A 115,343-nucleotide genomic window follows, 5' to 3' on the forward strand; every position below is an offset into this window, starting at 1 on the left:
ATCGCCGACGTATCGATGCGTATCCTCGACGATTTCTTCGACGAAGTTTCCGACGTTGCAGGAGGCTTGCTCGTACGTGCGAAAGACATTTTCGTCACCATCGCCCCGGATGTGTGGCGTTTGAGAGACACCAATGGCGACGGCGTGCTGGACGAAAAAACTTCCATCAGCCACGGCTATGGCGTCCATATCGGTTTCAGCGGACACGGAATGTCCAATCCGATTGAGGGGCCGGATGGCAAGATTTACTGGAATATCGGCGACATCGGCGCCAACATTACTACTGCCGAAGGCGTAAAACACGAGCATCCCAACTCGGGTATCATCGCACGCTCCAACCCGGACGGCAGCGATTTCGAAATCTTCGCGCACGGGCTGCGTAATACGCACGAATTTGTGTTCGATGAATATGGTAACCTGATCAGCTCCGACAATGACGGTGACCATCCGGGCGAAAGCGAGCGCCTGGTACACGTGGTGGAGGGTTCGGACGCCGGCTGGCGCTCCAACTGGCAGTATGGTAAATATACCGATCCTAAAAACAACAGCTATAAGGTATGGATGGATGAAAAGCTGTTCAAACCACGCTGGGAAGGCCAGGCTGCTTACATTATCCCTCCTATTCAAAATTTCCATAATGGCCCGACCGGTATGCAATACAATCCCGGAACGGCTTTGGGTAAGGATTGGAAAAACAAATTCTTCCTCGTTGAATTCGTGGGTAACCCCGCGCGTTCGCCGATCTGGTCATTCGGTTTGAAGCCCAAAGGCGCTTCGTTCGTTTTGGATGGGGAGAAAAACATCCTTACAGGTATCCTGCCAACTGGTATTCGCTTCGGCCCGGACGGCGCATTGTATGTTGCCGACTGGATCAACGGTTGGGATACAAAAAACTACGGCCGCGTCTGGAAACTGGATGTTACCGACGAAAAAAACGACTTGAAAGCGATCCGTACCGAGACCAAGCGTTTGATGCAACTGGATTATACCAAACAATCCGACGATGCATTACTGCCATTGCTTTCGTATGAAGACATGCGCATTCGTCAGAAAGCACAGTTTGAACTCGCTTCAAGAGGTGCAAAAGGTGCTGCGGTATTGAGCAAGGCCATCGAACAAAAGGGCAATCAGTTCGGCCGAATTCACGGAATTTGGGGAATGGGACAACTGGCCCGCCAAGAGAAGTCGTATGCCAATGTGCTGATGACTCTGCTGAAAGATTCGGATGAAGAAATTACGGTTCAGGCTGCAAAAGTACTGGGTGATGCCAAAATCGCGGAAGCCGGGCCGATGCTGATCCCCATGTTGGCGAGCAAAAATCCACGCGTGCAGTTCTTCGCAGCGCAGGCGCTGGGCCGCGTGAAGGACAAGAATGCGGTGCAGCCGTTGATCGATATGGTTAAAGCCAATAACGACCAGGACGTGTACATCCGTCATGCGGGTGTGCTTGCGCTTTCCCGCATAGGCGAGGTGGCACCGATCGTCGCATTGGCCAACAGCCCTGAAAAATCGTTGCGCATTGCCGGAGTGCTCGTGCTTCGCCGGATGAAGAACGAGCAGATCAGCGCGTTCCTGAAAGATAAGGACGAATACATCGTAACAGAAGCTGCTCGCGGTATTAATGACGACTTGTCCATTCCGGCAGCATTACCAGCTCTGGCAGCTGTTTTAAAGGAAAAAGGGTTCACATCGGAGCCATTGCTGCGCCGGGCTATCAATGCAGCCCTCCGTGTGGGCGGCGATGCACAATTGAACGACCTCATCGCATTCGCAAAGCGTAAGGATGTCGACAAAGCAATACGTGCCGAAGCGTTGGCAACGCTGGGGACCTGGGCAAGCCCTTCGGTAACCGACCGTGTCGACGGGCGTTACCGTGGTCCGATGGAGCGCGATCCCGCTGGTGTGAAAGCGAAGATCAAACCGGTGGTTGCCGATCTGTTGCAGGAAAATGAGCCTGCAATCCTGATCGCTACCGCGCAAATGCTGACGAACCTCAATGTGAGCGATAACAACGCGGCCCTCGCAAAAATCCTGAATGACAGCAACGATCCGAAAGTACGTGCGGCAATGCTTGTGGCATTGAACGACCTGAAATATACGGATATGGAAACCGTCATGAAAAAAGGTATGAGCGACGCCGACGCCGACGTGCGTACAGCCGCATTGGGCATGGTAGGAAGCGTTAATATGTCGAAAGAAGCATTAACGGATATTTCCAATGCTATTTTCGAAAAAGGGAGCGTCCGTGAACAGCAGCAAATCCTGAAAGTACTGGGAAGCCTGCCGGTTGCTAAAACGGAAACCATTTTCACGGGCCTGATCGGTAAAATGGCGGATAACAAATTGCCGCAAAACCTGCTGCTAGACCTCGGCGAGGCTGTCGATTCGACCAAATCGAGCACATTACTCGCCAAAATAGCACCGCTCCGCAAGCAGGGTAGCACCGCAGCCGACTATCAGGATGCACTGTTTGGTGGAAACGCGCAGGCGGGCCGTCGCTACTTCATGACGAGTTCGGCTGCCGAATGCGTGCGTTGCCACTCGATCGGCGGACAGGGCGGAGAAGTTGGCCCTAACCTTTCGAACATCGGCAGCGTCCTCACGCGCGAGCAAATCCTGCAAGCACTCGTGGAGCCGAGCGCGCGCCTGTCGCCTGGTTTTGGAATGGTCATGCTCACGCTAAAAGACGGTACTTCCGCAGCCGGGATCCTGGCCCAGGAAAACGAGCATGAACTGATCTTGAAAACCTCGGAAGCAGAGCCGCTGAAAATCGCCGTTTCACGCATTGTCAAACGCGAAAACGTACCATCGAGCATGCCACCGATGGGTAATATCATGTCAAAAAGAGAGATTCGCGACGTGGTGGAATTCCTTTCGGGCTTGAAGAAGTAACCGATAGATCGCTAAATAAAGTAAGCCCCGGAATTTTTAATTTCGGGGCTTACTTTTATGGGCCGATTATCGCATCTTGCAAAGGCAGGATTTTAATTCATCAACACCAAAAAATTCGAATGGAATTCGACAAAAAAGAAGCGGAGGTTGTCAACCGGGCGATTCAATCCTGGGAAGATGAGGCTCGCATTTCGAAGGAACTCGCGACGGAGTTACGGACCAGTTACAGCGTCCGGAATGCAAACGTGGATGCAATTGCCATTTACGCCCTGATTTCGGCGATTTCGTGCGGGTTGCTGGCTTTTGGGGCGCTGGTGTTGGATGAGAAATGGATTGAATTGCTGCGCAAGCGGTGGGGTTTCTCCGAGAATATCGTTGGTATATTGTTCACATTCGTGGCGGGGCTTTTCGTGTACCTGGCCAAGCGGCGCATCGGTAATTCTACGGGCGCGAAAGCAAGCAATGAGGTTTACAATATCGCTATCATTCTGACAGTCGCAATCGCGATCACCTACTGGACGCGTGGGTTGCTTGATGGCCCAGGCAACTATGCATTTCCGCTGCTTTTTGCTAGCATTGCCTATGCCGGAGTCGCTGTTTTCCTTCGATCAACATTGCTCTGGATCGCAGCGATTATCGCACTGGCAGGCTGGTGGGGTGCGCAAACGCATTACTGGTCGGGCGGGAGCTTTCGCTTCCTGGGCATGAATTACCCGCTTCGTATGACGGTATTCGGGCTGGTGATCTGGGGGATGTCGTGGGTAGTCGGGCAAGTACGCTCACTTGCCTTTTTGAAGGATGTGACTTTTACAATTGGCCTACTGCTGTTTCTCGTCGCTGGCTGGACCTTGTCGATTTTCGGTAACTATGCCGACTATGAAGGGTGGAAGATGCTTAAACAAAGTCACTTCTGGTTCTGGGCAGTCGGTTTTACACTGGTACTGGCGGGAATGCTTTATTATGCATTTCAATACAAGCAGGAAACCTTGCGCGACCTTTGCCTCGTTTTCTTCTTGCTGAATATTTATACCCGCTATTTCGAATATTTCTGGGATCGTACCAACGCAGGGATTTTCTTTGCATTGCTGGCGTTATCCTTTTGGTTCGTAGCCAAAAAAGCCGAGCAGTGGCGCGGCAAAACCGCCGGCTGAGCCTTAATTTTAGTTAAATACCTTATCATGAGCAATATCAGACCCATCCGCCCCGAAGAAGTTGACTTGATCCATTTCCTGCTCGAAAAACTGGAATTCGATCCGATCGATTATCCTGTGAGTGAAATGGTGGATGAATATGAAGGTGGGAAAATGGGTAGTATCAGCCTTGGCGGCGATGTGAATGCTTACGCAGGAGACCTGATTCAGGCCGAGTACGTCGATATCGATAACACGCCGGTGGTCATTACATTGACACAGGATACCAACGGCCGATTGCTCGACCTCGATTTTTGGAAAGTAGATTTCACCAAATTATTGGAATACCCCACTCCCGACCGGCTGATATTCGGCAAGACGCCCGAGGAATAACCCGTTACTCCTCCTCGTAATCCAGCTCCTTGCCATAAGTTTCCTCCATCTGCCAGAGCGATAGCAACGCCAGCGAAAAGCATAATGCGCCCACAATAGCGCCTGAATGCAAAACGCCCGAATCCTTTTTCAGGAACTGGAACAATGGCAACGTGAGCAAAACCGTTGCACGTACATTATTGGCAACCGATGTAGTGACCGTCGCGCGCAGATTGGTACCGAATTGCTCGGCCGTGGTAGTGAGGAACATGGCAATGTAGCCGATCGAGAAGCCAAGCCACATGTAACAAATGTACAATGTAGTGGCATTGTTGATGCCTCCGGAAAGTAACCACACCACGCCAGCCAGCGTCATCAGCATCATCAGCAATATCGCTTTTCGCCGTGAATGCATCCATTGGCTCAGTATCCCGCTAAAAAAGTCGCCTGTGACAACGCCTATGTACGTGTATAGCACGCAGGTACCCGCCTGGACTTCGTCGGTAATTCCTAGCGCTTTGGCAAATTCGTTACCAAAAGTGGAGTAAATGCCTATTACCATGTACGTTGGCAAACCAATGCCCATGCACCGCACATAGCGCACGAACCGCGACCAGCTGGTGAATATCGTCCACCAGGGCACAGGCTTGGAGCCCCGTTTTTCCAGACTTTTATTAAAAACAAAGGATTCGAGTACATTAATGCGCAAAATCAGCAGAATCAATCCCATACCTCCGCCGATGAAATAGGCCATCCGCCAGTCCGTAAGTTTTACAGCAAAAAACGCTGCAATGGCACCGGCCAGGCCTACACTTGCCACAACCGAAGCTCCGTAACCTCGTAATTCCTTTGGCAATATCTCGGCTATCAATGTAATGCCGGCGCCCAGTTCACCTGCCAGGCCGAAACCCGCAATAAACCGCAGCATCGAATAGATTTCAACATTTTGAGTAAAACCACAGGCGATATTCGCCAGCGAATAGGTCAATATCGAGCCGAAAAGGACGGACCGACGGCCGAGCTTATCCCCCAATATCCCCCACATAAAACCACCGACAAGCAGCCCGGCCTGCTGCCAGTTGTAAATGTTAGCGCCAATCTGCGAGATTTCCTCTTCCGAAAGCCCGAGGTCTTTCAGGCTGGGAACGCGCACGATATTGAAGAGCAGCAAATCGTACACATCCACGAAATAGCCCAGCGAGGCTACGATGACGGGTAATGTAAGTACGGCGCTGAGTTTGGGCTGAACAGGCATGACGGCGGTCATAAAGGTGTTTTCGTTTATTCGTCAAAAGGTTTGCGGCGCATCGACTTAATGGCGGCGTTGCGTTGTTTGGCCTTCAATCTGTCAAGTTTGGAGGCCAATGTAGGCCTGGTAGCTTTGCGGTCTTTTTCGACGGTAAGTGCCTGGCGGACGAGGCGATCGAATTTCTCGACAACCTTTTCCTTGTTGGCCAGCTGCGAGCGCTCAGTCTGGTGATATAATACGAGCACTTTACCGTTCGTTAATCGGTTGGATAATTTTTCGGTCAGCTTTTGCTTGTCCTCGCCGGTCAGGAATTGCGAATTCGGGATATCAAAACGCAGTTCTACCTTTGTTTCGACCTTATTCACATTTTGCCCTCCCTTACCACCGCTCCGGGCTGTCTGAAAGACGAGTTCGGAATGCAGGATTTCAGGATTTATCATTGGTAATTAAAGTTTTGTTAACACGTGTTAATGTCCGGCGGGGCCATTAAACCAGAATCTAAAAGTAACGTCCAAGAATCGATTTTTAAACAACAGGAAAACAATTAAAAACATAAAGTCATGGACACCATGCGTACACTAAGAATAATCGGTCTGCTCATTTTAATGCTCGGCGGTGTTTCGGTTTCTAACAAAACCCAGGCACAACCCGGTTTCAGGATCTCATTTGAAACTTTCTATGACGAGCTTTCTCCCTACGGCCGGTGGGTGCGTAATCCGCATTACGGTTCCGTCTGGATCCCCGACGTTCCCCGTGGCTTCCAGCCCTACTCCACCGCGGGTTATTGGGAACAAACGGAATATGGAAACACCTGGGTTTCGGAATACGATTGGGGCTGGGCTCCATTCCACTACGGCCGCTGGTCTTACGACGACTATTACGGCTGGTTCTGGGTACCCGATTACGAATGGGGACCTGCGTGGGTTAACTGGCGCTCGGGTGGCGGCTACTACGGCTGGGCACCGCTGGGGCCGGGTGTGAATATCAATGTGTCGATCAATATTCCGTCGTTCTGGTGGGTGTTTGTACCGCAACGCTATGTACTGAGTCCCAGCTGGCATTCTTACTGCGCTCCGCAACGACGCGTATCGCATTATTACAACAACACCGTGGTAATTAACAACTATTACCGAAACAATAACCGCACGTATGTATACGGCCCGCGCCGCGACGAGATCGAACGTATTACCCGCAGAAGCGTACCTGTACGTACGATCGACGCCAGCCCGAGAGGTCGGGGACGGGTGATTATCGCCGACCGCGGCAATGGCCGGTACGACTATGGAACCCGTGACAACGACCGCGGAGGCCGCACCATCGACGCCAACCCGCGTATCGACAGAAGCAACCGCAACGACGATAACCGCGTTGAACCTGGTGACAATTCAAGACGTGGCTCGCGTAATCCATTCGAAGACCGTAACAATGGCCGTAACGAACGCAACCGCGAATCGAATGATAATCGCAGCGATCGCTACGAAGCTCCCAATCCGGGCCGAAATGACCGCTACGAAACGCCGAATCCAAGCCGGAATGATCGCAACGAAGCACCTAACCGCTCGGAACGCAACCGCGACTACGGCAACCCGGGCAATAGCCCCGAACGTAACGGAGGCTTTGGTGGACGTGCCGAACGCGTGGAACGTCCGAACATTGAACGCCCTGAAAGACAGGAACGCAGCAACCGGACATTCGAACCGGCACCGCGCGTAGAACGGCAGGAAAGAAGCGCACCGGAGCCACGCAGCAACGACCGTGGTAACCGTGGCGGCGACAACGGAGGCGGCAATCGCGGCGGCGGCGATAATGGAAACCGTGGCGGAGGCGGCGGTTCCAGCGAACGCAGCGGCAGAGGACCAAGATAATTGCAAGCCTTAACATAAAAACAACCCGGCGGGATAGTAGTATTCTCCACCGGGTTGTTTTTGTTTATGAAGACTTTCGATTTACGTTTCGAAAACAGATAAAAATGTTATTTTTAGCTTGATCCCCAACCCACGGTATTGAATGGAAATACAATTTGACATTGAGTTCAAAGAGAGTGCACCCAAGTACATGCAAATCATCAAATCGCTTTTGCAGGCGATTAGTAAAGGAAAGCTGAAACGAGGCGACAAGATCCCTTCTATTAACCAGTTAAGTGAAGAATACCTGCTTTCCCGCGATACCGTCGAAAAGGCCTACAAGCACCTCATCAAGGACGGCGTGCTGATTTCAGTTCGCGGAAAAGGCTATTTTATCAACCGAGTGGATATTGAAACGTCGCTGCGCATTTTGTTGGTTTTTAATAAGATCAGCAACTATAAAAAACAGGTTTACAATGCATTTGTTGAGAATATCGGCCGCAATGTGAACGTCGACCTGCATATTCATCACTCCAATACCAATATTTTCAAAAACCTGATCAAGAATAGCCTGGGCGAGTACGACTATTATGTGATCATGCCGCATTTCTATGAAAAAGCAGAGGAGGCTATCGAAACGCTGAAAATGATCCCGCCTGAAAAGCTGATCCTGCTCGACAAGGACATCGAGTTCAACAGCAAAAAGCATTCGTCCGTTTTCCAGAATTTTGAAAAGGACATTGTATATGCGCTCAATGAAGCCGTGGATTTATTGAAGGTTTACAGAAAGCTGATCCTCATTTTCCCCACCATGATCCGCTATCCGAAGGAAATCATCAAAGGTTTCCGGATTTTCTGCATCCAGCACGAGTTCGAGCACGAGATCATGTATGATTTTCATGAAAACGGCGTGGCTGTGCAGGATACGGCTTATGTGGTGATTGAAGAAAATGATCTGGTGAATCTGATCAAGAAGTGTAAAGAACAACAACTTACCGTTGGGAAAGACATTGGCATTATCTCCTACAACGAGACACCGCTGAAAGAAATCTTGCTCGACGGCATTACCACCATCTCCACCGACCATGAGCAAATGGGTAAAACTGCGGCAGAGATTATCAAGGAAGGGAAGCGGGCGATTGTCAAAAACCCGTTTACGCTGATCAGGCGGAAGTCGCTTTGATGGATGTCAGTCTGAGCGGACGGGGCCGCCCGCTCAGACTGACATCCTTAAAGCCCCGTCGCTACCGTCAGCTTACCACGCTCGTTAAGCAGCTCATTGCGCACACCCAGGTGACGGTACAGACCGATCGGGTCGAGCGAGCCGCCGCTCAGGCGCATGGCCTCGCGTACGAGCGGGCGCACATCCGTGCGGAATGCGTTTTGCAGGATTTGCTGGGCAAATACCACGTCGTTTTCGACCCGAGCCTGTTCCAGTTTTTTGCTATCGACGAGCAAAGCCTGCGCCTGTGCGATCAATATTGCTTCTACCGATTGCAGCAAATCTTCCAAAGGATCTTTCACATTGTGGCTGGCGTCGATCATCCATGCGTAAGTATCGCTTGCGCGGTTGGCGCGTTTCATACCTTCTACAAGCTCAACGAAGATCAGGAACAGCTGGTAAGGACGGATAGCGCCTACGGTAAGGTCGTCATCGCCATATTTAGAATCGTTGAAATGGAAACCAGCCAGTCGGCCTTCCATCATCAATGTCGCTACAATTTGCTCGATGTTTGCATTAGGCAAATGGTGTCCCAAATCAACCAGTACATCCGCTTTCGGACCGAGTTTCTGACAGAAAAGCAGCGAACTGCCCCAGTCCTGGATCACGGTTGAATAGAAATTGGGCTCGTAGGCTTTGTATTCCACATAAACCTTCCAGTCGTCGGGCAATGCTGCATAGATTTCCTGCAATGATTCGAGCGTGTTCTGGAATGCCCTTACAAAATTCGACTGACCCGGGAAGCAAGAGCCGTCCGAAAGCCAGATCGACAATGCTTTGGAACCGAGGTTCTCGCCGTGTTTAATTACTTCAATATTGTGTTCGACCGCCTGCTTTCGCACCTTCGCGTCTACGTGCGAGAGCGAGCCGAATTTGTATGAAAGCGCCTGGTCCTTCTGGTCCTGGAATGTATTCGAGTTCACCGCATCGAATTTCAGGTCCAGCGATGCCGCGAGGTCTATAATCGGTTGGGCCTGGCCTGGAATGTCCCAGGGAATATGCAGCGAAATAGAGCCGCTGGAACGGTTCAATGTGTGCAGCAAGCCTACATCTTCGATTTTCTCTTCCAATGAACGGGGCTCTCCTACTCCCGAGAAACGCCCAAAACGTGTACCGCCGGTGCCCAATGCCCAGCTCGGAATCGCGACCTGGAATGCTTCCAGCAATTTTACAATGTCTTTGGCATTGATCCCCTGCTCACCCAGCTGCTCTTGGAGGAATATGAACTGGTTGTTATGCCGCGAAAACAGGCTGTCGTTATGCTGGTCGATCTGATATTGTTCAATTTTCATCTGGATAGAATTAAAAAGACTTGGCAAGTTGAAAAACCCGCCAAGTCTGATTTAACATATTTTGATCATTAGCGAAGGAATGCCGCAGGAACACCGCCGTCGACGTTGATCACGTTTCCGGTGCTTTTGTTGAGCAAGCCGCTCACGAAAATGTACACGCCGTTTGCGATGTCGTCCGTATGGATTTCCGCATTCAGCACGGTTCTTTTTGCATAGTAAGCCGGCAGTTCTTCCACTTTAATGCCGTATGCTTTCGCACGTCCGGCAGCCCAGCCGCTTTCCCAGATCTTGCTTCCGGCGATTACCGCGTCCGGGTTCACCACGTTCACGCGGATTCTGTCCGGGCCGAGTTCAGCAGCCAAAAGGCGCGACATATGTTGCTGAGCAGCCTTGGCCGTTCCATAAGCCACGTTGTTCGGGCCGGAAACGATACCATTCTTGCTAGCGATGTTGATAATATCGCCGCCCAGTCCTTGCTGACGCATGATAGCAACCGATTCCTGCGATACCAGGAACTGGCCTTTTACCAATACATCCTGCAAAATATCCCAGTCTTTGATCGTAGTATCCGCCAATGGTTTCGAGATCGACAAACCTGCGCAGTTTACCACGATATCCACACCGCCGTATTTCAGTTTAGTCGCATGCAATGCAGCTTTGATCGCCTCGTCGTCGAGCACGTTCGCCACGGTCGTATCCGAAAAGTCCTTGCCGAATTTCGCATCGAATTCCGCTTTGGTTTCGGCCAATGCTTTTTCGTCGATATCCGAAATCACCACGCAAGCACCTTCCTGCAACAGTTTCTGAGCGATTGCCTTGCCGATACCGCCCGAGCCGCCGGTTACGAATGCGACTTTACGCGATACCGATTTTTCTTTCGGCATACGCTGCAATTTCGCTTCTTCCAGCAACCAGTATTCGATGTCGAATGCCTCCTGCTCGGGCAATGAAACGTAAGAAGAGATCGCCTCGGCGCCTTTCATTACATTAATTGCATTAATATAAAACTCAGCCGCAACGCGGGCAGTCTGCTTGTCTTTCGCGAACGAGAACATACCTACACCTGGCAACAGGATAATCACCGGGTTCGGGTCACGCACGGCGGGGCTGTTGGAATGCTTGCAACGTTCGTAGTAAGCAATGTAGCCTTCGCGGTATGCTTCAAATTGCGGGCGAATGTGTTCGAGGATTTCGGCGTCGGCCGCTTCCAGTTTTTCGAATGGCAGGTCGAGCACCAACGGACGGATCTTCGTGCGCAGGAAGTGGTCGGGGCAGCTGGTACCGAGTGGCGCCAGTTTGTCCAGATCATGGCTCGCGATGAATTCCAATACACGCTCGTCATCGGTAAAGTGACCGATCATCGCCTGTTGCTCGGAAGCCAGACCGCGCAAATAAGGCGCCAGCTTGCCCGCTATTGCAGCGCGCCGCTCTTTCGGCTCGCTTTCCAGACGCGCGCCCCCGAAAACGGGACGGCTCTTGCCATAGTTCTCGGCCAGGTATTCCGACGCTCTTTCGATTGTATCGAGCGTATTAATGTAAGATTCGTAAGCAGTATCACCCCAGGTGAACAATCCGTGACCACCCAATACGATACCGCGAATGCCCGGATTGTCGTTCAATGCCTGTTCGAGTTGCAGACCCAGGTCGAAGCCCGGACGCTGCCAGGGCACCCACGCCAGTTCTCCGTTGAACAGTTCTTTGGTAATGGCTTCACCCTCTTTCGATGCCGCGATCGCGATCAGTGCATCAGGGTGCAGGTGATCGATGTGCTTGAAAGGCAGCAAGCCGTGCAGCGGCGTGTCGATAGACGGAGCCTTTGATTTCAGGTCGTAAATGCAATGGTTGAACAGCTCCACCATTTCGTCTTCGAATTCGAGTCCGCGGTAAATGCTTTTCAGGCTGTGCAGGCGGTCGACATACAGACCGGCCAGTCCGCTTCTTGTTAAAGTACCAATATCGCCACCTGAACCTTTGATCCACATCACTTCCACGGGGTTGCCCGTCAGCGGATCTTTTTCGATGGTTTTACAGCTCGTGTTTCCACCAGCATAGTTGGTCAGGCGAAGATCTGCACCCAACAGATTTGAACGGTACAGAAGAAGTGCTACCTGATCATCACCCAGGGAAGCGGCCTTCTCTTCATCCCATAAATAGCTTACATACCTGTACTGGCTTACTTTAGAACTGCTCATATTTGTTTCCTGATTTTTTATCATTTTGAGGTAAAAGCGCTTCTTTCCTGAAAGTATTTTAACAGATTAATACTACTCTGAACTTATGTGCAAGATTAGGAAACTTAGCAATGCACACCGTCCTGTTGTATCCTGCATGTTGAAATAATTTGAGAATTAATGTGAGAATTGGAAGTTTTTGTATAAAACAAATGGCCTGAACCATGCTTGTAACAGTTCAGACCATGAAAAACAGAAATAACCTTACTGTACCTATCGCTTTATTAGCAATTTCTTCGCGACATCGCCGATCTTGATCGTGTAAATCCCTTCTTTCAAATCTTTCAAATCGAGCTTACCGCCTACCAGTGCTGCGTCGGTAACCACCGACCTGCCCGCTGGCGTAAAAACCGACACTATGTCATTACCACCCGTTCCTTCTACCGTCAGTTCAGTCTGTGCCGGGTTCGGGTAAATATTGATCACCGCTTTTCCGGCCCTTACCACAATTACTTTCGAATGTTCAGACTTCCCGTCATAATCCAGCTGCTTCAAACGGTAATAGCCTGTTGCCAGCGGACTGAGATCGGTAAAGTGATAAAACTGATCATCTTTTGTATCGCCACTTCCGTCCACAAAACCAATCTTCTCGAACGTCCGCGCATCGGCGCTGCGTTCGATTTCGAAGCCTTTGTTGTTGGTTTCGGAAGTAGTTTTCCAGGTGAGTTTGGTTTGGTTGGATTCGGATTTGCCTCGAAAGTCAACTAGGGTTACGGGGAGCGTAGCACTATAAGTCTCACTTACGAGCATCAAAGTCGTCACGACGGAATTATTCACCGTAACATAATAATTTCCGTCTTCCTGTATCACAAATGTACTATCGCCGGTTTTCGTGGCCACCAATTCGCCAAAACGATACCAACGGTAGGTATTATTGGCAAGTGTCCCGCCCGCATACACCGACAATACTTTGTTATTGATAGTAATCGGCAGATTCTGTTGTTGTATACCGCTCGAAAGTTTGGGAAAGTTTTCCTCCAACCCGTCAAAAGTAAATTTGTTGCCATACAAAGTCAGCGCGCCTGGGTCGAAATTGCTGACGTTTGGCAAGCGACGACCTAAGTTATTCTCAGAAAATACCATTTTCCGAATCTGGGTGAGGTTATTGATAGTAGCAGGCAAGCTACCAGACAATTCACAATCTGTTATGACCAGGGTATTCAGTTTCGCCAGATTTCCAATTTCTGCGGGAACATTTCCGCTCTGCCGAATACCTGCAAGCATTATGGATGTCGCATTTACAAGGTTGCCCAGCTCTTTAGGTATTTGCCCCGAAAATCCGGCATAGGTAATCGTCAATGAATTTAAGTTAACAAGGTTCCCGATCCATCCCGGTATGGCACCCGAAAATCCCGGCGTTTGTATCGACAACGTTTTGATCGTCGTCATGCTACCAATTGCAGACGGCAGGTTACCGAGGTTGGGAATCGAGGGCAATGCCCTTCCTGCAAGAAGTGAAAGACTTTCCAGATTCGTCAGGTTTCCAATCGACTCAGAAATAGGCCACAAAGGAGTAAAGGAAAGCGTTTTTAAGCTTGTAATTCCCCAAAGCACATCGATTCCTTCCATGCCGAAAAAATTGTCGACCAGATTTAGATTTTCGAGATTGGTCAGGTTTGCGAACTCTGCAGGAATTTTTCCCGTCAACGGCGGATACAGGTTCAGTCCATGGTTTGCTAGCGAAAGATCCCGGAGTGCTGTAAGGTTTCCGATTTCCGGAGGAAGCTGCCCGCTCAGTTCATTACCTCCGAGATCGATACTCACTACGCGACCATTCTCGCAGGTAACTCCGAACCAGCCGCAGGGACTATCTCCTGGCTGACTAGGCAATGGCCAGGGGTTGTCGCGTTCGGAATACCAATTTGGGCCACCGGCGGCATTATAGAGTGCAACCAATGCGAGCCGGTCTCCTTCGAGCGTTTGTGCGAAAGAATTGATTGAACAAAGAAGAAGAAGGAACGATAAAACTTGTTTCATACATGAACTTTATGACAATAACTTTCCCATAAAGTTCATGTTTTTCTATTAAATATTTACAATCGGTTACAAACTTCCACTACATTATTTGCTGATCAGCAATCTCCTCGTGTCTGTTCCGATTTGGATAGTATACAGGCCAGGCTTTAAAGATTGTACGGAAACAGGTTTTCCTGCATCAGCTTGCGTTTTCAAAACAATCCGGCCAGTCTCATTCACAACTTGCAGATCCTTCACACCTTCAAAACCCGAAGCGATCACTTCGTATGAAGCAGGATTAGGATAAATTTTAAATACGGCGTCGCTTCTTTTCAGCTTGATGATTTTGGAGTATTCAGATTTCCCGTCATAATCCAGCTGCTTCAAGCGGTAATAGCCTGTTGCCAGCGGGTTGAGATCGGTAAAGTGATAAAACTGATCATCTTTTGTATCGCCACTTCCGTCCACAAAACCAATCTTCTCGAACGTCCGCGCATCCGCGCTGCGTTCGATTTCGAAGCCTTTGTCGTTGGTTTCGGAAGTAGTTTTCCAGGTGAGTTTGGTTTGGTTGGATTCGGATTTGCCTTCGAAAGAGACAAGGGTTACGGGGAGTCTAACCGACACGTGGTCTTTTGTAATCAACGTCAAACCCGGCACCAGGCTGTTCGTCACTTCTACCCGGTAAATACCCTCCCCATCCAAATCTATGTATCGGTCACCGGTCTGCGTCGTAGTCAGTGCATTGTTCTTAAACAGTTTGTATGTATTATTAGCCTCCGTGCCGCCCGCGTAGACTTCAATGCTAGCTGCTGTACAACCCAGGCACAACGGATAAGTCAATTGCGCATCGATCAAATCTTGCTCCAAATATTGATCAAGGCGGCTGATATTGGACTCCATACCAGAAAAGTTGAAGGCATTATTATTGATTCTTACCTCAGCGGCCACAGGAATCCCAAGAACATTAGGGATCGGACCAGTCAGATTATTGTATGACAAATCCAGTTTCGTCAGTTTGGTCAGGTTATTGAATGAGGCTGGAATAGTACCGGTAAGCGCGTTCTGGCTCAAATCCAGTACTTCCAGATTCGAAAGCAAGCCTATTGAGGACGGAACAGAGCCAGTGGCATGAGCATTGCGCAGGATCAGTGTTTTCAGCTTTGTGAATGTTCCAAAAAACGACGGAATCGAACCTAAATTCGTCGAAGTCGGAAAGGGATAATCTTCTGCTGCCATCCGCAGATATTCCAGATTGGTGAGATTAGCAAAGCTTGTCGGCACGTTCCAATATGGCGTTATGGATAAATGCTTAAGATTCGTGAGACTACCTATGACCTGAATATTCGGCCCCTCTATCCTGTTTTCACTAATATCCAGGTATTCCAGGTTAGTCAGGTTACCCAGTTCCGCGGGCAGATTTCCCTGGAACTGAGGAAGCTCATCCCCTGCTCCCGAAAGGTCTAGATGTTTCAAAGCGGTTAGGCTTCCGACTGCTGCCGGTATCGCTCCATAAGCATCATTCTGTTCCATAATGAGACTGGTCACACGCCCGCCTTCGCAGGTAACTCCATACCAGCCGCAGGGATTATCTCCTGGATTTCCGGGGACAGTCCAACCGGTATTGTTAAACCAATTATCCCCACCGGTAGCCTGGTAGAATGCGATGAGCGCCAGCCGGTCTGTTTCCAGCGACTGACTATAAGATTGCAGGGAAATAAAAAGGCACAAGAGCACAAGCAGACATTTCTTCATAGCGTTGCTAAAAGGTTAAGTAAAGTCCTGATGAACGTTGAGCGGGTGCCTGGGCTGGCAGAAAGACGCAGCCGGTACTATAAGAATATTGTATATACAAATGTAACCGAATGCACAATAGAATGCGCACCGGTTACAAAAAATTATTGAAGTTTAATACTAGATTACACGCTACCAGTCAATCACTTCCAGGTGAGGCCCATATTGCGGAAGAGGAATGCGTAAATGTCCGCCTGGGTTTCCAGGGCTTTTTTGGTGTTGCTCGCCCCATGACCGGAATTGGTATCGATCCGGATCAACAAGGGATTGGAGGATGTTTTGCCGGCTTTTGCCTGCAACTCAGCAGCGTATTTAAAAGAGTGTGCGGGAACTACGCGGTCGTCGTGATCGGCGGTGGTGATCATCGTGGCGGGGTAATGACCGCCTGCTTTGATGTTGTGAAGCGGGGAATAGCCGTACAATACCTTGAACTCCTCGGCATTATCACTGCTTCCGTAGTCGGCAATCCAGTTCCAACCGATGGTGAATTTGTGAAAACGGAGCATGTCCATTACGCCCACAGCGGGTAATGCCACTTTGAAAAGCTCGGGACGCTGGTTCATAACCGCCCCTACAAGTAACCCGCCGTTGGAACCACCCTGAACGGCCAGTCTTTCGGGAGAAGTGTATTTTTCACGAATCAAATATTCCGCCGCAGCGATGAAATCATCAAACACATTCTGCTTTTTCAGCTTCATGCCCTGCTCGTGCCATTTTTCACCATATTCGCTGCCACCTCTCAAATTGGCCTGAACAAATATACCGCCCTGGTTGAAGAACGGGATACGGGTAGGGCTAAACGCGGGCGGCAAGCTGACATTGAAACCACCATAACCATACAGGATTGTCGGATTGGTACCATCCAATTTCAAGCCCTTTTTATAAGTAATGAATGCAGGAATGCGGGTTCCGTCCTTGCTTGGGTAAAATACCTGCTTCGTTTCGTAGTCCGATGGCTTGAATGCCACTTCGGGTTCGCGGAAAACGCTGCTTTTACCGCTCGCAATGTCATATCGGAAGATCGTCGAAGGATAATTGAAAGAAGTATAGGTGTAGAACACGAAGGTATCCTCTTTATCCCCTCCAAATCCTGCCGCAGAACCCAATCCGGGCAGTTCGATTTCACTTTCAACAATACCCTTGGGATCATATACGGACACGCGGCTCGTGACATCTTTCAAATAGGAAGCAAACAGCTTCCCGCCTGCCAACTGTGCGTATTCAAGCGGTTCCTTGCGCTCTGATAACACTGTTTCCCAATTCCGGCCAGCCGTTTTGAAAAGCATAACCTTGCCATTCGGTGCATTATCGTTGGTTTCTACCAGGAAATCCGCGCCGATGTTTTCGATAATGCGGAAACTGGCGTCCGTGATCTCCTCCCGGATCGGGACAAAACGACTTTCACCCTTTTTCAATACCCACACCCCGTTACCGTCTTTCCCCTTTCCACGATCGCTCACAGTCAGGACCGCATATTCCTCGTCCTCGGTCGTGCCGACAGTGTGGAAACGCTGCGGGTTCGCGGGATCTTCGAACACCAGCCTATCCTCCGCCTGTGCCGTACCGACGCGGTGAAAGAACACCTGGTGATTTTCGTTTTTGGCAGCCAATGCGCTGCCATCCGGCTTGGGGTAGCGACTGTAATAAAAGCCATCGCCCTGCCATGAAGCTCCCGAAACTTTCACCCATTCCACTTTGTCGGCGAGCATGGAGAGGTCTTTCATATTCATCACCTGGTATTCCTGCCAGTCGGAGCCGCCTTTCGAGAAGCCGAATACCGCATGGGCTCCGTCTTTGGACAAACTGAAAACAGTAAGCCGTGTAGTACCATCGGGCGAAAGCTTGTTCGGATCGATCACTACTTCCGGCGTGCCATTCAGGCCTTTCTGGCGGTACAACACGGCCTGGTTTTGCAAACCATCGTTTTTGTAGAAATAGAAATACTCCCCTTTCTTTCTGGGTGCGGAATATTTAGGGTAGTTGTAAGCCTTTTCCAGGTCCTCAAATATCTTTTTCTTAAACGGGATCGCATTCAGATACCCAAATGTGACTTCGTTCTGCTCCTTTACCCACTCCGCTGTTTCCTCGGAACGGTCGTCTTCGAGCCACCGGTAGGGGTCGGCCACTTTCACACCGTGGTATTCGTCGAAATGCTCCTGCTTTCTCGTTTCAGGATATTCCAATTGCTGAGCATTGCCTTGTACCGACAATGCTGATGCTGCCATTAAAGTCATCAGAAAAAATTTTGAATCCATAAAAACGGCCGCTATTTAATGATCTCCACTTCCAGGGAACTTGGAGCTCCGGCCTGATGATAAATCGTGTGTTTAGCAGTGGTAAAATCCGAATCCTCTGCTTTGTAGATATTCCCTATGTACTTCTGCGGGTTGCGGTCGAACAGCGGGAATGCCGTGCTTTGCACTTGCACCATCACGCGATGGCCCTTTTTGAAGGTATGCAGCACATCCTGCAAACGGAATTTCAGATCGGTAATTTTGCCCGCAACAACCGGTTCCGGTTTTTCGAAACTGTTACGGAAGCGGGCACGCATTACTTCGCTCCGTACCATTTGCTGATAACCGGCGAGTACCACTTTCGGATCGGGCATATAGGCGTGGTTCTTTTCGTCGTCAGGGTAAACGTCGATCAGTTTCACAAAGAAATCGGCATCGGTACCGGTGGTGCTAAATTTCAGCAAGGCATTAATTTCGCCTCCAAGGGTAAGGTCTTCGGTCAGGATATCCGTTTCGAAAACGAGCACGTCGGGGCGGGTCCCTGCAAAGCGCTGGTCTTCCGACATATATTCAAATGGCGTAAAACCCGACATTTGCTTGTAATTGGCCGTGTAAGGCACCGGTTTCGACGGGTCGCTCACGTATTCGGTCACCGATTTGCTTTCTTTCGGCGCATCGAAATCCAGTTTACCTTTTGAATGGAAATAAAGCTTGCGTTTTTCCGCATTTGCTACCGGCCATTTATCGAACGTCTTCCATTCTTTTTTACCCGTGTCAAACAAATAAGCCTCCGGTAGGCCGGTCTTTCCGTCACCGGCTTCCTTCAAAAAGTGCTTGAAGAATTTCGCTTCAATATTGTTTTGGTAAAAAGTAGCAATGCTATCGCCAAAATAAATGTCGTTGTGCAAAGTATGCCCGGTTTCGCGGCTCCACCGGCCGTGCCCAAATGGCCCTACCACCAATGTATTGTACATGGAAGGATTGTTCCTTTCCAGTGTTTTATAGGTATTCAAAGGGCCATACAAATCCTCGGCATCGAACCAGCCACCCACGGTCATGAATGCATGTTTCACGCCTTTCAAATGCGGCAGGATATCGCGTTTTTTCCAGAACTCATCTTTATTGGGATGCTCGACGGTCTCTTGCCAGTAAAAATTCTTTGAATAATATTTGTCAAAATTCTTCAAAGAACCCATTTCCAGGTTGAATGTATAACCGTCCGGCTTTGGCGTGAACATTTCGCCCGCAAACCAGGAATCCGTGGTTGGCTTCGGCGGCTTGATGCCGAAAACCGGGAACGTGAGGTAATATCCCTGCGTAAATGCACCGTTGTGATGGAAATCATCGAAAAAGAAATCGGCGATCGGTGCCTGCGGCGACGAGGCTTTCAATGCGGGGTGACCGGCCAACGCGCTGGCTGTCGTATAAAAACCGGGATACGAAATGCCCCATTGCCCCACACGGCCATTGTTGTTCGCGACGTTTTTAAGCAGCCATTCGATTGTATCGTAAGTATCCGAGGCCTCATCGACGTCGTTGTTACCTTTTTTCTGGTCGATATGCGGCGTCATGTTCGTCCACACGCCCTCGCTCAGGTAGCGGCCGCGCACATCCTGGTATACGAATATGAACTTGTCGCGCATCAGCGTCGGGCTCGGGCCCAGTCGCGGCGGGTATTTATCGGCACCGTAGGGAGCCACGCTGTAACACGTGCGCTGCATTAAAAAGGGGTATTTCTTGTCGGCAGAAGCATCCTTGGGCGAGTAGACGATCGTATGAAGCTTCACGCCGTCCCGCACCGGAATGTCGTATTCCGCTTTCGAATAATTTTCGCGGATGTATTGCTCGTCGGATGCAACTTGTCCATAAACATGCTGAGCCAGCACGATGAGTGCTGCCCGAAGTAGATTTTTGATCATAGTTTGTGATTATTTTCTCTTATAAAAATTCAGTGATACGCTCGCGGCATTTCCCTTTTCACTCAGTGTGTAAAACCCCTTATTTTCATTTTCGAAACAGATCGCCTCACCTTGCGGTTCAAGGGCCACTATCAAAGTTTTGTTCGCGGATTTAACGAGCGTCTGGCCGACAGTTTCACCAGTACTTCTTTTCCAGTAATATACCGCCAGATAGGTACGCACGACGATTTCACCTCCGTCTTTGGAAATGCTGCCCGCGGTAGCAAGTGCAACGCCCGGTACAGTACCTATTTTTTCGGCAACCGTTACATCGTTTGCCGATTGCGGGTAGGCCAATCTGTAAATATTGGTATTCTGCATTTCCTTCGACAACACGAAAATATCCTTCGTTACCGGGTCAACGATCAGTGCTTCGGCATCGCGGGCGCCGTCGGGATAGCTGAAAGTGATCTTTTGCAATGCATTCTGGTTAAAAGAACCGTCGATACCGGTGATTTCAGGGATGCGGTAAATGGTATTGGTGGAAGTAACCGGCTGATTATTGTTACCAATGTCGGCGATGTACACATACGACACGCCATTATCCGGTCCCGGGCCTACCGCCACTTCCTCCCAGTCGTGGTTATTGCTGCCGGGTACATTATATTGTTTGATGCTTTTCCCGTCCTTGCTGACCAGGTACAACGAATTGGGCTGACCGGAATCCTGGATCGTCCAGAGGTAACCGGGCATCGAGGCGCTTGCTGCCATACCCGATGCTTCGTCGATCACACCGGCGGCGACCGGGAACTGTTCGGGGGTTGTTTCGAACTGGTCGGAGTTGCCATTTCCGCCGGGTGACGGCTCCGGGTCGCTGCATGAACAGGTTACGGAAAAAACAAGTGAAGAAAGTAGCAGCCCCACTCGTCCGCCCACGCTGTCATATATTTTCATAGAAAACACTTCATGTTAGATTTGCTAAAAATACGTACTTTTGCCGCATTTATTATCAGCGACTTTCATTATATCAGTATTAAAATAGTTATATGTTACGTACACATACCTGCGGGGAATTAAGCTTAGGACATGTAAATCAAGACGTTGTATTATGTGGTTGGGTTCAGCGTGTCCGCGACAAAGGAGGCATGATCTGGCTCGATCTGCGTGACCGTTACGGCATCACCCAGCTTCTTTTCGAAGAGGGCAAAACCCCTGCAAATGTGTTGGAAACTGCCCGCTCGCTAGGCCGTGAATTCGTGATTTCGGCCAAAGGTTCGGTGATCGAACGTCTGTCTAAAAATGATAAGATCGCCACCGGCGACATCGAAATCCGCGTGGCAGAACTCAGCATTCTGAACCCCGCGAAACTGCCCCCGTTCCTGATCGAAGACGAAACCGACGGCGGCGACGATATCCGCATGAAATACCGCTACCTCGACCTTCGCAGAAATACGGTTCGTCAAAACCTCCAACTACGTCACCAGGTTGCACGTTACACCCGCGCTTACCTCGACAATCTGAATTTCATCGAAGTAGAAACGCCGGTTCTGATCAAATCCACACCGGAAGGCGCCCGCGATTTCGTAGTACCTAGCCGGATGAACCCCGGAGAATTTTATGCTTTGCCCCAATCGCCACAAACATTCAAACAGCTTCTGATGGTGGCCGGTTTCGACCGTTACTATCAGATTGTAAAGTGTTTCCGCGACGAGGATTTGCGCGCCGACCGTCAGCCTGAGTTCACCCAGATCGACTGCGAGATGTCGTTTGTAACCCAGGAGGATGTGTTGAATACATTCGAGGGTATGATCCGCGAGCTTTTCTCGAAAGTGAAGGGATTCGACCTGCCGACAGTTCCCCGCATGACTTACGCCGATGCCATGCGTCTCTATGGCTCCGACAAGCCGGATATCCGTTTCGACATGTCATTTGTCGAGCTGAAAGGCGAAGACCGGGACCTTACTTCCGGAAAAGGTTTCGGCGTATTCGATGATGCCGGCCTTGTGGTGGGTATCAATGCTGCCGGCTGCGCGGGTTACACGAGAAAGCAGGTCGACGAGCTGACCGACTGGATCAAGCGCCCGCAAATTGGTGCGAAAGGATTGGTCTATGTGCGTTACAATACCGATGGATCGATCAAATCGTCCGTTGACAAATTTTACACAGAAGAAGAACTTAAAAAATGGGTTGAAGCGTTCGATGCTAAACCGGGCGATCTTTTATTGATCCTTTCGGGACAAGGTGATAAAACCCGCAAGCAACTTAATGAGCTGCGCCTCGAAATAGGCTCGCGCCTGGAGCTGCGCAACCCCGACGAATACCGGGCCTTATGGGTGATCGACTTCCCTCTGCTGGAATTTGGCGAGGAAGAAAACCGCTGGTTTGCAATGCACCATCCATTCACCAGCCCGAAACCGGAGGATATCGGCCTGCTGGATAAAAATCTGGGCCTCGTAAGGGCGAATGCATACGATATGGTTATCAATGGCGTTGAAGTGGGCGGAGGTTCTGTCCGGATATTCGAGAAAGAACTGCAGCGTAAAATGTTTGAAATCCTCGGGTTCTCGGCTGAGGAAGCGCAGGAGCAATTCGGCTTCCTGATGAATGCATTTGAATTCGGCGCACCTCCTCACGCCGGTATCGCATTTGGTTTCGACAGGCTTTGCTCTATTTTCGGCGGTGCCGATTCGATCCGGGATTTCATCGCATTCCCCAAGAACAACTCCGGGCGTGATGTGATGATCGATTCACCTTCGGCGATATCGGCTGGGCAATTGAAAGAGCTGGCAATTAAGGTGGACTGATCCGGCTTGTAGGCCGAATTAGAAACCGGCAAGTCTATTTGTTCGAAGTTTTTGTAGCTTTGCCCCTATATTAGGGGCTTGTAACATTTATAGTCCCTGATTCTAAGTAATATTAAAATACACTGCATGCATTATCCATCTATGACAAGACAATACATTGTCGCGCTTTTCACTGTATTTCTGGCATTATTTAGTTTTCAAGGTTACACTCAGAACACGGCACCCACAACCGCTCCCTCGCAACCCCAGGGTAATACACCCATCAATCCGAGCCAGGCTGTTGAATTCTATAACCAGGCGAAGAATGCCGGGATGTCCGATATGGACATTGAACGTGCCGCCCTCCAGAGAGGATATACACTCGACGACATTTCCTCTATCCGCAGGCGATTGCAGCAAACTACTCAGGATAATACAAAGCGAGATCCTAAACGTGATGCGCTCGACGAAACCAGGGAACAGGACGACCAGGATGAACTGGACGAGGAGACAAATAACGAGAATGACTCGACGTCCCTCCGCCGCGGAAGATCACGCAGATTAAGCAGGACTTTCGGCTCAACCTTCTTTGGCCAGTCGACGGTAACCTTTGAACCGAATCTCCGGATTCCTACACCGAAGAACTACATCCTTGGGCCCGATGACGAGCTCGTAGTCGATATTTATGGGAATTCGGTCGACAATTTTCGCATGAAAATCAGTCCCGAAGGTACTGTTAAGATGCTCAATCTGGCGCCTGTTTATGTGAATGGGCTTACCATCGAACAGGCGAGCGAACGAATTGTTAACAGGCTGCGACAAGCATACTCTACGCTGAACCGCCCGGGTTCAGGAACATATTCAACTATTACTTTGGGAAATGTACGCAGCATCCGTGTAATGGTGCTGGGTGAAGCCCTCAGACCAGGGACCTATACAGTTTCCTCACTTTCCACGGCATTTAACGCCCTTTATGTTTCAGGCGGACCGGGGCGCAACGGCTCGTATCGAAATATAGAGGTTGTGCGGAACAACAAGGTGATCAAAAAGATCGACTTGTATCGTTTTCTTGTAGACGCCGATCTGCAAGATAACATAGCACTGCAAGATCAGGATATCATCTTGATCCGTCCTTTCGATTCACGAATAGAATTAACCGGCGAAGTCAAAAAAACGGGAATATTTGAGGCCAAACCCGGCGAAACGTTAAAGGATATTTTGCGCTACGCCGGAGGTTTTAACCCCGAAGCTTTTACCGGCCTTATCCAATATAAGCGCAATACAGGCAACAACTTTGTGATCGGTTCCATCGATTCGTCCCAGGTGGCGACTTTCCAGCCAAGAAATGGCGACTCTTTCACAGTGAAGCGTATTCTGGATGTAGTTGCAAACCAGGTTGAGATCAGAGGTGCGGTGACCCGTCCCGGCATTTACCCGCTCGACGAGCGCACTAAAACCGTTAAAGAGCTCATTACTATTTCTCAGGGAACCAGCCCCAGAGCATTCCTTAACCGCGCACTCCTCGAACGGGCCAGCGGCGAGACACAAACGGGTTTGGTGGCTATTGACCTAAGAAAGCTCCTGAACGGGGAAATTCCCGATATTGTGCTGCAACCAGGCGACGTTCTGACGATCAAATCGGTTGAGGACCTTCGCGAGTTTACATATCTCTCAATAGGCGGATCCGTAATAAATCCCGGGGAATACTATTACTACAAGGATATTACGATTGCGGACCTTGTGTTTCAGGCCGGTGGCTATACGGAGGGTGGGGTTCCTTACCGTATTGAAGTTTCCCGCCGCGTCAAAAACGATACGACAGGTCTGCCGGAGAACCAGAATGTACGAGTTTTTACGCTCAACGTAGCCGACAACCTTGTAATTAACGAGGACGACCAAAAGTTCGAATTGCTGCCCTATGATATCGTTCTCGTCAGAAAATCGCCGAGATATGAAGTGCAGAAAACGGTAACTGTGGTTGGCGAAGTGATGTACCCGGGAACATATACGATCCGGAACAACTTTGAGAGAATTTCAGATCTGTTTACGAAAGTCGGAGGGCTGAAAAAGGAAGGCTACCTGAAAGGAGCCAAATTCTATCGAAATCAGGAACTCGTCGCCCTCGACCTTCAGGCCATTGCAGACAGACCTTCATTACCCGCCAACCTTCTTCTCGCAGATGGGGATACAATGGTAATTCCCAAAAAGTCTGAAACAATACGGATTCAAGGGGGAGTGTATAATCCTTCGCTCGTGAACTTTGACAAGAACTTTTCATTTAAGGAATATATTTCTCAGGCAGGAGGCTTCACAGAGCGGGCAAGGAAAAGCCGTACCTACGTTTCCCATCCTAACGGACGAACGTATCGAACGACACGGCTTCTATTTTTCCGCTCGTATCCGAAGGTCGAACCCGGTTCAGTGATTACTATTCCAATGAAAACGGAAAGACCAGACAGACAAATGAGCCCTGGTGAGAGAGTCGCGATTATCTCTTTGATAAGCACATTGGCTATTACTGTGATTCGATTCCTCTAACTATCAGCTAATACACACAGTAAAATATTATGTCTCAAAAAATCGTATCGGGCGAACAATACGAGCCAGCATTTGAAGTACATCTGTCTGACATTATCGCCTTTTTTCGAAAATACATTTTGCTTATAGCGATCATAGCGGTAGCATCTGCCATCCTGGGCTACCTTTCCAGCTATATACAAACTGAAAAGTATACTGCCAAAACCATTCTGCTCCCTGAATACAGCGCCGCAAAATCATCACTTTTTGCCCTTGCGGTAAGCGGCAATAATACCGATGGCCCTGGGAACCTGACACCAGACTTGTATCCTAATGTACTAGAAAGCTCGTCCTTTGGCGAGTATCTTTTGAACCAGCCTGTTACTACACAATCCGGTCAAAAGTATGCTACCCTTAAATCATATTTAGCAAAGCCGTCGTCACCAGGATTGCTGGCAAGAATTCGTTCATTTTTCTCTTCCAATAAATCCGCCACCCTCCCGCACGGGCCTAAACTGGATCTCAAAGGTAGCGGGGTACTCTATTATTCGAAGGAAGAGACCGCTTTGATATCCGGAGCAAAAAGTATGGTATCCGCTTCAATTGAACAAAAAAGTAACTTGATCTCCATTGAATCCGAATTACCTGATCCTGTTTTAGCAGCATTGCTGGTGGAAAATGCTAAAAACTACCTTATCGACTATGTTGAGGATGTAAGAACTGCTAAGTTGAATCAGCAATTAACCTTTTTAACCGGCCGAACCGAGGAAGCTAAAAAGCGCCTCAAAAGTGCCGAATATGCGCTTCAAAGCTATCGTGACCAAAACCGGAATGCATTCCTCAATGTTGCGCGCATCGAAGAGCAGCGGTTACAGGCAGAATATACGTTAGCCCAGTCTATCTACTCCGACCTCGTCTTTAAACAGGAACAAATGCGAATAAGAGTAAAGGAAGAAAGGCCTGTTTTTAAAGTGCTTGAAACGACAAAAGTTCCTCTGACAACCAGCAGCCCCCATCGATTGATTATGGCGATACTTTTTGCAGGAATAGGTGCATTTGCCAGCCTGCTGTATATCGCTATTGTCAAAGAAAAATTTCACCAAAAATTAATGAAGGGCTAATCCGTCCTCATTGATCTGTCATAATTTTCATTCACACTAACGCGTAACATTAAACTATGAAGGTTGTCTTACTTGCGGGGGGTCTTGGGACCAGATTATCCGAGGAAACTGTGTCGAGACCTAAACCGATGGTAGAGATTGGCGGAAAGCCTATTCTCTGGCACATTATGAAAATCTACGCGGCACACGGCTTCAATGACTTCGTAATTTGCCTCGGATACAAAGGCTACGTAATCAAAGAATACTTTGCTAATTACTTTCTTCACCAGTCGGATGTTACCTTCGACATGAAGGAAAATAAAATGGAAATACACAACTCGCAAGCCGAACCATGGAAAGTAACCCTGGTGGATACCGGTTACGAAACCATGACGGGCGGGCGGGTTAAAAGAGTAGCTCAATACATCAAAGACGAGCCTTTTCTACTTACATACGGTGACGGCGTGGGCGATGTGGACATCTCCGGCCTGATCGAATACCATCGCCAAAACAAGAAACTTTTGACCGTTACGGCTGTTCAGCCTTCGGGTCGTTTTGGCGCATTGAATATCGACGAAGGAAACCAGGTAAATTCATTTTTAGAGAAGCCTAAGGGCGACGGAGCATGGATCAATGGCGGTTTCTTCATTTGTGAACCTAAGGTGCTGGACTACATTTCAGGAGACAGCACGGTGTTCGAGGCAGAACCTCTCGAACGAATTGCCGCCGACGGCCAAATGGTGGCTTACAAACACACTGGTTTCTGGAAACCAATGGACACGCTTCGTGATAAGCATGAGCTGGAAAACCTCTGGAGCTCGAACAATGCCCCCTGGAAAAACTGGTAAACGAAGGTCATGAATTATCAACATCTCGAAAAATATTACAGGGGGAAAAAGGTATTCCTGACCGGTCATACCGGATTCAAGGGAGCCTGGCTACTTTCCTGGCTACATACACTGGGAGCGCAAATTAAGGGTTACTCCCTGGCTCCTGAAAATGAGTATGACTTATACAACGTCATTGCTGGCGACTCCGTGTGCGAATCGGTTATTGCCGACATTCTAGACAAGGAACGTCTCAAAAGTGAGCTAACTTCGTTTGCACCCGATTTTGTTTTCCATTTGGCTGCCCAGCCGCTGGTGCGGCTTTCGTACGAGATCCCTGCCGGGACTTTTGAAGTCAATGCGATTGGTACTGCCAATGTACTTGATGCGATACGGCTGCTCGATAAACCTTGTGCAGGCATTTTCATTACAACGGACAAGGTCTATGAAAACCAGGAATGGCAGTACCCGTACCGGGAAAACGATCGCCTGGGTGGCTACGATCCGTACAGCGCGAGTAAGGCGTGCGCGGAGCTGATCATCAGCTCTTACAGAAATTCTTTTTTTAGTCTGGCAAGCTATTCGAGACATCAAAAAGCGATAGCGAGTGCCAGAGCCGGAAATGTGATCGGCGGCGGTGACTGGGCCAAGGACCGGATCATACCGGATATCATCCGCGCCCTAAGGCAGGGACAACCGGTGTCGGTGAGAAATCCGCTTTCGGTGCGGCCGTGGCAACATGTGCTGGAACCCCTTGGCGGCTATCTGCATTTGGGAACAAAAATGATCGACGATCCCTTGACTTTCTCCGATGCGTGGAACTTCGGACCTTTGTCGGAAGATAATCTCACCGTGGAGGAGCTTGTGAATGTGGCGTTGCAAACGTGGGGAAAAGGTACTTATCAAAAACCAGGACTACCCGACCAGCCGCATGAAGCCGGACTTCTGAAACTGGACATCAGCAACACCGTGGCCAATATGGGCTGGACGCCGAAATTTACCGCACGTGTGGCCATTCAGAATACGCTTGAATGGTACCTGAAAGTGGAACAGGGGGAGCAGGCCGTAGATTTGACGAGACAACAGATTGCACACTTTAGTCATGGATAAAATTAAAGTCATTGTTCTGGGTGCTTCGGGATTTGTGGGACGTAATCTGGTTGAAGTCTTCCGGGAAAATGAATCCATCGAAGTTATTCCAGGGTCCAGCGCCGACAAGCCGGGCCATCTTTGGCTCGACATTCTCAATCCGGACACCTGGGCTAGCCTGACCGACTTACAGCCCGACATCGTGATAGACACAAGTGGTTACGGAGTGGTCAAATACCAGCAGGATCTGCATCTTCTCTACGATATCAATTACCTGAAGAAAAGAGATTTCCTCGACTACTTTGTTCAGAATCACCCGGATGTGTTCTGGATCCAGATCGGCACCGCATTCGAATACCAATTGGAACAGGAAACGTTAACCGAAGCGACTCCTTGTTTACCAAAAACACACTATGGAATTTCAAAACTGATGTTTTCGCAATATTTACTTCAAAAACCGGGCATACGCTTCTCCATACTCCGCCCGTTTGGCATGTTCGGCGAGGGCGAAGACAATTCAAAATTCTTCCCCCTGCTCATCAACGCACAGAGAAATAAAAAGACCATCGATCTCTCCGATGGCTCGCAGGGCAGGGATTACATGTACGTGCGCGATCTGGCTTCATTCATCCTTTATAAAATCATTTCTCAAACATTGTCTGAGATCGAAAATCAGGTGATCAATCTTGGCTCGGGAACTTGTCACAGCCTTCGGGAAATGGCAGCATTTTTCGCGAAGGAAATCCCTGATTTTAATGCGGAACTCTGGAATTGGGGCGCCGTTGCGCAGAGATTGGGAGAAAACGACAAGTTTTATAATGCTTCTACGAAAGCCGCGTCTCTGGGCTTCAAAAACTTTAACTTACAGGAGGCGATCAGAAACACGGTAAAATATTATTACACTAACTAACTATGGAACAATTATTAGCTCAGCTAGCCAATATAGATCAGAACCTGTTGAATGCTCTTCTCCCCGCTATCCAGCAAAAGATAAAAAGAGAAATTATCCCGGGTGAAAGTTACATACCCGTAACAGGTAAAGTGATCGACGAACAAGACCTCCTGTACGGGATTGATTCGATGATTGACGGCTGGCTTACAACAGGACGCTTCGGAAAGAAATTCGAGTACCAGTTTGCCAAGTATTTTGGTTCGAAATCTTCTATCCTGGTCAATTCCGGATCATCGGCTAACCTTTGTGCATTTTACGCACTTACCTCTCCAAAGCTCGGCGACAGGCAGATTATGCCAGGCGACGAAGTGATTACAGTGGCCGCGGGCTTTCCTACGACCGTAAACCCGATGATCCAGTACGGTGCCGTGCCGGTTTTTGTCGACATTGACATCCCTACCTACAATATCAAGGCTGAGCGCATCGAACAGGCCGTTTCGCCAAAGACAAAGGCAATCATGATCGCGCATACCCTCGGAAACCCGTTCAACTTGGATGTGGTCATGGAAGTTGCAAAAAAATACAATTTGTGGGTTATCGAAGACGACTGCGACTCCCTGGGTGCTACCTATCGTAATCAGAAAACAGGTACTTTCGGCGATCTGGCAACGGTGTCTTTCTACCCCGCACACCACATTACCATGGGCGAAGGCGGTGCGGTTCTGATCAACAATGCAAGGCTGAAAATGATCGTCGAGAGCTTCCGCGACTGGGGCCGTGACTGTTATTGTGAAACAGGAAAGGACAATACCTGCCGCAAGCGCTTCGAATGGCAACTTGGCGATCTTCCGTATGGTTACGACCACAAGTACACCTATTCTCATATCGGATTTAACCTAAAAGTGACGGACATGCAGGCGGCAATCGGTTTGAGTCAGTTGCAAAAAGCAGATGCATTCGTCGACAAACGCAGGATCAACCACCAATTACTGTACAACGTCCTTAAACCGTTCGAGGAGCACTTCATTCTTCACGAAGCAACCCCGCATAGTAATCCGAGCTGGTTTGGCTTTATGGTGACCATTCGTCCAGGCAGCAAGATCAACCGAAGCGACCTGACGCAATACCTTGAAGAACAGAAGATCGGAACGCGTTTGCTTTTTGCAGGCAACCTGATCCGCCAACCAGCCTACAAGGGTATTGTCCACCGCGTTGAAGGCGACCTCACCAACACCGACATCGTCATGAACGACTCGTTCTGGCTAGGTGTTTGGCCTGGTCTGAACCAAAACCACTACGATTATATCGCAGAAACGATCCGTCAATACATATCTACACTATAACTATGCGCTATCTTATAACCGGAGGCTGCGGTTTTTTGGGTTCAAATCTAGGAGCAGAGGTGCTCAAAAGAGGTGACGAGCTATTCGTATTCGATAACTTGTTCCGCTATGGCTCAGAGCAAAACCTTGCCTGGCTTAGGCAGCAAGGTGATTTCAAATTCTACCATGCCGATATCCGGTCTTATAACGACGTAGAATTCGCCATTCGCGAAACCAAGCCCGATGTAGTTTTCCATTTGGCCGGACAGGTGGCGATGACAACCTCCCTGGCAAACCCCCGGTTGGATTTCGAAATCAATGTGCTCGGAGGGAATAACTTACTGGAATCCGTCCGCAAATATGCGCCGGAAGCGATTATAACATACTCCTCGACCAACAAAGTATACGGAGATTTCGATTGGGTGAACTTCCAGGAAACCCCCACCCGCTTCGAAGCGCAAAATTTCGAAAACGGTTTTAAGGAAGACATTCCGCTCCAGTTCCAATCGCCATACGGCTGCTCAAAAGGCGCTACCGACCAATATATGCTGGACTATGCCAAAATGTTTGACCTCAAAACCATCGTCTTCAGGCATTCATCAATCTTCGGAGGCCGGCAATTCTCTACCTTTGACCAGGGATGGGTCGGCTGGTTTGTAAGACAGGCTGTCGATATAAAAAACGGCGTATTGAAGGATAAGTTTACCATTTCCGGAAACGGAAAACAGGTTCGGGATTTACTCTTTGCCGACGATCTGATCAACTGCTATTTTTCCGCGATTTCCAACACGGATCAAACTGTCGGAGAAGCATTCAATATCGGTGGAGGAATGGAAAACAGCTTATCGCTATTAGAATTGTTTAAAATTCTCGAGAACAAATTGGGAATCGAGATGGCTTATGAAGAGCTTCCGTGGCGGCAAAGCGACCAAAAAGTGTTCGTTGCCGATACTTCGAAAGCGCATTCACGTTTCGGTTGGGCTCCGCTTATTGGCAAGAACGAGGGCATTGATAGAATGATAGAATGGGTTTCGGGCAGTTAACCGGTCGTTTAGCCATTGATCAAAGCGAGAGAAGCAAGAATATAAATCGCCAGGTTCTTTTTTCGTTGCTTGCTAAGGGGATTGCTATGCTCATTTCACTGGTTCAGGTACCGCTGCTCTTCAAGCACCTTGGTAATGAGTCCTACGGGATATGGTTAACTATCCTTTCCGTTGCGTCCTGGCTCAGCCTGTCCGATATCGGGATCGGAAATGGGCTGCGCAACAGAGTGGCCGAAGCACTCGCATTAAACAATCGTACGGCAGCAAAAGAGTACGTATCGACAGCCTATGTATGCCTGGGTTCGATCATACTCGCGGTTTTGCTTTTGTGCCTCGCAGTAATTCCGTTTCTGGATTGGCAAAGCATTTTCAACACGAGCAATTCATTGTCCAATACCATATTGCGAACGACGCTTTCATGGATTGTCGCATCGACACTCCTTGGGTTCATTCTTGCCCTGGCCAACCAGGTATTGAACGCACTCCAGCAGAATTCCCTCACTGCCTGGCCGAATATCGTATTCGGTTCACTGTTCATTGGTGCAGTGTATCTTTTCCCACGGTTTATCAATGGTAACCTGGGTGCGGTAGCATTCGTCTACTCGACTTTATACGTCGCAACATTCCTTGGCTTCTCGATTTTCGTTTACAAGACATGGCCTTTTCTATCCCCCTCAGCAAAGCTATTCAAGCGTAAGCACGTCAAGAACATCCTCAACATCGGGTTGAATTTCTTCATCATCCAGGTAGCGGCCATCATTATCTTCTCAACAAGCAACTTCGTCATCATCAGACTATTAGGCCCCGCTCACGTATCCTATTTCAACATTACGTTCCGGGTTTTCAATATGATCAGCATCATACTTGCAATGGTGATGACTCCCCTGTGGTCAGCTTATACGGAAGCGTACCTGAAAAAAGACTACTCCTGGATTCGAGACCGGTTGAGGCTATTGAACACGTTGCTTATTCCCGTTTCCTTTGTCTTGATCCTCACAATCATTTATTTTGACAAGATTGTGGAATTATGGATGAAAACGAAAATGGAAACTCCGGCATACCTCCCATTGCTAATGGGCATATACACGCTGATTACGATATGGAACAATATCTATGCGTACTTTTTGAATGGTATTTCCCGTACCAAGGAACAGTTGTTCACTTCCGTCATCGCCATGGCCCTGAACCTGCCGCTTGCAGTCTTTCTGTGCAAGTACATGGAGATGGGCGTAAACGGAGTTGTACTCGCCTCCGTTATCTCGCTTGCATTTTTCGCATTTGTCGGACCCATTACCAGTTATAAAATACTGAGGAAGCATGACCACTAACCCCCTCGTTTCAATAGTGATTCCTGTATACAACAGAGAAAAGCTAATCACAGCAACATTGGAATCGGCCCTTTCCCAAACCTACCCCAATTTTGAGGTAGTGGTGGTAGACAATCAAAGCACCGACAAAACCTGGGCTATTCTGCAAAGCATCGCTCAACAAGATAAAAGAGTAAGAGTGTTCCAGAATGAAACAAACGTAGGCCCTGTAAGAAACTGGGAACGGAGCTTTAACCTGGCGGAAGGTGAATATGTGAAGATACTCTGGTCTGATGATCTCATTGAAAGCGACTATCTTACGGAGACGATGGCTGTCTTTGAAGCTGATGTTGCTTTTGTAATGACGGGCTATGAGGAAATCACGAGCGATGGGGAGGTATTGGACCAATCTTCATACCAACAGCATACCAACCTATCCGTCGAAGATTATCTGAAAGAGAAACTTTACAGCAACAACATTTCCTTCCCCGACTCTCCTGGTTGTGCAATATTCAGAAGATCGGATCTTGTCGAAAGCCTGATCGTAGATGTTCCCAATTCCGATGAATTGAATTTTCCGCGGTATGGTGCGGGTAACGACCTGTTAATATTCTTGTTGTCAACGAGAAATCCGGCTTATAAAAGAATCGTTTGTATCGATAAATACCTTTCCAAATTCAAACATCATCAGGATTCCATCACCACTACCAACAGTACGAAGCTGAAAATTTACTACGACTGGGCCAAATGGTATTTTATTAAAAATTACTACAACACCCAAGAGGTTAAGCGACAGTTCAAATCGAGGGTGTTTTTAAATACTTACAAGTATCGATATGGCCAGCGTCTCTTAAAGAACATCGATGGAGCCGTAAGCATTTCGTTTCTTACAGAAAGAATGATCAACATCACAAAAAGAAAGCTGAGCTCCCGGTAATCTATAACCCGATTTATTCTAATGGATCGAAAACATCCGAAGATATCAGTAATAACTGTCGTTCGAAACGGTGAACAACACATTGAGGAAACCATTCAAAGTATCGTAAATCAAACTTACGACAATTTTGAATATATCATAATTGACGGTAAATCGACCGACAATACACTCAACATTATCCGCCGCTATGAATCGCAAATCACGTACTGGATCAGCGAAAGCGACAAAGGGATCTATGATGCTATGAATAAAGGGGTTCGTGCATCCACAGGCGACTGGCTATTATTCATCAATGCGGACGATTTCCTATTTGAACCGAATGTATTGGAAAAAGCGGCTCCCTTGCTGGCCGCAACCAAAAGCCTCGTCGCTTATGGAAATGTCCGACGGCTATATTCACAAGGCCCCGACCAGATTCTTGGCGCAGAATGGTCGACGTTAAAGCATTATTGTATCAATATCAGGATGAATATTTCTCATCAAGGGACATTTCATTCAAAATCACTATTTGCAACCCGTCTTTTTGATACTACTTTTAAAATCGCTGGTGATTACGACCTCCTGCTTAGCTACCTCAAAGAACACGACGCAGCGTATCTCCCATTCACGATTGCAAAGATGAGAACGGAGGGAGTTAGCGCAACAGCGAGCAACACATTACTTCTCCGTGAAATCAGAAGAGCCCAAATTAACAACGGGGTTTATAAATCAATACCCTCATTTGCATGGTTTAAATCTGCCGCCCGGATAACGTTCTACGGAAAAATAATCAAATTAATAGGGATCGATAGGAAGGAGAAAATCAAAGGGATTTTAAATAAAATAAAAGGCTGAACCCACAATATTACAGAACGTTAGATGCTTTACTATACCGTATTTTGCATTCTTATATTATTTGCTCTGCTCGAAATGGTGACAGTTCCGGAGCAGACAAAGAAAGCAATGTACATATTCCTGACGCTCTCATTTATCGTCATGGGTGGGTTACGTTGGAATACTGGTAATGACTGGCGCCCGTATCACAGCTTCTTCACGAAGTTTACTACCGACGACCCCTTCTTTCTAATCGCCATGGAGCCCGGCTACGTGAAATTCGTTCAGTTCCTGCGCATTTTCTCTTCAAGCTTTACTTTTTACCTTATCGTCCTTTCCACTATTGCGATAGGCATAAAAACGACATTCTTCTACAAATATGCGGGAGCCATATTCTTGGCCGTGATCTTGTATTGGGGAACTGCCCTCGCCGACATCACCGCTGTAAGACAAACGCTTGCAGTCAGCCTGTGCGTTCTAAGCAGTCACTTTATCATAGAACGAAAACCTTGGCTATTTGTCTTTTTCGTAATACTTGCGGCCCAGATTCACGTTACATCGTACATATTTCTGGTGTCATATTTCATATTTAATGCCGAATGGAGTGTACGGTCCAAATCCATCATCCTTATTGTCGCTGTGGCCATTGGAGCCTCGGGGATATCCGAAAGTCTACTCGAATTGATCGCCAACATTACACCGGCTGGGATTGGACTTGACAGGATCAGCCAAAAGGCCCTGAATTATCTCGAGATCGGAAACGAGGTTGACCCCCAATATGAGCTAAGCAAAACACAACGCCTGACGGCCGCTATTGCCAAGCGAGCAATTCTGCTCCCCGTTTTCTTTTACTTTCAGGAGCGGGTCACAATAAGAAAGGATTTATACAAAGGGTTTTTAAATCTTTACACATTTGGAAACATCCTGTTTTTCATTGTGGTAGATTTTATAACACTTCAGAGGGCCGCCACCTATTTCTATTTCTATGAAATACTTCTGCTTTGTATTATCTACGTAAATGTTAAAAGTAAGTCGATCTGGCTCATTTTAATTATTGCTTATTCGCTTTTTAAAATGTTATCGATTCTGGTGAATGCGATGGACCTGTTGGTGCCATACATCTGGATTTTCTCAGAAGACACCTATCGTTTTGTTTATTGATGATGATTCACGTTGTAGATACTAACTCTGCTGAACATACGCACGTTGTATTCAATGCGTCGATGATTCAGGTTTTAATGAGCGCCTATCCTGTTTCGCCGATAGCTTTTTACGCAGGAGGTCCGCATCAGATTCAGGTAGCGAAATACCTGAGCACAGAGGAAAAGGAACGATTACGGTTGTATCCTATCGAAGAAAAAAAACCTGTAAGCGGGAAACTCCGAAAGGCTTTTAAAGTTATCAGCAATTTAATTTCCGACGGCCTTCTTTTCTGGCGAATATTTTCTAGAGCCAAAAAAACAGGGTCCGACAAAATTATTGTATTGAAGGCCCACCCTACCTCAATTCTGCTGATCAAAGCACTTAAAAGAATTTACACACGTGTCGAGGCGATGGTCGTTGTACACGGCGAGATCGAATTCATCTATTTTACAGATAATGCTTGGGAAAGGGAAATGGCTTATCTCTATAAGCGGATCGTCCGTACGCCGGCTCCGAATTTCAGATATATTCTGCTGAACAAAATATCGAAGAGCAAACTGGTACTCGACCAGCATCTGAAACCTCACGAAATTATCGAGATCGATCACCCCTATCCGTATTCGAAAACAATTCCGACAAAAATCAGCCAGGCACCCTTACCCGTAACGATAGCTCAGGTGGGAGGATTGAGCATCCGGAAAAACGCACATCAGGTTTATTCGTTGGCCCAGCTCCTCTCCGGACCAATAGCCGCCGGCCAACTCAGGTTTGTATCGATCGGGTCAATCGATGAAGACGCCGCGCCCTATCGCAATACGCTTGTTTCCGATTTCACAAACGGGAAGAAAGGTGGGTACATATCTCGCCAGACTTTTGTTGAAGAAGTTCGTAAAATCGATTATGCTGTTTTCTTTTATGGGCCTGAGCAGTACATTTTCAGAGCCAGTGGGTCGGTTATGGACGTGATAGATTTTACTAAGCCGATTATAGCACTCAGGCATCCGTTTTTCGAGTATCTCACAAATCAAGTCGGAAATATCGGCTTTTTGTGTGCCGATCTCGGCGAAATGGCCGAAATTCTTTCGCGCATCGGAAAACGGGATACGGAGGTGATATCCAAATATGATGAGCAGTCCGCAAATCTTGACAAATTCAAGCAGATGTATGGCACCGAATTCATTGCAAATGATTTTAAGCAGCAAGTTTCTGGTTGAAACTGAGAAATATTGCCCCGAATCGCTGAGGAAACAACTCCCATTATTCAAGTTGGGCCAAATTGGGCTATCTGATGGCGCTGGATCAAATTTTGTGCATCGGCGGTTATTAACGTTATTGATAAAGGAAGCAGATTTCTAAAAGACACTTACACGTATGAAAGCAATCAACTGGGTGCGTTTTATAATTAGTTTCATTTTCCTAACACAAGCACCCGTCTCCTATGGGCAAAATCTGGTGAAAATGATTACTTTTTCGGATACGGTTAAGGATTACGGTCCAGTCCTCCAAAAAGCCGTTAACGAGATTGCGAAAGCAGGTAAGGGCACAATAAAGATCAAATACGGCATCTACCCGGTTCTTACCCAGGTTACACTGGAGAAGAAGACGGGCTCGCTTGATATCGTCGTGACCGGCGTGAAGAATGCAAAGGGTAAATTGCCCGTTCTTAAGGATGCAGATTCGACAAGGGTCCCGCACGGTTTCTTTCAATTTCACGGAAATGCGGCCAAACCTGAACTAACCATTACCATTTCGAATATTGAGCTGGTTGGGAACAACATCCCCTACTCTCCGAGCCATCCATTTTTCGGGAAACCGACACTCATATACAGCCACGCGCTGTCCGGGTTGAATGTCCGCACGATGAAGGTTGAAAACGTGACTATTCGCAATTTCTATGGCAGGGGGATCATGATCGGGAACTACTTCAACCGCAAATACGACAGAAGACACAGGGCAGAATCACCGATAGTAAGAAATTGCAAAATCCTGAATGTTTGGGGATTCAGTAGGAAAGATGATGCAGGCGACGGAGTAGAATTTATTTCTGCCCATAAGCCGGTTGTCGAAAACAATGTAATCATGAACAACCTCTCGGATTCGAAGTATATGGGCCGTTGTGGCGTCGTTCTTGAACATAACACTGAAAACGCCATAATCAGGAATAATGTAATAGGCGGTTATTCCCGAAACATCCACGTTGAATGCGACTGGGGTGGGCATTTGATCGAGAAAAACAAGTTTTCGCAAAGTTCTGTTGCTGTGCAGTTGTCCGAAGATTGTGCTCAATCCGATACGTTGAAAAACCATTTTGGCCCGATCATCATCAGGAACAACACCATGGCCTATAACGGAGAGCTCCTTACTTATAAGATTCCCCGGGCAAAGTTTGCTTTCGTAACCATTTATAAACCAAGCTTCATGCTGGATGGGTTGCAAATCATTAACAATAAAATGACGATTGTTCCTGAGGCTTCGGCAAAACAGGCTGTAAGCGCCAATGCAAGAAGTAATAACGAGAAGGATCAAAAAGCGTATATTGATGTCAAGAACCAGGCAAAAGTAACCATCAAAGGCAATTCGTTCAACTGATATTCCATTGAAAGTCCTCCACATCATCAATTACCTCGGCCGGGGTGGGGCCGAAAAATTGCTTGTTAACATCTTACCCGTTTACAAATCGCTCGGGCACGAAGTCGCTGTCCTGCAATTATCCGATGCGCAGGCCGAGCCCTCTTACTTAAAAGCCCTGACCGATCAGGGTATCGAATGCCTCAGCCTGGGAACGGGTAGTGTATACTCCCCTAAACACATTGCAAGCCTGATCCGCTTTCTGCGAAATCGTCGTTTTGACGTTGTTCACGCGCATTTGTTCCCATCGCTGTACTGGACTGCTATTGCTTCTAAATTTATCGGCTACAAACCTGCGCTGGTTTTCACCGAGCACAACACACAGAACAAGCGTGCAGGGAGGGCATATCTTCGTCCGATCGAAAAATGGATGTATTCCCATTTCAACCGGATCGTTGCCATCACTCCGAAAGTAAAAAGCTTTCTCGAAGGGCGTGTTTGTCCTGCAGAACAAATCACGGTGATTCGCAATGGGGTCGATATCGACTCTTTCCAAAATGCCGAAACCTACCACAAGTCGTTCTGGACTAAGGAGTTCGACCTTCCCCCGAACGCCATAACGCTGATGATGACGGCCCGAATCCAATACCCCAAGGATCACAGGACCCTGATTGACGCACTGAAATTTCTTCCGTCACATTTTTACCTGTTCATAGCAGGCGACGGTCCGGACAGGGCCGCAACCGAAAGGTATGCAGACGAAAACCACCTGCATAACAATGTTTTCTTCCTCGGCTTTCGAAACGATATCCCGCGTTTGATGAAATCAGTTGATATCAACATTTTGTCATCTGCCTACGAGGGGATGTCGGGCGTCGCGCTTGAAGCGCTCGCGGCCGGAAAGCCTTTCCTGGGATCGGACGTTCCCGGCATTAACGACGTTGTCCCCACAGCCGAAATGCTTTTTCCCGCTGGTGAGGCGAAGGTACTGTCAGAAAAAATCGCGCTAGTATCCGCATTGAATGAGGCACAGCATTCGGCGCTTATCGCCACTGGGCTCGCCCATGCCTCCCGGAATAGCCTAATGCAAATGGCAAGAAATCACGTCGACTTATATACGGAACTTCTTTCGTATAAACGATAATCCGCCCATATCAGGAGATTAGAGAAAAGACGTCCCTACCCCATTATCGAAATCCATCTTACTTCTGTCCTCGATTGCTAAACCGGAAGCTTCTTCCCGGTATACGGGCATGTGCGACTATCTCTTTTCGCAAGTCACCTATTGAAATATAGGTACAATAATTCTACATATTATAGCAATTTGTTCTACAAAACAAAAAACTATTGGAGCTAATTCCTCAGTTGAGCGGCATTCCAGATAGACGCAAATCCTCGGCTAAAATTGGCCAAATTCCTTCTTAAAACTTAGACAATCACCGACTTCTGCCCTCAGAAACCGCTTGTAACAACAAATATGACAAGCAAAACTAATTTAATCTACTTTACAAATTACATTTACTGCTAAGCAGTTCGAATAGTGGCACAAGTTTCTGTCACAAAATATTTTCTACATTTGTCACAACATTTCAAATATGTAAGTAGATTTATAAAATTATTTCGACTTTATAATTGATACTATACTACAATTTTACCATTTATGAAACGATTATTGTATTCATTGATCACGACGCTGATCTGCATCCCGCTCGTCGTGTCAGCCGCAGAAGCACCCAAAATTGATCCTATTCGGTTCGAAATAAAGACGGATGCCGGCCAGGTCGGTATAAATGAAGAGTTTGAGATTACGATAACGGCGCGGCTGCTAAGCATTCCCGCGAACACTGCGTTCGTTTTCGAGAATTCCAATTCGTTTAGATTGAAGCTTATTGCACCGGCCGGTTTCCAGCAGACAGGAGGCACTTTTTCCGACCTGATCGGCGATGAGCTCACATCCAGCAAACAGTCGATCACCTATTCCGTTCGCGGCAGATTTGTGACTCCCGATCAGAAAGGAGCGTTCCAACTCCTGAGAGGACATAGAAATGCCACGAATCAGAGCACTTTCGTAGAAGTAGGCAGGTTGGCTTTTAATGTGGACGAAGGGGCAGCCCCATCGACCGCCCGGATCAACCTGGATACGACGCCGTCGTATGTCCGCTACCTAAGCATCGCACAACTGCGCGCGGGCGCTGCGGATACGACATCGGTCGTCTTCATTACCGACAATCTCAAACAAGGCATGTTCCGATACATAGCGACATCGACAGCCGTAGACGACGGAGCTGTGACGTTGATCGCCCCAGGGGGCAGAAGGTATGAAAGAGTTTACGACGGGATTGTCAATGTAAACTGGTTCGGCATTATTGCCGACGGTGTCACTGATCAGACGGCGCTTTGGCAATCGTTACTCAACAATACCAAATACCCCAATCTTTACTTCCCGGCTTCGGCTTCGTCTTACCGGATCAGAGCGATTAAAATTATGCCCAATAAAAACATCACATTCGGGGATAATGTGGTCGTCGAGGGAATGGGAACACTTGGTGCCAACGACCCTATGGTTTATTTGATCGGGATTATCAACGTGTCGCTAAAAGGCAAAGACGTAGTTTTTAAGGATCACCGCGAAACTTATACTTCCGGTGCAAACAGGCACATATTTGCAATTCAAGGCTCCTCCAACGTCACCATTGATGGAATTTCGGCAAACGACGGCGGTGGCGACGGCTTCTACGTCAGTGCTACCAGCAACAAGGCATTTAGCGACAACATTAACCTGCTGAATGTAAAAGCGGATAATAACCGTCGACAGGGGCTTACCATTATTTCAGGCAAAAATATCCTGGTCCAAAACGGCATATTCAGTAGATCGAACGGGGAAGCTCCGCAGGCCGGAATCAACTTAGAACCTAATTTTGCCAATCAGTTTCTTGAAAACATTCGAATAATCAATACAACCACAAGAGAAAACCAGGGAATTGGTTTGCTCATCGCGCCTGCCCCGCTTTCGGGTACGGATCGAAAAATCGATATTGTTGTGGAAAACCACTACGACTATGGCAGCCATTACGGCTTCTCCAACAACAGCGCCACCGCGGCATTGGCCGGAACGGTGATTGTAAAGAACCCAGTGTGGGAAAACAGCAGATGGAATGCATATTGCTCACGTAACTGGAGCGCGAGGGGGCCGATGGTGCAGATCATCAACCCTATTGCAATCAACCCCAACAGGTCTGGAAGCACATCTCCGAATTTCGGCGCCGCCTTTTTCGTATACAAAGCGGTGGGAGATCCCGGTGATGCCAATATCGGAAACATTCATATACTCAATCCGACCATTCAAGATGCGAATCCAACTCAAAAGATCACGTCTTCGTTCTGTTACCGGGACTTGAACGGCGCCGGCGCGAGAATCTATAACTGTACACTTACAGATCCTGTTCTTGCAACATCGGCACCAACCAGCCGTTATATGATCGTTCACAACGCCGAAGTTGCCATTTCCGATAAACTAGGTTATTTATCTACCGACTTTGGTGATTACACGAGGTATGCCGGATTTGTGTACTACGGCTATCTTTACCACAATCAAAGCTCAAAAGCTGTACGATTTCTGAAACTCGAGAAAGTAAATCCTAACTTTCCGGAAGTCATTGTCGAGGTGCGTTCACCTTATCAAGTACGGATCCTTCCCGCTTCGACCGATAACATACTGCCTATTTCTCCGGTAAACTTCAAGTATATCTACAGCAGCACGGTAGGCAGCAGAATTGTGCTTAAAAAAGAAAGTGACAATTCATGGCATATCAAATCGATGGTCGGAACATGGTCCGTCGAACCGTAATACTTTAGGCGATCCGTTAACAACAACGAAAAGGCCGTCCGGTAAACCGGGACGGCCTTTTCGTTGTAATCGTGACATTTCTGGATGAATTGTGTTGAAATCAGATTCTAATGGCGTATTTTCGCTGCGGAAACCAACACACTAGGTTTAATTTCATGACTATCGTTTATCCGACAGAGGCGAATTCCTCAGGCTTTTCTCAAAAGCTTACCTGTTTCAAGAAAGTAACAGCTTTTTTCCACCAGCCTTACCTTTAAGATGAGCAATAAGAATCTACTTCTTCTTGCCCACGACGGAGAAGATTTCTATAAGGCCCGGCTACCTTTTGCACATTTCCTCAGAGACCAGGGCTATAAGGTATTTGTCATACTACCGAATGACAAATACACCGATTTGATTCGCAAAGAGGGGTTTGAAATCACAAACTCGAGTATCGAAAGAGACAATACCAATCCCATTCATCTCCTGAAGGCGGTATTTGAAATACGTCGCTATGCGCGCACCTGCAATGCAGACATCGTGCATTCTTTCAAGTTCATCCCTAACCTGATGAACTTCTGCGCAAACCTTCTGACGACCAGGAAAACCGTGCTGCACATTGCCGGATTAGGCATTGCATTTGCGAACCCTGGCCTGAAATTCAGGATCTTAAAATGGATACAGCAGGTTTTATTCTTTCTCCAATTTCTACGTGCGGATCTGGTCATTATCCAAAATCCCGATGACTATAACGATTTCCTGTTCAAAAAGCTATTCAGGAAGAAGATCAGGGTCGTGAAAGGCAGTGGCGTGGACATCCTGAAATTCTCGCCGCTAAGGGAGCAAAAGCGCCCTGTGTCCGGGAAGAAAGTCTTTCTATGCACAACGAGATTGATCTGGGAAAAAGGCATTCGGGAAATGGTGGAGGCATTCGAGTCGCTGCCGGCTAACCTTCGGGCCCAGGTTGAGCTCAGAATCATCGGCGAGCCCGATACCAAAAACCCCCGAGGTGTTACGCCCGAATACGTCGAAAAATACAAATCCAGCACCACTATACGTTTTCTGGGCCGTCAGGACCGTATCCAGGAACATCTGTGCCAGGCTGACGTGTTCATCCTGCCCAGCTACTATCGTGAAGGGATTCCGAGGAGCATTTTAGAGGCACTTGCCAGCGGATTGCCTATTATTACGACCAGTGTGCCGGGCTGCAAGCTCACGATCGTTTCCAACCAAAATGGGCTGCTGATCGAGCCCCGGTCCGTAGAAGCTATCCGGGCAGCCGTCGAAAATATGCTGGCAAACGAGCAACGCTGGCCCGAAATGGGCGCGATAAGCCGCGAACTTGCGATAGCCGAATTCTCTGAAAACAAGATATTTAGTGAGATTGTAAAACTATACGCCCAATGAAAATATTAGTGACAGGTGCTGCCGGCTTTATAGGCTTTTATATTGTAAAAAAATTGACTGCAGAAGGGCATCAGGTATTTGGGATCGACAATATCAACGATTACTATTCAACCGCGCTTAAGATTGACCGCCTGGAAGAATGCGGAATCGAAGGTATAACGCTGACAGCTAATTGGGACAATATATATTACAGTAAATCAGGAAATTTCACATTCCAGCGCCTCGACCTCCTAGATATGGACGCGTTACTTCGCTTGTTCGAAGCGCATCGATTTGACTACGTCATTAATCTGGCAGCACAGGCCGGCATCCGGTACAGCATCGAGAACCCGAGATCATACTTGAAATCTAACGTCGAAGGCTTTTTTAATATCCTGGAATGTTGCCGGCAATTTCCGCCTCAGAAACTGATCTTCGCTAGCAGCTCAAGCGTTTACGGGCTTAATGAGGAGCAGCCGTTTTCTACCGCGCAAAAGGTCGACAGCCCGATCAACATCTACGCGGCCTCGAAAAAGAGTAACGAATTGATGGCTCATGCATATAGCCATCTTTATAAATTCACCACGGTGGGATTGCGTTTTTTTACCGTGTATGGTCCCTGGGGAAGGCCCGATATGGCCCCTTTCCTCTTCGCCGACGCAATCCTGAACGGGAAACCGATCAAGGTTTTCAACAACGGCCTCATGAAACGCGACTTTACGTATATAGACGACATCGCAGCGGGCATTACGTCAGTGATAGATGCAGTGCTTCCGGAATACTATCAGATTTTCAATATCGGAAATGGAAAGCCCGTGGAACTGTTCTATTTCATCCAATGTCTGGAACGATCCCTTGGGAAAGAGGCTGTTAAGGAAATGCATCCGATCGTACCCGGCGATATCGTATCGACCTGGGCCGATACTACGCAGCTTGAAGAAGCGACGGGCTACAAGCCGCAAACGGACATAGCCCAGGGTGTAGAGCTTTTCGCCAGCTGGTACAAAAGTTATTTCAAACAAGGTTGATACCCGCCAAGTAGAAACAAGGGGTGCGGCGTCTTTTTAAAACTTCGAACCTCTACCCTGGCTATCAGCTAATACCTAGTTACTTATCATCGCTGAAAATGTAACTACGCATCTCATTGGAAACCCTGGATGCGGCAAACTTATCGGGAATTTAAAGTTTTGATTATTCAAAGTTTATATTTAAACTTGTGACTTTCGAGCACACTATTTGTATAATTTTCCCAACATTTGCGCACACATATGAAAAACACCTACGTCTCTAATCGGAGGTTTGTTCATCGCCTTCTTAGTAAAACATCTACTTCCGAGGAGGTTTTGATAGTAACGAGCTATGACTATTTTTTACAGAAATATGATCTAGCGCTACTATTAAAAAGGTACAAGGAAATCATCCTGATACCGCATTCCGACGATGACGATTATCTCCTGAACCACACTGTAAGGCCACTACTCGACAAATTCGAAAAGGTTCACCTAGTTACCAACCCCGTTTACGACAAGCGTAATAGAGTAATATATGAGCTTGTCGTTCGGAAAAACAAATCGATCAGGATCACCACCGTGTATGATTTCTGCGAGAGATTTCTAAAAAAAGTCTACATTCCCGACGATATAACGGAAATCAACCCTAATCTCCTTTCAGTCCCCACTTTCGGAAGAAGAGTGAGATACCCCAAGAAAATCATAGATGTAACTATCTCTATTGTACTTTTCCTCTGTACGCTTCCTCTCTGGATCCTAAGCTTTTTCCGTATTAAATTGCAATCACCAGGCCCGGTTTTCTTCTACCAGGAGCGTGTGGGAATGGACAACAAGTTATTCCATTGCATTAAATTCCGGTCAATGGGCCTGGATGCGGAGCAAAACGGTGCCGCATTCTCCAAGAAGAAAGATTCGCGGATTTTCCCGTACGGATCTTTTATGAGAATGACCCGCATTGACGAACTCCCGCAAATCATCAATATTTTCAGAAGGGACCTGTCACTCATCGGCCCCAGACCTGAACGACTCGTTTTTACCGAAACCTTCGACGAAACGATACCTTACTATAATTTCAGACATAATGTCAAGCCCGGAATCACCGGTTACGCACAGGTAATGTACTCGTATGGCGCAGGTGTATATGACGCGCGGCATAAATTGATGTATGACCTCTATTACATCAAGAATTGGACGTTGTTCTTAGAACTTAAGATCATTCTCCTGACAGCAGTTGTAATATTTGGAAAAAGAGGCAGGTAAATACCGCACCACCTCATATGTATGGAGCCTGGATGAGGAAATACTTTTTTGTGCTATTGACCTGCATAGCATGCATTCTTAAAACTTATGCTCAGGACTCTACATTCTTCTATTCGGCTACTGTATTAGGAACTGCATCTACGTCTCAGACACCTTTTTGGCTTGCCAACAATCAATATGGGGCAATCCCAACCGCTGGCTCTTTCCTCACGGGGAGAGCCAGTTTCCATAGGGTCTACAACATCAATAATCCAAGATTCTTTCAATGGGCGGCCGGGGCCGAGGTCGTCGGCATAGCAGGAAAGCGTTCCGATGTATTCATGACCGACCTTTTTCTGGCCGGAAAAGCAGGTCCTGTGGAGTTGAGCATCGGACAACGAAAAGAAATGACAGGATTAGCCGATAGCAGTCTGACGAGTGGGTCTTTCGCACTTTCGCAAAACTATCGACCCTACCCCAAAATCCAGTTGAGTACCCCCAATTTTGTCAATATTCTTCCCGGAATCGACTTCCTTTATTTTAAATTCAGCTATTCGGATGGGCTTCTCGGGCCGGCCAGGGTTCACTACGGAAACGTATTCCAGGTGGACGACATCTACATGCACCACAAGTCTTTGTACTTCAGGCTCGGCAAACGGCGCGGAAAATTAAACCTCTATGCGGGTTTCAATCATCAGACGATATGGGGTGGAGAAGATAAGATTTTCACCGGCGGCCTGAAACGATCCAAAGCGTACGAGTACGTGATATTTGGTAAATCCTGGCGGTCCAGCAGAGTAGGCAATCATTTCGGTACTATCGACGTGGCTGCCGAATGGAGAGGATCGAAATGGGATATATTTCTCTACCGGCAGAGCATCTACGAAGACGGCTCGCTTAGCAACCTTTCAAATGTCGCGGATGGATTGAGTGGATTGAGGTTCAAAAAGAGATCACGCCCGGGCACTATCTCCGGTGTCAGTGTAAATACAGTTTTATTCGAATTCATTTACACTAAAAATCAGGGAGGGGCAATTTTCGATTATAGAACTGCAACCTTTGGAATGGATGATTATTTCAACCATTACGTATATAATCAGGGCTGGTCGTATAAAGGAAGATCGTTGGGCAGCCCTCTGATTGCACCGCAAACCACTGTCCGGGAAGAATTAAGGACGTCATCCTCGCAGTTTACCATTAACAACCGGATTATCGCATACCATTTGGGCGCCGAAGTATCATGGCAAAAGCTCAACTTTTCATTCAAAGGAACCCACTCTGTCAATTTTGGAACATATAGAAAACCTTTTAGCGAAACCCTACAACAAACATCTTTCATTCTCCGCGCCGAAAGGTCGATGTCCGCTCAAAATAAAGACCATTTGACACTAAGCCTGGCTGCCGACGTCGGTAAATTATACCCTAATAGTGCAGCCCTGATGCTTGGATGGCGAAAATCCGGTTTTATCCGATAACTTTGATAATTGTCACCGACCCGACGGATGTCCTATTTCTCTTGCATAAATGTCGCACCCTTTCTCTAAAATCCGAGCGTTACTGACCTCCTGCATTACTTGTCTCGCGCTTTCCACACACGCCCAAGACTCAACATTATATTATAAGGCGTCGGTAATGGCCGCCGGAGCAACCGCCCAGACTCCTTTTTGGCAACACGCCAACCAAAACGGTAGCATTCCGTTGAACGGTAATTTTGGTATTGTCGATGCGGGGATATATAAAGTATACAACCCCCATAACCCCCGCACATTTCAATGGAGCGCCGGTGTTCAGGGAATTGCCAGCTACGGCAGATCGGCGAATGTGTTCCTTTCTGACTTGTATGCCGCGGTAAAAATCGGGAAAGTAGAAATCCTCGCCGGACAGAAAAGAATGACCGCAGGGCTCACCGATACAACGCTGTCCTCGGGTTCGCTGGCCATGGCGGGCAATGCGCGGCCATACCCACGGATACAAATCTCCATCCCCGAGTATTTGCCGCTTTACTTCACAAATAATTTCGTCTCGGTCAAATTCAGCTATTCCGACGGCTACCTCGGGGCCAGCACAATCAATTACGGTAGCGTACCGCGTGTTCCCGATACCTATTTGCACCAGAAGCAGCTCTATTTACGGCTAGGCAACAGATCGCACCGATACCGCGTACATCTCGGTGCTAATCACCAGGCCATCTGGGGCGGCGAAAACGAAACCATACCGCTATACCGGCTTGACATGCTGAAAGCCTATTGGTATATGATTTCCGGCAAAACGCTGGACTACAAAAAGATCGGTAACCATTTTGGGACATTCGACATTGGGGGTGAATGGCATGGAAGAGACTGGAATTTCTTCTTTTACCGCCAGAATATCTACGAAACCGGCTCTCTTTTTAGGGTTACCAATTTTGAAGACGGGCTGAACGGATTGAGTGTCAAACGCACCAAACCACTGCCGAAGGGATCTTCCTATTTTGCATTTCACTCGTTTTTGCTGGAAGTGATCGGTACACATAACCAGATCAACCGTTATCCAATCTCCGAGCTTGCATTGTTTGAAAGAGCTAACTATTTCAACAGCTACGTCTATCAGCGTGGCTGGTCTTACTACGGATCGGGTATCGGCACGCCACTGGCCCCCGCATCGGCTACGACGGACAGCAACTTGCCCCGCAATAATTCGGAATTCACCAATAATAATCGCTTCTGGGCGTTTCATACAGGTGTCACCGCCACCTGGCTGAATTTAAAACTGTCGTTCCGCGGCACTTACACGCGGAATTCAGGCTCGTTCCTTACGCCATTTGACGATGTTAGGCAGCAAATATCATTGTGGCTGGGTGTTGAAAAAAACTTAAATATCTTGAAAGGATGCAGTGCTTATTCCGCATTATCATCGGATATTGGCAAATTGTATCCCAACTCTTACGGATTAGCAGTCGGATTGCGTAAAACCGGCTTCCTGGACTAATCCATGCTGCAACCAACCGACGTATATGTTCAATATGATAATAGAAAAGTTATACTTATTTTTGTTGGCTACTATGCACACTATGAACAACGCGTGAGGGCACACCTATGAGATTTCTTTTATTCATATTACTAGCAGTACCTTTCCTTGGCTTTTCCCAATCTGAGACCAGGGAACCTGTAATCTACAGAGACTCTACCACTAACTATGTAGAATTCGTGGGAATGGGCAGTACCAACGGGTATACACCATTCTGGATCCAGTCCAACCAATACGGTATCGTCCCAAAGACAGGCCCAAACCTTAGCGCACGGGCAGGGCTGGAACGTTATTGGACCATATCCGAGAACAAAACCCGCAACGAATGGCGCGTAGGCGCAGGTGTGGAGGCAGCCGGCAATTTTGTTCAGACCAAAAATATTCTTCTTCCGCAGGCACATGTAACACTGCGTTACAAAAACTGGGAGTTCTATGTGGGACGTAAAAAACAAGCGCTTGGTCTTGCCGACTCCACGATTGGTTCCGGCTCCTACGCATGGTCCGGCAATGCATTACCGATCCCCAAGATCTATTTGGGAACAACGCGGTTCGTACCGGTGCCTTTAACAAAGGGCTGGCTTTCTTTCCAGGCGTTTTATTCGGATGGATTGTTTGAAAATAGTAGGCCGATTACCCAAAATTTAAAGTTTCATCAAAAAGCATTTTACATGCGGATTGGAAAAGCCAATTCGATGCTGAAACTCTACGGAGGCTTTAATCACCAGGTTCAATGGGGTGGAAAACTCAAGAAAAATCTGGGGCTTACCGGCGAAAGATTACAAATGCCAAGCGGCTTTAAAAACTATGTTAATGCCGTTATCGGGTCGATCGGTGGTAGTGGTGACGATATTACGTATTTCGACAGCACCAGCCGGATCGGAAACCACCTTGGTTCGATTGATCTGGCGATGGAGATCGAAACTTATGAGAGTAGCATCTTCCTTTACAGGCAGTTTGTTTATGAAGACGGCTCGCTGTTTTACTTAACAGGGCTTAGTGACGGTCTTTATGGTGCCCGTATCAAACGTAAGAATTCTTACGGAGCTAATTTCGAAGTCAATGCAGCAGTTCTCGAATTACTCTATACCAAAAACCAGGGAGGGGATGATTTTGTAATTGGCGACGGAAAAAGACGGGGGCACGACAATTATTTCAATAACCAGCAAGTCCGCGATGGCTGGGGCTATTACGATAGGACAATCGGCACGCCATTCATTCCGCCTACATCGCAGACCAAATGGAAATGGCCCAATTACGCCGATAATTTCACAAGCAATAACCGGGTTATGATGCTCCATCTGGGCCTAGAAGGTACATTATTCCGGAAAATACAGTGGATGGGCAAATTCTCTTTTTCCGAAAACAGCGGCGCGTATCTTGAAAAGTTCATAGGCTCTCCCAAGCAATTCTCCGGTATGCTCCTCGTGCAATCCAAGCTTGACGTACTCGGCGGGCTAACGGTAAAAGGTGCCTACGCAGCGGATATCGGCGATTTGTACCGCAAAACTTACGGATTCATGCTCGGTGTACGAAAAGACTTTTCGTTTTACTGAGCCTTACAAATTACTTCTGATCTTTTCGGCCAGCGTCGCGAGTTCTTCTTGCGACGTTTTTATTTTCTTGCTGAAATCGGCATCGGCCATGCTGTTGAGCGGGAGCAGATGCACATGCGCATGAGGCACTTCCAGGCCAATCACACTCACCCCGATTCGCAGGCAAGGCACCGTCTTTTCCAGTGCAGGAACAATACTTTTCGCAAATGCAAACAGACCTGTATACAACTCGTCGTCAAGGTCGAACAGGTAATCCACCTCTTTCTTCGGGATCACGAGCGTATGCCCTTTGGCGATGGGGAATGCGTCCAGAAACGCGAGAAAATCTTTTGTTTCGGCGATTTTGTGACAAGGGATCTCCCCCGCTACGATTCTTGAAAATATAGATGCCATGTGGATAGGAAGTCGGATTATGCCGAGCTACTCCCAAAAATAGGAGCCGCCAACTTTCGATCCAAATATGCCTTTGAAAACTCAAAAAGTACTTAATATTGTGGACTAAAACTTTAACAAGCGAAACATGAATTTCACAAATTGGAAGGCTTTCGGAAAAGCATCCGTTATCGCCCTGGCTACCCTGGCCTTTTCAAATGATGCAGAAGCTCAAAAAGGAAAGTGGGTTACCCTTTTCGACGGAAAGAACCTGAACGGCTGGCATAGCTGGCAACAGGACAAAGTTCTGCCACAATGGAAAATAGAAGACGGAGCGGTAGTTCTGGCCGAAAAAGGTGGTAAAGACCTTGTTACAGATAAAGAATACGGTGATTTCGAACTCGAACTGGAATGGAAAATCGCCGAAGGTGGTAATAGCGGGATCATCTACCACGTGGTAGAAGACAAAAAATATTGCTGCCCCTACTCTACCGGCCCGGAAATCCAGGTACTCGACGACGTAAAACACCCCGATTCCAAAGCGGGCAAAGCGGGTAATCACAAATCAGGCTCACTTTATGATATGATTCCCGCATCTGATTTCACGGCTGTTAAACCTGCCGGAGAATGGAATAAGGCGAAAATCGTCATCAAAGGCGGCAAAGGCGAAAGCTGGCTAAACGGCAAAAAAGTAGTGGAATTCCCCACTCAGGGCGCCGAATGGGACAAACTTGTCGCAAACAGCAAATTCAAAACCTGGCAAGGTTTCGGCGCGTTTCCCAAAGGGAAAATTGCATTGCAAGACCACGGCGACAAAGTTTCTTACCGCAATATCCGCATCAAGGAACTATAATAAACCGTTTTTAAGGTTTCCCGACCAATATTCGCGGCTGTAAACGCGCCTGAAAGGCCAGTTTTTCAAACGCAACAGAAGGGGCAAATAAGCGTGAGGCTCTTTGGATGACTTGCTGTAATGGTAAAGATCGTCGTCCGTAAGTACCAAGCCCTTGTAGGCCCCTTCTTCCTTTACGGTGATATCCCCAAATGGCAATTCTTTCTCGAATGCAGGGTTCTGCCGTACCAACCGCTCTTTCAGCAGCCAATCCGAGCGAAATTGCCCCGTAGGAAGCGGCGCCGGCTCGTACTTGCCTTCCGACACCTGCAACGCGTAGTCCATGTAAGCCCTGAGCAGTTTCGGGCCTTCGTTGGCCGTTTGTTCCGTTTGCAATTGCGACGGCCAGAGACTTGTTACAAAGTAAATCTTCTCGCGTGCCCGTGTGACGGCCACATTCAGACGATTCTCGCCTCCCTGCATATTCAACGTACCAAACTGCATGGAAATGCGGCCTTTCTCATCCGGTGCGTACCCCATTGAAAAAATGATAATGTCGCGCTCGTCGCCCTGCACATTCTCTATGTTTTTCACAAAAAGACCTTCCGGTAATGCGACTTCTTTCTCCAATGCATCCTGGATAGCCGCCTGCTGGTAAAAATTGAACGTTACCACGCCAATGCTCTTCCCGGTCCCGGCAAGCTCGCGGATAAGGCGCAATACTTCCTCCACTTCAACGGCGTTGGTATTGTTTTTCCAGACACCTTCGGTTTTAATGTATTGAATACCCGGTTCACGATCGTTGATCTTGTGGAAATCGGGCAGGAGTTTGAGGCTCTTTTTATAAAAATTTCTGTTTGAAAAATCAATGAGATCCAGCGAAAGGCTTCGGTAGTGGCCTGTCAGCTGGTAATGATCCAGCGACTGCCCCGCAAGGTCCAGCAATGACTCGATTTCAATGGCGGCAGAATACTCCTCGTCCTCCGCCCTGTCCTCGAACCGCACGCGGTAAAGATCGCTAGGCGAAAGCTGCTTGCTATCCCCGGTAACCACCCATTGTTTGCCCCGGAATGCAGCCGGCAGACTATATTCTGCATAGCATTGCGAAGCCTCATCGAAGATCACCAGGTCGAACAACCCGCTTTCCATCGGGAAAATGGCCGAAACTGCTTCCGGAGAAGCCATCCAGCATGGTATAAGCGCGAATACTTCGTCCGCGTAATTTTCCAACAATTTCCGGATCGGCCAGATCTTGCGCTTTTTCGTAACCTGGTGCCCCAGCTCGCGGTAGGTTACGCGGTTGCCGAGACGGTTTTTCTCGACATCTTCATAAGTCGCCTCGCGAAGTTTAATATTCGTAATGTCGGCGCTAAGCTTTTGCTTGGAGGTAATGCTGCCTTGGATATCGCGCTCCCATTGTCCCATTTTCAGCGACGTCACCGACCGCAATGCAGGGTATTTGCTCTCAATATGCTCGATCCAGGCTAGTTTAACACTATTTTCAAAAAGGCCGAGTACTTCCTGTGCATTCGTGAAGCCAAGCTCCTCACCCTTCCCCAAAGTTTCCTGCGTAGCACCCCGCTGCGACTCCGTCATTTCTTCCCACAAGCGGTCCATATCGGCCAGGGAATCAAAATCATTACGTAGGGATTCCACCAGGACTTGGCTGCAACCCGCAGGATCGTCGATCAGCGCGGTAATCTGTTCCGGCAATAAGTAGGGAAGCATGGCCTTTTCCATGCGGTCCCATATTTGGAGCCATTGTCTAAGGTTTTGAATGGTTTCCAAAAACTGGTCGAGCTGGTTGTTAGCACCAACAATTTCATAAAAAACTTTAGTCCAGGCGCCTGCGTCCATACGCGCGATCGCATCCGCAGCGCGTTCGGCAGATTTAAAGAATGAAAGATACTCGCCCGCTTGATCAGCCGAAAAATCATCGATAAATGCCGGTTCAAAACCCAGACTTCCATGTTGCAGCCACGATTCCAGCTGCCTGCGGTTCCTTAGACGCTCTTCCAGCCGCACCATGTGTTCGAAAGAAGCCGTAAGGCCGTTTGCCGTCGCTACCCGCTCTATTTCCTTCTTTTCTTTGCTAAAAACATCCCAAAAGAAGCCCGAAACGGCCGATTGCTTCGTTTCGAGTGATTTTTTCAGCATTATTTCAAATGCATTCAGCTGCGAGGCAGGCAATGACATTTCAATGCCGCCTTCCGCGATGAAACCTTCCATCACATCCACCGCCTGGCGCACGAATGCGAGCCGCTCGTGCGCATTCGAGAACGAACCGCAGTATTTTTTTACGAGCTTCCACACTGGTTCTTCGGTAACCAGTCCGGCAATATCAGTAAGCCGCTCCGCGATCTCCTTCCGGTTCCGGATAAACGCCTTCTCGAACGGAAAACCTGTTAATTGCTCAAAAACGCGTGTTTGCTTCTCAAAGGCGGCGGGCCATTCCGATAGCATATTTTCCATTATCCTCAGCTCCCCCATGCCAAATGCGGCGAAGCTCCGCCGTTTCCGCCAGGGATGCGTGGGATGGATCAGGAATGCATAGTCGGAATAGGTTTTCAGATGCCTTTTGAATCCGTCCCAGGTATCGATCCTGAACTGCCGGTAATAGGGCCGCATATCGGAGTGCGAGGCTTGCGGATCGCTCGTGAGGTAAAGTTCCTTGATACTAACCCCGCATTCGCTCTCCTCAAACAATGCGGCGCGAAAACCATTTAGTTCTTCCACAGTCTTATCAATCGCGCGGCTTTCCTGGGTGAATTGTCTTTCCAGAAATACCGAATCGAGGCTGTAATTCTGCTGACGATAGGCCTCCACTTTCTCTATCTGAGACGCAATCTGGCTGTATAGTGCCGACCGGTCGTTTTTAAAATCGTGAATAAGGCCTGTAAAATCCTTCATTCCGGTAGTAGCCAGACGCTGGTAAACGACATCCAGTGCCGCCCGTTTTTGGCATACCAATAAAACGCGCTTCCCTTTGGAAGTAAAATCAGCGATCAGATTGCATATTAGCTGCGATTTACCGCTTCCCGGCGGTCCTTGCACCACTACCGAGCGCCCGGATTTGACCGCCAGTATAATCTCTTCCTGCGATTCATCCACCGAAAACGGCGTCAGCACATCTTCCTCCTTCGACGGGCGATTTTCACGCATCGGAAGTTCAGGTTCGAAATCGCTAATCTCCTCATCGGCTTCATCTGCAAAACCGATTAGAGGCAGATTAAAACCATCTTCCTCTTCCAAATCCAGCAATTTATTGTAATCCGGAACAAGGTATGATCCTGCCTGCGGGAAAATGCCCAGAACAGCCTCGGGATAAAGTTTCAACACTCCATTGCGCTCGTTTGCTACCAGATCGGAGCTCTTTTCGCCGCTGAATGCGCCGAGTTTATCTTCAAAAAGCTGTTGATTAAAGTTGATCTTGAACGGCGTCGATTTCAGCCATTCATATAGTTGTGTCCTGAACTCGAGAAAGTCGTTTGGAAAATCCTCAAATGACTTTTCGAGTACCTCATCAGGAATTTTGGCTTCATTGAAATGCCCGTAAGCCAGCGCGAAACTTTGGTTTAAAGCCACATTGCTGTCATCTCGCTCGAAAAGGCACCACTGCTCGCGGTCCATGCGCAACGTCACCGGGAAAAACAGCAACGGGGCGTGGATGGGCGTACCGTCGGAAAGTTTGCCTTTCACAAGCGGGTAGCCCACATACAGGTCGCGCGAGCCCCGTTCTTCTTCGATAAAACGTTCGGTACGGGCTATTTTGCGCAGCCGCTTGCTCGTTTCATTCACCTTCTCGAAACGCGGATCCGCCACATCGCAGAGCGCAACCCGGTCGTTTCCCTGGATTACCTGTTTCAGCACATCCGCAGAAGGCTTCGACAACAGGAAATCCGTGTCATGGAAATCCAGGAACTGCTCGGCAGACAAGTTCGTAAGTAACAACGACTTGTTGCGGGTACTAAGATTGGTAAGTCGTTTTAGATAGGCTTTAAGAATCCGGCTCATAGGTACTCAAAACGCTGCCCGATGCCTAACTATTGGATAGTACCTCGTCCTCCACTTCCTTTTTTTCAGGAACGACCACCGAGGCTAGTATACTCACCGCCAGGATACCGATGATCACATACAGCGAATAGACGGTTTTGAACCCGATGGATTCCAGGTAATGGTGCGCGAGCATTTTCCCGCCGATAAACACCAGCAGAACCCCCAGACCGTACTTAAGGAAGCGGAAAAGCCCCATAATGTTGCTCAGGAAGAAGAACATAGACCTCAATCCCATGATCGCGAAGATATTCGAGAAGAATACCACGTAAGGGTCCTTGGTCACCGAAAATACCGCCGGCACCGAATCCACAGCGAAAATAAGGTCTGTAAATTCGACAATGAGAACTACTACAAAGAGTGGTGTAACGAGCCATTTACCTTTTTTCAGCACGAAGAAATGTTCGTGCACGTAACGCGGGAAGACCGGGAGATATTTGGAAGCAAATTTTACGACAGGGTGTTTCGCAGGATCGATCTTCTCATCTTCCCCAGCCTCGAAGAATATCTTGCCTCCCTGGTAAACCAGCAGCAAACCGAAGATATAGATGATCCATTCAAAACGCTGCATCAGCGCCGAGCCGACGAAAATGAATATAAAACGCATGATAATCGCGCCTAAAACGCCCCAGAAAAGGACTTTTTTGAAGTATTTTGGCCGAACACCGAACGATGAAAAGATCAGGATGATAACGAAAATATTGTCGACCGAAAGCGCATATTCCAGCAAATAGCCGGTAATAAATTCCAGCGACATGTTTTTCCGGTAGATTTCCAGGCTTTCCTGAAAATCGCCCGGTATGAGCCGTAAGTGCGGCGCGTACTTGTTTTTGATCGTTTCGAGCTGCCCGTAATTGTCCACTCCATGCACCAGGTCGCCATGTGTATTAATGACCAGGTAAAATGCCAACGCCAGTGCTATCCATGCAACCGTCCAGGCTGCCGCTTCACCAAACTTGACCACATGGTCCTTTTTGTTGAAAACGCCCAGATCTAAAAGCAGCATGACACTGATCACCAGAATAAAACCTCCAAAAAACAGCACTTCGTTGGAAAACATGAACAAGCAAATTAAGTTTTGAATGAAGGCCGGACTCTTACTAAAACCGCACCACTCGGCGGGGCCGCCCCGGCAAGCCCCAGCCTATACGGGTTAAAGGAGGCAAAGGTAAGCAAAATATAAAGTGGATAGGCGAAAACTGACGGGCGGTAAATGAGCCGTACCTATGCCCGTTTTATGAAGGATGAGTACATTAAGAAGGCAAAATGGCCTGAATAACCTCCTTTACCGCTTTTTGCCCAAAATTATTTTGGGCGTTGATCAATTGATTTACAATTTGTTAATGTTTTTGCAAGATTTTTTTACTAAATATTTTCCTGAAAAACTTGCGTCAAATACCAGACGTCCCTACATTTGCACCACAATAATCGACAACGGTTATGCAAAATATGCGAAAGTAGCTCAGCTGGTAGAGCGCGACCTTGCCAAGGTCGAGGTCGCGGGTTCGAACCCCGTCTTTCGCTCAGAGAGGACAAAGCACCGGAGACGGTGCTTTTTTTCTCTTCACTGGTACCGGTACCTGGCTTTGCCGGGGTGGTGGAACTGGTAGACACGCAGGACTTAAAATCCTGTGGGCCGAAACGCCCGTACGGGTTCGATTCCCGTCCCCGGTACTGAAAACGAAGGAGTTACGAGCAATCGCAGCTCCTTTTTTGTTGCTTTCCCGCCCCCGCACGTTATCTTGCAACATGCACCAGGAATTTGAACCACCCGAACCGCTTCGGGACACCATCAAGTGCTTTTGGTATGATAATCGCGATTTCGGAGGTCAGAAATCCACCTTCCAGGTCGTACCGGATGGCTATGCGGAGATCATTTTTTACTTCGGAAACCTGCATTACATTTCCGACGATGGCGGTCTGCGTCCGTTGCCTTCCCCATTTTTGATGGGATTACTCAACCAGCCTGCCATTTTTCAAACCCAAAACCGTTTGCAGATCATCGGCGTGAGATGTTTTCCCTGGACCGTGTTCGACCTGCTCGGACTCCCCTCGGGAAAAGGTGGCCTGCACATTTTCACGCATCCTATCGCAGCACTTCAACCTGCGTTGGACAACCTGATGGCTGCCGGGCGAATCGATGAAGTGATTGCGCATTTGAAAGGTTACTTTCTGCATACCCGGTCGCTGATCGCCATTGATAGCACGCTGGCCAAAGCGGGCGCTGCCATGAGGGAAGGTAATGGCATGACTCCCGTCAGCCAGGTCGCGGCAGCCGCACATGCGACGGTCCGTACCCTGGAGCGAAAATTCAAACAATCTTCCGGGTTTACCGTGAAGGACGTTTCTGGACTGATGCGATTTGAGCAGGTTCGGAACCAGCTATGGCACAACCCGGAGTCGAATCTGGCTGGCCTGGCTTATGAGCTGGGTTATACCGATCAGGCGCATTTGAGCAGGGAGTTCAAAAGGTACAGCGGTGCCACTCCAGCAGCATTTGCCCGAAACGCAAAAAAACGAAAACAGGCGGTAAGCAATGATTTTGTCGCATTTGTACAAGCCTGAGGCGCGGGTGTTCCGGAATTTTGTAGCTCAATCATCAGAATATGAAAGCTACAACCAATCTACCGATACACGACGTTATCATTTCCGGAGCAGGGCCTGTGGGCCTGTTCCTTGCTTGTGAACTGGCCTTGGCCAAATGCTCGGTGCTCATTCTTGAAAAGGCAGAAAAACCGCATTTGCCGTTAAAGCGGCTTCCTTTCGGGATACGCGGGCTATCGGCGCCCACCATCGAAGCACTTCACCGCCGCGGGCTGCTCGAAGAACTGGAAATTCATAAGAAACTCAAAAACCCGCACATGAGCGGAACGCCGCAGCAAGGTCCGCAGCGCCAAGCAGGACATTTTGCGGGCATTCCATTTCTCGAAGGCAATGTCGACACCTCGCAATGGAAATATCGCCTGCCCGGCTCCCCGGAAGCCAGTTTAATATCCGAGATAGACGAGCTCGAAACAATCCTGACACGTCGAGCAAAAGCGTTGAACGTAGAAATCAGTCGCGGGCTTCCGGTTACCGATGTCCATCAAAACGAAGAAGGAGTAACAGTTTGGTCGGGCAAACAATCATTTGAAGGTAAATGGCTTGTCGGCTGCGACGGAAGCCGCAGCATCGTACGCAAAATGGGCGGTTTCGAATTCGCCGGTACCGAACCGGAATTCACCGGCTATACGACCTTGCTCGATATTACCGACCCCGAAAAACTTCGCCCCGGTCGCAATGTGACATCCGCAGGTATGTACATGCAATCGCAGCCAGGTTATGTGCTCATCCAGGATTTTGATGGCGGTGCATTCCACGATACCGGAAAGCCAGTCACCCGCGACCACATTCAGGAAGTTTTACGCCGCATTTCAAATACCGATGTAACAATTAATGCGCTGCATGTCGCTACCACCTGGACGGACCGCGCCCGCCAGGCCACAGGTTATCGCAACGGGCGAATCCTCTTAGCGGGTGATGCCGCGCATATTCATTCGCCATTGGGCGGCCAGGGGCTCAACCTCGGGCTAGGCGATGCCATGAACCTCGGCTGGAAGCTCGCCGCTACCATTCAAAACCTTGCATCGGATGGCCTGCTGAACAGTTACCAAACCGAACGCCACCCGATTGGCGCACAGGTTCTGGATTGGTCGCGCGCTCAGGTTGCCATCATGCGACCAACCTCGCACGCAAAAGCACTACACGCGATTTTCCGCGACCTCTTGAACACCCGCGACGGCGCCACTTACATTGCCGGCCGGGTTTGGGGTATTCACACGCATTACGATCTCGGCGGCGATCATCCTGTTACAGGCCGAAGCGTTCCCAATTTCGAGTTCGACAACGGGGGCAAAATTGGTGAGCTAATGCACGACGGCCAAATGATACTGCTTGATTTCACCGGAAATACATCCCTGAAAGCACTGACAAATGATTTCAACGGCCGGATCAAATACATTTCGGGTGATGTGAAGGACCGGCTGGAACTAAGCGCTGTATTGATACGCCCGGACGGGATCGTAGCCTGGGCTTCCGACAACACATTTGACTGCGACGAGCATTTGACTCGTATTCTTCGTAATTATTGGAATGTTCCGGCACAATGATTTGTTCCGTTTTGTACAATTGCCAATCGTTTGCCAAGCATACATTTGCACACCCGGAGGCGGAAGATAGCCCCTCCAATATCAAATGGCTCGTTAAATACGTATCCACATGGAATTCCGACATTTCCAACCCGCCAAAGTCCTCGCCCCCTACATCCGGCATTACTATGTCTTCGAGTCTGCGGGCAATGCAGTATATGAAGATACCGTGTTTCCAAGCGGCGATATGGAGATCATTTTTAATCTGGGGGAAGGAATCTGGGAATCTTTTCGGGAAGATGGTTTTCAAAACAATCCGGCTATTGAACTCTGGGGCCAGATCACCCGGCCCTTGCAAATCCGGTCATCGGGCGCGCATTTGATGCTGGGCGTGCGCTTTTTTACGCATACTACTTCTTTTTTGCTGGACGATGAGATCGCGATTTTCAACGACCAGGTTTCCGATCTGACAGATGTAATGGGAGCGGGCATCCGGCATCTGCATGGCACATTACAGGAGGCGCCTTCGTTTACCGCCCGGATTGCCTTGCTCGATGAGTTTTTCACCAGCAGATTAATGCGCGCTTCCGGCCGACAGGAACGATTGGACAGGGTGGCACATATTCTGACCAGTATCACAAAAGATGCGACGGAAAACAATATAGGCCGGATAGCCGGAACATTCGGTATTACAACCCGGTATCTGCACAAACTGGTTTACCAGCACACCGGCCTTTCTCCAAAGTCATTCGACAAGATCCACCGTTTCAAAACCAGCCTTAAACTGATCGGGGAGAATAAAATGCCTCTTACATCCATTGCCTATGACGCGGGGTATTTTGATCAGTCCCATTTTATCAGAGATTTCAAATCATTCACAGGACTCACTCCGTCGGCTTATATAAGCAACCTTTCGGCGGTAAATCAAATGCTGATCAATTAAAAACAAGTCTGTTCCGGTTTGTACAATTCCCGGCGCCACAGCTGAAATACCTTTGTAACATCAATTCATCAAAACAAAGGAAAATTCAGATTATGAGCACTTTCGAAACATTCTCACAGCTTCATCAACAAACAGAACCATTTTTACTCGGCAACATTTGGGATGTCAACAGCGCGCACATTTTCGAGGCTGCGGGCTACAAGGCCATCGGTACTTCTAGCCACGCGCTGGCCGCCGCATTCGGATATGACGATGGCGAAAATCTCCCGTTCGATACGCTTCTGCGCGTGGCAAAACGAGTGGTTGCAACGGTCAAAGTTCCTTTCACCGTCGATATGGAAGGCGGATACAGCGACACGGCAGAGGGAATTATCGAGCATATCAAAATGCTTCACGAAGCGGGCGTCGCCGGCATTAACCTCGAAGATACCCGCGCCAAACCGTCGCGCAGGTTCCGCCCCGTCGACGAGTTCAAACAGCTGCTGACCGAGATTGCGGACGGATTGGAACAGAAAAACATTAAAATGTTTCTCAACGTGAGAACCGATGCATTCTTGCTGGGCCTCCCCAATGCACTCGATGAAACGATTAGCCGTATTAACATTTACGAAAACACGGGTATCCACGGGATTTTCGTACCGGGCGTGGCACGCGCCGAGGATATCAACACCATCACACGCGAGACGATCCTGCCCGTCAACGTGATGTGCGTGCCTGCATTACCAGACTTCAATTCATTGAAATCACTGAATGTCAAAAGGATTAGCATGGGCCCATTTCTCTTCAACAAGATATCAGCACAAACCGGCACGCTGGCGAAGAATATAATTGAAGCACAAAATTTCGCCCCTCTGTTTTCCTAGCATCGCGCGATTTACATTGATTACAAAACCAAAAACTGAAAAAGTCTAGTTTCGAAAACATTTCAATCGAAATTCAAATTTATTCTACAACATTTTTCACAAAACGGCCAAAGGGGTCTTTCTTTTCGGGTTGATTTAATTTATATTTGAAGTTTCCCAAATCGAAAGATCCCTGCTGATTTACGGGAGGGCTTCTTCGGCATCAACACGAATCTTAGCCAACGATATACTAATGAAAGTTTCTCCCTCAGAGCCGTTTAAAATTGTATATTCAATTCTTAACCATGAGTATCTGGGGTACATCTTCGAAGCCTTTGCCGTTCAGCTTACCAGCCAGGGCGAATTTTCGTTTCAGGTCCAGAATATTTCTTCCAAAAACATCAAAGAGTTTCGCTCCGGGCTGGATACCAGGGACTTCGAGCTCGTCAAGTTAATCGACGATATCCAGCAAGACGCTGTTCTCAAAAAATACAATCCCAAGAAACTGAATGCGGTCGATTTTTTTCTAAAAGTTTATGACGCACAAAAAGGCGACAAGGCGATTCAGGAAACCATCGCCGGGTACCTTGAAAGCTGTAAATCGCGCATTCTTGACAGGCTCGCGGGAAAGGACATTTTCATCATGGGTAACGACGGTAACCCGCTGTGGAAACCTGTGACCTGGGAGCCTGAAAAAGCGACGATACGCTTCCATTTTATCCGGAATGAAGACAATACCCACTATTTCCCGACGATCAGGCACAAAATGCAGAAACTGGAATTCCAGTACAAAAACGCATTCCTGATCTGCGAAGATCCGGCCTGGCTCGTTCTCGACGGGTATCTTTACCATTTTGAGGGTAATGTGGATGGTAAAAAGATCAAACCTTTTCTCGCGAAAAAATTCATTGCTATCCCCGGGCAGGTCGAGGAACAATATTATGGCCGCTTTGTGGCGCCACTAATCGCATCATATGACGTGGTGGCGCGCGGTTTTGAGATCAGGAATGTGTCATCGGTACCCAAAACAATTCTTACGATTTCAGAATATTCAGCCCATCCGAAAAAATCACCTGTGCTTTTTCAGGACAATGAGGATGTGGAAGTACTGGAAGAGGAGGACAATGACGTGACATTCGAACTTTCGTTTCAATATGCCGGCTTTTCCTTCCATTACGACAGTTTTGCACATGCGTCGAGCGTGCATATGGAGAAGAAGGGCAATGATTATTTCTTCAATAAGGTCAAAAGAAATATCGAGATCGAGGGCCAGCACGTGCGGATTTTAAAGGATATAGGCCTGAATATCCGCAACGGTAAAGTTCAGATGCCCAAATCGGAAGCATTTGGATGGTTGCAAAGCAATGCGATTGCATTGGCCGACCATGGTATTGCGGTAAGGCAAAATACGGCGGACACCAAACGTTATTTCCTCGGTTATTCATCACTCGATATTTCGATTCAGGAAGGCCGCGACTGGTTTGATATTCATGCGAAAGTGTTGTTTGGAGAGTTTGAAATACCCTTTATCCAGCTCCGCAACTACATTTTAAACCGCAAGAAGGAGTTCCTGCTGCCTAATGGTGAAATAGCGGTAATTCCCGAATGGTGGTTCACCAAATACTCCGAGTTCTTTTCATTTACTGAAAACAGCCACGACGACGACGATCAGCTGCGCTTGCGGATGCATCATCTCGCATTGGTTCAGGAGCTGAAAGAGGATAATCTGGCCACGGCGGTAATCAGCAACAAGCTCGAAAACCTACGGAGTTTCCAGCATATCGAACCTGCGGAATCTCCGGTAAATTTTCAGGGATTGTTGCGCCCTTACCAGAAAACGGGTTACGACTGGCTGCGGTTTTTGAAACAATACAGATTTGGGGGCTGCCTGGCCGATGATATGGGTTTGGGGAAAACGGTGCAGACACTCGCAATGCTGCAAGCGGAGAAAGAAGGTGGCGCCGACCGCCCGTCGATCCTCATCATGCCGACGTCCCTGCTCTACAACTGGCAGCTCGAAGCAAGTAAGTTCACGCCCGACATGCGCGTGCTCCTCTATACGGGCACGAACCGCGAGAAAGATACGGCCCAGTTTGACAACTACGATCTGGTTTTGACTTCCTACGGCATTATCAGGCTTGACATTGATATTGTGGAGGATTACCGCTTTAACTACGTGATCCTCGACGAGTCACAGGCTATTAAAAACCCGTCATCGATCATTACCAAGGCCGTAAGAAGGCTCAATTCGGCACACAGGCTGGTTTTAACCGGTACGCCAATCGAAAACAATACCCTCGACCTCTGGTCTCAAATGTCTTTTGTAAACCCAGGATTACTGGGCAGTCAGACGTTTTTCAGGGATGAATTCCAGATCCCGATCGAGAAAAAAGGAGACGAGGAAAAGACCAAACGCCTCAATAACCTGATCAAACCATTTATTCTCAGGAGATTAAAATCACAAGTCGCAACGGACCTCCCCGAAAAAGTGGAAAGTATTCAATACTGCGATATGTCCGACGAACAGGAGAAAGCATACGAGGAAGCGAAAGCCTATTACCGGAACCTGATTCTGCAAAGTATTGATTCTGAAGGTATTTCAAAATCGCAGTTGGTGGTCTTGCAGGGCCTGACCAGGCTCCGTCAGCTGGCCAACCATCCCGTCATGGTCGACCCTGAGTATACACATGATTCGGGCAAGTTCGAAGATGTGCTCTACAAGCTGCAAACCGTTATGAGCGAGGACCATAAAATATTGATTTTCAGTCAATATATTAAACATCTTGATCTTTTCAGGCATTACCTCGACGGAAAGGAGATCAACTATGCCTACCTCGACGGCGCGACGCGCGACCGCCAGGAGCAGGTTGAATCGTTTCAAAATGACGAGAATATCAAGATTTTCCTCATCTCCCTCAAAGCCGGTGGACTTGGCCTCAATCTGACCGCGGCCGACTACGTTTTCATCCTCGATCCGTGGTGGAACCCGGCCATTGAAGCGCAGGCCGTCGATCGGGCGCACCGCATTGGCCAGGATCGGACGGTGTTTACTTACAAGTTTATCACCAAAAATTCCGTGGAAGAAAAGATTCTCGCATTGCAGCGCTCGAAGAAGCAGCTGGCAGATGATTTGATTTCGAGTGAAGAAGGATTTATCAAGTCGCTGACGCGGGAGGATGTTTTGAATTTGTTGTCGTAAAACGACTGTCACCCTGAGCGGACGGGGCCGCCCGGCGGTCGAAGGGTAAATGCATCTCGCAAATACCCTTCGACTCCGCTCAGGGTGACAGTAACGTTATCCCCGAACAAATGTTAGTTCAACATCAAGCTTCCGTCGCAGCAGCGGCGGCCTCACGGCTGATCAGCGCTTCACGGTCAGGGCCGGTTGAAATAAACGTAATAGGCAGATTCAATTCCGCTTCCAGAAACTTCACATAGGCATTCAGTTCTGCGGGAATCGCGTCGAAATCGCGGACACCGTCGAGGGAAGTCTTCCAGCCTTTGAAATCCTTATAAACCGGCTCAACAGCCTCGTCGCAAAGGTCGTAAGGCAATTGGTCGGTCAATGTACCATCCGTGAGGCGGTAATGCGTACACACTTTAATGTTATCGAAAATGGTCAGAACGTCCACTTTCATCATAATCAGCTGGGTTACGCCGTTGATCATGATCGCGTATTTCAATGCAGGCAGGTCAAGCCAGCCGGTACGGCGTGGGCGACCGGTGGTAGCACCGAATTCACGGCCTTCCTTGCGAATCTCCTCGCCTACTTCGTCATTCAACTCCGTAGGGAACGGACCGCTACCAACACGTGTGCAATAAGCTTTGAAAATACCAAAAACTTCGCCAATCTGACGAGGAGCGATGCCCAATCCGGTAGAAGCGCCGGCCGTCATGGTAGTAGAGCTCGTTACGAATGGGTACGAGCCGAAATCGATGTCGAGCAATGAACCTTGCGCACCTTCTGCAAGCACGGTTTTGCCTTGTGCCAATGCGTCGTTCACTACATATTCACTATTCACCATGGTGAATTGCTTCATAAATTCAACCGCATCGAAGAATTTCTCTTCTGCCGCAGGCAAAGTCTCAGAATAGTCGAATGAATAGAAATCAAGAATAACTTTATGTGCATCGACGAGTTTCTTGTACTTGGCCGCAAAATTGGGAGAAAGGATATCTCCTACGCGCAAGCCAAGGCGTGCTACCTTGTCTTGATATGCAGGGCCGATACCGCGCAAAGTTGAGCCGATCTTGGAATCACCTTTCGAACGCTCGTAGGCAGCGTCGAGCAGCGCATGGGTAGGAAGGATCAGGGAGGCTTTTTTAGAAACAAACAGATTACTGATCAGGTCGAGGTTATATTTCGCCAGACCTTCAATTTCTCTCTTGAACACAACCGGATCGAGCACGACGCCGTTACCGATGATATTCTGGATATCGCTGCGGAAAATTCCCGACGGGATCTGGTGCAGCACATGTTTGATACCGTCAAACTCCAATGTGTGTCCGGCATTAGGCCCACCCTGAAAACGGGCTACAACCTGGTAGCGTGGCGCCAGGACATCCACAATTTTTCCTTTTCCCTCGTCTCCCCATTGAAGACCAAGTAGTACGTCAACTTTCATTCAAATATTGGATTACTGAAACTTAATATGGTGTAAGTGGCCCGGCAATGCGTGCATTACCGGGCCTGATCGTGATAATTATCTGTCTTCGTAAACTGCGGACTCGCGCGGCGCCTCGGCGCGGTTCTGACAATTTTCCTTGTTGCAGTTTCCGTAGAAAATAAGCGAGTGGTGCATTACGCTGAAATTCAGCATCTCCCCTACCATGTTCTGGATCGATTGGATGCGCGGATCGCAGAACTCCATTACTTTATGACAATCTGTACAAATCAGGTGGTCGTGCTGCTTGTTACCGTACGACTTCTCAAATTGCGCGAGGTTTTTGCCAAACTGATGTTTGGTAACCAGGTCACAATCCACCAGAACGTCCAGCGTGTTATAGACGGTCGCCCGGCTCACCCTGTAACGCTTGTTCTTCATGCTGATATACAGTTCATCTACATCGAAATGATCCTCCCTGGTGTAAATTTCTTCGAGTATCGCAAAGCGCTCGGGCGTTTTACGAAGTCCCTTATTTTCCAGGTAAGCCGTTAATATTTTCTTAGCGGCCTCGAAATTTGGTTTGCTGGCTTGTGGCATATCTCTGATATTCTTGCGCGAAAATACGCTTTTTTACTTAAATCACTCTCACATTCGCAAGCATAGTCTTGCTACCTCATTAATTACCAATCCAATAACACTGTGGCGCGGCAATCGTTCAATAAGGTTATTTCTCGCTCAGATTGGTATCGAAACGCTGGACATTGTAGACGCCCTCGACCTGCTCCAGTTTATTAATCAGGATATCCAAGTGCCTGGTATCCTGCACGTAAAGCTTGATATCCCCATTAAAAACACCATCCTTGGTATCGATCGTCAACCCGCGCATATTGATATGCAGCTCATTCGAAATGATTCGCGTCACATCGTTTACCAAACCTACACGATCGGTACCCGAGAGGTACAACCCCGCGAGGAACGCCTCGTCCTTACCCGACCATTTGGCCTTGATAATGCGGTTGCCGTGTTTCGACATCAGTTCGGCTGCATTCGGGCAGGTGGTGCGGTGAATTTTAATGCCCTCGTTGATCGTGACAAACCCGAAAACGTCGTCGCCCGCGATCGGGTTACAGCATTGCGCGAGTTTGTAATCGATCTTGTCCATGTCGTCCCCTATCAGCAACGTGTCGCTGTCTGCACGGTCGCCGTGGATTTGTTTCAGGTATTTGGTCAGTGCCTTGCCGTCGGTGCCGGTGGCTGGTGCGGCGTTACTGCCTGCGCCGTTTTCTGCTGCTTTCTTGTCTTTCGCATCACGGTCCCGCTTGAATCTTTTCAGGTCATCAATCGGGATGTAGCCCTTACCTATGCGGTAAAAGAAGTCCGTAGTGGTTTTACATTCAAAAAATGCCCTGAGCTGGTTCATTACCTCCGCGGTAGCTTCCATCCCGAGTATTTTCAGCTTTTTCTCCACAAACTGGCGGCCGTCCGTTTCATACCGGCGGTTTTCCTCTTTCAGAAAATCCTTAATCCGCGCCCTCGCTTTGGAAGTTACGACGATGCGCAGCCAGTCCTCATTGGGCTTCTGCTTGCTGGAAGTAATGATTTCGATCTGATCACCATTGTTCAGAACATAGCTGATCGGTACGAGGATACCGCCTACTTTCGCTGCCATACAATGCGCACCAACTTCGGAGTGGATGTCGAATGCAAAGTCCAGCGCTGTTGAACCCGCCTGCAATACCTTCAGCTCGCCTTTTGGGGTAAACACAAAAACCTCTTCATTAAAGAGATTGCTCCTGAACTCGTCGAGAAACTCGATAGCAGCCGTTTTATCCCCGAAACCATTTTCCAGAGTCTCGCGCACCTGCGTGATCCATTGCTCGATATTACCTTTGACTTTGGTATCGTTTCCTTTGTACTTCCAGTGCGCCGCATAGCCTTTCTCCGCGATCTCGTCCATGCGCGAGGTACGGATTTGCACCTCGACCCATTGCCCGCTCTTGCTCATTACGGTCGAGTGCAGCGACTGGTACCCGTTCGCCCGTGGCGTGCTCAGGAAGTCCTTCAACCGGTCGGGGTTGGGCTTGTAATGGTCGGTAACAATGGAATATGCCTGCCAGCAGATTGCCTTTTCGCGGTCGCTCTCCGGAGGCGATTCGAGTACGATCCGGATGGCAAACAGGTCATAAATTTCCTCGAAGGGCTTGTTTTGCTTCCGCATCTTGTTCCAGATCGAATAAATCGATTTGGGACGGCCTTTGAGGATAAAATTCAACCCCGCCGATTCCAGGTCCTGGGCGATCGGCTCCATAAACTTCGAAATGAAGCGGTCACGGAGGTTTTTCGTCTCGCGCAGCTTTCTTGCAATGGCCCGGTATTCCTGCGGCTCGGTGTATTTCAAATAGAGCTCTTCCAGCTCCGATTTAATACTGTACAACCCGAGCCGGTGCGCCAGCGGGGCGTAAATGAATATTGTTTCCGATGCGATCTTAAGCTGCTTGTCGCGCGGCATACTGTCCAGCGTCCGCATATTGTGCAGACGGTCGGCGAGCTTTACGAGAATTACCCGCACGTCGTCCGAGAGCGTGAGCAGCATTTTCCGGAAGTTCTCGGCCTGCTGCGACGAGCCGTATTCGAAACGGCCTGAAATTTTGGTCAGCCCGTCGATAATCTTCGCCACTTTCTTACCAAACAGCCGCTCGATGTCGTCGATACCCATGTCGGTATCTTCCACGACATCGTGCAGCAATGCGGCCACGATACCGGTGGTACCCAGTCCGATTTCCTCGACCACGATTTGCGCCACCGCGAGCGGGTGGTAAATATATGGCTCTCCCGATCGCCGGCGCATGTCCTTGTGCGCATCGACGGAAGTGTAAAAGGCTTTTTTGATTAATTTAGCATCATTGTCCTTCAAAAAAGGTTTGGCTGTTCTTAAAAGCCGGCGGTATTTTTTGAGGATATCCTTACGCTCCTGTTCCAGGTCAATGTTGAGGGATTCAACCAGTTGCTCCACTGCTATATTCTAATTGGTATGCTTCACCAAAATAACAAATTTTAGCGACATTTTTCAACACGCTTTTACCCAAAGATAAAATTTTGGAAAAAGTTTGGAAGTTTTTAAAAAATAGGAATACCTTTGCACTCCCAATTCGACGATCGAGTTGAAAACGGGGAATAAGTGAGCGGGCGTGGCGGAACTGGTAGACGTGCTAGACTTAGGATCTAGTGCCGCAAGGCGTGGGGGTTCGATTCCCTCCGCCCGTACGAAATACAAGGGAATGACGGGGCGTCAGATTCCTGTTTTGTCTGGGAAATGAGTTGCTCCGTAGTATTGAAACCCGTCAAATGCCCTCAGGACTTCGTTTTGAGGGCATTTTTGTTTTTTTCTGTTCAAATGTAACAAAGGTATTTACCAATAGCTTAGCGACACATGGAAGTTTTGTTAGAAAAGAGTTCGCCGACCTTAGCCTCTCTGAAAGTAACGTTGACCAAGGAAGATTATCAGCCAAAAGTTGATAAAACGATCAAGGATTATTCGAAACGCGTGAACCTGAAAGGATTTCGTCCCGGCAAAGTACCATCCCATGTTATCCAACGCATGTATGGTAAAAGCATTCTGGTTGACGAGGTGAACAACATCCTCAGCAACGCAGTAAGCAGCTATATCCGCGAAAATAAATTGCAGGTTGTAGGTGATCCTGTACCTGATCGCGACAAAGCGGCAGAAGTAAACTGGGATACCCCCAGCGCGTTCGAATTCAGCTACGACCTTGGTATCGCTTCCGATTTCGAAGCAAACCTTGCCGAGCTGCCCGCTGTTAAACGCTATACTATTAATGTTGACGATAACGAACTGACGAAGACTCTCGACAGCCTTCGCGAACGTTTCGCCGACAGCATCCACCCTGAGGTGAGCGAAGCCGGTGATATGATTTTCGGTGAGCTGAAACAAGACGCTACCGAGTTCACAACCCGCACCGCCATTCCTACCAAGCAGGTGAAGGAAGAAGCTGCCGCGAAGTTCATCGGTGTAAAAAAAGGTGATGTGATCACTTTTGACATTAAAGATACTTTTACCGACGAGTCGGCTATCGCCCACGTAACCGGTAAGAAAAAAGAAGATATCGCAGATGTTTCAGGCGAATTCGTTCTGACAGTAGAAGACGTAACGCGCTCAGCGCCTGCTACTTTGAATCAGGAATTTTTCGATAAAGTACTAGGACCGGGACAAGTTGAAAACGAAGAGCAGTTCAACGAAAAGGTTCTTGAAATCATCAAAGGCAACTACGAGCGCGAAACCGAAGCATTGCTGCGCCGCGATATCGAGACTGCGTTGCTGGATTCAATTTCAATCGAATTGCCTGAGGAATTCCTCAAAAACTGGTTGGAGCGTTCCAACGAAGGCAAATTTACCCGCGAGCAGATCGACGAGCAATTCAGCGATTTCGCGAAATCTTTGAAACTGAGCCTGATCAAAAACAAGATCGCCGACAAATCGGAAGTTAAAGTTGAATACCCTGAAATTCTGGCATTTACCCGTGAAATGGTGAAAGGACAGTTTGGTATCTACGGCGACGACGAATCGATGAGAGAAACGATCGATCGCGTGGCACAAGGTTACCTTGCCGACAAAGAACGTGACAACTATACGAGCGTATTCAACCAGGTGTTCGACAACAAGGTTCTCGAAGTTATCCGTGGCCAGGTAAGCACCGACGAGCAGACTGTTGAGGTTAGCGAATTCGAGAAACTGGCGAAAGGCGAAGTAGAAGCTGAGGCCTAGTTTTCAGAAAATATAAAAAGCATTTTTTTCACCGTCCCGGGTAACCGGGCGGTGTTTTTTATTTAAAACCAATGCGCTCGCGCTCCTCTCCGATCTGACGCACAATACCGTCACCGAACAGCTGCCGGAATTTCATCTTCCATTGATCCAGCTCATTCTGCAACCGGCGGTTCTCGGCTAGTATGCGGGTGTTCTCCTGCCGGAGCCATTCGGTTTCCGATATCGATACGTCAATACCGAGCAGTTCGGGCATTGGCACGTCGAGCAGCTTGGCCACATTCTCCAACCTCGAAACGGAAAGCTCGGTGCGGCCGCGCTCAATGTCTCCGTAGGCTGTTGTAGACAGGCCGAGCATGTCTGCCATATTTTCCTGCGAAAGGCCTTTTTGTAGCCTTATCTGTCTTATTTTCTCTGATAAATTGGATGTCACGTTCATAATGTCCGATTATAATGCGTGGTATAACGTTTTTATGCTGCAATGTAATCTTTTATGATGGCTGCTGACTGTCGCATTTTTCGATAAATTGTCGCTGAAATAGACAAGGATTATTCAGTGAAATAGTCAAATTTGTGCCATGCAACCGGGAAACCAGCGGCGATATAAACAGAAACTAACCTATATTGCTTTTTGTTCTCGAAGCCAGTTGCCCTTTAACTATTGATAAATTAAAAATTAAATTTTTCGATGAATCACGGAAATGAATTTAGAAAATATGCCGTTCACCATCTGGGAATGAATGGTCTGACCGTCGACGGTTACATGAACCACACTGTTGAAAACATGACCCGTTCGGTAATCGAGGAACGCCCGATGAACTTCCGCGAGGTCGACGTTTTCTCCCGTCTGATGGCCGACCGCATTATATTCATGGGCACCGGTGTGGACGATAATATCGCCAACATCATCGTAGCCCAGCTACTCTTCCTCGAATCGGCAGATCCTAAGAAGGACATCCTGATGTACATTAACAGCCCCGGCGGTTCTGTTTACGCAGGCTTGGGTATTTATGATACCATGCAATATGTTCGTCCGGATGTAGCGACTGTTTGCACCAGCCTCGCGGCGTCCATGGGCGCGGTGCTGCTCGCAGGCGGCGCGGCAGGCAAACGCTCTGCGCTCCCGCACGCTCGCGTGATGATCCACCAGCCATCCGGCGGCGCGCAGGGCACCTCGGTCGATATCGAGATCACCACCCGCGAGATCGTGAAGCTGCGTCATGAGCTGTACGAGATCCTGGCGCACCACACAGGTCAGACAGCGGAACAGATCGGTATCGATTCGGATCGCGACAAATGGTTGAAGGCTTTGGAAGCAAAAGAATACGGATTGATAGACGAAGTTTTGACCCGCGAAAAGTAAATTGAACGACCTTTCTAAAAATGCCCCGTCAGCCAGGCTGACGGGGCATTTTTAGTATATGGCCCAACCTTGATTTGGTAACCCGGTCAAAAAACCGGAAATTTGTAATAATATAACCACTAATTGTCAATTGAAAAGGAGATTTGAACAATACATTCAGTCTTCTTGTTACTTTGACTCACACGTTTGTTTAACACGGCTTTCCTGTTTTGGAGCCGGAAACATTCACCAAACTGTTAAATCGAATCGATGGCACAAGTAAGTTGTTCGTTCTGCGGACGTAAAAAAAGCGAAGTAGATTTGCTTCTTTCCGGGATTGACGCTCACATCTGTAACCACTGCATCGCCCAGGGGCATCAGGTCGTGACGGAAGAGCTGGGACCCAAAGAGGATAAGAAAGAGAAGAAATCGAAACTTCCTAAATTAAAGCCCGTTCCTCCTGTTGAAATCAAGCATTTCCTCGAACAATATGTCATTGGCCAGGACGACGCGAAACGCTCGCTGGCAGTGGCGGTATATAATCACTACAAACGTCTCAACCAGGTAAGCACCGATGACGACGTCGTAATCGAGAAATCCAACATTATCATGGTAGGCGAAACGGGAACCGGCAAAACCTATCTGGCAAAATCCATCGCCCGCATTCTGCAGGTACCTTTCTGCGTGGCCGACGCCACGGTGGTTACCGAGGCTGGTTATGTAGGTGAAGATGTTGAAACGATCCTGACGCGCCTGCTTCAAGCTGCCGATTACAATGTGGAAGCTGCCGAGCGCGGTATTGTTTATATTGATGAAATTGATAAAATCGCCCGTAAGTCGGACAACCCTTCTATCACCCGCGATGTAAGCGGCGAAGGCGTTCAGCAGGCGCTGCTCAAACTGCTCGAAGGCTCCATCGTGAACGTGCCGCCGCAAGGAGGCCGCAAGCACCCCGACCAAAAGATGATCAGCCTCAATACCGACAATATCCTTTTCATTTGCGGCGGTGCATTCGACGGTATCGAGCGCCATATCGGAAAGCGGATCAACACGCGGCCGATCGGTTTCTCCGGCGACAACCGTATTATCGAGATCTTCGACAAAGGTAACCTGATGCGCTACGTGACAGCGATGGATCTTAAATCTTTCGGGCTGATACCGGAATTGATCGGTCGTCTGCCTGTACTGACGCATTTGGACCCGCTGGACCGCGAAACGTTGCGGCGCATCCTGACGGAGCCGAAGAATGCTTTGGTAAAACAATACGCCAAGCTTTTCGCGATGGAGGGCATTATCCTGCATTTCGAAGAGGCGGTGCTCGATTATATTGTCGACCAGGCGATGATGTACAAGCTCGGTGCCCGCGGTCTGCGCGCGATCTGCGAATCGATCATGACCGACGCGATGTTCGACCTGCCGTCGCAGAAGGACGTAAAAGAATTTACGCTCTCACTCGACTACGCGAAGGATAAATTTGAAAAATCTTCAATGGCCTTGCTTCGCTCAGTTGCTTAGTAGTCATTGCATTAGCGTTTTTACAAGCGCCCTGCCTCTTTCAAAGAAGCAGGGCGCTTCTTTTTTCATTCCAATAATCCTATTTTTACACAAAAACACTATATTATTTTAAATGGAAACCTGGCTCATAAATAAGTCGATTGTCGTCATCGGAGGAACCACCGGCCCGGGCCTTTCCGCGGCACAAGCCTTTGTACGAAACGGCGCGAATGTGGTGGTAGTGGGACGCAACCCTGAAAGCTGTCTGATGGCAGAACTGAGCCTGGGAAGCAATGCGAGGGCCAAACAGGGTGACGCAACACACCAGCAAACGGCGCTGGACGCGATCCAGCTTTGTATAAGGGAATTCGGAAGCTTCGATGCATTATATCACGCGCCGGAAGAACATGAGGAGCCTGCGACCGACGGCCCATTACATAACCTGAACCTCGAAACGTGGCGCAAAACGCTGGATCAGAACCTGACATCGCTCATGCTCTCCAACCAGGCCGCTGTAAGAACTTTCATGGGCATGAACAAGGGCGGATCAATCCTCAATCTTAGCCCTGAAAATTCGTCCACGGACAGCAACCTTGCCAGCCACGCGCGTGCGACTTCGAAAGCAGCTGTGATCGGTTTCTCAAAATCCATTGCGGCGGCTTATGCAGGACATGATATCCGCATCAATGTGATCTCAACGGACACCTCGGTACCCGCCGATCTGGATGGCGCCGCGGTGTATCTGATGTCGGATCATGCAAGATTCACCAACGGGCAATTGCTCGTCGTCGACGGTGGCAGAAGTGTGCTGGAAGAGCAATACTGACGGCCGCCAACAACGGCTGCGCTGTGAAGAAATTGCTATGAACGCAGAGAGAATCGCTTTTTTTCTTTTATTCGCGTAAAATAGTTCACCAGACACCGTACTCCTATGGCTACCGGACCGATTGTAACACTTACAATGAATCCCGCGCTCGACAAAAGCTCCAATGTATCGCGCATTGTTCCCGATAACAAACTGCGTTGCGAAACACCTAATTTTGAGGCGGGAGGCGGAGGTATTAACGTAGCCAAGGCCATTCACCGCCTCGGAGGCAACCCGATCGCGATTTTTACCGTCGGCGGCCCTACGGGCCAGCGGCTGCACAAGCTCGTAAAAAGCGAGGGCGTGGAAACAATGGTGATCGAAACCAAACAATGGACGCGCGAAAACTTTCACGTGCTCGAAACAAGCACGGGTTTCCAGTACCGCTTCGGAATGCCCGGCACCGAAATGATGCCGACCGAAGTGCGTGCAATCCTCGAAACCATGGAGGAGCTTGACCCTAAACCATCTTACATTATCGCCAGCGGCAGCCTTCCTCCGGGGGTGCCCTCCGATTTTTACGGACAAATCGCTAAAATAGCCCATAATCAGGGGGCACGGTTCATTGCCGATACTTCCGGCGACGCACTTCGGTATGCCACGGAGGCTGGCGTATATCTGTTAAAGCCAAACATCATCGAGCTCAGCGAGCTGGTGGGAGTCGATAAGCTGGAAATGGACGAGGTCGACGACGCGGCGCGTGCACTCATCATACGTGGGCAATGCGAGATCGTAATCGTGTCTATGGGCGCAATGGGCGCGATGCTCGTCACTGAAGACCAGGTAGAGCACATCCCAGCCCCGCCGGTTCAACCCAAAAGCACGGTAGGCGCCGGTGACAGTATGCTGGCAGGCATTGTATGGACATTGTCGCAAGGCAAATCCTACCGCGAAGCCGTACGAATGGGGGTTGCATGCGGTACCGCCGCCACTATGAACTCTGGCAGCGAGCTGTTTAGAATGCAAGATGTAAACCGCCTCCTCGACTGGCTGAACCGCTACGGAAAACGATACTCGGCCAGCTAATCAAAACTATGTACGAACAAATAGTAAGAAATCGGAGCTACGGTCTTTTTTAAAAAAATTAAAAAGATTTGTCATGTCCGAAACACATTCTCGCCGTCAGTTCGCCAAGATTACCGCAGCAACTGCCGCCGCCCTTACTTTCAAGCCATTCTATATCCTTCACGCCAAGCCCAAAGTGGATGGCGAGGTAATTGGCCATGGTAGCCACCGCTATAAGGTACACCAGGGCTGGGGCAACCTCGATGCGTCACAGTTCCCGGTCAACAACTGTCATGAAATGGTGCAGGACAGTAAAGGCAGGCTGATTATGGTCGGAGATGAAGTCAAAAACAATATCCTGATCTACGATCGGTCGGGCAAGCTGCTCGAAAGCTGGGGACACGAATTTCCGGGAGGGCATGGTCTGACATTGTGGAATGCCAACGGAGAGGAATTTCTGTTCATCAGCGATCCGAATATCGGCAAAGTCTTCAAAACGGATTTGAAGGGAAAAATCCTGCTGACGATCGAACACCCCTCGAAAGTGGGGGCCTATAAAGAAGCCGACCCATTCAAACCCACCGAAACAGCCATCGGCCCCGACGGTACCATTTACATTGCCGACGGTTACGGCTCACAATGGATTTTGAGATACACACCCAAAGGCGAATTTATCGATAAGTTCGGTGGTTCGGGCGACGGCGACGCGCAATTCTCAACCGCTCACGGCATCGCGATCGATTACCGCGACAAAGCCAACCCGACGCTCATCGTCACCTCGCGCGCGCACAATGCATTCAAGAAATTTACATTGGACGGCAAATACCTCAGCACCATATTCCTGCCCGGCGCATATGTTTGCCGGCCGGTTTTCAAGGACGACACGCTTTACGCCGGTGTTTGCTGGTCACGCCTGCGTTATCTGAACCAAACGCCTAATTCAGGCTTCGTAACGATTATCGATAAATCCAACAAGGTGATATCAAACCCCGGCGGTACCAAACCAGAGTACAAAAACGGGGAACTGCAACTGATGTTACAGGAGAAACCGATATTCATGCATTGCCACGATGTTTGCGTCGATAATGACCACAATATTTATGTGTGCCAGTGGAATGCGAAGAAAACGTATCCGGTGAAACTGGAAAGAGTTTAAGCAATAGGGCCTTTGTCAAACAAGACAGCTGATCCGTTGGCAAATGCTAGCGGATCAGTTTTATGGTGATCCCGTTCACCACCATTGTCGACACGGTGAGAATGCCATAGGCGACTCCAATCGGCATTTGCGGCACCAGCCACGCCACACCCACCAGGAAAGCGACGAATCCGTAACCCGCCAGCAACAGGCCGTATAATATCCTGATCGCCGCGTCGGAGCCCTGCTGCGAATGCGTGAAAACTGCCAATGTGGAGGTCATGATCGGAAATGGCGTCAATATCCCGCTCCAAGTCGGGCCGAGGTAATCAGCGGCTTGTGTGAGCGCTACCACGAAAAGCGTCGCTACCAGCATTCTTAGCGGAATATCCCACGAAGGCTGTTTCTTGAAATCAGCCTTTGTTTTTGGTTTTGGAAAAAAATACAAGACGAGTGTCAGCACCACCATATTGAGTCCAACCCCTGCCGCAAGGGAAATATCTCGTCCCAAAGAGAGTAATGCAACCACAAAAAATGCCCCGTAACTAAGCAGCACCGTCGGCAACCAGCGCATTCTTGACGAAAGCGTCGCATACACCAATGCAAAAAGCATTGTTCCAACAGACCCCAGCAATGCGGAAGTGATCGTCGACGCCGCGAATGCAGCGCCGTGTTCCAATGCGATAAAGAAAGAGATCGGCCCGGCCACCCACGGAAACCCGCCGATCCACCCGCCAAGCCCCTCACCCCATTTACGAACAGCCATCGTTACCCCGGCAATAAGCGGGGGCATGAGCATAATTTTGGTTAAAAGCAGGTCGGACAATGATTTGATGCGGCAAAATGAAGGACAAATTTACATTTAAGAGCCTAATCCATTGAAAATTTGAGAAAATACTTCCCGATTTTAATTGCAACACAGTTGCAATCATCTTATTTTTGCAACGTTGTAACAAAAAGAATGTAACCCGCTTCGAACCGTCACCAATGTCTTTCACCAAAAACTTTATCCTTACCTCCCTGCTGGCCTTGCTTTCGGTCATGGCCATTGCGCAGAAGCCGGCATGCGAGTGCTTTGTGAAAGGCGTGGTGAAGGACAGGCACACCGGCCAGCCCATTGTGGGTGCCACCGTGCTGATCGTCGGGCAAAGCAATGGTGTTTTCACGGACGAGAATGGCCGTTATGAACTAAGGAACCTGTGTCCCGGAAATTATACGCTCGAATGCCGCATTATAGGTTACAGTCCATTTCAGCAAAAAGTCGACCTGACGGCCGGACATGAGGAGAACTTTAACCTGCTCGAACAGGAAATGCATTTGCACGATGTGGAAATCACGGCGCACCGCACCGATGCACCTTCCTCGCAGCCATTAACCACTATTTCGGGTGCCGATCTGGACAAAACACGGGGGCAGACGTTGGGCGAGAGCCTGAAAGGCGTTGCTGGTATTACCACTTTGCAAACCGGCTCTTCCATTGCCAAACCGGTCATCCACGGCCTGCACAGCAACCGCGTGCTCATTATGAACAACGGCATTCGCCAGGAAGGCCAGCAATGGGGCTCGGAGCACGCACCGGAAATCGACCCTTTTATTGCAACCAGAATATCGGTCGTGAAGGGTGCCGCCGGTGTTCGTTATGGCTCCGATGCGATTGGCGGCGTCATTTTAGTAGAGCCGGAAGAGCTGCCTGTCGACAAACCCATTACCGGCGAACTGAATGCGGTGGGCTTTTCCAACGGCCGGCAAGGCGTATTATCAGGTACTGTGCAAGGCGGGCTGAACTTTGTAAAAGGCTTTGGCTGGCGCGCACAGGGGACGATCAAACGGGGGGGGAATATCCGCACACCCAATTATTTCCTGGATAACACGGGGATCAGTGAAAACAACTTTTCGCTGGCGGCAGGTTACCGCAATAAGGGCCTGGGCATCGATGTGTTTTACAGCCGTTTTGATACGCAGATCGGCATTTTCTCCGGCTCGCACATCGGCAGCGTCACTGATTTGCTGAACGTTATCAATAATGGTGAGCCGTTCGTCAAATCCGGGTTCAGCTATGCTATTAACCGGCCCAACCAGAATGCGACCCACGAACTGCTTAAAGCCGAAACACATTACCATTTCAAGGATGGCAACCGGCTGCAATGGACAATCGCGCGGCAGTACAACAACCGTAACGAGTTCGACCTGCATCGCCCGCGCAACGATAGTATAGCGGCGCTCAACCATCCTGAGCTGACTTTCAAACTCACTTCATTGACAAACGACGTGGTTTGGGACCACAAACCTGTTGCCGGGAAAATCAGCGGGCAAGTTGGTGTAAGTACATTATACCAATACAACCTCATGAGCGGGCGCCCGCTGATCCCCAACTTCAACCTGTTCAATGTGGGCTTGTTCTGGATCGAGCGGTATGTAACCAGCAAATGGGAGCTCGAAGCCGGTCTGCGGTATGACTATCGAATGCTGAAAACCTACCGGATCGTGAACCGCGAGAAGATCGCTGACCATTTCGATTTCGGCAATTTTTCGGGGACGGCGGGCGCTACCCGTAATTTTTCCGAACGCTTTTCCGCGCGTATGAACGTGGGTACAGCCTGGCGCGCGCCTAATGTGAGCGAGCTGTTCAGCGACGGCGTACACCACGGCGCGGCCGCGTACGAGAAAGGCGATGCTACTTTACAACCCGAAAAAGCCCTCAATTCCATTGCCAGCGTGAAATACGCCGCACCTAAATGGAGCTTGGAAGTAGGAGGTTATTACAATTACATTTTTGATTTTATATACTTAAAGCCGCAGCCGGAGCCTATTCTGACGATCCGTGGAGCATTTCCGTATTTCAAATACACCCAAACCGACGCTTCTTTCAAAGGCATCGACGTGTCGGGAAGCTGGGAGTTTGTGAAGCGCACCACCATTTCGAGCAAGCTCACCTACCTGCGCGTGTACGACGAGCGTAACGACGGTTACCTGGTCATGATCGCGCCGAACCGGCTGGACAATCAGCTGAAATACCAGCTCGCCGACCGCGGCAAATGGAAGGACGGCTTCATTTCAGTCGGGAACCTGCTGGTAGCCGAGCAGAAACGTGTTCCTCCAAACAGCGACTTCCTGCCTCCGCCGAAGGCCTATTCCCTTTGGAGCCTGCAAGCCGGCGCGACCCTGAAAGTTTCGGAAAAACAGCAGCTGGAAATCGGTATCAATGTGCAGAACCTGTTCAATACCGTTTACAGGGATTACCTGAACCGCTTCCGCTATTACGCCGACGATATGGGCCGTAATGCGTCGCTCCGCCTGAAATGGAAGTTCGGCACTTAACGAAGCCCGGCCCAAAAATGAATTTTAATACAATATTTAAACCTATTACGTATGAAAATGAACCGTAAGTTGACCTGGATGCTGCTCGCCGGTATGACAATGGCCTTTGTACAATGCAAAGATTCAGGCGATGATGTAGAGCCGGACGACGAGAATGAGCTGATCACTTCCGTCACATTGAAATTCACCGAGCAAGGCACTTCCAACGTCAGTACTTTTTCCTACAAGGACCCTGACGGCGATGGCGGTAACGCACCTACCAAATTCGATACCATTTCGTTAAAACCGAATACGACTTACACGTTGGCTATCGAACTGCTTGACGAAAGCAAATCACCGGTTGACGATATTACCAAGGAAGTGGAAGAAGAGTCCTTCGAGCACCTTTTTGTGTACACACCCACTCCGGCCGCGCTGCTGACTTATACTTACGGCGATAAGGACAAAAACAACTATCCTATCGGTCTCACAGGCTCTGCAAAAACCGGTGCAGCCGGCGATGGAAAGCTGAAAGTGCAGCTACGCCACCAGCCAGGTGCGAAAAACGGCACTCCGACGCCAGGCAGCGACGATGTAAATCTGGATTTTATATTGAAGGTGAAGTAAAACGAAGAGCGTTGTATCAAATATGATCAGGTTGTCACCCTGAACGCAGTCGAAGGGTAAATGCATGATGCAAATGCCCTTCGACTGCGCTCAGGGTGACAACGAAGTTCGATTTTGCTCTTTTTGTTTAATTGCATTTGGGACAAACGCCCTGTATCAGCAGATTGAAATGCTCGGGGAAGTAACCCTCCGGCAGTTGTACGGCCGGAATGTGTAAGTTTTCGAGGCAATTGGTTTCACCACACGCACTGCATTTGAAATGGATGTGGTCGTGCTGGTGCTTTTCTTCCGAACAGCTGTGCGAGCATAATGCGTAACGCAGTCCCTCGTCGTCCAGAACCTTGTGTATAATGCCTTTTTCGAGGAACGTTTTGAGTGTTCTGTATATCGTAACACGGTCGTAATTCTCTCCTAACGCTCCTTCCAGATCACCGTGCGATAATGCGTTCTTCCGATTGATAAATGTTGAAAGCACATCTTCCCGGCACGTGGTCGTCCGCAGGTGGTGTACTTTCAGCGTATCTCTTAACTGGTCCATTGTTTCCAACAGTTTGATAAATTCCTCCCTTCTAAAACCCTTCGCATCAAAGTTAAGTTCTAACCAGTTCAAATTCCAAGGATTCTGATTACACTTTCCTTGACCGGATACGTAGACTCGAAAAATATTCTGCAACCCCGTTGCAAGTTCGGACCAAGGGTGTTATTTTTGCAACATCATTGTATGTAGGAAAATGAAAGCAGTACACTCACATGGCAGGGCCGACTACATTGGGATCTTAGGATCTGTGTTGTGCATTATCCATTGTATACTGGTTCCTGCATTGGCGTTCGGCTCGTCGGTGGCTACGCATAACCATTCGCATATCGGCTTTATTTCCCTCGATTATTTCTTTATCCTCATCAACGGCATCGCGGTTTACTACGCCACGCGCGATCACCGCTCGCTAGGCATTCGCATCCTGCTCTGGAGCGCATTGGCGATTTTCTCCGTTTCATTGATTTTCGAAGGCCGGCATCAGGCTTTCTCCTGGCTGGGTTACGCAGGTTCCGGATTATTGATCGCGGGTCACCTGATTAACCTCTACATTTGTCAGATTGCACCGCGGTTGAAGTTCAAAACCCGCTGATCATTTATCATATTCCACTTCGAACCGGCTCAGATCGGGACGGTTGGCGTGTTTCCTTTCCAGTTCGTATTCAAAAATCGTTTTACCCAGATTGGCCATGAACGGGAAGCCCACCGTTTCGTAATCGTATTTGTCGTCGTTGAAAACCCCGTCCTCGTTGCAGTAGATTACGGCGGTTACCATAAACTCTATTCCCTTCTCAAAATCGGCGACATAGGCATTGTCGAGCAGGAAGCCGTACGCATCGCCGCATTTGTTGAAGAGGCGTATATGGCGTGGCAGGCGCGTTTTGGTAGCGCCGAAAAGCAGGAATTTCACAAAACCATCGTAGTAATCATCGGTATAGCTGGCAGGGTACGTCGTTTCGACCGGGAACTGTGACATGTACTGGTACATAAACCGGTAATCGTCGTCCGTCAGGTTGAACCGCTGCGACGCCGGCACCTGGTCCGGGAAAAAGAGCGTTTTTAGCAAGCGGTGCTGTTCTTCGAGCGGGAAAAAGTTCTTTTTTGTAAAATCAAATGGCTCGTTCACCAAAGCACCGTCTTTCATATAACCTTTGCCCAACAGCACAGGCCCGGGCGCATTGTATTCTTTCTCATTATACTTCGCAGGCTGATCGAAAACGATCCTGCCGTCCTTTTCAAAATGAACAGGATTGGTATAGCGATTATTTTCCGGCCCTATCGGCGATTCGAGACGGTGGAGAATACGGCTTTCTTTAAAACCTTTCTTATGCAGGCTGTCGTTAAACTCCTGTTGGCCGATAAACTCGTAAAGCCTGTTGAATGCGTCATTATCACTCGCCAGCAATATCTTTTTGGCATAATGCGCCACCGAGGGCAATCCGTTTTCCGCACTCGTGTCAGACTTCACCGCCGTTTGCTCTGGTCTTACCGCGTCGATAAACATCGGCGTGTACTTGTCGATGCCCAACTTGTTCAGTTTCTCAAATGCGAGTGCGACTGCCGGTAGTTTCACCGTGCTTGCCGGATAAAAATATTCGCCGGTATTTACCCGGTAACCATGCGTAGTAAAGTGCGGGACGTTGTTTTTATTCCTGTCGATCTTCGTATAGAGGACCTGCACCTTGTATTTTTCAGGGTTTTGCAGGATCTGCGAGAAGCGCTCGGGGTGCTTTTTTAAGAGTTTTTCGATGAAATTATCTGCCTGGTACTGTGCATGAATTGGCAGGGCGGCCAGCTGTAAAGACAAGAGAAGCAACAGTTTATAATTTCTAAAAAAAAGCATGGAACAGACCGGGCACGTGTTAGCCGAATATACGATTTTTTATTTTAAAGGGCGTTCGGAATTAGTTTTTACTCCCTGCGTCCTTTACCTATCAGACATAAAATAGGGCGAATAATGGAAGAAAACAAGTTACGCAGCAGGGGCTGGTTTGGTAAATCGGGTAAGGATGGATTCATTTACCGTGCCTGGATGAAAAACCAGGGCTATCCCGCTGATGAGTTTGAAGGACGGCCGGTAATCGGCATTTGTAATACATTTTCTGAGCTGACACCCTGCAACGGGCATTTCCGTGAGCTGGCCGAATCCGTGAAACGCGGTGTGTGGGAAGCAGGCGGCTTTCCGCTCGAATTCCCCGTGATGTCATTGGGAGAAACGCTCATTAAGCCCACGGCAATGCTCTACCGTAACCTCGCGAGTATGGACGTGGAAGAATCCATCCGCGCGAACCCGATCGACGGCGTGGTACTCCTTTGCGGTTGTGACAAAACAACGCCTTCACTGGTGATGGGTGCTGCGAGTGTGGATATCCCGACCATCGTCGTTTCCGGCGGACCGATGCTGACAGGTCGTTATCGCGGTAAAACCATCGGTACCTCCGACGTGTGGCGTTTCAGCGAATTGCACCGCAAGGGCGAGCTCACGCAGGAAGAACTCTACACCGCCGAGGCATGTATGTGCCGCAGCGACGGCCACTGCGCGGTAATGGGTACTGCTTCCACGATGGCCTGTATGGTAGAATCGCTGGGGCTCACATTACCTGAAAATGCGGCGATACCCGCGGCGGATTCGCGGCGGAAGGTACTGGCACATTTGTCGGGCCGGCGCATTGTGGATATGGTGAAGGAGGACCTGCGGCTTTCGCAAATCCTTACCCGCGAGGCATTCGAGAATGCGATCATGATCAATGCGGCCATTGGCGGCTCGACCAATTTTGTGATCCACTTGCTCGCGATTGCGGGACGCATTGGTGTGGATTTACATTTGGATGATTTCAATGATCTCTGTAAAAAAGTGCCGCTGTTGCTCAATTTGCAACCTTCGGGTGGCTATTTTATGGAAGATTTCTATTATGCGGGAGGCTTGCCGGTCGTCATCAAAGAGCTTAGTGCCATTTTGCACCAGTCGGTCATCACGGCTAATGGTAAAACAATGGCTGAAAACTCGGCGAGCGCGGAATGCTTCAATCCGGAAGTGATCGGCACGATGGAGGAACCGATTAAAGACCTGACGGGATTGGCCGTCGTGCGCGGGAACCTTTGCGAGAATGGCGCGGTGATCAAACCATCGGCCTCGCTGAAACCAGAACTGATGCAACACCGCGGCAAGGCCATCGTATTTGAGGATATTGATGATTATAAGCTCCGCCTAGACGATCCGAACCTCGACGTGGATGAAAACAGCATATTGGTATTGAAAAATGTAGGGCCGAAAGGCTACCCGGGCATGCCGGAGGTCGGAAATATGTCGTTACCTAAAAAGTTGCTCGCGCAGGGTGTGATCGACATGGTACGCATTTCCGACGGACGAATGAGCGGGACGGGGTTTGGAACGGTAGTTTTGCACGTGTCGCCGGAAGCTGCCGTGGGCGGCAACCTTGCTTTGGTACAGGACGGCGACTATATTGAACTGGATGTGGAGAACAGAAAGCTGCATCTGGAAGTGTCGAACGAAGAACTGGCGCGTCGCAGGCAACTCTGGAAACCACTTGAACTGGGCTATAACCGGGGTTACGTACACCTGCACATCGCCCACGTAACGCAGGCGCACGAAGGCGCCGACCTCGACTTCCTCAAAGGCGGTTCGGGCGATAAAGTAACAAGAGATTCGCATTAACAGGCTGGTAATGCAGCTTTACCCGGATCGCCGGCCGCCGCATTACCACCTTCAAAATTCAGCATTGCAATGAGTAGCCAACTTTTTGATAACCAGGTCGCGATTGTAACCGGTGCCGGACAGGGCATCGGGTTTGAAATAGCGAAGCAACTGGCTTGCCAGGGTGCCGGCGTTATCCTGAACGATACCAACAAAGCCCTCGCCGCTGAGGCAGCCAAGAAAATACGGAACAAGGAAGGCGAATGCGTGGCCTTCGCAGGGGACGCTTCCCAGCCGGAAGTGATCGACGCGATGGTCGACGAGGCCGTCAAATGCTTTGGTAAACTGACACTGACCGTTTGTAATGCAGGTATTACGCTTTTTGGTGATTTCTTCGAATACCCGGCCGAAAATCTGCGGAAAGTACTGGAAGTGAATCTAATGGGCTCGTTCCTGCTCACGCAGGCCGCTGCAAAGCAAATGCGGAAGCAGAAATCAGGCGGCAGGATATTACTGATGTCGTCCGTGGTAGGCCATCAGGCACACCAGTTCCTGGGCGCTTATGCGATGACCAAAGCCGGGCTTGAAATGCTGGCCAAAAACCTCGTGATTGAGCTCTCCCCGCATGGGATTACGATCAACGCCGTGGCGCCGGGAGCAACTTTAACCGAGCGGACACTGGCGGAAGATCCTACTTATCCTAAAACATGGTCGGCGATTACGCCCATGGGCCGTCCCGCGATTTGTGAGGACATTGCCAATGCCGCATTGTTCCTGCTATCGCCGCATTCGGGCCATATCACAGGGCAAAGCCTGATCGTCGACGGCGGTTGGACTTCCGTGAGTCCCCTGCCGGATTTGAGTAATATGAATGTGAAGTAGCCCCTATTCCCCCGAAAAAAGCTGCGCTTCCAGGTCATCGATCGTTCCGTCTTTTGAAAAGAACAACTCGCGTGGCTTGGCAGCGGTGCTTGGGTTGACGGTCATAAAGCTGCGGTACTGATCGTCGGTGATAATCTTTAAAGTCAATGCCCTTTTCAGCACCATCGGGAATGGCACTTTGAAGAAATTGGCAATATCGGACGCCAGGAAGCCCGGTATTTTGGAAATATCATTCCTGAAAAAGCTTTCTACTTCTTCAAAAGGCAGCAACGCTTCGAAAATAAGCTGCTCCGAGCGGGTAGCGAGCGATGCCGTGTTCGCGTAGATCGTGTGCAAACCGAGCGAGACCGTAAGCAAATGAATGTGGTAATTGCGCTCGTTGATATCCGAAGCCGCATTCACGAAAACCCAGCCTTTCTGATGGTAGATCGCCGAGAAGCCCTTGAAAAGCGGGTCCACTTTATGCAGTTGTGCGATCTTGATGCCTTCGGGATATGGTAATTTATGCCCGATCTGATGCACAATATCCTGCGCGTAGGAAATGTCGGCCACCTCGCCAGCCGGTTCGATCATCCAGTCACCGTTCACCAAACCTTCAAAAAGCTGATTCGTGATCCGTTGGCTTTCTACCTGTCCCAAATGCAGGACGATGCGGTTACCGCGGACGGAATAATCAAGAAGAAGCTGGTTTTTGGGTTGCTTTCTGGGCATGTCGGGATCGTTGTTGAGGCGTGAGTTTCAAATATAAGGCAATTTTATCGCCACTCCAAGGTGTTCAGGAGCTGAACCATGTCGGCCTGCAGATAATCGATGACGGGTGCCAGCGAATCATTTTTGGTGGCCGTCGGGAAGTAAATCGCGCCCCTCATGAAATGCCCTGTACTGTCGGTAGTATAAAACTGGTACGGACTAGGCACATCGCCTTCAATCCTGAACAACAAAGCCGTCCGTCCCGATTTGCTCAAAACACGCTGCTCCTGGATCGACGAAGCCCTGATCTGATGCTTACTTGCCAATTTGTAACTATCGTCGATAAAAGCTTTCAGCAAAGCCGGGTTGTTGCCGAGCGGCTTGTAGGTAATTTGAATATTAGCCTTAAACTGCGGATAACTGATAAAAATCCAGTCTTTCCCCGCCATTTTAAATGTATCCGGCTCCACCACCGCATATTTGGAATATTGAAATGTGTAGGGATACTTTTCGGGGAGCTGCCGGTAGCTGTGTGCGGGAAGGTCAATGCGGTTGTAGCCTTTGGGTTTCGGAACGTAATTTTGCTGCCCTTCTTTTTTACAGCCCGACATTAAGAACAGTGAAGCAGGCAGTATAATGCTAAAAATGAATCTGTACATAGAGTTGGTCCCGTTGGCAAACTTGCGCAAAACTAACGAAAACAGCTTTATATTAATTTTATCTGAAACCTGTGAAAACAAAAAAGCGAAACTATCGCTGATAGTCCCGCTCTCCGGCGCCCTCCTCTGTTACTCGACGGTAACCGATTTGGCAAGATTTCTTGGCTGGTCGACATTCCGGCCCCGCATTACTGCGATATAATACGAAAGCAGTTGCAGCGGGATCACGGAAACAAGCGGCGTCAGAATTTCATGGGTATTGGGCACTTCGATCACAAAATCGACCATCCCGGGGATTAATGTGTCGCCTTCCGTCACGATCGCGATTACACGGCCTTTGCGTGCTTTCACTTCCTGGATATTGGACACGATCTTTTCATAGGAACTGTCCTTCGTAGCCAGGAAAACTACCGGCATATCCTCGTCGATCAGTGCGATCGGGCCGTGTTTCATCTCCGCGGCGGGATAACCCTCGGCGTGGATGTAGGAAATTTCTTTGAGCTTCAATGCCCCTTCCAGCGCCACAGGAAAATTCAATCCACGTCCCAGATAAATGAAGTTGCGCGCATATGTGAATATGAATGCGATCTCCTTGATTTTAGCCGCATTTTCAAAAACCCGCCCCACCTTCGCCGGGATCGTTTCGAGCTCGATCAGCAGCTGGCGGTAGGTTTCTTCCGAAATCGTACCTTTTCGTTTCGCTACGGCAATGGCCATCAGCGTAAGCACAGTCACCTGGGCAGTAAATGCCTTCGTACTGGCCACGCCGATTTCCGGGCCCGCGTGTGTATAAGCGCCTGCATGCGTAGCACGGGCGATGGAAGACCCAACCACGTTGCATACTCCGAATATCGTAGCCCCTTTGGATTTTGCGAGCTCAATCGCCGCAAGGGTATCCGCTGTTTCGCCCGATTGGGAAATGGCTATTACAATGTCGTTTTCTTTAATGACCGGGTTACGATAGCGGAACTCGGAGGCATATTCTACCTCCACATTGATCCGCGCCAACTCTTCGAAAAGGTATTCGGCTACCAAGCCGGCATGCCATGAAGTACCACAGCCTACGATCACCACGCGGTCGGATTGGGCGAGCTTATCGAGGTAGTCGTTCAGTCCGCCGAGTTGCAGGTGCGCGTCGTCCGCACGCAGGCGACCGCGCATGGAGTCGGCAATAGAGCGGGGCTGTTCGAAGATTTCTTTGATCATGAAATGGTCGTAACCGCCTTTCTCGATGGTTTCCAGCTCCATTTCGAGCTTTTGAATGTATGGAATGGTCTCTTTGGTACTTTCAAGGTGCTGAATGCTCAGTTTGCCGTCGCTGATTACCGCTACTTCATAATCGTCAAGGTAAACGACGTCTTTTGTGTATTCCACAATGGGTGTGGCATCCGAAGCGAAGAAGAATTCGCCCTCGCCTATCCCGATCACCAGTGGGCTGCCTTTGCGGGCCGCAATGAGCTGACCAGGATGGTCGACCGACATGACGACGATGGCATATGCGCCCACAACTTCTTTCAATGCAAGCCGCACGGCAGCTTCGAGCGTAGCACCCGTTTCTTTCTGGACATCTTCGATGAAATGGATCAGTACTTCGGTATCTGTGTCGCTCAGAAACTTGTGACCTTTGCCAATCAGGTTTTGTTTGATCGACGCGTAATTCTCGATAATGCCGTTGTGGATAATGGACAGGCGGCGGTTGTTTGAATAATGCGGGTGGGCATTTACGTCATTAGGCTCGCCGTGCGTGGCCCAGCGCGTGTGGCCGATGCCGATCGTAGCGGTAAGATGCTTTCCTGCCAGCTCCGATTCGAGGTCCGACACCTTCCCCTTTTTCTTGTAAATATTCAATTCGCTATTTTCGAGCAACGCTACTCCCGAACTATCATAACCACGATATTCCAGACGTTTCAGTCCCTTTAAAATCAAAGGGTATGCCTCCCTGTTTCCAACATAAGCCACAATTCCGCACATATTCTTAAAATATTTTAATTTTTGTGTATGTTCTAGACTAGGCAAATAAATGGCAATCGGTGGTCGTTAGCAAGCTAATTTTTAATTAAATACTAAAAAATATCCAATTTATAGAAAGTGCTCGAACACGCGAAACATTCCTGAAAAACACAAAAAAGCCGGCGACTCTGAGAATCGCCGGCTTTTCCGCGTTGTGAAATCTATCTGTTAGCTTACCAGATCATTATAGAGATTGTAATACGACTCCGAGAAATTCTCATCCTGCTCATCGAGCTGAACGCGTTTCGGCGCATTGTTGAAAATTTCATTGAGACTCGCGCTGCAATGCTCCTCGGCTTTCAGCACCGCGTCGGCATAAGCACATCCGATTTTTACAAAACCTTCGAAATCGGCAGAATGCAAATGCGCCAGCGCCTCATCACTCACGTCCATTGCCTTGGCTTTGCTCTGCAAATCGGCATCGAATTTATAGTCAAATGCATTATTATGTACGGTAAACACACTTTTCGTATCCTTAAACATCGGATCGTTACGGTAAGTGGTTTTAAGGTACAATGGAATCAGAGCCGTCATCCAGTCATTACAGTGCACCACGTCCGGAGCCCATCCCAGTTTTTTAACTGTTTCCAAAACACCCTTGCAAAAGAAGATCGCGCGCTCGTCGTTGTCGTCGAAGAAGTTGTTTTCCTTATCGAAGAATACGGATTTGCGATGGAAGTAATCATCGTTATCTATGAAATAGACCTGCAACTTCGCATTTGGAATCGAAGCTACTTTGATGATCAGCGGCTTTTCTTCATCTCCTACGGTAATATTGATTCCTGACAGTCGAACTACTTCATGAAGCCTGTTTTTGCGTTCGTTGATAAGACCGAAACGCGGAACGAGTATCCTGATTTCTGCCCCTCTTTCCTGCATTGCCTGAGGAAGCTTCCTTACGTAATCGGCAACATCGGTTGTTTGGAGGAAGGGATTGATTTCACTGGCTACATACAAAATTCGTAGTTTCTCCATAGATCTTTTAGCAGTTTGTGAAAAAAAGTTTTGCAAAATTATACAAAAAAAATGGCAATTTCAAAAGATATTCCAAACTAATTGTCATATTGCGCCCAGTTTGGGATTTCCGTGTCCTGATGTTTCCATAATCTGCTTTACGAATGATGCTATCTTGAAAAAGCAATCGTAGCCCGCAGGTTACTCCCTCAGTTTTCGAATTTTACATGGAAGTATTCACTTCGGTCAAAAGCCTCCGCCAATACCTGGATCAGCAAGTTTTACAGCAAAAAACCATAGGCCTCGTCCCCACGATGGGAGCCCTTCACAAAGGCCACATTTCGCTGATTGAAGCCGCAAAAAAAGACACTGATATCGTCATTTGCAGCGTATTTGTGAATCCGACTCAGTTCAACAACCCCGAGGACCTGGCCAAATACCCGAGAACGTTTGAAGCAGACCGTGCCATGCTCGAAGAGGCAGGCTGCTCTGCTGTCTTTGCGCCATCCGTAGAAGAAATGTATCCCGAGCAGCCCGTCGTTAAAATGAACTTCGGCGCATTGGAAACTGTAATGGAAGGCGCATCCCGCCCCGGGCATTTCAATGGCGTGGGCATTGTTGTTTCGAAGCTCTTTAATATTGTAAAGCCGCACCGGGCGTATTTCGGGCAGAAAGACTTGCAACAGGTGTCGGTAGTACGCCAGCTGATCAGCGACCTCGGGTTCGGATTTGAGCTGGTGATATGCCCCACCGTTCGCGAAAGGGACGGACTGGCGATGTCCTCACGTAACACGCGTCTGAACGCAGCTGAACGCGCGATAGCGCCGCACATCTACCGCATACTCGCAGCGGCGGGCGAAGACCTGCGCACGGGAAGGCAGGTAAGCGAAGTAATCGGTTGGGCAAAAAGTGAATTTGCGAAGATCAAAGAATTTACCCTCGACTATTTTGAGGTAATCGATATCAAAACCCTGCTACCCATTGAAAAAATAGGCCCTGCGGGCCTCAATGCGATCTGCGTAGCGGCTTTCCTGGGCCCGGTAAGACTGATCGACAATATTGTATTCTGACTTAACTCACCAACGCATTAAAATGAAGAAGGCCCCTTTCGGAGCCTTCTTTTTGTTGTTATGCCAATTTCCAGTCGCCGCGGTATTTGCGTTGCACGAACTGGTTTGCTTCGTCGAAGTTGGTAATCTTCATGTTCTTGCCATCCCACAACAGTTTTTTGCGGCCCGGGTAGTCGAAACCCTTGCCATCGGCCTTCGCGGCGCGGAGGTTGTAGCTGCGGATACCGAGGTTACCCATGATCACAGTCTCCGTCAACGGACCAGCGTAATCGAATGATGAAGTCAGCGCTTTGTGCTCCTTGCTGTTGAAACCAGCCTTGCAAGCGTCGCTCCACGATACGTGGTGACCAAATTCCGGCATCGTCGTGTATTTGTTACCGAAGTCGCCTTGTTTGTATTCCAGCTTGGTGCCGTCTTTGAGGTATACTTTTGGTGCAATACCATAAGTTCCGCAAGTCATTACACCTTTTTCACCAATCAAAAGCACACCATTGCTGCTATCCGGCTCTCCCAGCGGATCGTTCGCGGGGATCAAATCCGGGTGGAACGGACGGAGACCACCGTCGTGCCAGGTCAGCGTCACTTCCGACTTGTTCACTTTGTTCGCAGGGAATTTCAATTGAACGCGGGACGATGGCGGGCAGCCTTCCGGAATGTATTCTGCATTCCAGTCCTTAATGAACACCTGGCCAACGCTACATTCGAGTTCCGTTGGATAACCAAGGCCGAGCGTACGGAACGCCGGGTCGATCAGGTGGCAACCCATGTCGCCCAGTGCGCCGGTACCAAAATTCCACCAGCCTCTCCATTTGAACGGGTGCCATGCGGGGTTATAATCCACCCAGTCGGCACAACCTACCCACAATTCCCAATCGATATCCGCAGGCACTTCATGTTTGCCGGTCGGAACGGGAATGCCTTGCGGCCATACCGGGCGATTGGTCCAAACATGCGCTTCGTGGACGTTACCGATGAGGCCTTTGTTAAACCATTCCTTCATCTGGTTCTGCGCAGGGTTGGAAGCGCCCTGGTTACCCATTTGGGTTACCACTTTATATTTGCGCGCAGCTTCGGTGAGCATGCGTGCTTCGTAAATATCGTGTGTAAGGGGTTTTTGTACGTACACGTGCTTGCCACGCTGCATGGCTGCCATCGCGATGATCGCGTGCATGTGGTCGGCAGTCGACACCGTTACGGCATCGATGCTCTTGTCCATTTCGTCGAACATCTTGCGGAAGTCCTTGTACTTCTTCGCATCAGGGTGCAGCTCGAAATTCTTTTTCACTTGTGGCTGTCCCCAGTCCACGTCGCACAGTGCCACCAGATTTTCGGCGCCTTTGTTCCATGCATTGTTGGTGTCAGAAAACCCTTTTCCGCCCACGCCTACACCGGCGATGTTGAGCTTGTCGCTCGGCGCTTTATATCCTTTTCCCAGCACGTGCCGGGGAACAATGAAAAAACTTCCAATGGCCGCTGCGGAGGTCTTCTGTAGAAAGTCCCGGCGGTTAACGTCTTTCGGTTTGTTTTCTGTACTCATCGGTTTTGGTAATGAAAATATAAAGTAGATTAATATAGATTAAAGGAATAAGTTTTTACTGAGGATCAAATACTATTAAATCCCGCTTAAATATAATAATGTTCTCACGAAACCCATGAACAGCGGCATTTCAATTGTCGCGGAACTGTGCCACCGGCGAGTATGTTTTGATGGCTGGGTATTATTCCTGTAACTTTGCAAGGGTAATGCATTTCAATTAGACCAATACCACCGGGTAATGCAAATCACAGTAATGAAATCGAAGATTCACCGGGTTAAGGTGACTCAGGCAGAATTGAACTACGTTGGCAGCATCACGATCGACGAGGATCTGATCGACGCCGCGGGATTGATAGAGAATGAACAGGTTCACATTGTGAACAATAACAATGGCGAACGTTTTGTCACATATGTTATTAAAGGCGAACGTGGTACGGGTATGATATGCCTCAATGGTGCCGCCGCCCGCAGGGTGCAGATCGGCGACATTATCATTATTATTGCGTACGGCAGCATGAGCCAGGAAGAAGCGAAAACCTTCAAACCGATGGTGGTTTTCCCGGATCATAACAACCATCTGGTAAGCTGATCTTCCGGTTTTCACCTCCACTATATATCCATATTAGCATAGCATGAAAAACATACTGCGTTACACCATATCGCTTGTCCTGGCAGGCGGTCTGCTCTGGTTTGTGTTTAAAGATATCAACCTGAGCGAAATGCTCGACCGTTTTGCCAAATCCGACTGGCGGTGGATCGCCGTATCATGCTTTTGCCTCCTGCTCGCGCACATTACGCGTGCGTGGCGCTGGGGAATGCTCATCGAGCCGCTGGACCATAAGCCGGGTATTGTAAACAGCTCGGTGTCGGTCCTTACCGGTTACTTTGCCAACTACATCGTCCCCCGAATGGGCGAAGTAACGCGTTGCGGGACATTGTATCGCCTCGAACGCATTCCGGTGAGTTTGAGCTTCGGTACCGTTGTCGCCGAGCGAATTTTTGACGTCATTATATTGGTTTTGATGATTGGATTGAATTTCATCCTCGAATTCGAGCGCCTTAGTACCTTCTTCACTGATTTTTTCCAGAGCAAAATAGGCGGAAGCCAGGGCGGCGGTTCGGGTAGCGGCATGTTGCTCAGCATTCTGATCGTCGGCTTACTTGCTATCGGAGTTGTGGCTACGGTTATTTTCAGGAATGCAGCATTACGTAACAAATTGCAGCAGAATGCGATTATCTCCAAGATCGTCAACTTCGCCCAAGGCATGCTCGAAGGACTTTTGAGCGTACGTAAGCTGCGCAATCCCGGCCTTTTCATTTTCAGCACAATCCTGATCTGGGTACTTTACTACCTGGTTTCATACGTACTTTTCTTCTGTATCCCCGAAACGTCGGACCTCGGTCCATTGGCCGGTCTGACGTTGCTCGTAGTCGGTGCGATTGGTATGACAGCGCCAACGCAAGGCGGGATCGGTGCTTACCACCTCCTTGTCGGTAACGTGATGGTGCTTTACGGACTTTCGCAGAACGACGGCATCACATTGGCGACATTCATCCACGGCGCTCAAATGCTGTTCATGCTCGTGATCGGCGCATTGGCGTTCCTGTATGTACTGATTGTGAACAAAAACAAGGTCGAAGAGCCGGAGCAAGTATCTGCGGCAAACTAATTGTAACTTTAATAGTCCTGAAAAATGGAAATGGAGTATGTTACGTTATTCCATTTCTTAAATCCATATTGTCTTTTACGATGAATTTGACAGAAAGCAAAATCCTGAGACTAGAAGAAGCGATCTCGACCGTTGAAGCATGGCAACGCGCCGGACAAAAAGTTGTTTTCACCAACGGATGTTTCGATATTGTGCATCTCGGGCACATCGATTACCTTGAAAAAGCCCGTGCATTGGGCGACAGAATGGTGCTCGGCCTGAATACCGACGCCTCGGTAAGCCGCCTCAAAGGCCCGCTCCGCCCGGTGGTGAATGAATACGCAAGGGCACGGTTAATGGCAGCGCTCTCGTTCATCGATGCTGTCATTTTGTTCGACGAACCGACTCCTAGTCAGTTGATCGAGGCCGTAAAACCTGACATTTTGGTAAAAGGCGACGATTATACGGTCGAGAACATTGCTGGCGCGGATTTTGTTTTGGGTAGAGGAGGTGAGGTAAAAACGATCGCCTTGGTACAAGGCTACTCGACTACCGCACTGATCGAGAAAATAAAACAAGGATATAAATAACGATAACTATGGGACTTTTGATTGCTTTGATCGTAATGGGCGTCAGCTTTTACGTGCAATGGCGTTTGAAGAGTAAGTTTGAAGAATATTCACAAGTGGGGTTGAGTAACGGAATGAGCGGTAAGGAAATCGCTGAAACCATGCTCCGGGAAAGCGGCATTTACGACGTAAGAGTGGTGTCCGTGGAAGGACGCCTGACCGACCACTACAATCCGCAGGATAAGACGGTCAACCTCAGTCCCGATGTATATTACGGACGTAGCGTAGCGGCCGCGGCTGTGGCGTCCCACGAATGCGGGCACGCGGTGCAACATGCTACCGCATACAGCTGGCTGCAATTCCGCTCGCAAATGGTGCCATTCCTGAGCGTTGCCTCGCAATACATGCAGTGGATCATATTGATTGGTGTATTGCTGATCAATACTTCGATTATTCCGTTGACGATTGGTGTGGCATTGTTCGCGGTAACTACATTGTTCAGCTTTATCACATTGCCGGTTGAATACGATGCGAGTAACCGTGCATTGGCGTGGATCCAGAAAAACCGTATTGTGAACGAACGTGAGTATGTTATGTCTGCCGATGCATTGAAATGGGCAGCCCGTACTTACCTCGTAGCGGCGATTGGTTCTTTGGCTACGTTGCTCTACTACGTGAGCTTGCTGATGGGCCGTCGCGATTAAGACTAAAAACATTGTAAGGTGATACTGTCACCCTGAGCGAAATCCGTCTGTCATCCTGAGCGAAGTCGAAGGATAATTGCGATGGTGCCTTGGCCTTTCGACTCCGCTCAGGGAGACAGTGTCATTGCTTCGCTCAAGGTGACAGTGATATTGCTTCGACTTCGCCCAGGGTGAAGTCGTTTTTGCATGAACTGTAAATCCAGCCCTATTTCTTCCGCTGGTTCCAATACACCACCAGATTATGCGTCGCCCTGCCTGAGGCGATAATGTCCAAATCTCCATCGCCGTCCAGATCCGCTGGTAGCAGGTCTTCACAGGCGATCTTGATCTTTTCATCCAAAGTATATTCCGACCACTTCTTGCCATCGGGATCAGCTCCCACATAGATCCGAACACCGGTTTCGCCGGTCACATTCGGGTTGCGCCAGCCCATTACCACCTGGTCGCGGCCCTGGCCGAAGAAATCCGCGCAGGCCAGCGCGTGGCCTTCCTTAATGCGGTCGGTGAGTACTGTGCGGCCGTCCTTGGTATAAACCACCAGCTCATTGCCGTGCATAGGCTCGATCGTAGCGGTGAATAACTGCCTTTTGCCCAGACTCCCAGTTCTGATCTCCCCTACCCCGCGCTCCGGCACCATCCAGTTCCCCGAGGGCGCCCAACCGTCGGCCCCGTCGAGAAATACCTGCACGCCTTCCTTACTGGCAATGGACAGCCCAGCCATTCTGCCGGGAATTTCCATCGGCTGAAAGTTGTGGGTCATGTGCATGTTGGTTTCAATCAAATTGTAGGGCCAAATACCTTTTTTGTTTTCAGGAACATCGAAAACGATCAGCTTTACTCCGGCACCGTTTCCACCGGTATTTCCTTCGCCATGCAATGGTAAAACGGCCAGCTGATATTCACCGTCCGCTTTTCTGACCCAGTGCATTCTGTGAATAGTCACTTCATGATGCAGGCGCACCGGCTCCCAGGGTTTGGTGCGGTCGTCGGAGGCAACCATATAGAATACCGCTCCCGACGTTTTCAAATCCTTCGTTTCGGAAGGATTCCAGCCTGCACCTACGGCCACTTCCACCTTCCCGTCGCCATCGATGTCGCGGGCGGCGATGCATACGTTATCCTGCTCGGTGAGATCCTTCGCCATCACGTAGCGCGTCCAGGCACCGTCTTTTTTCCCGGGATTTTTATACCATACGATTTCCTTCTTGTCGGCCAGGAGAATATCCAGCTTCCCGTCGCCATCCACGTCGCCGGAAGCCACGCCGTAGCCGATGCTTACCTTGTCATCAATCGTCTCGCCGTTGAAAGTGGCTGTTTGTGCAAATGCGCTTCCAGTTATTGAAAATGCTATCGAGAACAATAATCGTTTATTCATATTCCTGAAAAGCGGCCACTGCCGATGGGTAAAAGTTTTGACCTATTTTTTAACAATATACTTCAAAATGAACTCCACAGACATTGAAAAAACAGTTTTTTGTGTCGCTTTGACCTGCATTACCTACTTTTGTGAATTATTGTAAAACCAAATATCCTTCATGAAAACAGTCCCTTTACATCAGCTCCACATGCGTTTGGGCGCAAAAATGGTCCCGTTTGCAGGTTTTGAAATGCCTGTACGCTACTCTTCGGATCTGGATGAACATCACACCGTAAGAAATGCCGTGGGTGTTTTTGATGTATCGCACATGGGCGAATTCAGTATAAAGGGGCCTGGTGCGCTGGCATTGGTGCAGAAAGTAACCTCCAATGATGCTACTGCGTTGTATGATGGAAAAGTGCAATATGGTTATCTCCCCAACGCCACGGGCGGTGTCGTCGACGACCTGCTTGTTTACCGCATTGCCGAGGATGATTATTTCCTGGTAGTAAATGCATCCAATATAGAAAAGGACTGGAACTGGATCCAGAGCCACAATGCCGAAGGTGTAGCGATGGAAAACCTCTCCGATTCGCTTTGCCTGCTGGCCGTTCAAGGGCCGAATGCGACTGCCGCATTGCAAAAACTGACCGACGTGGACCTCGCCTCAATGGAATACTATACCTTCAAAATCGGGGAGATGGCGGGTATTAAAGACATTATTATTTCCGCAACGGGCTATACCGGCGCGGGAGGTTTTGAGATATATGTAAAAAATGAGGATGCCGAAAAAATGTGGAATGCCATTTTCGAAGCAGGCGCTGAGTTGGGTATCAAACCAGTGGGATTGGGCGCGCGCGATACCTTGCGACTTGAAAAAGCATTCTGCCTTTACGGAAACGATATCGACGATGACACTTCGCCACTGGAAGCCGGCCTTGGCTGGGTGACCAAATTCACAAAGGATTTCATCAATTCCGAAGCCTTGAAAGCACAAAAAGATGCGGGTTTGAAAAGAAAACTGATCGGCTTCGAGATGATCGACCGCGGCATTCCGCGCGGACATTACGAGCTGTGCGATGCGGAAGGTAACAAATTGGGCGAAGTGACCTCGGGAACACAATCGCCTACGCTGCAAAAAGGGATCGGGTTAGGCTATGTGCCCTCGGAGTTCAGCAAAGCCGGCACCGAAATTTTCGTAAAAGTGCGCGACAGGCTGTTGAAAGCACAGATAGTAAAAACACCTTTTGTAAAAAACTAATCCCTCCTATTCAGTCCGATTGCATTTTATATGAAACAACTTGACGTTTGTCTTACTCCCGATTTACTTCATCTGCACAAGCTCGATAATTCAATAGTGGTAGTGGCCGATATTTTCAGGGCTACTTCCTGCATGGTAACCGGCCTCGCTTACGGCGTGAAAAGCATTACGCCGGTCGCCAGTGTCGAAGAATGTAAGTTTTTGCAAGACAAAGGGTTTATAGCCGCGGCCGAGCGGGATGCACGGAAAGTGGAAGGTTTCGACCTGGACAACTCGCCGTTCAGCTACATGCACGAAAGCCTGATCGGCGCACAGATAGCCATGACGACCACCAACGGGACGTTGTCTATTTCAAAAGCGAAATCATCGGCAGTGAAAGTGATGATCGGCTCGTTCCTTAACCTAGGCGCGTTAGCCAATCACCTGAAAACGGAACCTTACGACGTATTGGTGCTTTGTGCCGGCTGGAAAGGCCGTCCTAACCTCGAAGACACCTTGTTTGCGGGAGCGCTGGCAGAAGCATTGAAGGACCAATTTATGCTACTCGAAGACGGAACCCTGATGGCGCAGCGTTTATACCAGCAAAGCAAGGATAACCTGCTAGCCAGCGTTTCAAATTCCTCGCACGTGCGGCGCTTGCAACGCCTGGGCATTCAGAAAGATATTTCCTATTGCTTGCAAACCGACCTCTATGATATCGTACCAGTGCTCCGAGGAGGAACACTGGTAGCTATGAACTAATATTTACTCAATCGAAACTGCATGTACAGACTAGTTTTTACGATTTTTTTCGGGTTACTGCTCCTTGCAGGTAAGGTAGAAGCGCAGAGAAGAAACAACACACCCAGAAAAACTTTAATAACGCCTAAAAAGAAGGCAACCACTCCTGTGAAACCAGCGGCTGGCGTTCCAGCGGCTGGCGTTCCAGCGGCTACCAAAGCAGATAGCTTGCAGCAGGTCCCGGCCATTGCTACCCCTGCTGCGGACACAACGGTCGGGGACACCACAATGCCGAGTGCAATTTCGGCCAGTGGTGATACGCTGACCGAGGCCGCGAACGAGGCAAAGCTCCCGGTGGAAAAGGCCGATAGTATACATGCCTACAAGATTACAATCGAAGATATTTCGTACCTCTCGGTATGCCCGGGCACCAATGTCACCATCCCGTTCAAAACGGAAGGTCCTTTCGACGAAGGCAATACCTTTATCGCGCATATTATCGATGCAACGGGCAAATCCGTGCCTATTTCACTTCCTGTGAAGAAGAGTCCGGTTAAAGCCGTGATCCCTTCCTACAAAGTGGGCGGCGAAGTTTACCGTATTCAGATCATTTCCTCTATTCCTGTGATAAAGAGTCAGGAAGTTCCATTAAGACTCCTGCAAGCGCCGGCAGCAAAGATCGACCTGATCGACGGGACTCAAACCGTCCGCATCATGCCCGGGCAGGAAGCGCACCTGCGTGTGAACCTCACTGGCGCGGCACCATGGTCGTTCCGGCTTTCGGATAGTACCACCGTACTGCAAACGCTTTCGAACCCACATTATATTACTGTAAAACCAACGGACGTAAAAGCTTACCGTGTGACCGGCGTTTCAAATGCTTGCGGAAGCGGCACTACTTCCGGTGAGGCTATTGTGAATGTGAACAATAACCCGGAGCCTAAACTGGAACTGAAAGAGATCGAGAAAATCGCGAAACTTTGTGCGGGCGTTCCTTTTCAGGTGCCTTTCAATGCAACGGGGAAATATAAGGAAGGAAATAAATTCGTCGTTCAGATCGCTGAGCGGAGCGGTGCTTTCAAGAACATTTCAACACCCGACTCATCCGGCTATATTACCACTCAAATCCCCGACACGTACAAACCGGGCGAATACCGGCTGCGCGTAACTTCAACGGCTCCGTACCTCGTAAGCCAGACGACGAACATTTCGATCATGTCGCCTACCGTGGCAACCCTGCAAAAGGATTCATTGAGACTGGGCGAAAACGAATCAGGGCAGCTTACTGTGAAGTTCACTGGCGGAGGCCCGTGGTTTGTGCTGCTTTCGGACGGTACTTATGAGAACAATATCCAGGAATCACCCCATAAGATTAAGGTAAAACCATTTTACGACACCAATTACCAGATCAGTTCGGCAGGTGGTCTTTGTGGCGTGGGGAAATTCTCAGGCTCGGCGAAAGTGACCGTAAAAAGCCCGCCGGCAAGCATCACACTCGAAAGATTACCGCAAAATATGGCCTGTGCGGGTTCCACCATTGATATTCCCTACAAAACGGAAGGCAGGTACAATCCGAACAACAAATTCACGGTTCAGATGACCGACAAATCCGGAAGATTCGTGACCTTGCCCACGACGGTCACACCTACCGGCATGCAGGTTAAAATTGCAGCAGCAGCGCCGGGAGACACGACGAGGATCCAGAAAATCCGTATCGTTTCCTCCTCCCCTGCAGTTTCGAGTGCCATTGAAGAACTGGAGGTAATCGCTCCCGACAAGGCCGTTGCGGAAGTATCCGGACGCGGCACGGTTTCGGCAGGGCGTTCTACCCGCATTCAATTGAGATTCAAAAACGGGCTTCCACCCTGGTCATTTACGCTTTCCGACGGCACGACGATCAACGGTACATTCCTTAACCCGTATCTGATTTCCGTATCGCCGGCTTCTACCACAGAATATACCATCAACTCACTGAAAAGTGGATGCGGTACGGGTACCGGGCGGGGTTCGGCAGTCGTGACGGTGGAAAACTAGCATTCGGCCATGCGCAAAGGGAGGATACTATTTTTTTTAATTGCCGTCATATCCGGCCCTTCGCGCATTCTCGGACAGACTTTGCCGTTAGGCGAATGGCAAAGCCATTTTAACTACCTATCTGCCAGACAGGTCGTTGAAGCAGGTTCGCGGATTTACTGCGCTTCCTATAATGGCCTTTTTTCCGTAAAAACCGAAACCGGAGAACTACGGGCGCTTTCCAAAGCCGACGGACTCAGCAATACCGGCATCGGCACTATGGGTTACCTGCCTGCCGCCCGGCTCTTGTTACTGGCTTACCGGAACGGCACGATCGATTTTGTTTACCTTAATGAACAATCCGAACCCGAGCAGATCGAAACCTGGGATCTTTTGAACAACACGCAGGGATTGCCGGCTGATAAAGCCATTCGGCGCATTGTTTTCAGGGATAATCTGGCTTATGTCGCAACCGGTTTCGGGGTGCTCGTTCTGGATACTCAGCTTCGGCAGGTAGAAGAAACGTATCGCTATATTGGCCCCAATGGTACGCAGATAGCTGCGAGCGATCTGACGTTTTCGGGAGATTCGCTTTTTGTCCTGAATGCACAAGGCATTCTGGCGACCTCTATGCGTGAAGATCTGAACCGGCAATATTTCGCAAACTGGAAATCGATAGCGAGTCCGGGTAACGTTTCAAGTATTGCGTTCTTTTCCGGTGCCATTCATGTAGCTGTTTCAGGAAAAGGTATTTTTAAATATGAAAAAGGAGTTTGGAAACTCGTCTACACTTCCATTGCACCTGCATTGCGTATCCTGGACACTGGGGATTTGCTAACAATTACGACCGGGAGCACCGTACTCACGCTCGATCCGCTTTACACCTCCCAGACTTTTAGCAGCCCGCTTTTCGCAAACGTCCGGTCAGGTATTCGTCAAGGAACGAAAGCGTTGTGGTTGGCCGATCAAAAAAATGGTCTGATCTCCAATCGGTTCTCAGACTTTAAACCGGTTTCTCCGGCGCAGGGCGATACCACCATTTCACCCCGCCCGGATTCGACAATCACCGACCTCAATGGCCTATCATGGACCCGACTGCCCGAAACACTGGGTGGCGGTATTAGGGTAAGCAGCGCAGATGGCTTACGAAGAAAGGTACTTTCAACATCCATCGGCAGCGGTACATTACCTGCTTCGAAAATCAACAGCCTCGCGCTGGATCAGGACGGGTTTGTCTGGTTTGCCAGTGCCAAAGGCGCTGGTTATTTCATCCCGGATGGGGTTCTGGAAGCAGCCCGCGTAGATGCGATCCTGCCTATTTACGGTCAGCGAAAGCTATTCAACAACGAAGAATGTACGGCCCTGGCCGTTGAACCGGGTAACCGGAAATGGATCGGCACGCGAACTGGTCTTTACCTTTTCAATGCAGATGGTACCGAGCTGCTCAGAAAATTCACTTCTGCCGACAGTCCGCTACCATCGGATGTGATCCGTACGCTGCGGTTCGAGGCGGAAAGCGGATTACTTTTCATAGACACTCCCGCCGGAATGGTCTCCTACCAAAGCGATGCCAAGGTGCCGACCGAAAATCTGGGGCGTATCACCATTTTCCCCAATCCAATTCGACCAGGCTATTCCGGCAATGTGGGAATCAGCGGTCTTACCAGCCAATCGACCATCAAAATTACCGACCTTGCGGGCAGACTTGTCTTTGAAACGCATTCCGAAGGCGGCCTTGCCTCCTGGAACCTTAACGATTATACGGGACGCCGCGCGCGGGCTGGTATATATATTGTGCTCGTCGTCTCGGCCGATGGCTCTGAGCGACAGGCGGGTAAATTGGCAATTATTAATTAAAATCATAAATTAATCCATGCGTTCAGACTTGAGGGCGCAGTAGACTATATGACGTCGAATCAGGAAAAAACGCCTTACATCGTAGGCATCACCGGCGGCAGCGCCTCGGGGAAGACCTATTTTATGAAAAACCTCATCGACGCGTTTGGTAAGGATGAGATCACACGCATTTCGCAGGACAATTACTACCGGCCGATCCACGAAATCCCACGCGACGAAAATGGCGTGGAGAATTTTGACTTACCCGAGACCATCGACCATCACCTTTTTGCGGAGCATATTGCTGTTCTCCGGGCAGGGCGTACCGTACAGCAGAAGGAGTATACTTTCAATAACCCGTTGATTACACCGGAGATCCTTGTTTTTGAACCAAGGCCGATTATTATCGTTGAAGGTATTTTTGTTTTCTATTTCCCTGAAATAGCCAGGCTTATCGATTTGAAAATTTTTGTCGATGCCAAGGAACATGTTAAAATAAAACGGCGGATTATTCGTGATAATAACGAGCGGGGTTACGACCTCGACGACGTATTGTATCGTTGGGAACATCATGTCGCTCCGACTTACGACAAATTTATACTTCCATTGCGTGCAGAAGCGGATATGATCATCAATAATAACTCCCGGTTCGATACCGGCTTGCAGGTGCTTATTGGCTTTTTGAAAGGGAAATTGGAAGAACAATACAAACACTCATCATAGTCATCTCTAAATTCAAGCGAGTTAATGAAGAATTATTTACCGACAATTTGGCGGGCCTTTTCAAAACACATCACTATTCTTGCGATAGCTTCAATCACTTTTTCCGCCTGTGATGACGATACCGAACCTGTTGACCCGTACGAATATTACCCGCTGACAATCGGGCACTACCTGGTCTACGAAGTCAACCAGGAGGTGTACTCTACGGGCCAGCCTGCCCCGGTTGTAACGAAATGGCAGGAAAGGGACGAAGTCGACAGGGTTGTTTCCGATTCGGCCGGGATTGTTACTTATATTATTGCAAGATCGACCCGCAATTCGGCGACGGACTACTGGCAAAAGGTGAAGGAGTTTGCTGTACATAAATATCCGGACAAGCTAGTGACCAATGTTGACAATCAGCCGTTTCTCTCGCTCACATTCCCGATCAATTCGCGCATTACCTGGAACGGCAACAGCTATAACAACCTCGATGAGCAGGATTCTTACTATGAGCCGGGATTCAAATCTGTCAAAATCGGTGACCAATCATTCGATAATGTCCTGACCGTCGTCGAGCGCAAAGACACGTCGATCATCAACCGATACGTAACTATCAAACAATATGGTCCTGGCGTAGGTCTTATTTCCGATGATCAGACCACCTTCGAACTGTGCCAAAACGACGAATGCATCGGTTCCGGGAAAGTGGAGTCCGGCAGTCACAAATCACGGAAAATTATAGAGTACGGTAACCGGTAATCATTGGATATCCGTCCGTACGGTCAGTCAAAACTTGATTTTTTCATATTCGTTGTCAATAAAGCTTGCAAATTCGATTTATATATATAAATTTACGACGGATACTGGTATTAATCATTTCAATAACCGATAAACAATGAAAACATTGACATCGCACTCTACACAGACAAAAAAGTCTTACCGCAAGCCGGTCCTCGTACTTCATGGTGACGTTAGAAAACTCACTAAGGGTAAACTTGGAAGCCTTCCAGATGTTGAACCTGGAGACAATAAATTCTCAAGCGAGGGTTAATTAGGGGTCATCAGACGCATTTGATTTCACATTGGTACTTCAAGGTGTTGTGTGTTTTGACGAAAGTGGGCATGAATTGCTTGCTTTTGGTGACAAATACAAAAATAAGCTGGAAGGTCGCAATGTAACAGTAGCAGAAACAGGGTTTAAGGAAAGTCCCTTTTATTCGTTCATACTGGGAATTCAAAGGAAAGAACTTTCTGAGCCGGAATGTTTAAGTAACAGGTTACTTAAACATTCCGGCTCGTTTTATGCCCGGTTGAAGAAACTCGATGAGTCTGGAATAGCCCTTTCTGTCGGTGCCTGGGTCGACGAAGAACGAGAAACGATTTGTCTGGCGAGGGATGCGTTTAGTCCTGTGCCTCTTTATTACCTGCATATACCAGGCAAATTTGCGTTTTTTTCCACAAATTTATCTTCGATAGTTAATTCTGACCTAATCAGGAAAAAATATCTGGAACTAGATGTGTTCCACATCCTGGCGCATCTGGATCTCAGAATAGAACGTTCATTATCCCGCTCATCGGGGACGTTTTTCTCAAATATAAAGACGGTTCCGCCTGGCCACATGGTAGAGTTAGGCCCTACAACGGTAACGATCCAACGATACGTCTCTTTCGATCCTTCTAAATGGAAATCGCTTAAAACAGCCGACGAAGCAGGAGAAGCCTTGTTCGGGGTGTTCCGGCAAAGCGTAAACCATTGCTCGCTGGGTAACGAAGGTAAACCGTTCGCGTCACATCTGAGCGGTGGTCTCGATTCGTCTTCTGTGAGCTCCATGCTGAGATTTATTAATCCTCACGCTACGATTCACACGATACATAACAAATCAAAGTACCCTGATGCCGACGAAAGTGCCTATGCACGAGCGGTTGCTGAAAAAATAAACTCGGTGCACCATGAGGTATTTCAATCGGAAGAAGATCTGAATCTCATAAGGCTGCAAACCTCCCTTTCGGCCCAACCGCTGGGATCCAGGCTGTCTCCTGCACTCTTATCTACCATGCTTTTATACGCCCGGGACCTTGGCAGTAAGGTCCTGCTAAACGGAAGTGGCGGCGATTCGATTGTAGGGAGCGGGATGGAAGTCTTTCTACATGCTTTTAGGACCAGGAATTGGCCGCTTTTGAACCAGCTGCTGTCGAAACGCGTACCGTTCTTTACCCCGACTATCTTTGAAGGATGGGAAACATTCTCATACGACAGAAAGGATTTCCTGGTTAAGCAATTCTACTATTACAACAGAATTACCAGGGCAGGGCGCTCTCCTCTCACACTTGCCAAAACGTATTTTGAGCTGGCCAGAAACGTGGACCTATCACACTCATTCATGCTGAAACGCGGGCTCAAAAACTTGTTGAATAGACGAAATAAGCCCAACGTAAATGGCCAGGTGACGTTGGGAAATGATGAGCTTCTTGAATTAAACGACTCGGAATCCACATTTTCGTATGCACAGTCACTGCGGGGCGATTTAGACCCGCTGCAATATGGTGCCCTGTTCGACGACGTCTTCAATCCGATGGTAAGCTGGTCGGCGGAGAATATGTTCGACCTTGGTAATCACTATGGCATTAGCAGCAGATCCCCTATGAAGACCAAGGCGCTGTTCGAGCTGTGCATGTCTATTCCGGATTTGATTAAGTTTGGGGAAGGCCGGGGCCGCGAACATTTTAGGATGGCTATGAAAGAACTGCTTCCGCCTGAGGTGTATAACCGAACGAGCAAGGCCACACTCTCGTCGCAATACGGGCAAGATATGACGCTAAGGTTGTGGAATCAGGCCAAGGAATCGATTATGGATTCAACGGTCCTCTGGGATTTTGTTGACAGGAAAAAGCTCCTCCATGAAGTAGAGATATTAAATAATCCCAATATATCGTACGATCAGAAAACGAAGACCTGGCAGCACCTTACCCGTGTCGTTACGCTATCGTCCTGGCTGGATTGGCTATCCGCAAACAAATAACCGCCGCCAGCAAATTGCTGACAGCGGCATTCAGAATTTCACAATACCGTCTTCGGTCCTTATCGGATAATGACAATCCTACCCGTCTTCTCGAACTCGGTCCCCGAAGCGTTTTTGGGCGTTATTTTAATTTTATAGACATACAGCCCGGAGGTAAGTGATTCCACTTGCATATACCAGGTAAATTTCTCTGTAACGTCGGTATCCATTACCTTTTCAAAGATCTGATTCCCATTCTTATCGAAAAGGAGCGATTTTATTGACGCTCTTTCCACTCCGTAACTTCCCATTGCGGCTTCAAAGCGCAAATACGTAGTGGCTGGGTTCGGGCTTGCAACAACTTCGACTCCCGTTGTATTTCCTTCACTCACTTCAAAGAACAATTGGTATGGTTGAACAGTGGCATTTGAGGCCATGTCTCTCCCATTTACCAACAACTCATACTTGCCAGCGGCAAGCCCTGTCGACGCGTAACTTAAGCGAATTGAGTGGCTGGTCACCGAGTCGATGGTCACATTCGGATCAGAGATGTTAATTTTCTTAAACTTGCAGCTTTCATCCTGGCAAGCTTTCAGAAATACTTCGATCAGACTTGTATCGGCGACGACTAATCTATCGTCTTCCAGATCAACAGTAATTCTCGGATTAGGCCTGATCACCTCATTATTTTCCAATTGCCTGCCATTAAAATTTACGCTCAATACAGGTGGAACAACATCTTTAAGCGCCGTCGCAGGATACGCCTTCTCGTCTTTTGCACGGTCCCAGTCGATAAGCAATTCGGCGATGTTATTTTTTCGCGTCATCTCCGACAGCGTTATCTTGGGATCGATCACTACCTGAACGCTCTGGAGAATCTTGTCATTCACAAACGTTACTTCCAACGTATCGGAGTAAGCAAAGGCCTGAACAGTCTCTGTTTTGGAAATATTTCCTTCCTTATATCGGTAAGAAATCTCCACAGGTACCTTCCCTCCTTTCTGAAATCTGCCTTTGTTAGAAAGTACGGTCCGCAGTCTCAGGTTCGCTGAATTCCCGATTGTTTTATCCCCAAGTTCAGAATGTATGGAGATACCTTCGTCTGGATCGACGGCATAATCAGGTTTGTCTACCGTAATCAGCCTAAGCGCCGGATCGCCCTGAAGTAATGACTGATGAATGTTGGCAATAGCATATGCCCCCTTGTCCGTACTTGCTATTTTCTGAGAAACGGCTAACTGGATTTTGCCTATTGTTTGATTGACCATGTCAGGATTGGCAAACATTTCCTGGTATAACTGGCTGAGATAATCCTCGGAAGGGCTTACAAAGCTCTCAAACGAGTTAGCCATGATTGCGATCGCTCCACGTCTCGCTGCCAGCAACCAGTCCATCGACAAAGAATAACGGTCACTCGTATTAGCTGCCGGATTAAACCTGCCGCTAAAAATGTTACCAACCCCGCAGCCATTGAAATACATCATCGGGTATCTCAACGCGTTGCTATACGCCCTTACCTCGTCAGTAGCATAGCCCATGTCGAGATCGGTAATTGTCGTCGAACCGTGTCCAAAATACGTGATCAACCCAACGCCCGCATTAACTTCCGGCGTTATGTTAACTTTTTCAGGTTCAATAATGCCTTGTTGCTTGACAAATGCGGTAACCTGACCTCCCAGCTGTCCATCTGTTACGACGGGAACCAGGTTTTTCAACATGCTTTTAAGTTGCGTGATTTCCGAAGTTGTTTTTCCTCCATTCAAATGAAGAACCTTTTTTCTCCATCCCAACTCTCCAAATGCATTGGATTCATATTCTTTAACCTTTTGAAGGTAATCTCTGATATTATCGTTGGTGACTGCGGGTATTCTGCCTATCGGCACGCTCGGGATATTAGCCGGAGTGCCACCTAAACCCTCTACCAGCAGCACATCTGATCCGGGATATCCAATTGTTGGGACTTCATCGGGAAGTTCCCGCTTCATTCTTTCGTTGTGTGTGATAGACTTGCCTATGAGCAAGATTTGCTTATCTCTATTTCCCTGCGTAAGCATGAAGGCGACAAATTTTCGGATACCGACCGGACTTGGCTCGCCGTAGTTAAATTGGTTGTAAATATCCTTAATGCCCACCACCAACGTCTTGTAGCCGCCTCCGGCTGCACTCGCCCGATAATCGGCATATAGTTTCGCCCCTTCAAACAGGTTCTCGCTCGTTATGATGATGTAGTTTGCAGCAGCCAAATCCAGTTTTGTGAACTTTCCTGAACTCATATTTGCAGCTGCCACCGTGGCAACTTCACTAGTCACCAGCAAATTTGCCGCTTTTCCCGCCTGACGGTTAAATGTAAAGTCCGACAAACTTCCCGGGTATATAACCGGACGGTCTTCATTTGTTATATCCAGAATTTGCGCACCGGCTGCACCATTCTTCAATCCGATTCGGGATGTCTTAGAGGTGGTCGCCGGGACAGTAAATTGTAGCGTTTTCAGGCCTGCCATGTCGAGATCCTGTGCGTACGAGATCGTAAAGTAGGCTGGCGAAAAACGGTCAAGCGCATCCTGGCTAACAGATTTAAAAGACAAAACACCCTTCCCATCAGTACCAACATCCTCCCCTTTCAATTCAAATGATGTTTCTACCCCTGCAAAGCCCGCATTGCTGACAGTCTGTACCAGTCGAAGGGATTGCTCATTTTTACCAACATAAATTTCGATATTCCTGGTATTGTTGCTTCGCCCATGCACGAGCAATTTCAAAATAGCTTTATCAGCCCCCGACTTACCCAGCTTGCTCAGTGTGAATGCATAGGGTACTTGCTTTTTGCCAAGCTGCACTTTCGCCGTTTTACTGGCGGCAAGCTCGAAGAAACTGTTAAAGAAGCTGGGACGTATCGGAAATTCTGTACTTAACGAATATTCTTGCAGAAAAACATTGGGGGCTATCGCCGTTGCTTCAGTGAGTAGTGGTGTGGCGGGGTTTGTGGCGACACTCTGTGTTTCAGCTCGCAACCCGGCGGCGTCTCCATTGATGAGAAAGTAAGCGCTTTGGTCTGAGTAAAAGCTAAAAAATGGGTTTTTCCGCGAACTCATAGGCCGGTAAAGCAATGAATCGGTTTGCCCATCATTAGGTACCGCGTAGAAGGTAATTTCGCTTTTAGAGGTGCTTAGAATGGCTACCTGCTGTCCGCGGTGCCATAACTGGAGCTTCTCCGGCGCGGTTGTAGAAAAGCCGGCAGGAAGCGATGTGAAGGGGATCTTGTAAATCCCCTTCTGTGCTATCGCTATTTTGACATAAGGTTTGTCATAAGGAATCCAACTATTGGCGTATGGTGCTCCCCATTGAGCTAGTACTTCAAAACATTGCAAAAACAATATTACTGTAATAGCTATCCTCGTCTTCAAACCTGTGTGCAACATACCTAACAATAGTTCTTTCCTTCTGATACTCGTTTCTACTTTTATTTTTTCAACACCTTGCGCAGGTATACGTCATCATTTTCGGTTGAAATTTTGATAATGTATTCGCCAGACGGAAGATTGTCAAGGTTTACCTTAGCTCCTGTTCCACCTCTCTGATAGAATGTGCCCTTATGGTCCATAACATCCCAACTCTTGATCTTGGTTGGCACATTTAATTTCAATTCTACTTTGCCGACAGTTGGGTTTGGCCATACTACCAGCGCAGAAGTGCCTTCTCTTGTCACGGATACTATTTTCGAATAGGTAATTTCACCTTCTACTGTTTCTCCATTTACATCGGTAGCCCGGTCTACCTGTTTCAGGCGGTAGTAGTTTGTTCCTGCAAACGGATTCAGGTCGGTGAACTCGTAAGATGTCGGCACGTCGCTGTCACCTCTTCCTTCCATCGAACCGATCGCCTCGAAGTTTTTCGCATTGTAACTTCTTTCGATTACAAAGTGGCTGTTGTTCCTTTCTGAGGCAGTTACCCAGGTTACATTCACCTTTTCGCTTCCTGCCGCCTTTGCATCAAACGACACCAGGCTTACCGGCAGAGGACCTTCCGTTACCAAAATGCGCAATGCGGGGTCACCCTGAAGAATAACCTGGTGAACGTTAGCCCTGTCAGCGTCATAGTACGAGGCAACCCGCGAATTCTGGCCAGCATTATAGGTATATCCCAAGCCTTTGGTTTCCAGCGCTACTGCACGCAGGATCTGCCCGATAGTACCACGATCCGCATCCTTTTCACTGAAGATTTTGGGATACAGGCGATCCAGGAATTGGTTCGATGTGGAGGCATAAGCATCCCAGTCGTTTCCAAATACCACAATAGCACCTGCATTGGGGGCCAGCAGCCAGTCGAGCGACAACGGCCTTTTTCCTGATGAACTAGGATAGTTCGGAGGAATAACTCCACTGACCGGCGTGTATCTGTTGCTAAAAATATTATTTACTCCGCATCCGTTGTAAAACAACACCGGGTATCTGCCCACATTCGCATAGCCCTTGGTTCCATCGGTAGCATAGCCGAAGTTAAAATCAGTCGCATCAACGTTGCCGTGGCCGAAGTAGGTAATCATACCTGCCCCAATCCCGTTCAGATCACCCGAAAGCGTTGTTTGCTCAGTGTTTGCGGTTATCGGGGTTTTCTTTCTTTGTATCGTATCTCCTAAAAAAGGCGCATTAAGAATCGGACCGCTGATATCTGTTAAATATTTCGCAAACGTTGTTACTTCACCGGCGTCCTTACCTCCGTTAATGTGTATCACATTTTTCCGCCATGCCAGGTCTTTTTGGGCTTCGTAAGTTTTCACCTTTGCCAGGTAATCCCTGACCTGCTGGTTGGAAATCGCTGCAATCCTTCCAACCGGGATTACAGGCACGTCATCAAGTGAGCCTCCCAAACCATCAGCCAGCAATAAATCCGATCCGGGAAAGCCTATCGTCGGAATTTCATCCGGAATTTCGCGAACGCTCCGTTCATAATAGGTAGTGGACCTTCCCAGCAACAACAGAAATTTATCGGTGTTGGTATCAGAAACAAGGTAATCGACAAACCTTCTGATTGCAACGGCGCTTGGCTCTCCGTAGTTAAACTGATTGTATACGTCTTTAATTCTCTGAACCAACGGCTTATACTTCCTACCCGGCGTTTCAGACTGCCTGTATGTCGCATATTCATTTGCCGAAGTGAACAGCGTATCGGAAGTAATGATCAGATAGTCAAAATCTGTTGGATTGATTTGCTGGAAAGTAACACTTGTGGGGGTTCCGGTAAGAACTTCTGTTCCGGCGAACAACTTCATGGCATTGCCATTTCTCGAAACCATCATGTCGGCAGCCGCCCCGTTAATAATCCTTGGGTTATGGTTATTTGAGACGTCGATAAACCGCAATGGGGCCTGAGGCGAACTGGCAGGAGGATTGAGTACCGTAAAACGGGTGTTGCCACCTGATGCAGGAAAATTAAACTCGTATGAGGTCAGTCCCTGCATATCGATGTTTTGATCGTACGTTACTGTATAATATGAGACCGAAAAACCATCCGCTCCAGCGCCGGTCCCACGGAAGCCCAACAAACCTGTTCCGCTCGCATAGTCCGTATCGAGTATTGTGAATGGGTAGTCGGTATCCAGGAAACCTGCAACACCGGCTGATCCCACTACCCGAAGATTGGCCGCATCCTTACCCACGCTTACTTCTACGCTCGAATTGGCGGTGAACTGGTATCCCCGGCCTTTGAGGTGTACATTAACTTCGGGGGCATTCGACCCGTATTTCGAATTGATTGAAAAGGCAAACGGCTCGGCTACATAACTGTTAGTAAAAAGCGCCGGTTTAGCATTGACCGTACGCACAGCCAGGTTATTCCCGATCCTTGTACCGGTTCCTGCTTTCCCTTCTTCAAAATAACTATTCAGGGTAGTAGGACGCGTAGGATAACTGGTCATGTGCGAATTCTCGATCACGAACTTCTTCAAAAACGTGAACTTGTGAAATTCCTGCTTCGCAAGACCAAGATCGGGCGCGAGCGTTTCCGTTGTTGCCACCGGTCGGGGGGTTGAGTCAAATGTCAGGAAGTAAGTGCTTTGATCTGAATAAATACTGAAATAGGGATTCTTTCTTGTAGTCGGCAAGCGGTACAAAAGCGCATCAGAAGCCCCATCATTGGGAACACCATAAAATTCAACCTCTGTGTTGGAAGCGCTCACCAGCGTCACTTCTTCGCCCCGATGATAGAGATGAAGAAAATTCGGCTTGTTTTTGAAAGCGTCCGGTAAAGTCACCTTGTATAGTCCCGCCTTGGACACGGTAATTTTTACCCATGTCTGACCATACTTTCCGTCTAACCATTCATTCCCGTACTTCCCACTCCAGGGCGACTGCGCAAATCCGTTTAATTGAATTAGTAGTGAGGCGGCAATGAAAAAAAGAGTAGTAAACCTTTTTGAGCTCATAAAGTCCTGTTTAAATTATTTTTGTGTGATTTATTCTTTGGTTTCCCGAATGCGTAGGAACCAGGCTGTTCGCAATTCATACGCTTATTAAAGCTACAACATCTTTGATACCGCAGCAAATATACTTATCAAAATGTAGTAAGCCGCTTATCCGGGGGCTATTATGTTTCCAGACGCGGAAACATTCGGCGGTTACTTATCTCACACGATCGTACAACGCAAAACGAAGCTTTACTGGTACAATTTTTTAGTCTTATTTAGCACTCGGCAATTATTCAATGAACAAACGCAATTCAAGTGTGTCTTTTAATCATTGTTATTCGAGTTAATTCATGCTTTATTTGCTAGAAAATTCTTTCTCACTTATAAACTAAACTCATACGATTATGATTAAAAGACTGACTTTTATCGCTTGGATAGCACTAATCGGTCTGGTAACAAGTTGCGATGGCGACAAGGGTGATGTTGGACCGGCAGGCCCTGCAGGCCCCAAAGGTGAAACCGGAGCCCCAGGCAAAGACGGCGAACCCGGCAAGGACGGTGTTGGCGCTAAAGAGATCGTTGCGACGGCGGTAAAAAGTACGAATGGAGGATACACCCTGGGTAAGGCGAATCTGACATCCGCCGATACCGCGATGATTTCCAAAAGCGTAGTGGTTCTTTTCATTAAAAGCCAGGGAGTATGGTGGTCCCAACCAGGTATCGTTCGCTTTCCTGATAACAAATGGACGAACTTTACCTTCGTAACGCTTCTCAGAAATTTGACATTGTTTGTTGATATCAGACCGCTGACCTGGTCTGAACAACAGGAGAAGGCGCCAGAGCGTGACTTTGAAGCTATTCGTGCTGTGATAATACCTGCCGAAAAATTGAGATTGAATGCTGAAGTAGATATGAACAACTACGAGGAAGTTGTATCAGCATTCGGAATAAAAGAATCAGACATTCTGGAAGCGGACGTTAAGTAGTCAGCTTCATAAGGAGAGAAAAGGCGATCCCAGGGGTCGCCTTTTTCTTTTTCTCACCTCGCTTTTGCAACATAGAAAGTTTTAATTGCCCCCTGCCAAGAAGTTGCAAACCACCATAACTTTTATTTTTTAAATTATACTATTTTCGAAACAAATATTGTTAGGACGATTGTTACCTAATAGTGATTTGTACTTTTCCGGGCTTAGGCCTTCTTACCATATTTCTTTTTTCGTGATGAATACCAAAAAGTCTTCAAAAACGAGCTCACCTGACGTGGTTTTGATTGGGGCAGGCATTATGAGCGCTACGCTCGGGGTTTTACTGAAAAAGCTTAATCCATCCATTACTATCTCGGTTTTCGAACGCCTTGACCGCGTAACTGCGGAGAGCTCAGATCCCTGGAATAATGCCGGCACAGGCCATTCCGCTTTCTGCGAATTGAACTACACGCCACAATTGGCCGACGGTTCGGTCGAAACCAAAAAAGCCGTTAAGATCGCCGAATCGTTCGAGGTATCGAAAGAATTCTGGGCATATCTGGTCGAAAATGGTGTGATTGATTCACCTGATACATTTATCCACAACATTCCCCATTTGAGCTTTGTCTGGGGTGAGGAAAACGTGGAGTATCTCCGCAAACGCTACGAGGCTTTGACAAGCCATCACTTGTTCCAGGGAATGGAATATTCCGAAGACAAGGATACGATCGAAGCCTGGATACCGCTGGTAATGAACGGCAGGGCTGCCGACGAAAAGGTGGCCGCGACCCGCATGGAGCTCGGCACCGACGTCAATTTCGGCGCACTGACGAAAGCGATGTTCGATTACCTCGAAAAGCAGGATGGCGTCAACCTGTTTCTCAATTATGAGGTCGACGATCTTTCCCGCAAGAAGGACAACACATGGCTGATCGAGGTGAAAGACCGGGCAACCAGGAAAGAGAGCAAGATTACTGCCAAGTTCGTATTCATTGGTGCAGGCGGCGGCTCGTTGCCATTGCTGGAAAAATCTAATATCCCGGAAGGCAAAGGCTTCGGAGGTTTTCCTGTGAGCGGACAATGGCTAGTCTGCAACAAGCCTGAAATCATCGAAAAGCACCAGGCAAAAGTATATGGTAAGGCTTCGGTAGGCTCGCCCCCGATGTCGGTCCCTCACCTGGACACCCGCATTATCGACGGCAAAAAAGCATTACTTTTTGGGCCCTATGCCGGATTTTCGACTAAGTTTTTGAAAAACGGATCTTACCTGGACCTTCCGCTTTCCATTAAACTGAACAATATTAAACCCATGCTGGCCGCGGGGCTGCATAATATCCCGCTGACCAAATATCTGATTGATCAGGTGCGGCAATCACC

At 48.6% G+C, this 115,343-nt stretch carries 86 protein-coding genes and 3 tRNA genes (2 of these 89 only partly in view); 62 read left to right on the forward strand and 27 right to left on the reverse strand.

Annotation, left to right across the window (positions count from 1 at the left end; genetic code table 11):
- From IEY24_RS17645 to IEY24_RS17655, 3 genes are all read left to right on the forward strand, one after another.
- Positions 1-2,892: the 3' portion of a DUF7133 domain-containing protein gene (locus tag IEY24_RS17645; RefSeq protein ID WP_188934422.1), read on the forward strand. Its footprint begins 540 nt before the window's first position; 2,892 of the gene's 3,432 nt are visible here — the last part of the coding sequence; its start codon lies off the left edge, out of view; it ends in the stop codon at positions 2,890-2,892.
- Between the two features lie 119 nt (positions 2,893-3,011).
- Positions 3,012-4,043 carry a hypothetical protein gene (locus tag IEY24_RS17650; protein WP_188934424.1) on the forward strand — a complete coding sequence of 344 codons (1,032 nt, stop codon included), beginning with the start codon at positions 3,012-3,014 and terminating at the stop codon, positions 4,041-4,043.
- A gap of 27 nt (positions 4,044-4,070) precedes the next feature.
- Complete coding sequence (locus IEY24_RS17655; RefSeq protein ID WP_188934426.1) at positions 4,071-4,415, forward strand: DUF6984 family protein; 345 nt, start codon at positions 4,071-4,073, stop codon at positions 4,413-4,415.
- A 4-nt stretch (positions 4,416-4,419) separates the two neighbouring features.
- On the opposite strand, the gene IEY24_RS17660 is transcribed toward IEY24_RS17655, so the two are convergent.
- Positions 4,420-5,661, reverse strand: a complete 1,242-nt coding sequence (locus tag IEY24_RS17660; RefSeq protein ID WP_188934428.1) for an MFS transporter — start codon at positions 5,659-5,661, stop codon at positions 4,420-4,422.
- A 14-nt stretch (positions 5,662-5,675) separates the two neighbouring features.
- On the reverse strand, positions 5,676-6,083 hold the full coding sequence (gene arfB, locus IEY24_RS17665; RefSeq protein WP_188934430.1) for an alternative ribosome rescue aminoacyl-tRNA hydrolase ArfB: 408 nt from the start codon (positions 6,081-6,083) through the stop codon (positions 5,676-5,678).
- 129 nt (positions 6,084-6,212) lie between these two features.
- Between arfB and IEY24_RS17670 the strand changes: the two genes are divergently transcribed.
- Positions 6,213-7,508 carry a DUF6600 domain-containing protein gene (locus tag IEY24_RS17670; RefSeq protein WP_229222530.1) on the forward strand — a complete coding sequence of 432 codons (1,296 nt, stop codon included), beginning with the start codon at positions 6,213-6,215 and terminating at the stop codon, positions 7,506-7,508.
- 142 nt (positions 7,509-7,650) lie between these two features.
- Complete coding sequence (locus IEY24_RS17675) at positions 7,651-8,670, forward strand: GntR family transcriptional regulator (RefSeq protein ID WP_188934434.1); 1,020 nt, start codon at positions 7,651-7,653, stop codon at positions 8,668-8,670.
- A 47-nt stretch (positions 8,671-8,717) separates the two neighbouring features.
- On the opposite strand, the gene IEY24_RS17680 is transcribed toward IEY24_RS17675, so the two are convergent.
- From IEY24_RS17680 to IEY24_RS17710, 7 genes are all read right to left on the reverse strand, one after another.
- Positions 8,718-10,001, reverse strand: coding sequence for a sugar isomerase (locus IEY24_RS17680; RefSeq protein WP_188934436.1), 1,284 nt, complete (start codon positions 9,999-10,001; stop codon positions 8,718-8,720).
- Between the two features lie 68 nt (positions 10,002-10,069).
- Complete coding sequence (locus IEY24_RS17685; RefSeq protein ID WP_188934438.1) at positions 10,070-12,193, reverse strand: bifunctional aldolase/short-chain dehydrogenase; 2,124 nt, start codon at positions 12,191-12,193, stop codon at positions 10,070-10,072.
- 252 nt (positions 12,194-12,445) lie between these two features.
- Positions 12,446-14,209 carry a T9SS type A sorting domain-containing protein gene (locus IEY24_RS17690; RefSeq protein WP_188934440.1) on the reverse strand — a complete coding sequence of 588 codons (1,764 nt, stop codon included), beginning with the start codon at positions 14,207-14,209 and terminating at the stop codon, positions 12,446-12,448.
- A gap of 84 nt (positions 14,210-14,293) precedes the next feature.
- Positions 14,294-15,940, reverse strand: coding sequence for a leucine-rich repeat domain-containing protein (locus IEY24_RS17695; protein WP_188934442.1), 1,647 nt, complete (start codon positions 15,938-15,940; stop codon positions 14,294-14,296).
- A 182-nt stretch (positions 15,941-16,122) separates the two neighbouring features.
- A complete protein-coding gene (locus IEY24_RS17700) occupies positions 16,123-18,234 on the reverse strand; it encodes a prolyl oligopeptidase family serine peptidase (protein ID WP_229222532.1) in 2,112 nt (703 codons plus the stop codon).
- Positions 18,235-18,245: 11 nt separating this feature from the next.
- Positions 18,246-20,132 carry a CocE/NonD family hydrolase gene (locus tag IEY24_RS17705; protein WP_188934444.1) on the reverse strand — a complete coding sequence of 629 codons (1,887 nt, stop codon included), beginning with the start codon at positions 20,130-20,132 and terminating at the stop codon, positions 18,246-18,248.
- A 9-nt stretch (positions 20,133-20,141) separates the two neighbouring features.
- Entirely contained in the window at positions 20,142-21,065 is a 924-nt protein-coding gene (locus IEY24_RS17710; RefSeq protein WP_188934446.1) for a PE-PGRS family protein, read from the reverse strand.
- A gap of 92 nt (positions 21,066-21,157) precedes the next feature.
- On the opposite strand from IEY24_RS17710, the gene aspS reads away from it, so the two are divergent.
- The 22 genes from aspS to IEY24_RS17820 all read left to right on the forward strand — a co-directional run bounded on the left by aspS (position 21,158) and on the right by IEY24_RS17820 (position 50,472).
- Positions 21,158-22,915 (forward strand): aspartate--tRNA ligase, encoded by a 1,758-nt coding sequence (gene aspS, locus IEY24_RS17715; RefSeq protein WP_188934448.1) that lies wholly within the window; start codon positions 21,158-21,160, stop codon positions 22,913-22,915.
- A gap of 126 nt (positions 22,916-23,041) precedes the next feature.
- Positions 23,042-25,432 carry an SLBB domain-containing protein gene (locus IEY24_RS17720; RefSeq protein WP_229222541.1) on the forward strand — a complete coding sequence of 797 codons (2,391 nt, stop codon included), beginning with the start codon at positions 23,042-23,044 and terminating at the stop codon, positions 25,430-25,432.
- A gap of 29 nt (positions 25,433-25,461) precedes the next feature.
- The gene (locus IEY24_RS17725) at positions 25,462-26,532 is read left to right on the forward strand and encodes a Wzz/FepE/Etk N-terminal domain-containing protein (protein ID WP_188934450.1); all 1,071 of its coding nucleotides are present in this window, start codon (positions 25,462-25,464) and stop codon (positions 26,530-26,532) included.
- A 56-nt stretch (positions 26,533-26,588) separates the two neighbouring features.
- On the forward strand, positions 26,589-27,359 hold the full coding sequence (gene rfbF / locus IEY24_RS17730) for a glucose-1-phosphate cytidylyltransferase (protein ID WP_188934452.1): 771 nt from the start codon (positions 26,589-26,591) through the stop codon (positions 27,357-27,359).
- 9 nt (positions 27,360-27,368) lie between these two features.
- Positions 27,369-28,448 (forward strand): CDP-glucose 4,6-dehydratase, encoded by a 1,080-nt coding sequence (gene rfbG, locus IEY24_RS17735; protein ID WP_188934454.1) that lies wholly within the window; start codon positions 27,369-27,371, stop codon positions 28,446-28,448.
- The gene (locus IEY24_RS17740) at positions 28,441-29,337 is read left to right on the forward strand and encodes an NAD-dependent epimerase/dehydratase family protein (protein ID WP_188934456.1); all 897 of its coding nucleotides are present in this window, start codon (positions 28,441-28,443) and stop codon (positions 29,335-29,337) included. The genes rfbG and IEY24_RS17740 overlap by 8 nt, the downstream gene beginning before the upstream one ends.
- Positions 29,338-29,339: 2 nt before the next feature.
- Entirely contained in the window at positions 29,340-30,662 is a 1,323-nt protein-coding gene (rfbH, locus tag IEY24_RS17745) for a lipopolysaccharide biosynthesis protein RfbH (protein ID WP_188934458.1), read from the forward strand.
- A gap of 2 nt (positions 30,663-30,664) precedes the next feature.
- On the forward strand, positions 30,665-31,684 hold the full coding sequence (locus IEY24_RS17750) for a GDP-mannose 4,6-dehydratase (RefSeq protein WP_188934460.1): 1,020 nt from the start codon (positions 30,665-30,667) through the stop codon (positions 31,682-31,684).
- Positions 31,666-33,012: a lipopolysaccharide biosynthesis protein gene (locus tag IEY24_RS17755; RefSeq protein ID WP_262892421.1), complete on the forward strand. Its 1,347-nt coding sequence runs from the start codon at positions 31,666-31,668 to the stop codon at positions 33,010-33,012. The genes IEY24_RS17750 and IEY24_RS17755 overlap by 19 nt, the downstream gene beginning before the upstream one ends.
- The gene (locus tag IEY24_RS17760) at positions 33,002-33,928 is read left to right on the forward strand and encodes a glycosyltransferase family 2 protein (RefSeq protein WP_188934464.1); all 927 of its coding nucleotides are present in this window, start codon (positions 33,002-33,004) and stop codon (positions 33,926-33,928) included. The genes IEY24_RS17755 and IEY24_RS17760 overlap by 11 nt, the downstream gene beginning before the upstream one ends.
- A gap of 21 nt (positions 33,929-33,949) precedes the next feature.
- Positions 33,950-34,762 (forward strand): glycosyltransferase family 2 protein, encoded by an 813-nt coding sequence (locus IEY24_RS17765; RefSeq protein ID WP_188934466.1) that lies wholly within the window; start codon positions 33,950-33,952, stop codon positions 34,760-34,762.
- Between the two features lie 108 nt (positions 34,763-34,870).
- Positions 34,871-35,902 carry an EpsG family protein gene (locus IEY24_RS17770; protein ID WP_229222556.1) on the forward strand — a complete coding sequence of 344 codons (1,032 nt, stop codon included), beginning with the start codon at positions 34,871-34,873 and terminating at the stop codon, positions 35,900-35,902.
- The gene (locus IEY24_RS17775) at positions 35,902-37,098 is read left to right on the forward strand and encodes a hypothetical protein (RefSeq protein WP_188934471.1); all 1,197 of its coding nucleotides are present in this window, start codon (positions 35,902-35,904) and stop codon (positions 37,096-37,098) included. The genes IEY24_RS17770 and IEY24_RS17775 overlap by 1 nt, the downstream gene beginning before the upstream one ends.
- Positions 37,099-37,342: 244 nt before the next feature.
- The gene (locus IEY24_RS17780) at positions 37,343-38,473 is read left to right on the forward strand and encodes a right-handed parallel beta-helix repeat-containing protein (protein ID WP_188934473.1); all 1,131 of its coding nucleotides are present in this window, start codon (positions 37,343-37,345) and stop codon (positions 38,471-38,473) included.
- Positions 38,474-38,480: 7 nt separating this feature from the next.
- Complete coding sequence (locus tag IEY24_RS17785) at positions 38,481-39,596, forward strand: glycosyltransferase (protein ID WP_188934475.1); 1,116 nt, start codon at positions 38,481-38,483, stop codon at positions 39,594-39,596.
- Positions 39,597-40,112: 516 nt separating this feature from the next.
- On the forward strand, positions 40,113-42,299 hold the full coding sequence (locus tag IEY24_RS17790; protein ID WP_188934477.1) for a hypothetical protein: 2,187 nt from the start codon (positions 40,113-40,115) through the stop codon (positions 42,297-42,299).
- Positions 42,300-42,557: 258 nt separating this feature from the next.
- Positions 42,558-43,685 carry a glycosyltransferase family 4 protein gene (locus IEY24_RS17795; protein ID WP_188934480.1) on the forward strand — a complete coding sequence of 376 codons (1,128 nt, stop codon included), beginning with the start codon at positions 42,558-42,560 and terminating at the stop codon, positions 43,683-43,685.
- Positions 43,682-44,692, forward strand: a complete 1,011-nt coding sequence (locus IEY24_RS17800; RefSeq protein WP_188934482.1) for an NAD-dependent epimerase/dehydratase family protein — start codon at positions 43,682-43,684, stop codon at positions 44,690-44,692. Before IEY24_RS17795 ends, IEY24_RS17800 begins: the two co-directional genes overlap by 4 nt.
- Positions 44,693-44,932: 240 nt before the next feature.
- Positions 44,933-45,934: a sugar transferase gene (locus tag IEY24_RS17805; protein ID WP_188934484.1), complete on the forward strand. Its 1,002-nt coding sequence runs from the start codon at positions 44,933-44,935 to the stop codon at positions 45,932-45,934.
- A gap of 32 nt (positions 45,935-45,966) precedes the next feature.
- Positions 45,967-47,388 carry a capsule assembly Wzi family protein gene (locus tag IEY24_RS17810; RefSeq protein WP_188934486.1) on the forward strand — a complete coding sequence of 474 codons (1,422 nt, stop codon included), beginning with the start codon at positions 45,967-45,969 and terminating at the stop codon, positions 47,386-47,388.
- 49 nt (positions 47,389-47,437) lie between these two features.
- Positions 47,438-48,880, forward strand: a complete 1,443-nt coding sequence (locus IEY24_RS17815; RefSeq protein WP_188934488.1) for a capsule assembly Wzi family protein — start codon at positions 47,438-47,440, stop codon at positions 48,878-48,880.
- A gap of 224 nt (positions 48,881-49,104) precedes the next feature.
- On the forward strand, positions 49,105-50,472 hold the full coding sequence (locus IEY24_RS17820) for a capsule assembly Wzi family protein (RefSeq protein ID WP_188935249.1): 1,368 nt from the start codon (positions 49,105-49,107) through the stop codon (positions 50,470-50,472).
- Between the two features lie 3 nt (positions 50,473-50,475).
- On the opposite strand, the gene IEY24_RS17825 is transcribed toward IEY24_RS17820, so the two are convergent.
- On the reverse strand, positions 50,476-50,865 hold the full coding sequence (locus tag IEY24_RS17825; protein ID WP_188934490.1) for an HIT family protein: 390 nt from the start codon (positions 50,863-50,865) through the stop codon (positions 50,476-50,478).
- Positions 50,866-50,992: 127 nt separating this feature from the next.
- Here IEY24_RS17825 and IEY24_RS17830 point away from each other — a divergent pair, with 127 nt between their 5' ends.
- Positions 50,993-51,697: a 3-keto-disaccharide hydrolase gene (locus IEY24_RS17830; protein WP_188934492.1), complete on the forward strand. Its 705-nt coding sequence runs from the start codon at positions 50,993-50,995 to the stop codon at positions 51,695-51,697.
- On the opposite strand, the gene IEY24_RS17835 is transcribed toward IEY24_RS17830, so the two are convergent.
- Positions 51,692-55,690 carry an AAA domain-containing protein gene (locus IEY24_RS17835; RefSeq protein WP_188934494.1) on the reverse strand — a complete coding sequence of 1,333 codons (3,999 nt, stop codon included), beginning with the start codon at positions 55,688-55,690 and terminating at the stop codon, positions 51,692-51,694. The two genes, IEY24_RS17830 and IEY24_RS17835, sit on opposite strands and share 6 nt — an antisense overlap.
- Before the next feature lie 25 nt (positions 55,691-55,715).
- Positions 55,716-56,789, reverse strand: coding sequence for a TerC/Alx family metal homeostasis membrane protein (locus tag IEY24_RS17840; RefSeq protein WP_188934496.1), 1,074 nt, complete (start codon positions 56,787-56,789; stop codon positions 55,716-55,718).
- A 391-nt stretch (positions 56,790-57,180) separates the two neighbouring features.
- On the opposite strand from IEY24_RS17840, the gene IEY24_RS17845 reads away from it, so the two are divergent.
- From IEY24_RS17845 to IEY24_RS17875, 7 genes are all read left to right on the forward strand, one after another.
- Positions 57,181-57,253: transfer RNA gene (locus IEY24_RS17845), tRNA-Gly, on the forward strand.
- A gap of 64 nt (positions 57,254-57,317) precedes the next feature.
- A tRNA-Leu gene (locus IEY24_RS17850) sits at positions 57,318-57,403 on the forward strand.
- A 75-nt stretch (positions 57,404-57,478) separates the two neighbouring features.
- Positions 57,479-58,294 (forward strand): helix-turn-helix domain-containing protein, encoded by an 816-nt coding sequence (locus IEY24_RS17855; RefSeq protein WP_188934498.1) that lies wholly within the window; start codon positions 57,479-57,481, stop codon positions 58,292-58,294.
- 41 nt (positions 58,295-58,335) lie between these two features.
- Positions 58,336-59,877, forward strand: coding sequence for an FAD-dependent monooxygenase (locus IEY24_RS17860; protein WP_188934500.1), 1,542 nt, complete (start codon positions 58,336-58,338; stop codon positions 59,875-59,877).
- A 109-nt stretch (positions 59,878-59,986) separates the two neighbouring features.
- Positions 59,987-60,799: a helix-turn-helix domain-containing protein gene (locus IEY24_RS17865; protein ID WP_188934502.1), complete on the forward strand. Its 813-nt coding sequence runs from the start codon at positions 59,987-59,989 to the stop codon at positions 60,797-60,799.
- Between the two features lie 92 nt (positions 60,800-60,891).
- Positions 60,892-61,662 carry an isocitrate lyase/PEP mutase family protein gene (locus IEY24_RS17870; protein ID WP_188934504.1) on the forward strand — a complete coding sequence of 257 codons (771 nt, stop codon included), beginning with the start codon at positions 60,892-60,894 and terminating at the stop codon, positions 61,660-61,662.
- A 232-nt stretch (positions 61,663-61,894) separates the two neighbouring features.
- The gene (locus IEY24_RS17875; RefSeq protein ID WP_188934506.1) at positions 61,895-64,840 is read left to right on the forward strand and encodes a DEAD/DEAH box helicase; all 2,946 of its coding nucleotides are present in this window, start codon (positions 61,895-61,897) and stop codon (positions 64,838-64,840) included.
- Between the two features lie 124 nt (positions 64,841-64,964).
- Here IEY24_RS17875 and IEY24_RS17880 read toward each other — a convergent pair whose 3' ends face one another.
- From IEY24_RS17880 to IEY24_RS17890, 3 genes are all read right to left on the reverse strand, one after another.
- The gene (locus IEY24_RS17880) at positions 64,965-66,266 is read right to left on the reverse strand and encodes an adenylosuccinate synthase (RefSeq protein WP_188934508.1); all 1,302 of its coding nucleotides are present in this window, start codon (positions 66,264-66,266) and stop codon (positions 64,965-64,967) included.
- Positions 66,267-66,344: 78 nt separating this feature from the next.
- The gene (locus IEY24_RS17885; protein WP_188934510.1) at positions 66,345-66,845 is read right to left on the reverse strand and encodes a Fur family transcriptional regulator; all 501 of its coding nucleotides are present in this window, start codon (positions 66,843-66,845) and stop codon (positions 66,345-66,347) included.
- A gap of 127 nt (positions 66,846-66,972) precedes the next feature.
- Positions 66,973-69,261 (reverse strand): RelA/SpoT family protein, encoded by a 2,289-nt coding sequence (locus IEY24_RS17890; protein ID WP_188934512.1) that lies wholly within the window; start codon positions 69,259-69,261, stop codon positions 66,973-66,975.
- Between the two features lie 169 nt (positions 69,262-69,430).
- On the opposite strand from IEY24_RS17890, the gene IEY24_RS17895 reads away from it, so the two are divergent.
- Together IEY24_RS17895 and tig are read left to right on the forward strand one after the other, a co-directional pair.
- A tRNA-Leu gene (locus tag IEY24_RS17895) sits at positions 69,431-69,512 on the forward strand.
- Positions 69,513-69,678: 166 nt separating this feature from the next.
- Complete coding sequence (gene tig, locus IEY24_RS17900) at positions 69,679-71,031, forward strand: trigger factor (RefSeq protein WP_188934514.1); 1,353 nt, start codon at positions 69,679-69,681, stop codon at positions 71,029-71,031.
- Between the two features lie 58 nt (positions 71,032-71,089).
- Here tig and IEY24_RS17905 read toward each other — a convergent pair whose 3' ends face one another.
- A complete protein-coding gene (locus tag IEY24_RS17905; protein WP_188934516.1) occupies positions 71,090-71,467 on the reverse strand; it encodes a helix-turn-helix domain-containing protein in 378 nt (125 codons plus the stop codon).
- 249 nt (positions 71,468-71,716) lie between these two features.
- Between IEY24_RS17905 and IEY24_RS17910 the strand changes: the two genes are divergently transcribed.
- From IEY24_RS17910 to IEY24_RS17930, 5 genes are all read left to right on the forward strand, one after another.
- A complete protein-coding gene (locus IEY24_RS17910) occupies positions 71,717-72,391 on the forward strand; it encodes a ClpP family protease (RefSeq protein ID WP_188934518.1) in 675 nt (224 codons plus the stop codon).
- A gap of 249 nt (positions 72,392-72,640) precedes the next feature.
- A complete protein-coding gene (gene clpX / locus IEY24_RS17915; protein ID WP_188934520.1) occupies positions 72,641-73,885 on the forward strand; it encodes an ATP-dependent Clp protease ATP-binding subunit ClpX in 1,245 nt (414 codons plus the stop codon).
- Between the two features lie 112 nt (positions 73,886-73,997).
- A complete protein-coding gene (locus IEY24_RS17920; RefSeq protein ID WP_188934521.1) occupies positions 73,998-74,690 on the forward strand; it encodes an SDR family NAD(P)-dependent oxidoreductase in 693 nt (230 codons plus the stop codon).
- 105 nt (positions 74,691-74,795) lie between these two features.
- The gene (locus IEY24_RS17925; RefSeq protein WP_188934523.1) at positions 74,796-75,755 is read left to right on the forward strand and encodes a 1-phosphofructokinase family hexose kinase; all 960 of its coding nucleotides are present in this window, start codon (positions 74,796-74,798) and stop codon (positions 75,753-75,755) included.
- Between the two features lie 73 nt (positions 75,756-75,828).
- Positions 75,829-76,890, forward strand: coding sequence for an NHL repeat-containing protein (locus IEY24_RS17930; RefSeq protein ID WP_188934525.1), 1,062 nt, complete (start codon positions 75,829-75,831; stop codon positions 76,888-76,890).
- Positions 76,891-76,936: 46 nt separating this feature from the next.
- Here IEY24_RS17930 and IEY24_RS17935 read toward each other — a convergent pair whose 3' ends face one another.
- Positions 76,937-77,662 (reverse strand): hypothetical protein, encoded by a 726-nt coding sequence (locus IEY24_RS17935; protein WP_188934527.1) that lies wholly within the window; start codon positions 77,660-77,662, stop codon positions 76,937-76,939.
- 194 nt (positions 77,663-77,856) lie between these two features.
- On the opposite strand from IEY24_RS17935, the gene IEY24_RS17940 reads away from it, so the two are divergent.
- Both IEY24_RS17940 and IEY24_RS17945 read left to right on the forward strand, forming a co-directional pair.
- Complete coding sequence (locus IEY24_RS17940; RefSeq protein ID WP_188934529.1) at positions 77,857-80,187, forward strand: TonB-dependent receptor; 2,331 nt, start codon at positions 77,857-77,859, stop codon at positions 80,185-80,187.
- A gap of 51 nt (positions 80,188-80,238) precedes the next feature.
- Positions 80,239-80,793, forward strand: a complete 555-nt coding sequence (locus tag IEY24_RS17945) for a hypothetical protein (protein ID WP_188934531.1) — start codon at positions 80,239-80,241, stop codon at positions 80,791-80,793.
- A 127-nt stretch (positions 80,794-80,920) separates the two neighbouring features.
- Here IEY24_RS17945 and IEY24_RS17950 read toward each other — a convergent pair whose 3' ends face one another.
- On the reverse strand, positions 80,921-81,331 hold the full coding sequence (locus IEY24_RS17950; protein ID WP_188934532.1) for a Fur family transcriptional regulator: 411 nt from the start codon (positions 81,329-81,331) through the stop codon (positions 80,921-80,923).
- Positions 81,332-81,524: 193 nt separating this feature from the next.
- On the opposite strand from IEY24_RS17950, the gene IEY24_RS17955 reads away from it, so the two are divergent.
- Positions 81,525-81,920, forward strand: coding sequence for a MerC domain-containing protein (locus IEY24_RS17955; protein ID WP_188934533.1), 396 nt, complete (start codon positions 81,525-81,527; stop codon positions 81,918-81,920).
- Here the strand turns inward: IEY24_RS17955 and IEY24_RS17960 are convergent, their stop codons facing one another.
- The gene (locus IEY24_RS17960) at positions 81,921-83,135 is read right to left on the reverse strand and encodes a serine hydrolase (RefSeq protein ID WP_229222558.1); all 1,215 of its coding nucleotides are present in this window, start codon (positions 83,133-83,135) and stop codon (positions 81,921-81,923) included.
- A 150-nt stretch (positions 83,136-83,285) separates the two neighbouring features.
- On the opposite strand from IEY24_RS17960, the gene IEY24_RS17965 reads away from it, so the two are divergent.
- Both IEY24_RS17965 and IEY24_RS17970 read left to right on the forward strand, forming a co-directional pair.
- On the forward strand, positions 83,286-85,004 hold the full coding sequence (locus IEY24_RS17965) for an IlvD/Edd family dehydratase (RefSeq protein ID WP_188934537.1): 1,719 nt from the start codon (positions 83,286-83,288) through the stop codon (positions 85,002-85,004).
- Positions 85,005-85,073: 69 nt separating this feature from the next.
- Positions 85,074-85,865: an SDR family NAD(P)-dependent oxidoreductase gene (locus IEY24_RS17970; protein ID WP_188934539.1), complete on the forward strand. Its 792-nt coding sequence runs from the start codon at positions 85,074-85,076 to the stop codon at positions 85,863-85,865.
- 3 nt (positions 85,866-85,868) lie between these two features.
- Here IEY24_RS17970 and IEY24_RS17975 read toward each other — a convergent pair whose 3' ends face one another.
- From IEY24_RS17975 to IEY24_RS17990, 4 genes are all read right to left on the reverse strand, one after another.
- Entirely contained in the window at positions 85,869-86,576 is a 708-nt protein-coding gene (locus IEY24_RS17975) for a hypothetical protein (protein WP_188934541.1), read from the reverse strand.
- Between the two features lie 44 nt (positions 86,577-86,620).
- Positions 86,621-87,214, reverse strand: a complete 594-nt coding sequence (gene gldD / locus IEY24_RS17980; RefSeq protein WP_188934543.1) for a gliding motility lipoprotein GldD — start codon at positions 87,212-87,214, stop codon at positions 86,621-86,623.
- Positions 87,215-87,343: 129 nt separating this feature from the next.
- The gene (gene glmS / locus IEY24_RS17985; protein WP_188934545.1) at positions 87,344-89,185 is read right to left on the reverse strand and encodes a glutamine--fructose-6-phosphate transaminase (isomerizing); all 1,842 of its coding nucleotides are present in this window, start codon (positions 89,183-89,185) and stop codon (positions 87,344-87,346) included.
- Positions 89,186-89,392: 207 nt separating this feature from the next.
- A complete protein-coding gene (locus IEY24_RS17990) occupies positions 89,393-90,199 on the reverse strand; it encodes a glycogen/starch synthase (RefSeq protein WP_090380574.1) in 807 nt (268 codons plus the stop codon).
- Between the two features lie 206 nt (positions 90,200-90,405).
- Between IEY24_RS17990 and panC the strand changes: the two genes are divergently transcribed.
- The gene (gene panC, locus IEY24_RS17995; RefSeq protein WP_188934547.1) at positions 90,406-91,248 is read left to right on the forward strand and encodes a pantoate--beta-alanine ligase; all 843 of its coding nucleotides are present in this window, start codon (positions 90,406-90,408) and stop codon (positions 91,246-91,248) included.
- Positions 91,249-91,306: 58 nt separating this feature from the next.
- On the opposite strand, the gene IEY24_RS18000 is transcribed toward panC, so the two are convergent.
- Positions 91,307-92,785, reverse strand: a complete 1,479-nt coding sequence (locus IEY24_RS18000; protein ID WP_188934549.1) for a Gfo/Idh/MocA family protein — start codon at positions 92,783-92,785, stop codon at positions 91,307-91,309.
- Between the two features lie 238 nt (positions 92,786-93,023).
- Between IEY24_RS18000 and panD the strand changes: the two genes are divergently transcribed.
- The 4 genes from panD (at position 93,024) to IEY24_RS18020 (ending at position 95,707) form a co-directional block, all read left to right on the forward strand.
- A complete protein-coding gene (gene panD, locus IEY24_RS18005; protein ID WP_188934551.1) occupies positions 93,024-93,374 on the forward strand; it encodes an aspartate 1-decarboxylase in 351 nt (116 codons plus the stop codon).
- Positions 93,375-93,417: 43 nt separating this feature from the next.
- A complete protein-coding gene (locus IEY24_RS18010; protein ID WP_188934553.1) occupies positions 93,418-94,455 on the forward strand; it encodes a lysylphosphatidylglycerol synthase transmembrane domain-containing protein in 1,038 nt (345 codons plus the stop codon).
- A gap of 80 nt (positions 94,456-94,535) precedes the next feature.
- The gene (gene rfaE2, locus IEY24_RS18015; protein WP_188934555.1) at positions 94,536-95,024 is read left to right on the forward strand and encodes a D-glycero-beta-D-manno-heptose 1-phosphate adenylyltransferase; all 489 of its coding nucleotides are present in this window, start codon (positions 94,536-94,538) and stop codon (positions 95,022-95,024) included.
- An 8-nt stretch (positions 95,025-95,032) separates the two neighbouring features.
- Positions 95,033-95,707: a zinc metallopeptidase gene (locus IEY24_RS18020; RefSeq protein WP_188934557.1), complete on the forward strand. Its 675-nt coding sequence runs from the start codon at positions 95,033-95,035 to the stop codon at positions 95,705-95,707.
- A gap of 205 nt (positions 95,708-95,912) precedes the next feature.
- On the opposite strand, the gene IEY24_RS18025 is transcribed toward IEY24_RS18020, so the two are convergent.
- On the reverse strand, positions 95,913-97,082 hold the full coding sequence (locus IEY24_RS18025) for an FG-GAP repeat domain-containing protein (protein WP_188934559.1): 1,170 nt from the start codon (positions 97,080-97,082) through the stop codon (positions 95,913-95,915).
- A 160-nt stretch (positions 97,083-97,242) separates the two neighbouring features.
- On the opposite strand from IEY24_RS18025, the gene gcvT reads away from it, so the two are divergent.
- From gcvT to IEY24_RS18065, 8 genes are all read left to right on the forward strand, one after another.
- Entirely contained in the window at positions 97,243-98,325 is a 1,083-nt protein-coding gene (gene gcvT, locus IEY24_RS18030; RefSeq protein ID WP_188934561.1) for a glycine cleavage system aminomethyltransferase GcvT, read from the forward strand.
- A 30-nt stretch (positions 98,326-98,355) separates the two neighbouring features.
- Complete coding sequence (locus IEY24_RS18035) at positions 98,356-99,066, forward strand: 2-phosphosulfolactate phosphatase (protein ID WP_188934563.1); 711 nt, start codon at positions 98,356-98,358, stop codon at positions 99,064-99,066.
- 21 nt (positions 99,067-99,087) lie between these two features.
- Positions 99,088-101,079, forward strand: a complete 1,992-nt coding sequence (locus tag IEY24_RS18040; RefSeq protein WP_188934565.1) for a hypothetical protein — start codon at positions 99,088-99,090, stop codon at positions 101,077-101,079.
- A 9-nt stretch (positions 101,080-101,088) separates the two neighbouring features.
- Positions 101,089-102,915 carry a PorZ beta-propeller-like domain-containing protein gene (locus IEY24_RS18045; protein ID WP_188934567.1) on the forward strand — a complete coding sequence of 609 codons (1,827 nt, stop codon included), beginning with the start codon at positions 101,089-101,091 and terminating at the stop codon, positions 102,913-102,915.
- 48 nt (positions 102,916-102,963) lie between these two features.
- Positions 102,964-103,617: a uridine kinase family protein gene (locus tag IEY24_RS18050; RefSeq protein ID WP_188934569.1), complete on the forward strand. Its 654-nt coding sequence runs from the start codon at positions 102,964-102,966 to the stop codon at positions 103,615-103,617.
- 24 nt (positions 103,618-103,641) lie between these two features.
- Positions 103,642-104,358, forward strand: coding sequence for a hypothetical protein (locus tag IEY24_RS18055; RefSeq protein WP_188934571.1), 717 nt, complete (start codon positions 103,642-103,644; stop codon positions 104,356-104,358).
- 136 nt (positions 104,359-104,494) lie between these two features.
- On the forward strand, positions 104,495-104,650 hold the full coding sequence (locus IEY24_RS33110; RefSeq protein WP_188934573.1) for a lasso RiPP family leader peptide-containing protein: 156 nt from the start codon (positions 104,495-104,497) through the stop codon (positions 104,648-104,650).
- A 49-nt stretch (positions 104,651-104,699) separates the two neighbouring features.
- A complete protein-coding gene (locus IEY24_RS18065; RefSeq protein WP_498067798.1) occupies positions 104,700-106,619 on the forward strand; it encodes an asparagine synthase-related protein in 1,920 nt (639 codons plus the stop codon).
- A 59-nt stretch (positions 106,620-106,678) separates the two neighbouring features.
- On the opposite strand, the gene porU2 (IEY24_RS18070) is transcribed toward IEY24_RS18065, so the two are convergent.
- On the reverse strand, positions 106,679-110,017 hold the full coding sequence (porU2, locus tag IEY24_RS18070) for a putative type IX secretion system sortase PorU2 (RefSeq protein WP_188934577.1): 3,339 nt from the start codon (positions 110,015-110,017) through the stop codon (positions 106,679-106,681).
- Between the two features lie 41 nt (positions 110,018-110,058).
- Complete coding sequence (gene porU2 / locus IEY24_RS18075) at positions 110,059-113,019, reverse strand: putative type IX secretion system sortase PorU2 (RefSeq protein WP_188934579.1); 2,961 nt, start codon at positions 113,017-113,019, stop codon at positions 110,059-110,061.
- Between the two features lie 386 nt (positions 113,020-113,405).
- Between porU2 (IEY24_RS18075) and IEY24_RS32800 the strand changes: the two genes are divergently transcribed.
- Both IEY24_RS32800 and IEY24_RS18085 read left to right on the forward strand, forming a co-directional pair.
- Positions 113,406-113,987, forward strand: a complete 582-nt coding sequence (locus IEY24_RS32800) for a collagen-like protein (RefSeq protein ID WP_229222561.1) — start codon at positions 113,406-113,408, stop codon at positions 113,985-113,987.
- A gap of 235 nt (positions 113,988-114,222) precedes the next feature.
- Positions 114,223-115,343, forward strand: partial view of a malate:quinone oxidoreductase gene (locus IEY24_RS18085; RefSeq protein ID WP_188934581.1) — the 5' portion only. It continues 406 nt past the right edge of the window; 1,121 of the gene's 1,527 nt are visible here — the first part of the coding sequence; its start codon is at positions 114,223-114,225; its stop codon lies beyond the right edge, outside the window.

This window comes from Dyadobacter endophyticus (assembly GCF_014641595.1).
In the GTDB taxonomy this organism is placed as follows: domain Bacteria; phylum Bacteroidota; class Bacteroidia; order Cytophagales; family Spirosomataceae; genus Dyadobacter; species Dyadobacter endophyticus.

Coding starts and splice junctions, on each gene's coding strand:
- IEY24_RS17650 (WP_188934424.1), top strand. CDS start 3,012: ATGGAATTCGACAAAAAAGAAGCGGAGGTTGTCAACCGGGCGATTCAA.
- IEY24_RS17655 (WP_188934426.1), top strand. CDS start 4,071: ATGAGCAATATCAGACCCATCCGCCCCGAAGAAGTTGACTTGATCCAT.
- IEY24_RS17660 (WP_188934428.1), bottom strand. CDS start 5,661: ATGACCGCCGTCATGCCTGTTCAGCCCAAACTCAGCGCCGTACTTACA.
- arfB (WP_188934430.1), bottom strand. CDS start 6,083: ATGATAAATCCTGAAATCCTGCATTCCGAACTCGTCTTTCAGACAGCC.
- IEY24_RS17670 (WP_229222530.1), top strand. CDS start 6,213: ATGCGTACACTAAGAATAATCGGTCTGCTCATTTTAATGCTCGGCGGT.
- IEY24_RS17675 (WP_188934434.1), top strand. CDS start 7,651: ATGGAAATACAATTTGACATTGAGTTCAAAGAGAGTGCACCCAAGTAC.
- IEY24_RS17680 (WP_188934436.1), bottom strand. CDS start 10,001: ATGAAAATTGAACAATATCAGATCGACCAGCATAACGACAGCCTGTTT.
- IEY24_RS17685 (WP_188934438.1), bottom strand. CDS start 12,193: ATGAGCAGTTCTAAAGTAAGCCAGTACAGGTATGTAAGCTATTTATGG.
- IEY24_RS17690 (WP_188934440.1), bottom strand. CDS start 14,209: ATGAAACAAGTTTTATCGTTCCTTCTTCTTCTTTGTTCAATCAATTCT.
- IEY24_RS17695 (WP_188934442.1), bottom strand. CDS start 15,940: ATGAAGAAATGTCTGCTTGTGCTCTTGTGCCTTTTTATTTCCCTGCAA.
- IEY24_RS17700 (WP_229222532.1), bottom strand. CDS start 18,234: ATGGATTCAAAATTTTTTCTGATGACTTTAATGGCAGCATCAGCATTG.
- IEY24_RS17705 (WP_188934444.1), bottom strand. CDS start 20,132: ATGATCAAAAATCTACTTCGGGCAGCACTCATCGTGCTGGCTCAGCAT.
- IEY24_RS17710 (WP_188934446.1), bottom strand. CDS start 21,065: ATGAAAATATATGACAGCGTGGGCGGACGAGTGGGGCTGCTACTTTCT.
- aspS (WP_188934448.1), top strand. CDS start 21,158: ATGTTACGTACACATACCTGCGGGGAATTAAGCTTAGGACATGTAAAT.
- IEY24_RS17720 (WP_229222541.1), top strand. CDS start 23,042: ATGCATTATCCATCTATGACAAGACAATACATTGTCGCGCTTTTCACT.
- IEY24_RS17725 (WP_188934450.1), top strand. CDS start 25,462: ATGTCTCAAAAAATCGTATCGGGCGAACAATACGAGCCAGCATTTGAA.
- rfbF (WP_188934452.1), top strand. CDS start 26,589: ATGAAGGTTGTCTTACTTGCGGGGGGTCTTGGGACCAGATTATCCGAG.
- rfbG (WP_188934454.1), top strand. CDS start 27,369: ATGAATTATCAACATCTCGAAAAATATTACAGGGGGAAAAAGGTATTC.
- IEY24_RS17740 (WP_188934456.1), top strand. CDS start 28,441: ATGGATAAAATTAAAGTCATTGTTCTGGGTGCTTCGGGATTTGTGGGA.
- rfbH (WP_188934458.1), top strand. CDS start 29,340: ATGGAACAATTATTAGCTCAGCTAGCCAATATAGATCAGAACCTGTTG.
- IEY24_RS17750 (WP_188934460.1), top strand. CDS start 30,665: ATGCGCTATCTTATAACCGGAGGCTGCGGTTTTTTGGGTTCAAATCTA.
- IEY24_RS17755 (WP_262892421.1), top strand. CDS start 31,666: ATGGGTTTCGGGCAGTTAACCGGTCGTTTAGCCATTGATCAAAGCGAG.
- IEY24_RS17760 (WP_188934464.1), top strand. CDS start 33,002: ATGACCACTAACCCCCTCGTTTCAATAGTGATTCCTGTATACAACAGA.
- IEY24_RS17765 (WP_188934466.1), top strand. CDS start 33,950: ATGGATCGAAAACATCCGAAGATATCAGTAATAACTGTCGTTCGAAAC.
- IEY24_RS17770 (WP_229222556.1), top strand. CDS start 34,871: ATGTACATATTCCTGACGCTCTCATTTATCGTCATGGGTGGGTTACGT.
- IEY24_RS17775 (WP_188934471.1), top strand. CDS start 35,902: ATGATGATTCACGTTGTAGATACTAACTCTGCTGAACATACGCACGTT.
- IEY24_RS17780 (WP_188934473.1), top strand. CDS start 37,343: ATGATTACTTTTTCGGATACGGTTAAGGATTACGGTCCAGTCCTCCAA.
- IEY24_RS17790 (WP_188934477.1), top strand. CDS start 40,113: ATGAAACGATTATTGTATTCATTGATCACGACGCTGATCTGCATCCCG.
- IEY24_RS17795 (WP_188934480.1), top strand. CDS start 42,558: ATGAGCAATAAGAATCTACTTCTTCTTGCCCACGACGGAGAAGATTTC.
- IEY24_RS17800 (WP_188934482.1), top strand. CDS start 43,682: ATGAAAATATTAGTGACAGGTGCTGCCGGCTTTATAGGCTTTTATATT.
- IEY24_RS17805 (WP_188934484.1), top strand. CDS start 44,933: ATGAAAAACACCTACGTCTCTAATCGGAGGTTTGTTCATCGCCTTCTT.
- IEY24_RS17810 (WP_188934486.1), top strand. CDS start 45,967: ATGAGGAAATACTTTTTTGTGCTATTGACCTGCATAGCATGCATTCTT.
- IEY24_RS17815 (WP_188934488.1), top strand. CDS start 47,438: ATGTCGCACCCTTTCTCTAAAATCCGAGCGTTACTGACCTCCTGCATT.
- IEY24_RS17820 (WP_188935249.1), top strand. CDS start 49,105: ATGGGCAGTACCAACGGGTATACACCATTCTGGATCCAGTCCAACCAA.
- IEY24_RS17825 (WP_188934490.1), bottom strand. CDS start 50,865: ATGGCATCTATATTTTCAAGAATCGTAGCGGGGGAGATCCCTTGTCAC.
- IEY24_RS17830 (WP_188934492.1), top strand. CDS start 50,993: ATGAATTTCACAAATTGGAAGGCTTTCGGAAAAGCATCCGTTATCGCC.
- IEY24_RS17835 (WP_188934494.1), bottom strand. CDS start 55,690: ATGAGCCGGATTCTTAAAGCCTATCTAAAACGACTTACCAATCTTAGT.
- IEY24_RS17840 (WP_188934496.1), bottom strand. CDS start 56,789: ATGTTTTCCAACGAAGTGCTGTTTTTTGGAGGTTTTATTCTGGTGATC.
- IEY24_RS17855 (WP_188934498.1), top strand. CDS start 57,479: ATGCACCAGGAATTTGAACCACCCGAACCGCTTCGGGACACCATCAAG.
- IEY24_RS17860 (WP_188934500.1), top strand. CDS start 58,336: ATGAAAGCTACAACCAATCTACCGATACACGACGTTATCATTTCCGGA.
- IEY24_RS17865 (WP_188934502.1), top strand. CDS start 59,987: ATGGAATTCCGACATTTCCAACCCGCCAAAGTCCTCGCCCCCTACATC.
- IEY24_RS17870 (WP_188934504.1), top strand. CDS start 60,892: ATGAGCACTTTCGAAACATTCTCACAGCTTCATCAACAAACAGAACCA.
- IEY24_RS17875 (WP_188934506.1), top strand. CDS start 61,895: ATGAAAGTTTCTCCCTCAGAGCCGTTTAAAATTGTATATTCAATTCTT.
- IEY24_RS17880 (WP_188934508.1), bottom strand. CDS start 66,266: ATGAAAGTTGACGTACTACTTGGTCTTCAATGGGGAGACGAGGGAAAA.
- IEY24_RS17885 (WP_188934510.1), bottom strand. CDS start 66,845: ATGCCACAAGCCAGCAAACCAAATTTCGAGGCCGCTAAGAAAATATTA.
- tig (WP_188934514.1), top strand. CDS start 69,679: ATGGAAGTTTTGTTAGAAAAGAGTTCGCCGACCTTAGCCTCTCTGAAA.
- IEY24_RS17905 (WP_188934516.1), bottom strand. CDS start 71,467: ATGAACGTGACATCCAATTTATCAGAGAAAATAAGACAGATAAGGCTA.
- IEY24_RS17910 (WP_188934518.1), top strand. CDS start 71,717: ATGAATCACGGAAATGAATTTAGAAAATATGCCGTTCACCATCTGGGA.
- clpX (WP_188934520.1), top strand. CDS start 72,641: ATGGCACAAGTAAGTTGTTCGTTCTGCGGACGTAAAAAAAGCGAAGTA.
- IEY24_RS17920 (WP_188934521.1), top strand. CDS start 73,998: ATGGAAACCTGGCTCATAAATAAGTCGATTGTCGTCATCGGAGGAACC.
- IEY24_RS17925 (WP_188934523.1), top strand. CDS start 74,796: ATGGCTACCGGACCGATTGTAACACTTACAATGAATCCCGCGCTCGAC.
- IEY24_RS17930 (WP_188934525.1), top strand. CDS start 75,829: ATGTCCGAAACACATTCTCGCCGTCAGTTCGCCAAGATTACCGCAGCA.
- IEY24_RS17935 (WP_188934527.1), bottom strand. CDS start 77,662: ATGCCCCCGCTTATTGCCGGGGTAACGATGGCTGTTCGTAAATGGGGT.
- IEY24_RS17940 (WP_188934529.1), top strand. CDS start 77,857: ATGTCTTTCACCAAAAACTTTATCCTTACCTCCCTGCTGGCCTTGCTT.
- IEY24_RS17945 (WP_188934531.1), top strand. CDS start 80,239: ATGAAAATGAACCGTAAGTTGACCTGGATGCTGCTCGCCGGTATGACA.
- IEY24_RS17950 (WP_188934532.1), bottom strand. CDS start 81,331: ATGGACCAGTTAAGAGATACGCTGAAAGTACACCACCTGCGGACGACC.
- IEY24_RS17955 (WP_188934533.1), top strand. CDS start 81,525: ATGAAAGCAGTACACTCACATGGCAGGGCCGACTACATTGGGATCTTA.
- IEY24_RS17965 (WP_188934537.1), top strand. CDS start 83,286: ATGGAAGAAAACAAGTTACGCAGCAGGGGCTGGTTTGGTAAATCGGGT.
- IEY24_RS17970 (WP_188934539.1), top strand. CDS start 85,074: ATGAGTAGCCAACTTTTTGATAACCAGGTCGCGATTGTAACCGGTGCC.
- IEY24_RS17975 (WP_188934541.1), bottom strand. CDS start 86,576: ATGCCCAGAAAGCAACCCAAAAACCAGCTTCTTCTTGATTATTCCGTC.
- gldD (WP_188934543.1), bottom strand. CDS start 87,214: ATGTACAGATTCATTTTTAGCATTATACTGCCTGCTTCACTGTTCTTA.
- glmS (WP_188934545.1), bottom strand. CDS start 89,185: ATGTGCGGAATTGTGGCTTATGTTGGAAACAGGGAGGCATACCCTTTG.
- IEY24_RS17990 (WP_090380574.1), bottom strand. CDS start 90,199: ATGGAGAAACTACGAATTTTGTATGTAGCCAGTGAAATCAATCCCTTC.
- panC (WP_188934547.1), top strand. CDS start 90,406: ATGGAAGTATTCACTTCGGTCAAAAGCCTCCGCCAATACCTGGATCAG.
- IEY24_RS18000 (WP_188934549.1), bottom strand. CDS start 92,785: ATGAGTACAGAAAACAAACCGAAAGACGTTAACCGCCGGGACTTTCTA.
- panD (WP_188934551.1), top strand. CDS start 93,024: ATGCAAATCACAGTAATGAAATCGAAGATTCACCGGGTTAAGGTGACT.
- IEY24_RS18010 (WP_188934553.1), top strand. CDS start 93,418: ATGAAAAACATACTGCGTTACACCATATCGCTTGTCCTGGCAGGCGGT.
- rfaE2 (WP_188934555.1), top strand. CDS start 94,536: ATGAATTTGACAGAAAGCAAAATCCTGAGACTAGAAGAAGCGATCTCG.
- IEY24_RS18020 (WP_188934557.1), top strand. CDS start 95,033: ATGGGACTTTTGATTGCTTTGATCGTAATGGGCGTCAGCTTTTACGTG.
- IEY24_RS18025 (WP_188934559.1), bottom strand. CDS start 97,082: ATGAATAAACGATTATTGTTCTCGATAGCATTTTCAATAACTGGAAGC.
- gcvT (WP_188934561.1), top strand. CDS start 97,243: ATGAAAACAGTCCCTTTACATCAGCTCCACATGCGTTTGGGCGCAAAA.
- IEY24_RS18035 (WP_188934563.1), top strand. CDS start 98,356: ATGAAACAACTTGACGTTTGTCTTACTCCCGATTTACTTCATCTGCAC.
- IEY24_RS18040 (WP_188934565.1), top strand. CDS start 99,088: ATGTACAGACTAGTTTTTACGATTTTTTTCGGGTTACTGCTCCTTGCA.
- IEY24_RS18045 (WP_188934567.1), top strand. CDS start 101,089: ATGCGCAAAGGGAGGATACTATTTTTTTTAATTGCCGTCATATCCGGC.
- IEY24_RS18050 (WP_188934569.1), top strand. CDS start 102,964: ATGACGTCGAATCAGGAAAAAACGCCTTACATCGTAGGCATCACCGGC.
- IEY24_RS18055 (WP_188934571.1), top strand. CDS start 103,642: ATGAAGAATTATTTACCGACAATTTGGCGGGCCTTTTCAAAACACATC.
- IEY24_RS33110 (WP_188934573.1), top strand. CDS start 104,495: ATGAAAACATTGACATCGCACTCTACACAGACAAAAAAGTCTTACCGC.
- porU2 (WP_188934577.1), bottom strand. CDS start 110,017: ATGTTGCACACAGGTTTGAAGACGAGGATAGCTATTACAGTAATATTG.
- porU2 (WP_188934579.1), bottom strand. CDS start 113,019: ATGAGCTCAAAAAGGTTTACTACTCTTTTTTTCATTGCCGCCTCACTA.
- IEY24_RS32800 (WP_229222561.1), top strand. CDS start 113,406: ATGATTAAAAGACTGACTTTTATCGCTTGGATAGCACTAATCGGTCTG.